A 107,252-nucleotide genomic window follows, 5' to 3' on the forward strand; every position below is an offset into this window, starting at 1 on the left:
CGCCTATTTGGAGGATGAGGGGACGATGACTCAGCTTGAAGGGCGCGTGATGGTCAGAAGAGCATTAAAGCCGCTGCCCGGGCAAGCGAGGCTGGACTGGAGGATTCTATGCGATATAGCCTCTGCGCTGGGAAGAGGACGATATTTTCAGTATGGCTCGGCTGAGGATATTTTTAATGAGCTCCGGCTGGCATCCAAGGGCGGATTGGCCGATTATTACGGAATCACTTACGACGAGCTGGAGAAGAGGAAGGGCATATTCTGGCCCTGCCCGGAGGAGGGGCATCCGGGGACGCCGCGCATGTTTGAGCACAGCTTCGCTCATCCTGATGGCAGAGCCCGATTGGCCGCGATTGAACATCAGAATCCTAAGGAGGTTCCATCCAGGAGATACCCGTTGACTTTGACGACCGGACGTGTGCTGCAGCATTATTTGTCGGGAGTTCAAACCCGCAGCACACCGGAGCTGAATTCCAAATATCCGGAGCCGTTGCTGGAGGTTCATCCGGATACCGCCATAGAAAACGGGCTGGTCAACGGCGGATATGCTCGGGTTTCATCCAAGCGGGGCTCCATCCGGCTGAAAGTGAAATTTTCTTCCAAAATCCGCAGGGATACCGTGTTCGTTCCCTTTCATTGGGGAGAGGAGCAATGCATCAATCGTCTAACCAATCCGGCGCTCGACCCCGCGTGCCGAATGCCGGAGTTTAAAGCCTGTGCCGTACGAGTTGAGCCCATGAGGGCATAAGGCGGCAGGGCATGGGGCTTCAGGCCGGGTTGGCTAGTCTGTGGCAGCCTTCCCTCCATGGTGTTCGCACCAGATAGGGTTCCATTGATAGAAAACGAGGTGACAGCATGAAGGAATGGATCAAGACGGTCGGAACAGGAAAATTGGGCTCACGCCATCTCACCTATGATGAAGCGGTTGCGGCTGCTCATTCTATTGCCCGGGGAGAGTCCACAGACGCCCAGACGGCGGCTTTCTTGATGGCGATGAGAATGAAGGGGGAAGCGGATGAGGAAATGATGGGCTTCATCGATGTGTTCCGGAAATATTCGCTTCCTTTCCGCTCCTTTTCGGATTCGTTGAACTGCGCAGGACCTTATGACGGCAGGCTGTATTTTCCGATTACCATTCCGGTAAGCCTGCTGCTCGCTTCCGTCGGATACCCGCAAGTGCTGCACGGAAGCGATTCTTTGCCGCCGAAACAGGGGTTTTCGTTAAAGGAGCTCTTGGAAGGGTTAGGCATACAGGTGGAGCTTGAGGCCAAAGAATGGGAGAGCATCTTCATGTCTATCCACATCGGGTTTATATGGACGGATCTGATATGCCCGCCGTTTGGCCGCATCAGGAATGTGCGGGAGCAGATCGGCTTAAGGACGTTTTTGAACACCGTGGAAAAAGTCATCAATCCGATTCATTCCAAGAACATTATTATCGGTGTCAATCATAAAACGGCCATGGCACACTTGCTTCAGCTGCTGCCCAAATCCGGATTCGAAACAGCTTGTATCATTCAAGGAATTGAAGGATCGGAGGACATTCCCCTCAATAAGACGAGCTCCATACGCAAGGTGACGCCATGGGGTGACGAGTCCAACAGCGTAGATCCCGCCACATTCGGATTTCGGGGAGAACCGCTGGAAAAATGCGGAAAGGATGAGCATCTGAAGCGGCTCACCAGAGTCATCCGGGGAGACGACTCGGAGGATATCCGTAATGAGAGGGAGCATGTCATATTCAATGCAGGACTTCGCCTGTACTGGTTTGATAAGGTGGGCAGCTATGAGGAAGGCTTTCAGCTGGCCCGTTCGCTTCTGTCACGCAAGGAGGCGTTCAAGGTATTGGAAAAATGGCGGGAGCTTAGCAGTAAGAGCTCCTTCCGGACGAGGCAGGCGAAGTAATGGTGTTCTTAAGCTGTGCAAACTATTCAGACTGAGGCTATCCGTGACCGGATGAATGTTTCATTCAGCGGCAGGACAGTCTTTTTTTTATTGTCCTGATGGTTTGAGGAATTGCGGTTCAGCTTAGTTCATCTGGGGATCTACCAGAGCTGTCCAATGGACTGTAGGGACAGCATCCTCTTGATAGCCCGCTGTACCGACCCAAATATGCCCGGAAGGCCCATGATCGAAATAGTGGGCGAGCAGGGTGTGAAAAATAAACGGAATTTCCCGGTTCAGAACCTGATCGCGCGGAATCCAGTGCAGGATCCCTTCATTCGTTTGGACAATGTTTCTGCGTGTCGTATCAGCGGTATAAATAAACTGCTGGCGGATCTCCTGCTGGTTGAGACGAATTAATATATATTGCAGCTTCATATGGAGCAGCTCGGTTTCTTTCAGACCGGTTTCTTCCTCAATCTCCCGCAGGCATGCCTTGTAGGGATCGTTGATTTCTTCCGGTTCCATGTGACCTCCGACCACGGCCCACATCCCCGGATTTAAGGTGCGGGTCGGGGATCGTTTCATCATTAGCAAATCGTTATTGTTAAAGAGCATCGCCGTAGCCATCATTCTTGTACGAATCACGAAAAAACCACCTCTTCCTACTAGTAATATAAAGCAGAATGAAAGTATAAAAGAATAAAAGACAAGCTCAACTCAAACCTTAACATGAATCGGAGGGTGTTCCTAGCGGACAGATGTGGAAACTTTATGAAAGCTGCCGGATTCCGAAATAGCCTATTGCCGGATACATCCATATTCGATATAATGTCCACTAAGAAGAAACATTCGTCTTTGTAGAGAGGACTGTGGCTGTGCAGGAGAAACATGACGCGGAGACCAGATCTAGCGGTAACGAACGTTACTATTTAGTCAGAGAAGATATTTTGCCCGAAGCCTTGGTCAAAACGGTACAGGCCAAGGAGCTGCTGGCACGAGGCGAAGTAAAGACGATTCATGAAGCGGTGGAGCAGGTTGAGCTGAGCCGCAGCGCTTTTTACAAGTATAAAGACGGCATCTTTGAGCTTAGCAAGCTGGAGCGGGAACGCATCGTCACAATATCGATGGATTTGGAGCATCGATCAGGGATATTATCCAGAGTGCTCGCCATGATAGCCGGATTGGACGGCAATGTTCTTACGATCCATCAGACGATCCCGCTGCAGGGTGTCGCTAATGTCGTCATTTCCGTCGAAACATCGGTGATGGGGGAGACGGTTGCCGTGCTTCTTGAGCGGCTTCGTGAACAGGAAGGCGTAAGCAGGGCTGTACTCGTAGGCCAAGGCTGACGGATGAAACCAATAACCAGAACACGGGAAGAGCGTGTCAGTAATAGCTGCAACATGATCATGAGGAGGAACAGCATATGAAACCGATAAAGGTAGGTTTGTTAGGGCTCGGGACGGTAGGAACAGGCGTCGTACGCATTGTGGAAGGACATCAGCAGGATCTGCTGAGCCAGACAGGCGCCCCGATCGAAATTGCCAAAATTTTGGTCCAGGACAAAAGCAAAGCGCGCAGCATCGCTGTGAACGCAGACGTGCTTACGGAAAATCCTTGGGATGTAATCGATAATCCCGAGATTGATATCGTCATCGAGGTCATGGGCGGCATTGAGCTTGCAAAGAAATATATGCTGCAGGCATTGGACAACGGCAAGCACATCGTAACGGCGAATAAGGATTTGATGGCGCTGCACGGTCCGGAAATTATCGCCAAAGCTTCGGAGAAGGGCTGCGACGTATTCTACGAAGCCAGTGTTGCCGGAGGGATTCCAATCATTCGCACCTTGATCGAAGGCTTCTCATCGGACCGGATCACGAAAATTATGGGGATCGTCAACGGAACGACGAACTACATTCTCACGAAAATGAGCCAAGAGGGCGCAGCCTATGAAGACGTGTTGAAGGAAGCGCAGCAGCTCGGCTATGCGGAAGCGGACCCGACTTCGGACGTCGAGGGCTTCGATGCGGCTCGCAAGATGACCATTCTTGGAACGCTGGGCTTCCATGCCAATGTGGCTCTAGGCGATGTGCAGGTTCGCGGGATCAGTCAGGTCGCCAAAGAGGATATCGCCTACGGCAAGCGTCTTGGCTACGAAGTGAAGCTCCTTGGCATTGCAGAGCGCCAGGATGATTATATCAGCATCAGCGTGCAGCCGACGATGGTCAAGCAATCCCATCCTCTGGCCTCCGTCAACGGAGTGTTCAACGCCGTATATGTCTATGGCGAAGCCGTAGGCGAGACGATGTTCTACGGACCGGGTGCAGGCGAAATGCCTACCGCAACCTCTGTCGTGGCCGATCTGGTTGCTGTAGTTCGCAACCTGAAGCTTGGCATCAACGGACAGCGCGGCTTTATTCCATACAAGGAGAAGAAGCTGAAAACCGACGAGCAAATTGCCTCGAAAAACTTTATCCTGCTTCATGTGGAGGATAAAGCGGGCGTTCTGGCTCAGATTACCCAGGTATTCGCCGAGCACGAAGTAAGTCTGGAATCTGTTCTTCAGCATCCGAATAAGCATAACCCGAAAGCGGAAATCATTATCATTACCCATGACGCGAATCAGGCGGCAATGAAAAAAGTGCTGCAGCAGTTCGAATCCATGGATGTGGTTCATGCGATCAAAAGCGTCTATCGCGTAGAAGGATAAGGATACGCGGATATAGCAGGAGTTTTAGACAGCAGTGATTACTAAGTTCGAAGGGTAAGGGACCGATTTCATGGACACAAGTCATACAAAAGTACGCGTCAAGGTGCCGGCGAGCACAGCCAACCTGGGACCCGGCTTCGATACGCTGGGCATGGCGCTGGATCTCTATGCATGGATAGAAATGGGCATTGCGGAGGAAACGAAAATACATTTGATCGGAGATCAGATGAGCGGCATTCCAACCGACAAGTCCAATCTGATATATGAAGTGGCTCAAATGGTGTTCGACAAAGCGGGAGTGAAGCATCCTGAGCTTGAAATCTCTATGTACAGCGATATTCCGCTGACAAGAGGGCTAGGCAGCAGCGCATCTGCGATCGTAGGCGGTTTGGCAGCCGCCAATGCGCTCATCGGCAGCCCGCTCAGCGACGATACGCTCTTTCAGATGGCGACGGAGCTGGAGCACCACCCCGATAACGTAGGGGCGGCGCTCTTCGGCGGACTCGTCGTCGCCTTCTGGGACGGCGAGCGTGCGGAGCATATCCGCATCGAGCCCGACGACCGGCTGGAAGCGCTGGTGGCGATCCCGCACTTCCAGCTGTCGACGGAGAAGGCGCGGCATGTGCTGCCGCGCGAGCAGAGCTTGGCGAATGCCGTGTTCAACGTCGGGCATTCGTCCGTGCTTGTAGCCGCCTTCTGCACCGGGCGGCTGGATATGATTGCGCGCGCCATGAAGGATGCGCTGCATCAGCCTTACCGGGCCGCCCTGGTGCCGGGGCTGGCCAAGATTTTGGCCGAGGCGACGGACCACGGCGCCCTCGGCGTAGCATTGAGCGGAGCGGGGCCTACCATGCTCGCGCTAGTGGACCGGAACAGCTCCCGCAAGGAGGAGCTGGAGCAATTCCTGCTCGGAACGTTGAAGGAAGAGCAGATCGAGGCAACGCTAATGTGGCTGAAGCCGGACCGCCACGGAGTTCAATTGTTGACACACTTTGATGAACAGTGTACATTATTCGAAAACATCAAAGGAGATGTCCGTCTATGAAGCGTGTAGCGCTCCTGGGTCCCGGTACATTCACCGAAGAATCGGCTCATCATTATATGGGGACGAATGCTTTTCATTATGTGAACTGCAAGCTGATCGACGATGTGTTCAGATCGACCGTTAACGGGCAAACCGATTACAGCGTCATTCCTATTGAAAATACGTTCGAAGGCTCGGTCAGCCTTCATTTGGATTGGCTTGTCCATGAAGTGGATCTGCCCATCCAAGCGGAGTACGTGTACCCGATCTCCATCAATCTGTTGTGCAACGAAGCCTTGGGAGATTCACTTGCGGACCGCTGCTCCGTTATTAAAAAAGTGGTCTCCCATGGGGTGACTTTGTCGCAATGCCGGCAATTTCTGAAAACCTATCTGCCCCACGTGGAGCTGGAGCAGGTGGGGAGCAACGGAGAGGCGGCAAGGCTTGTCAAGGAGCTTGGACATCGCGAGGTAGCCGCACTGGCTCCATCCGGTGCGGGCTCCCTGTACGGATTACATACATGGGCGCAGGGAGTTCAAGACCATCAGAACAACTTTACCCGGTTTGTGCTCGTAGGGCCAGAGCCTGTAAGTCTTCCGGAACAATCGGTTGCGATGACGAAGACGACCATTACCGTAACGCTTCCGGACGATTATCCGGGAGGCCTGCATCAGCTGCTGTCTGCCTTTGCGTGGCGCCGCATCAACTTATCGAAGATCGAATCGAGACCGACGAAGAAGAAGCTCGGCACTTATTATTTCTATATTGATATCGAAGCTTCCATGGATTCCGTTCTGCTGCCGGCGGCCCTTCAAGAAATTGAGGCTATCGGCTGTCAGGTACGGGTTCTCGGATGCTATCCGACCTATACGTATCAGCCGGTACATTCGGAATAGGATGATCCGAAACGAAATGCCACGTAATGAATAACCAGCAAAGCTTCATCATACAATGAGCAGGGAAAACCGTCGTTACCATCCCATGGAACGATAGGCATTTCCCCGCTTTTTTTGTTTGTAAATAGTGTTATGTGGATTTTTTTCCAAGGTTCATGGTCAAATGCCTACCAACCTGCATAAACTGTATTGTCATTTTGTTTTGGCACGCGTAATGTTTAGGCTTTTACCCCTTGTGAAGGCGGCTTGAAGCATCTAAGGCAGTTAACGTGCTATGCGAAAGCGAGAAACGGACCCCTCCGACAGTACATGGAACGCCGCTACATGGGAAGTTTCTCAAAGAAAATGTTAAGGAGGTTTATGCAGTGAAAATCCATATGGTCAAGAAAGGCGAATCGCTCTACCTCATCGCTCAAAAGTATCATGTTGATTTGGATAAGTTAATTGAGATGAACCCGCAGATCACGGATCCCAACGTTATTGATGTCGGAATGAAAGTCAAAATTCCGAACGGCCCGACGCCCGTAGAACCAGCGGACGATTTTCTCTACAAGCATACGGTAGTTCAAGGGGATACGCTGTGGAAGCTATCCAAGGCTTGGAACATCCCGCTGAACCAGCTGATTGAGGCCAATCCGCAATTGAAAAATCCGAATGTGCTAATGACCGGAGACATCGTAAATATTCCTAAAGCAAAGCATCAGCAGGGAGACCACCATTACCCGCACCATCATCATAAGAAAAACACAGCTCCTATTCAGCCTGCACCAACTCCGGTATCGCCAATACAGACGGCTCCTGCTCCAAAACCGCCTGAACATATTGAAGCGCCGAAGCCTAATGTAGAAATGCCGATTATGCCTATCATGCCCATCATGCCGATGGCGCCTAATGTGAACGAGCAGATCTCTCCGGAAGCGGTCATGCCTAATGTGAACCAGCAGCCCTTTATTCCGGAAATGCAAGTATCGCCTAGCGCGGTTCAGCCCAATGTGAATCAGCAGCCCTTTGTTCCGGAAATGCAAGTATCGCCGAGTGCGGTTCAGCCCAATGTGAATCAACAGCCCTATTTTCCGGAAATGCCTGTATCGCCCAGCGAGATTCAGCCTAACGTGAATCAACAGCCCTTTTTCCCAGAAATGCCTGTATCGCCTAGCGCGGTTCAGCCTAATGTGAATCAGCAGCCCTTTTTTCCGGAAATGCCTGTATCGCCCAGCGCCATTCAGCCTAGTGTGAACCAACAGCCTTATATTCCGGAAATGCCGATAATGCCGAGTGCTACACAACCCGCTCCTTCCTTCATGCCGAACGCGCCGCAGCCCTATCCCTCGGTAATGCCATCTTATGAGCAGCCTGGAGTAAACAGCGCCATATCTCCTTTTTCCGATAATGCCAATGTGATGGGTGCGGAAGCAACGCCGAATGCGCCGTTCCACCAGCCTTCGTCCAACTTGTTTGAACAATTCCAGGTTCCGGCAACCGAAGCTATGAGCTATGGGCAGATGAGTCCGAATTACTGGCCTCAGCAAGAAATGCCCATGATGTGGCCGCAGCAGGAGCAGCCGTATCCGCCTATGCAGCAAATGCCTGGGGCCGAGCAAATGCCATATCAGCCTTTTGCGGCACCGATGCCGGAAATGTACGGATTTATCCCGCAAGCTGGCGGCGGCTGCGGTTGCGGAGGGGAACAGGTCTCTCCGGCTTACGAGAAAGGCAAACCGTTCCCTAATGTTTCGCCAATGGAAAGTCCATACATGTTCCAGCCGGAGATGCCTTCTTATCCGAATGCTCCGTTTCCGGGTATGGCCTATCCGACCTCCGTCAGCCCTGAAAGCGAAGCTCCTTACTATCAAGGAGGTTTTTTTCCGCAGACGGCCGGAGCTTTTACAGGTCCTGCATATCCCATGTACGGGTATCCAATGCCTTCGATATCCTCTTACGGCGGCGGTTATGATGACTGCGGGTGCGATGACACGTCGATAGGCAGGGAGCAGCCGGTGCAAGCGGCAGAGGAGGAAGCCGCCATGGTTTCCAGAAATAATCAAAAGTCCGAACCCAAAAGCACAAACAAGAAAAAACGCGGCAATCAGGCTGTGATAAGCCGTATTTCCCACACCCCGCGCAGAAGACGCGCAAGCTCTTCCAAATCCAATAAAAGTCCATGGATTAACGTTTAATTGCATGGCATAAGTACAGCCGGGAGCGAATGCCTCCGGTTTTTTTGTGTTTTCATCTTCCGAAAAGGCTCCGTATAATCCCCTTGAACACTGGGAAAAATGGTAAAACATACTTTATGTTAGAAGGGGATTCGGATGATTCTTCTAAGCTTGCTGAACAGAATTAAGAAAAAGCTTCGTTGGAAACGGCGCTGGCTCACTTTGGCGGCCATTGTATTCGTAGCCGGCATGTCCTCACTTGCTTTTATTATGCTAAAAGGCGGCACAGGCACCGATAAGCTGGAATGGTCTCCAGGGGATCAGCCGGTGTTCGGAACACAAATCCGTCCAACACTGCAAAGGGAGGATGAAGTGCAGGCTATGGTGAAGCAAATCGAGGGGCAGCGTGGAGCTTATGCCAGGAAGCTGTATGTCTGCGGAGAAGAAGTCCAAATGCTGGGAAGAATGACATCTGCGCAAATATTACAGTATCATAAAGAGCACCCTACGCTAACCGTGTCGATAGGAGAGGGCGGGGACGTTTATTTTACCGAGCAAATCGATGATTTGTCACCGCAATGCAAGTCCAATGCCTACTTCGGTCTCGATAGTAAGGGAAATCTTTCCTTATTCGAGGGTGTGCCCGAAAGTAATCAGGTGCTTAGAACCTTTTTCCAGCTAAACATTGAATTCTTGGAAAGCAGCTTGCCGAGAGAGACAGTAAAGCAGCTCTACCGCGGAATTCCGGTAAGCAATTTGGATGAGTATAACAGCGTGCTATCGACCTTTGCCGATTTTGCAGTGGAGGACCAGGCCAAAGCGCTGCACTGAACGAAAAAACAAAAGAGAGACGATTCGTTGGAAGAGTGACGAGTCGTCTTTCTTTTTTATTGAGAAGCTTATAGATTCCCGGGCTTACCGCCAAGGCAATGTCAGGGCGCGGGTTGTTAATGAAAACACTGCAGCCATGGATGGCTTTGCAGGGGGAATTTGTGTCCTTTAGGGCGTGTTCATGCGCGGTAATATCTGCTATAATGGCATGTGAACACATATGTTCGGTTTTGTAGGATGGGAGAGTGCTGCATTTTGCGCATTATGGGGATTGATCCGGGGATTGCGATTGTAGGCTTCGGGTTTATTGATAAGCAAGGGTCCCGGCTGGTGCCGGTTCAATACGGATGTATTCAGACGGAAGCCCATACGGATGGGGCATTGAGATTGAAAATGGTCTATGACGCAACGGTGCAGCTGATAGACAAATATAAGCCGGATGCGGTGGCGATCGAGAAGCTGTTTTTTAACCGGAATGTGACTACGGCGTTCACGGTTGGCCAGGCAAGAGGGGTCATGATGCTGGCGGCGGTGCAGCAAGGAATTCCTATAGGAGAATACACGCCGTTGCAAGTGAAGCAGGCGGTCGTAGGTTATGGGAAGGCGGAGAAAAAGCAGGTGCAGGAAATGGTTCGCATGTTCTTGAATTTGTCCGCCGTTCCAAAGCCGGACGATGTCGCTGATGCTTTGGCAGTGGCGATTTGCCATGCCCATTCCTCGACACTCCATCAAAAAATAAACGAGGTAAACAAAAGATGATCGATTACTTAAGAGGTAACGTTGTACATAGAGAAACTGAATATGTCGTCCTGGATGTACGCGGTGTAGGCTATCGTGTTTTTTGCGCCAATCCTTTCTCGGTACAGCTGAGCAATAGCGAGGAAATCACGATGTACATTCACTATCATGTGCGTGAAGATGCTCATCTGTTGTTCGGCTTTACAAGCCGGGAAGAGCAGGCCTTGTTCCGCACGCTGCTGGATGTGAACGGGATTGGGCCAAAGGTTGCGATCGGCGTCCTTGCAGGGGGACGACCGGAAGTGATTGCGGCAGCTATTCAGCAGGAGAATATCAGCTTCCTGACGAAGCTGCCGGGGATCGGCCGGAAGACGGCGCAGCGAATGATACTGGATTTGAAGGACAAGCTCGGCGGGATGCAATCGATCGGGAACTCGCTCGTATATGCAGGCGGAGCAGAAGTATCGGATGCACCGCAAGGCGGCACAGCCTGGAGCGAGGCCAAGGCGGCTCTGCTTGCTCTCGGGTATACGGAGGCGGAAGCAGACCGGGCCGGTCAAGCGATTAAACCGAAGCTGCAGGGCGGCGAGACGGTAGATGCGTTAATGAAGCTTGCTCTGCAAGCCTTGTACCAGCAAGCGACGAGATAAGCTGCAGCGTGAGGAGCATTCGTTTCAGCTTCAAATGACCGCGAAACTCAAAGCGGATGCTTACGAAGTTAGTTTCGCTATCGCGAAACTTTAAGCGAATGCTTACGAACCTAGTTTCGCCATCGCGAAACTTTAAGGAGGACCACAACCATGGAAGACAGGATCATTTCTGCCAACCTGATGATGGAAGATCAGGGGATGGAATTAAGCCTGCGTCCGAGATATTTGGCCGAGTATATCGGACAAGCTCAAGCGAAGGAAAATTTGAAGATTTATATAGAGGCAGCCAAGATGCGGAAGGAAGCGCTGGATCACGTCCTTTTATATGGCCCTCCCGGTCTCGGGAAGACCACTTTATCCAACATTATCGCAAATGAGCTGGGAGTGAACGTGCGTACCACCTCCGGACCTGCGATTGAGCGTCCCGGCGATCTGGCAGCCATTTTGACCAATTTGCAGGAAGGCGACGTCTTGTTTATCGACGAAATTCATCGCCTTCATCGTACGGTTGAAGAAGTGCTGTACCCAGCAATGGAGGATTTTGCGCTCGACATTATTATCGGCAAAGGGCCGAGTGCGCGTTCGGTCAGACTTGATTTGCCAGCCTTTACACTGGTGGGGGCAACCACCCGTGTCGGGCTCTTATCCGCTCCTCTCCGCGACAGGTTCGGGGTGGTCAGCCGGCTGGAGTACTACACCGTTGAGGAGCTTGCGTACATTGTCAGCCGCACGGCTGACATTTTGCAGGTGCAAATTGTCGGAGAGGCTTCGGAGGAGATCGGGAAACGATCCCGCGGAACGCCGCGTATCGCCAATCGGCTGTTAAAACGGGTACGCGATTATGCCCAAGTGAAGGGCGACGGCATCATTACGCTGGATATTGCGCAGAGAGCGCTGCTTGGGATTCAAATCGATCATTTGGGGCTGGACGAGATCGATCATAAGATGCTGCGGGCGATTATACTCACCTTCCAGGGCGGCCCCGTCGGGCTGGATACCATTGCCGCTACGATCGGAGAAGAAAGCCAAACGATAGAAGATGTATATGAGCCGTATTTGCTGCAAATCGGATTTTTGCAGCGGACGCCCCGCGGACGGATGGCTACTCATTTGGCCTACAGCCATTTGGGGCTGCCTATGCCGGACAACCGCTAGCAATATTACAGGTGCAGGAGAAGAGTGCACTCATCATCGTCAGAGAGGGGAACGCTGAAATTGAGGAAGCTTAAGCCTTCACTTGGTTCGATTGGAAAGCTATATATAAGCATGTGCATTGCTGCCGCAGGATTCAGTGCGTTCCATGGAATTAACGGCTTTGCGCCTAAAGTCTACGCGGATTCGGCTAAGACGGATATGGTGCGGGTCGCCTTATTTATCGATACCGGGAAATATTCTGTGAATACACCTTACGTAACTCTATCGTCTGCCAAAGGGATGGATGTTGCGATGCGAGGTGCTGACGGCTCCAAGCCGGCATTCACTGTTGTAGATAAAACTACGGCAGGGGTAGCCTTGGATGGATACCACGCCTTACTATGGGAAGGCGCCGACAAAGCCCAAGCCAAGACGATCATGGATAAATTGGCCGCAGCCAAACAGGATGCCGTTCTTGTAACGGGCAACAAATCAGGAGCGGCATCCTATCAGATCGAGCTCGGGCCATATGCTTCCCGTGATGCCGCTCAAGCCGCATTAACGAAAGCCTCGGGCCTGTCCGGGGTCAGCGGCTTCATCAAGGGATACACGCCAAGCGTTACCGGTCCGCTGCACTGGAACGCCGGCAGCTACGCCACCGAGGCGGAGGCGGCTGCACAGGCAGCGGTCATCGGTGCCGCCGGTTTTGACGCTGCCGTATCTTACCTGAACACGGCGGCCGGAGCTCCCGCCTATGCCGTATTCGTCTCCGCAGCAACGACTTCGGCTGAGCTGAGTACCGCCAAGCAAAAGATCAATGCCGCAATACCGGGTCTCGTGTTACAGCCCGTCGATTCTGCGGCGGCATACATAATGAAACGTTCACAGATTGATATGGAATCGGAAACGCTGGCTGCTGTTCCTTACTTCATGCTGGGAGGCGGAACGGAGGGGAATTCCTCCTCGAAGCTTCTGGTCACTCCCCAACTGTCGGATACAGTATCGGTACGAGAACGCTTTGAACGCTCTTATAAAGGGAGCCTCGAAATCTCCCGATTCAACTCCAAGCTGGCAGTCATCAATGAACTTCCAATGGACCAGTACCTGGCTTCCGTCATCAGCTCGGAGCTCAATAAAGACTGGCCCATTGAGGCATTGAAGGCTCAAGCGGTAGCGGCGCGTACATATGTACTGAAGCAGGGAGTAAAGTACCAGATTGCTGATGTATCCGATTCTACCGTGGATCAGGCCTATCATGGGGCGGGGGCGGAATTCCCTGCCGCATTGACCGCAGTTCAAGCCACGCAAGGCGAGGTATTAAAGGACAAGAACGGTTTGATTTCACCCTTGTTTTACTCGAATGCAGGCGGAATGACTGCAGAGTCAACTGAAGTATGGGGGAATAAGGTCGCTTATTTGCAGAGCGTTCCGAGTCCGGACGAAGGTGCGGAGAAAGGAAAGGCTCCCTGGTACCGCATCGTGCTTCCGAACGGGCAAACAGGCTACATCCACTCCTCCTATGCCCGCGATACAGGGGAGAAGAACGCTGCAGGTCTCCCGTATTACGTTTCCACAGGAACGGGGGTTAGTGTAAGGCCCGCTCCATTCGTGGACAATGCTTCCAATCCGGCCACCTTTAAAGTGGATATCGGGGACCGATTCATTGTATTCGACCAAGCGATCGAATCCAATGCATTTTCCTGGATACGCGGCCCCTACGATGCGGACAAGCTGAAGGACAAAGTGAACACCGTACTCAGCCAGCCTATTGCCGGCGCATTGGATAAGCTCGAAATATCCCAAAGGGGACAATCGGGCAGGGTTACAGAAATGAAAGCCAATGGCCAGGTTATGAAGCCGGCCAACCCGGATGCGCTGCGCACCTTGTTCAACGGGTTGCCAAGCACCCGGTTTGATATTGAAGAAACAGGAAGGTATACTATATTGGGAGCCGACAATACGGTTCGCAGCCAATCCGCAGCCTCTCCGGCAGTCTATGTCGCGGCGGGCGGGTCGGAGCCTCAAGTGGCTTCAGCCTCCCAGCTGTTTATATTGAATGGAGACAACAAGGCGAAGCTTGTTGACAAAAAAAACCAGTATATTTTTAGAGGGACAGGGTACGGTCACGGACTGGGAATGTCCCAATGGGGTGCGAGAGGCTACGCCGAATTAGGCTATGATTATAAAAAAATATTGCAGACCTACTATGTAGGAGTCTCGATAACCAAGGAATGACGAACTATGCAGGTAGAAGAGTTTGATTATGAATTACCAGAGTCGCTAATTGCGCAAACTCCTTTAAAGGACCGGACCTCGTCCAGATTATTGACATTGAACAAAGCAACCGGAGCGATCCAGCACCAAACATTTGAAGCATTAATCGACTATGTGGAAGCCGGGGATGTTCTCGTGTTGAATGATACGCGGGTTATACCAGCCCGGCTTTTTGGTGTCAAGGCGGATACCGGAGCGAAGGCGGAAGTGCTGCTATTGAAGCAGCTGGAGAACGACCGTTGGGAAGCGCTGGTCAAGCCCGGCAAACGGTTGAAGAAGGGGGCCGTTATTCTCTTCGGAGAGGACGATTCCGAGACATCAGAGGAAGGGAACAGGTCTGCTCTTCTAACGGCTACGATCGAAGAGGAGAGCGAGATGGGCGGACGCGTGCTTCGCTTTGCTTATAAGGGAATTTTCCCGGAATTGCTGGATCGGTTGGGACAGATGCCGCTTCCTCCTTACATAAAGGAGCAGCTTCCTGAGAGGGAGCGTTACCAGACCGTCTACGCAAAGCATGAAGGCAGCGCAGCCGCCCCGACGGCAGGGCTTCATTTCACGAAGGAGTATCTGAATAGGCTGGAACAAAAAGGAGTACAATTAGCGTATATTACGCTTCATGTTGGACTCGGTACCTTTCGGCCGGTGTCTGTTGACGATGTAGAGTCACATCGGATGCATGAGGAGTATTACGAGGTCAGCCCGGAAGCGGCGGCAATGATCAATGAGGCCAAAGCATCCGGTAAGCGAGTCATTGCGGTTGGTACGACCTCGGCAAGAACGCTGGAGACGGCTTCGAGGGTGAACAGTGAACCCGGCAGACTTCAAGCCTGCAGCGGATGGACTGACATTTTCATCTATCCGGGGTTTGAATTCCAGATTGTAGACGCTCTATTGACGAATTTTCACTTGCCCAAATCGACACTGCTCATGCTGATCAGTGCTCTGGCGGACCGGGAAAAGATTATGGAGGCGTATCGTCAAGCCGTCGAACGGGAATACCGCTTTTTCAGCTTTGGCGATGCGATGTTTATATATTAATCAGCAGGAAAAGAAAGAAGTGAATGTCATTGGCAGCAGTATGGTATGAACATATTAAAACATGCAAGCAGTCCGGCGCCAGGCTAGGCCGGGTACATACACCCCACGGGGTAATCGAAACTCCGACATTTATGCCGGTGGGCACCCAAGCAACAGTGAAAACGATGAGCCCTGAAGAATTGAAGCAGATGGATGCCCAGATTATTCTGAGCAACACATACCATTTGTTTCTTCGTCCGGGACATGACCTTGTCAAGAAGGCCGGCGGCCTTCATAAGTTTATGAATTGGGACCGTCCTATTTTGACGGACAGCGGCGGTTTCCAAGTGTTCAGTCTAAGTGAAATGAGAAAGATTACTGAAGAGGGGGTCGCGTTTAGATCCCACCTGAATGGAGACAAGCTGTTCATCTCGCCGGAAAAAGCGATGGAAATACAGAATGCGCTTGGTTCCGATATCATGATGGCCTTTGACGAGTGCCCTCCCTATCCGGCAGAGCACAGCTATGCGAAGCAGTCCCTCGAACGTACGACCCGTTGGGCAGAGCGCTGCTTGAAGTCCCATGCCCGCCCTGAAGATCAGGCTTTGTTTGCAATCGTTCAGGGAGGCATGTACGAGGATTTGCGCAAACAAAGCGCTGCTGAGTTGACTTCCATGGATTTCCCGGGGTATGCTATTGGTGGATTGAGCGTCGGCGAGCCGAAGCATCTGATGTATGAAGTTCTTGATTACACGGTGCCTATGCTGCCGGCTAATAAACCCCGTTATTTAATGGGAGTGGGGTCACCGGATGCTTTGGTCGAGGGATCGATTCGGGGGATCGACATGTTTGATTGCGTCCTTCCGACGCGTATTGCAAGGAACGGTACCACGATGACCAGTGAGGGAAGGCTAGTTGTCCGCAACGCCAAGTATGCTGAAGATTTCGGTCCGCTCGATCCGGAATGCTCTTGCTACACATGCAGGAATTACTCCCGCGCGTATATCCGGCATTTGATCAAGGCGGATGAAACGTTCGGTATACGTCTCACAACGTACCATAATTTGCATTTTCTACTGGAATTGATGCGTCAAGTAAGACAAGCGATTCGAGAGGATCGGCTGCTGGATTTCCGCGATCATTTTTTCGAAAAATACGGAATGAGTGAAAACGGAAAAGGATTTTAAACGTATAGTATAGGGAAAGGGGGGATAAGGTATGTTGTTAGCAGCGGCTGATACAGCGGCGCAAGGCGGGCTTCAAGGGTATTTGTATACATACGGTCCATTAGTGTTAATGTTTGTTGTTTTGTATTTCTTATTGATTCGTCCCCAGCAAAAACGTCAAAAGACACGGAATATGATGCTGGGCAACCTGAAAAAGGGCGATAAGGTAGTAACCATCGGCGGACTTCACGGCACCATTCTGGAGCTGGGAGACGATACGGTGATTCTCCGGGTCAATGATGTAACGAAGCTTACATTCGAACGTTCTGCAATTAATTCGGTACAGAGCAGTTCAAGCGAGGATAAGAAGTAAGCGGCAGCACACGAAAAATGCGAGCCTCCTGAGAAGGGGGACTCGCATTTTTACTTTTTGTGGCTTTACCCGTTACTTTTTCAAATTAACGCCGAGCATTCCGCCTAGCGCTCCGGTACCGAAGGTTAATCCGAGCAAGTACAAGGTTTGTTCCGTTATTCCTGTGTCATAAGCGAGAAACCCTACAATAGCCACAATCAGGCAGTAAAAGACGCCTAACATGCCGCCGTGATACCAGCCTCTTGTTCCGCTCCGTTTGCCGGACACAATGCCCCCGATAAACATTGAGACGCCGTGAATGGACATGGTATAACCGAATAAGGATGTTTCCTGCACATTCGTAGCTAGCATGATCAAAGAGATCATGAGCGTTCCAAATATCATGAAGATCATGGAGTAGACCAAACCGGATAATAAAGGTGAGCGCCTCATCGCCGACTTTTCCCCCAATCCAAACCATTTATCATCATTGTATGGGCACGTACATAAAATTAGTACAGGTTGTTCTGGACGCAGCTTGGCGAAATTAGGTAAAATATCGGTTAAATCCATTACCGGATGCCGCCAAATGGAACCAACCGTACGAACGAATATAGAAAGGCGGGGATAAAGTTGAACACGATACAGTCGGCTTCATTATGGCAAATGGTTGTATCTGCACTTATTTTCATGATCGCTTATGGGCTAATCCAAATCGGTTTGATCCGTCGCGCATATATCGCGTGGGGGGGAGCGGTTCTGGTACTTATTTTGGGGCTTGTTGATTGGAAAAGCGCTTATCAGACTCACATTGCTTGGGAAACGGTCTTACTACTTTTCGGGATGATGCTTCTCTCGGGAATAACAGGCAGAACGGGCATAGTTCAATATCTCGCCGTAAAATTCGTACAAAAAGGATACGGCAATCCGTCAAAGCTGCTTGTGCTCCTCGCAGTTATAACGGCGGCGGGCTCGGCAGTTCTGGATCCTGTTACCGTCCTCATAGTGCTGGTCCCTGTTACGGTTCGTATTGCTGCGGCAATAGGGGTAAGTCCGATTCCTTTGATCATGACGGAAATGCTATGCGGCAACATTGGCGGAAGCGCAACCTTAATAGGTTCTCTCCCGAATATGATGATAGGCTCGTCCAAGCTTACCGGGCTAACATTTAACGGGTTTTTACTTCACGTTGCCCCTTTATCCGTAATTCTCTTTGCCGTCTCGTTATTTGTGCTTCATAGAATGTATATGAAGGAGTGGCGGAAGATTGAAACAGCTTCGGAGGAATGGAGGGAGCTGGATGCTGCAGCATCTATTAAAGATCGTTCTCTAGTCGTCAAAACGACGGCGGTTTGGGGATTGGCCATACTAGGCTTCCTCTTTCATAAGCAAATGCACATATCCGTTGCTATAATAGCCATAGCGGCCGCCCTTGTCCTGATTCTGCTAACCATCCGAAAGAAAGAAGAGTTGGAGGATGTGTTTCATACGGTTGAGTGGGGGACGTTATTTTTTCTGATCGGATTATTCGTACTTGCAGGCGGGCTCGTGAATACCGGGGTCATCGAGGCCATTGCGGTCAAGGGCATGGAGCTTACCTCGGGAAATGAAATGTTCGTCTCCATTCTCGTCCTGTGGGTTGCAGGATTCATCTCGGCGGGTGTTGATCAAGCTCCGCTTGTGGCGGCGATGCTGCCATTGATTAAAAATATCGGTGCTCATATGGACCTGGCTAATGACTGGGAGCTTAATCCGGTCTGGTGGTCGTTAGCGATAGGTGCGAGTATTGGCGGAGGCGCTACGATAATCGGATCGCACGCCAATCTGGTTGCTGCCGGTTTGGCGATGAAGGAGGGGCATGAAATTTCGTTCATGGGCTATATGAAAACCGCATTGCCGCTAACCCTATTGCTTCTGGTCTTATCAACTGGTTATATCATGTGGATGTACTTCTAAATTTAGGATTACAGAAGGCGTTTGCCAACAATTCGTTACTTTCCTTACCGTATGACTCCATTGTCTTAAGGTCAAAATACCCATGGGAACCGTCCTGTCTTTGCTAAAGCCAATGCTTGTAGGAGGATAGTGAAACCATGGAGATGTTGGCCCTTTTTTTTCGCACCGTACTCGTGTATTTTATCGTTCTCCTGACTTTGCGCATTATGGGGAAGCGGGAGATCGGTAAGCTTTCGCTTTTTGATTTGGTTATTTCCATTATGATTGCAGAAATTGCTGTGTTTGTATTGGAGGATATGGGGAAGCCTTTGGCAGAAGGTATCGTGCCTATGGTCACATTGGTTTTGATTCAAATGTTGATTGCCTATGTGTCTTTGAAAAATGAGAAGCTGCGCCGAGTATTTGAAGGGCGGCCGGCGATGGTCATTCAAAACGGCAAGCTGAACCGGGAAGTCATGAAGCGTCACCGCTACAATCTCGACGACTTGCTACTTCAGCTCAGGCAGAATAAGATTGTGGATGTGGCCGACGTGGAGTTTGCCATCCTGGAGCCATCGGGCAAGCTGACTGTGGTCGAAAAGGATTCTGAGCGCAGTCAGCCCGCCGCCAAGCAGGAGTTTAAAATCCGGTATGAAGGCCTGCCGCTGCCGCTCATTATGGACGGTAAGGTGCAGGATGACAGCCTGGAAAAGCTCGGGAAGACGAGGTTTTGGCTAAAGAGTGAGCTCCAGGCGAAGGGGATACAAGATTTCAAGGATGTGTTTTTCTGTACAATTGATCATCGGGGCAAATGGTTCATCGATAAAAAACGCTAGCTTATTTTACAAATTTCCGCCCGAGCCAGATGATTCTTAGCAGGTCATTGCGATCGATAAGCTTAAACAATACCGAGCAGACGAGATAGATCAGAATACCTGCAGCAGAAGCGGCCAAAAACCGAATCAGCTCGTGCTCCAGCCAGTTTGTGTACATAATCACATGACTGGCCCAACCGGAAAGCGCCATTGCTGCGCCGACTTTGGCAAAATCAGTCATATCCATCCGGAAGTTCAAGAGCCTGGCCACACTTCGCCAATGAAGAAGAGTAACGAGCGCGATGTTCAAATTAATGGCCATCAGAGCGCCCAGAATGCCGAACTTGGGATTGCTTGCCAGCACATAAATTAAGGTTAGCTTCGCAATTGAGCCGATGAGTGTATTGACCAGCGCGCTGCCCGGCTTTTCCAAGGCTTGAAGCGTCGCCTGAAGCGGCGCTTGAAAGTAGATGAACAGTGCAACGGGAGCCATCATTTTCAGCATGGAGGCTACCTGGGCTTGGCCGTACAGGAAGCGGCACAGCGGCTCGGCAAGCACGAACATAATCATGGCGAACGGGGCACCTGTCACCAATGCAAGCTTTAGTGACTGATGAAGACGGGAATGGATCGTTTTTATATCGTTTTGCGCCGCTGCTTCCGATAAGGAAGGAACCAAAGATACCGACAAGGAATATGTCAAGGCGCTGGGCAGCATCAGGATGGGCATTACCATGCCTTGAAGAGCGCCATATTGCGCAGTGGCAACCTTCGTAGCTACTCCGGCGATAGCAAGGCTGCGAACCATGATAATGGATTCAAAAAAATAAGAGCACGAGCCGACCAGCTTGCTTCCGGTAATCGGTATGGCGAGCTTGAGGAGCGTTTTCAGATTCGACCATCGTCCAAGCATGGCTGATGTGCCGATATTAGCTGCTGGAGCAGACCTGGACAATCTCCGATTGGCTCGAAACTGATGATATAATACAAGCAGCGCCGCAATCTCGCCTGCAAGAACCCCGGCCATAGCGCCTGCCGCCGCATATTCAATTCCGTAAGGCAGCAAGACATAAGCGAACGCCAATACAGTAAAGATGCGAACGATCGTTTCAACAACCTGTGAGAGTGCTGTTGGTATCATATTTTGTCTGCCCTGGAAATATCCGCGGTAGACGGAACCGATGCCGACGATCAAGATGATCGGGGTCATCGTCAGGAAGGTATAATAAACACGGGAATCGGTTAATAAATGCGTCGATATCCATTTGGCGGCAAAAAAACTGGCAACAGCAAACAGCAAGCTGATTGAAAGAGTAAAAAGAAATGAAATTCGAAATATTCTTTTAATCCGGCCTTCATCGCCTTCCGCTTCCGCCTCTGCAACGAGCTTGGCAATGGCGATGGGAATACCGCCGGTAATTAATGTAAGAATAACGATAAGAAACGGGTAGCCCATTTGATATAAGCCGATACCTTCGGCGCCGATAACTCTTGGCAGCGTAATTCTGGGGATAAAGCCAAGGATGCGATTGATAATGCCTGCGGCAAGCAGAATGAGCGTGCCTTTGATAAATGATTGTTTGGTCACTTGAACGCCTTCTTCCTCCCTTTGGTTTGGATGGGGATCAATTCTCGCATTATGCACCATTAGCTATACTTCATGAATATGCTGGACCTGTCCTACCGCATGACATTTTTTGTACAACTTCTTGGACAAGAAAGGAAGGAAATGGACGGGGAACAGCGAATAAGTGTAACAGCGACGCTGTAGTGCAGGAGGGTGATGGTCGTGGAACATGAGGAACTGAATACACAGCAGCTGGAGGCAACGGCTGGTGATAATGAAGGATCTGCTGATGCGGGGCCTAAGGAAGAGATGCCGGAGCCTGGAGAGCCGCCGATAGAGCCGTTACCGGACGATGAAGGCGACACGCTGGAATGTATGGCGGAACCGGAGCCTGAGGAAGAATGGGAAGCCCTGTCGGATCTGGAGCTGAACGAAGTAATCGAAGACATTTGCAACAGCAAGGCCGAGGAATTCAGGATGATTGGGTATGAGCATGTTACCGGGATGGAAATTTGGGAGTGTGTCAGCGACAAGTATAAAAAGACCGGCACCCCCCCGCTGCATAAAGTGGTCAACGATATTTTATCGTTAAAAGTGACGCAGTTTATGAACTGGATGACAATGAGCATTTATAAAACCAACCCTTTCAAATAGCCGGAAAGGGTTATTTGTTGTGATAAGGTTTCGAGATGCCATTAATTGTCAAATTGACTCGTTTTTCGCAGGTAGGTATAATAGGCATATTGAGTATGGAAGGAGATCGTTATTAGATGAAACGGATCGTGGCTTTTTTGCTAGTGGTAGTCCTTTCGTTTGGCCTGTTTGCATGGCTAACTCCGGGACTAGTAAAAAACATTAAGCTCGGCTTAGACTTAAAGGGTGGTTTTGAAATACTTTATGTAGCTGAACCTATAGAGGCTGGAAAACCGGTCACTATGGAGTCATTGAAGCAAACGGCGAACAGCCTGATGAAAAGGGCCGATAGCCTCGGTATCGCAGAACCAGAAATTACGACCGAGGGTAAAGACCGTATCCGTGTGCGTCTCGCCGATGTGAAGAACGAAGAAGAAGTTCGGAAAGTTATCAAGAAGCCGGCGGAGCTGACATTCCGCGGTCCGGACGGTACGAAGGAAATGCTCGGCAGTGACTTCGTGGAAGGTGCCGCCAAAGTGGGCTTCGACCAATCGAACCGCCCGATGATCAGTATTAAAGTCAAAGAACCGGAAAAGTTCAAGGCGGTTACAGAAAAATTGTTAAATCAGCCGCTGGCCATTTATTTGGATGAAAATCAGTTGTCTGCACCTATCGTCAGCGCAGTCATTACCGACGGCAATGCTACGATTTCGGGGAATTACACGTTTGAGCAAGCAACCGAATTAGCTAACACGATCAACTTGGGCGCTCTTCCATTGAAGCTCACTGAAAAATATACCCAGGTGGTAGGGGCATCTCTAGGTCAGCTGTCCTTGCACCAAACAGTTGAAGCCGGTTTGATCGGCGCGATCCTGATTCTTGTGTTCATGCTCGTGTTCTATCGTTTGCCTGGTATTATTGCAGCCATTACGTTGATCACTTATACGTTCCTGCTGCTGGGGGCCTTCTACTTGATGAAAGCGACCCTGACGCTCCCGGGTATTGCGGCTTTCGTTCTCGGGATCGGGATGGCTGTCGATGCTAATATCATTATGTATGAACGGATCAAGGAAGAGATTCGGAGCGGCAAGAGCTTGCTGTCCTCTCTGAAATCCGGTTCCAAGCATTCGTTCCGTACTATCATGGACGCGAACATCACGAACCTTATCTCCGCCATCGTGCTTTATTATGTAGGTAACGGTGCGATTCGAGGCTTTGCATTGACGACGATCATGAGTATTATTCTCAGTATTTTGACCAACGTCTTCCTGTCCCGTTGGTATATTCACATGGTTATTAAGAGCAAGCTGTTCCAAAAACCTGCTTATTACGGTGTAAAGGAGTCGGACATTCGTGGACTATAAAAATCACTTTGACTTCATGAAAAACCGCAATAAGTTTTTTATGACCTCTATTGCGATCCTGCTGATTGGGTTGATTGTATTAGTCGTGATGAATCTGAACTACGGCGTCGACTTTAAAGCAGGAACCTCGCTGGACATTAATATGGGCCAAGCCGTAACGAAGGAGAAGGTTGACCAAGCCTTTGATAGCACGGGCATTAAACCCGCAGTAACCACCATTAGCGGTACGAACAATGATCATGTTTCCGCTCGTTTCGATACCATTCTTTCCGATGACGAGATAAAAAAGATCAATTCCACTATGGTGTCTACTTTCGGGGACAAGGTTTCCCAAGAGGTCAATACGGTATCACCTGACATTGCCAGAGAATTAGGCTTTAAAGCGATGATCGCTGTCGGTATCGCGAGCTTGGCCATTTGTATCTATGTCAGCATTCGTTTCGAGTGGCGGTTTGCGGTTGCCGCCATTATCGCAATTCTACACGATGCATTTATCGTTATCGCGGTGTTCTCTATTTTCCGTCTTGAGGTTAACCTGCCGTTCCTAGCGGCTATCTTGACGACGATCGGTTATTCCATTAACGATAAAATCGTTATTTTTGACCGTGTACGTGAAAATCAGCGCTTTACAAAAATCAAGACAAGCGAAGATCTGTCCAATATGCTTAATGCAAGTATATGGCAGACAATGGCACGGAATATTAACACCGTTATTACGGTTTTGATCGCCGCGCTATGTTTGTTCATCTTCGGAAGTGAAGCTATCAAGCTATTTGCTCTCGCAAAAATTGTAGGCTTGGCGTCCGGCGCATACTCATCCATCTGTATTGCTACTCCATTGTGGTACTTGTTGAAAAACAAATCACTTGGTTCTAAAACGCGGGCTGCCGCAGTAAAAGAATAATAGCTGGCCGCGCGAAATGAATATTTCCGCGGCCTTTCTATACAATTCACTTGAGGAGTGGCTTCATGTCTAATGAGCGGTTACAAAAAGCGCATTACGGCGAATGGCCTAGCTTTGTCGGTCAAATTACTTTGGCAGTCATGAAGGGTGTTTTCGGCTACATATCCGGAAGTAAAGCACTTCTCGCTGATGCGGTACATACGGCGTCCGAGGCCGCTGGTTCTCTTGCTCTATCCAAAGGGCGCTCCAGACACGGCCTATCGGAGAAGGAATATAGGAAGAGACAAGGCAAAGCGGAAATGGCTGCAGCTGTTATTGTTTCCGTAATGCTGCTGCTGGTTGGATTGGAGCTCGCCATCTCGTCGGTCAAAGCAATATATTATGGTGTCGAGTCACCTCCCGGAACCCTTACATTGATAGCGATCGCGGCATCTATCGTAATCAAGGAAGCAGTGCTTCAATATAAACATCGTTGGGGTAAAGAAGCTTCGTCCACCAACACATTGTTTCACGCAAGGGGACTCAGGTCCGATCTATTATCAACACTGATCGCTTTTGCCGGCGCAGGCGGTGCGATTTGGGGTCATTACCTGGGAAATATTTATTTGTTCTATTTAGATCCAATAGCCAGCTTGTTCATTGCCGGTATGATCTTCAAAATGGGCAGCCGGCTCGTCATGAGCATTACCGAAAGCGTTGCGGAACGGATGCTGCTTGAAGAAGATGCCGCAGAGCTCATCGGCGCTGTACAGGCCGTTAAGGGTGTTATTGCCGTAGATGATCTTCGGGCTACGGAACGTGGTCATTATGTGATCGTAGAAGTGAAAATATGTGTGAATCCTAGAATTTCCGTATTTGAGGGACATGATATTGCCAAAAAAGTGAAGTACACACTTATGAAACGATTTATCCATATTTCCGAGGTTCATATTCAGGTGAACCCTTATGATTCGGAATATCCTTATAAAAATGCCGATCTTGACCAGGAACATTTTACCAGCGTGGTTCATTGATCATTATTGTTTATACAGCTTTCCTTACGGAAAGCTCAGCAACGCTTATGAAGATAGCTTTCCTTACGGAAAGCTCAGCAACGCTTATGAAGATAGCTTTCCTTACGGAAAGCTCAGTAGCGCTTACGAAGAAAGCTTTCCTAAAGGAAAGCTCTAAGGAGGGACAGCATGCTTCAAGCACGAGCAAGATGGAACATAAGCGAGACGGACGAAAGGCAGGCCGAAGCTCTTGCCAAAGAACTGGGGATATCCCCTTTGGTGGCCCGTCTGCTTGTAGGCCGTGGAATGACCGATAAAGAACATGCTGCCGCTTTTTTAAATGGAGGAACGGATCACATCCACGATCCGTTCCTTTTAGATGGTATGGAGAGTGCTGTACTGCGGATTCGTCAAGCATTGGAGCGGGGCGAATACATCCGGGTTTATGGAGACTACGATGCGGACGGAGTTAGCAGTACTACCTTAATGGTTCATTTGCTGCGGCAGCTTCATGCTTCATTTGATTATTATATTCCTCACCGTGTATTGGAAGGCTATGGATTGAATAAAGCGGCAATAGAGTCAGCCCATCAGCAAGGGGTTAAGCTTATTATAACGGTGGATACAGGAATTAGCGCGGTAGAGGAAATTGCCTACGCAGCAGAGCTCGGAGTCGATGTCATTGTCACGGACCATCACGAGCCGCCGGAGCTTTTACCCGAGGCGTATGCCATTATTAATCCCAAGAAACCGGGCTGCCCTTATCCCTTCAAACATCTCGCCGGGGTCGGCGTAGCACTAAAGCTCGCTCAAGCTCTTCTGGGCCGTTGGCCGGAAGAATTGCTGGAATATGCCGCCATTGGGACGGTAGCTGATTTAATGCAGCTGTTAGGGGAGAATCGTGTTATAGTAAAGCAGGGCATTAAACGGATGAGGAGCTCGACCAACTGGGGGATTCGCGCGCTGCTGGATGTAGCGGGGATTCAGATGAAGGATGTTAATTCCACCCACATCGGGTTTGCCCTGGCGCCGCGGATCAACGCGAGCGGAAGGCTCAACAACGCGGACGATGCGGTAAAGCTGCTGATTACAGAGGATCAGCAGGAAGCGGAGACGCTCGCTTACGAGCTGGATGCATTGAATAAAGAGCGGCAGCGGATCGTCGATGAAATGACGAAGCATGCCATGAGCATGGTTGAAGAGCAGAAAGCAGACGGCCTGAAAAAAGTGATTGTATTGGCCCATGAACAATGGAATGTCGGTGTGATTGGAATCGTTGCTTCCAAGCTGATGGATAAATTTTATCGTCCCACCATCATACTTGGTATAGATAAAGAGACGGGGATGGCCAAAGGCTCGGCCCGCTCTATAGCCGGATTTGATTTGTATCAGGCATTGACGCACTGTCACGATCTGATGGAGCACTTTGGCGGGCATCAGGCCGCCGCGGGGATGACCCTTTCTAAGGATCATTTACCCGAGCTGGAACGCAGACTCAACGTCTTGGTGGAGGAATGGTTAGGTCCCGAGGACTTTATTCCGCTTATCCATGCGGACATAGAAGGCTCACTTGATGATGTAGGAGTAGAGACGATACAGCAGCTTGAGCAGCTAGGTCCATTCGGCATGGGAAATCCGATGCCCAAATTCGTATTTACGAACGTTGGCTGCCAGGAGATGCGGACGATCGGAAAAGACCAGCAGCACATCAAGATGACCTTAATGAAAGGTACAGAGGAAGCTTCGGCAGCATTGGATGCCGTAGGCTTTAATAAAGCATCGGTCCTTCCGTGGATCTCCCCTACGGCGTCCATGGATGTACTTGGGGAGCTATCGATCAATGAATGGAACGGCGTGCGCAAACCGCAGTTAATGATTCAGGATGTACGTATCCCATACATACAGCTGTTCGATTGGCGTGGCGTTGCTCGGCTGGAAAGCAAGCTGATGGACTTAACCGATCGATTGGCTGAATTGAATTCTGCTCAAGAAGACAGAAAGCTCCCTTCGGTATTGACATTTGCCACCGAGGATAAACAGCTGAGAATGAAGTACTCCAAGCTTTACCCGATATGGGGAGTCGATATGTCGGGATCGGAGCCTTTTGTGCCGTACAACGAGCTTGCCCGCCAGCAAAAGAAGTCAGGCATCACGGATATGATTCTGTATGATTTGCCGGATTCGCTCCGAACGTTTGAGAGGGCGATATCATCGGCGGAGCATGTAGAGCGCTGGTATGCCGTGTTTTCGGGTTCTTTGCAGCAGCAAGGAACGCTACCAGGCAGGGATATGTTCAAAACCGTGTATGCGGCGGTTCAAAAGCAAGGGGAGCCAATACAAAAGGCGAATTATTTTGTGGAAGCTTTAACCAGGCGTTCAGGGTATTCGAAGGAGGTTATCCTGTTCATACTGGACGTATTTATTGAATTAGGCTTCATCAGACGCTCAGCAGAAGGCTATGTGCCTGTGCCGAATCCGGCCAAAAAAGATTTGACCACATCCAAATTGTATCAGCAGAGGCAGCAAAGCCTGGATGTGGAGCAAGCTCTTCTATACTCTACGGCACAACAGCTTGTGGAGTGGCTGCATCAGCTTCACAATCAAACGAAACCATCATTGGAGGAAATTATATGAATTTCAAAGAGTATATTCGAGTCATCGAGGATTTTCCGCAGCCGGGGATCAGCTTTAAGGACATTACGACGCTGTTGAACAATGGCCCGGTATATAGAGAAGTGATTCAAGAGTTGGCTAGACAATTGAAAGGCAAGCAAATTGATTTGATTGCCGGTCCGGAAGCAAGAGGCTTTGTCATCGGTGCTCCGTTGGCGGTAGAGCTGGGAGTCGGATTCGTTCCTATACGTAAGAGCGGCAAGCTTCCGGGAAAAACTATTGAAGCAGACTACGCGCTGGAATACGGCAAAGACAAGCTCGCGATGCATGATGATGCCATCAAGCCGGGGCAAAAAGTGCTCATTGCGGACGATTTGCTCGCTACGGGCGGCACCATCGCAACCTCCATCAACCTGGTTAAGCAGCTTGGCGGCGAGGTTGTAGGAGCATCGTTCCTGATTGAGCTTGAAGAGTTAAACGGCCGTGACAAGCTGGGTAACATCGATATTATTTCTTTGGTAAAATATTAAGACGGCAAGCTCCTGATACGCTAGGGTATCAGGAGTTTTTTAATATTGCAGTACCTTAACCGGCATCGAAGACAAGGCTCACTTCAAGTGGGCTCATCCTGCAGGACAGTAGATCACTACATGGCGTATCTCCACAGCATCCAGCTAACGAAAGCACAAAGCGCGGATACAGCGCCGAAGCACCAGACGACCTTGGTTTCGCTCCAGCCGTATTTTAAGCTGTAATGAAAGTGGATCGGGGTCATTTTGAACAGCCGCAGCCTGGTTTTCTTATAATGCATGACCTGTAAAATGACCGACAGCTGCTCGGCGAAATAGATGAAGAAGAGAAGGGGAATAAGCACTTCTACCTTTTCCATTACTGACAAAAACGCCAGCGATCCGCCAATAGCAAGCGACCCGGTATCGCCCATGAAAGCCTTGGCAGGGAACATATTATACATCAGGAGACCGAGCAGCGCCGCAATCATAGCGAGACAGAACAGCTGAACTTCCCAGGAGCCGGATATTGCGAAAAAGAACAGGTAGGTAGGAATGGACGTGATAATAAGAAGTCCATCCAGACCGTCGGTGAAATTCACCGCGTTGGCCGTGCCGATAATAAATAACAGCGCAGCCGCTATGTACAGCATAGGATGAATATCCAGCACCGTACCACCCGGGAGTTTTATACTCGAGTCCAGGGGGGCGAGGTGAAAGTAATAATAAAGCATGGCAGCCGTCGCAGCAAATTGCAGAGCCAGCTTGGTCGTTCCGCGAATCCCCTCCGGATTCTGAAGGACAGCCTTGTTCATGTCGTCAATACAGCCGATGACACTGAACAGCAGGAACACAATAGTGAGAAAGTAGGCGATAGGCCCGGGATTCATCAGAAGAAGCACAACGGTGCCAATGATGAGGATAATGCCTGCCATAAGCGGTGTTCCCCGTTTGGCCTGATGGTTGGATGGGAGCTGGGAGCGGATCGGCTGGATTAAACGGAACGTGCGCAGACCCATAATCAAAACAGGGCACAACACGGCCACTAGCACAAAGGTTAGGCTGAACAAGATAACGCTATGGAGAAGCATGGAGAATTCACTTCCTTTTGAAGGGTAAGGGATGGAGATCGGGAGGCAAGTCTTATCTTATTGTTATGGAAGCGGCGTCAATTTAAAAGCGAAAAATGGAGCGGTATTTTTTCCGGTTTACAAGCCTGAAGGCTTGAGCATTGGAAAGTGCTTCAGAACATCGCTCTAATGAAGCATAATCATTAGCCTACTTTTGTAAAAAACAAGCCAACGGGCAGCAAATCTGTGCTAGAATAGAATGAGTTAATTGGAGTATCGTTGAAGGATGAACGTTAATACACAAAAAGTTGACGACAAAAGAGGTCTGGGTATGCTAAACAAATTGAACAAGGCTTTGGAAAAGGTCATGCCGCTTCTTACACCAACAGCTGTGGTAGTAGGCTTGCTGTGCTCGGCTTGGCTGCACTCATTGAGTTTTCTTGTATCGTGGATCTTCGCTGTGATGACCTTTGCGGGGAGCATTGGCTCCAATTTCCGTGATTTGGGCAAAGTCATGAAGCACCCGCTGCCCATTATTGCAACGTTCTTGATTCTGCATATCGCTATGCCGCTGCTGGGGTGGGCCGCAGGGTCCCTGGCGTTTCCAGGGGATGATTTGACTCAGACCGGATTTGTGCTATTGTTTGTCATTCCGACAGGAGTGGTAAGCCTGGTATGGGTAACCATATACGGCGGCAATATTGCATTAACCTTGGCGTTGATCCTGCTGGATACGCTGCTTTCCCCGTTTATCGTTCCGCTCAGCTTATCGCTGATTGTCGGAGCCAAGGTCCATTTGGACGTTTTGGCTATGATGAACGGTCTGCTGTGGATGGTTGTGGTCCCTTCCGTTGTCGGAATGATATTGAATCATCTGACCAAAGGACAGATCAAGAAGGTCTGGGGTCCGCGGCTCGCTCCTTTTACAAAGATCGGGCTGTTTATCGTCGTAGCTATTAACAGCTCGGTCGTGGCTCCTCATTTAAAGGAGATGAACGCCAAGCTGATTGTGATCATTGCAGTAGCTTTCGTCTGTGCCACTATAGGCTATTTGGCCGGATGGCTCGTCTCCCGGGGCATGAAATGGGATCAGGACGTGACCGTAGCCCTGACCTTCAATTCGGGAATGCGCAATCTGAGTGCGGGAGCTGTATTGGCAATTAACTTTTTCCCTCCGCCGGTCGTACTTCCGGTTATCGCGGGGATGCTCTTTCAGCAGCTGTTGGCCGCCATGTACGGGCATAATTTGAATAAACGGTATGGCTTGAAAAATGAGCCGTCCCAGGCAGCGTGAAGGTAAGCAAGCAAAAAAGCCATTTTTTCCTGTCGGAAAAGGAAATAATTGATACGGCATTGATTTTTTTTCCTTAACATGTTCTATAATAGAGGAAACAGAACATACGCCGGTATAGACCGGCTGCACACAAGAGGGAGAAATTCAAGTGAGTGGAAATTCCAAGCATACGGCAACATTATCGCTCGGGGTCATGGCTGCTGGCTTCGTAGGCACATTATTTTTGGACGGGACCAGTTCCTGGGTTCGTTTTGCCCAAAGCGGGTTTGAGGCAGGTCTGGTAGGCGGGCTGGCGGATTGGTTCGCGGTGACTGCGCTTTTTCGTCATCCGTTAGGCATTCCTATTCCGCATACGGCGCTGCTGCCCAAAAATCGGGATAAAGTGGCCAAAGCCTTCATCACTACGATCCAGGACGATCTACTGAGCAAGCAAAGCATTATGGACAAGCTGTCTCAAGTTCCATTGGTCGTTCGTCTGCTTCGGGGAGCAGAGGAGCAACTGGCATCTCCGGGGGCGAGATCCGGCATCGCTGCTATCAGCGAATATTTGATTACACAGCTACCATTGGAAACCATTGCGGCCTATGGAGAAAAAGAAATTCATAAGCTGCTGGAAGCTCTAGATATGAGGGCTTTACTTGATGCATTATTAGAGCAAGTCTATGACAGGCAATATGATGAAAAAGTGTTTGACTTCGTCCTCGATTTGTCCGAACAGCTCGTTATGAAAGAGGAGATTCGCGACAGGATGGGAATGATGGCGGTGCAGGCACTGACGCATCTCAAGACCAACGGGTTCATGCAGTTCGCATTGAATGCATTTGTCGGGTATTTTAATGAAGAAAAGCTGGGAGGCTTGATTCAACAATTTATCCTGACCGGCATTGAAGGCTTGCGCATGAAGGACAACGCCAACCGCAAAGCGGTCATCCATGCCCTGCGCTATTGGCTGGACAATCCGGTTCACCGGGATCAGATGGCTGCAGAAATGGTGAATTTGAAGGATCAGCTTGTCGCCCAATGGAATCTGGGGCAGAAGCTGCTGGAGCTGCTGCAAAAGCTTCAGCATCGAGCGCTGGAGTGGGTTCGTGAGGAGTCGTTCGCCGAGGTTTATGTGATTCCGTTCGCATCGAAGCTTATCCAACGGATCGAATCCGATACGGAGCTTCTTAACCGGCTGGAGCTTGGGCTTCGCGAGCAGATTGCCCGTTGGATTGAAGGAAACCATCACAAGATAGGCGCACTCATTAAAGAAAATATAGATCGGTTTGACGATGAGACGCTGATTCAGCTGATGGAGGACAAGGTAGGAAAAGATCTGCAGTGGATACGGGTCAACGGTGCCATTTGCGGTTTTCTGATCGGTATTGGACTCGCGGCGGTAAAGGCAGTTATCGGGTAAAGCTGAATATAACAGATTGGAAGGGGCTACTAGCTTCGGGACAGTTCATAAGTCGATCCGGAAATATTCACGGGTCGGCTTTTTTGATAATGGTGAATAGGGGGTGTCCTAATGTTTCACATTGTAGTAAAATAATGGTCAGGCACCAAATTTTGCATGGAATGTAAGCGCTGTTATTGCATGTTTAACGTTTGCAATGGTTTCGTAGTCTTTGACAAGCCTTATCAAGCAGCCAACGATGTCATGAAGCATCTTGGAAGCCGATGGAAGGGATGAGTGGATGAAGCATATCCTTATCGTCGACGACGAGCCTGTGATCCGCGCCGGATTAATGAAGCTGATCAAGCAGTACAGCCAATCGATTCAAGTACATGCAGTTCCAAACGGGATCGAGGCGATGGAGCTGATTCGCAAGCAGTACCCGGATTTGGTATTTACGGATATTCGAATGCCCAAGATGGACGGTTTGGAGCTGTGCAGAAACATCTCACAAATGAATTCGCAAGTTCGAATGGTCGTTATTTCCGGCTATGGCGACTTTACGTATGCGCAGAAATGCATGACCTTCGGGGTGAAGGAATATATGTTAAAGCCGGTTACGAAAGCAGAGCTTTACCCTGTGCTTGATCGTTTCCTTCATGAAGAGAAGAGCGCCTCCCTATCGATATCCGCATATGAAGATTGGCTTGAGCAAGCTGAGGCGGCTGTATGGACCGCTGATTTCGATGGATTGGACCGGCTGCTCAGACGATGGAGGGGGGATGACCTGGCAGGAAGGCTGACGACAGAGCAGCTGCAGCAAACAGCAGAGAACGCGTTACATTCTTTAATAAAAAAATTAAACAGGCGAGAGCTGCTTCCGTTCGTCATCCGGTCCCCTTTTACAACGAGGTTAAGCCATGAGGCTGTGCTCGAGCTATTTGAATCCGAGCTGACTCAATTAAGCGACCAGCTGGTCCGGTGGCGGGGCGGCAATCAGAAAAGCGTTTTTGAAGAGGCCAAAGCCTACATAGATGAGCATATAGCCGAAGAAATCAGCTTGGAAGCAGTGGCGGAAAAGGTCGGTCTTGCTCCCACCTATTTCAGCTATTTCTTTAAAAAAATGACGAATGAAACGTTCGTCCAGTACCGGATGAAGAAACGAATCGAATTAGCCAAAAGACTGCTCGAGCTGCCGCATTATAAGATCGCAGACATAGGGATGGAGATAGGTTATCAAAACTATCCCCATTTTACCAAAATATTCAAGAAGATGACGGGAACCTCCCCTTCCGAGTATCGGCAAATGCTAGGAATAAAATAAAGGAACCGGATCAGGGAGAAAGTCATGCTACCGAGCTTCATCAATCATCCAGAAATCGCTTTCATGTATCATCAGCTATTATGGCACACATAGAAATAGTATTTAGGATGAGGAGATGTACTTATGACGCATAGTAAATGGAAACAAACTGCACCCGGCATTTGGTCTGCGAAAGAAGGGGAGCCATTCTCATTATCCGCCATGTCCGTCATGGATAGAACGCCGAAGACCGAGGCATTGACGGCCATGAAGGAAGCCGTTTTCCCCTTGGATGCGGACAAAATCCGTATTGAAGCTACAGCCAGGCAAACGATCATTACACTGCCTCTCGAGCCGGAGGAAAAGCTGTATGGCCTCGGCTTGCAGCTGCTGAAGCTTAATCATCGCGGACGGACCCGGTATCTTAGAGTAAACAGCGATCCGAAACAGGACACCGGAGAAACCCATGCTCCGGTACCTTTCTACGTCTCAAGCAAAGGTTACGGCGTTATGGTGAACACATCGCGGATCGTATCGATCTACTGCGGCTCGGCCGTCAGCCTGGACAGCGGCTTAAGCGGGGAAGCCAAGGACCGCAATGCGGACAAATCCTGGAAGGCCACTCCGGTGTCGGACACCGTGGAGATAGTTATTCAAGAACCGGGAGCCGAGCTCTTTATTTTCGGCGGCCCGACGCCGCTGGACGCGGTGAGACGGTACAATCTGTTCCATGGGGGAGGAGTCCTTCCGCCGAAATGGGGACTCGGGTTCTGGCACCGGGTGCCAAAAGCTTATACGGATGAGCAGGTCGTGGCAGAAGCGATGTCGTTCCGGGAAAGGGAATTCCCCTGCGACGTTATCGGCCTGGAGCCCGGCTGGCACAGCAAAAGCTATCCCGTCACCTATGAATGGAATCAGGAAAGATTCCCCGATCCTGAGGGCTTTGTTAAGCGAATGGCCGAAGAGGGATTTCAAATTAACTTGTGGGAGCATCCCTATGTATCTCCAGATGCATCCATCTATGAACCATTGAAGCCTTTGTCCGGTTCACACACTGTATGGCATGGTCTCGTGCCCGATTACACGCTCGAGTCAGCCAGAGAAATTTATATGAAGCAGCACGAGACGGAGCATGTAGATATCGGCGTATCCGGCTACAAGCTCGACGAATGCGACGGAAGCGAACTGACTCGCAATTCGTGGATTTATCCGGCCCATGCCACATTTCCTTCCGGAGCGGACGGTGAGCAGATGCGACAACTGTACGGCTTGATGATCCAGAAGATGACCGATGACGTGTACCGCAGCAAAAACCGCCGTACCTACGGGCTTGCCAGAGCCTCATCTGCAGCGGCATCCTCGCTGCCGTATGTTCTATACTCGGATTTGTACGATCATCGTCAATTCGTAAGGGGGATGTGTAGCTCCAGCTTTAGCGGTCTGCTGTGGACTCCGGAGGTTCGTAAAGCGCGCAATGCTGAGGACTGGGTACGACGTATGCAGGTCGTATGCTTCTCGCCGCTCGCTATGGTAAATGCCTGGGCGGATGGAACGAAGCCATGGTCATTTCCTGAAGTCGAAGCGATTGTAAAAAAATACATCACATTGCGGATGAGGCTCATGCCGTACTTGTATTCTGCGTTTGCCCGGTACTGCTTCGAAGGGATTCCTCCGATTCGAGCCATGCAGCTGGAAAGCGGTACTGATTCTAGCTTGGCGGGCGGAGAGCATGTGCTGGACTCCACTGACTTTGCGTACGGCGGAGTCATCGATACGGATGTGGATGATCAATTTATGGTGGGGGATTCTCTGCTTGTCGCCCCGTTGTTTGAGGGGGAGAGCGAGCGGGACGTCTATTTGCCTGCCGGCGTATGGTACGACTTTGAAACCGGGGAACGATGGGAAGGCGGCCGTACCATCCGGGTTAGCGCAGGCTTGGACCGAATTCCGGTCTTTGTAAAGAACGGCGCGATCCTTCCAATGATGCCCGTCATGCAGCATGCCCCGGCAGCAGGAGAATCCGTCGATCTGGAGCTGCATCATTATGGCGATGCCCCCGGGAGGTTTCAGCTTTTCGATGATGATGGAGTCAGCTTCGCCTATGAAACAGGGGCATATCGATGGAGAACGCTGGAGGCGCGAGCTCAAGCAGACGGCACGTTAAGTGGAAATGTCTCCGCCGTCGATGAAGAATGGTCATCGGCTTACCGTACATTTACCTGGATTTTCCATCATCGTGGCGAATGAAAGACAAGCAGCAGGACGAGTTCCATATGGAATCAATACATTCTTATCTTAAGTTAGGAGGATTAGGAGATGTCACCATGGATTCAGCAGGGGGATACGGTATTATTTCAAGGCGATAGCATTACCGATGCCAAGCGGGTAAGAGATGACGGAAATGATCTGGGTAAAGGCTATGCTCTAATGGCGGCTGCTCAATATGGCTCGTTATATCCCGAGCAGCAGGTAAGGTTCGTGAACCGGGGAATAAGCGGCAACAGGGTCAAAGACCTTCAGGCCCGTTGGCAGGCGGATTGTCTTGATTTGAAGCCCGATGTCGTTTCTATTTACATAGGAATTAATGATACCTGGAGACGCTATGACCGCAACGACCCCACCTCAACGGAGCAATATGAGTCTGGCTATAGAAGCTTGCTGGAACAGACCGCCAAGCTAGGTGCAAGGCTGGTGCTGGTTGAGCCTTTTGTACTGCCGGTGCCGGAAGACCGCAAGCAGTGGAGAGAGGATCTGGATCCCAAGATCCAGGTTGTCCGTGAGCTGGCACGCGAATACGGAGCACGGCTGGTGCCGCTAGACGGCTTATTCGCACAAGCGTCGACACGGGCCGATTCCGCTTATTGGGCGCCGGATGGCGTACACCCATCACCCGCAGGTCACGCTCTGATTGCCAAGGCATGGCTGCAAGCTGTAGGAGCCATTTAAGCTTAGAAAAACAGCCCCACTGGCTGGTTGCGCCGGAATCTCAGCGCCTCCACCTGGTGGGGCTGTTTGGGTCTATTCAAGTCCTGCTGCACGGTATACTTGACGAAATGCTTCCTGTGATCTCTGCAGGAGCTGCTCACTGGATTGCTTCAAGGGCTCCGGAGTCAAAATTTCCTGGGCGATGACTCCGCGGTATCCGATCCGATGCAGAGCCTGTAGAAACCCGGGAAGATCGATGACTCCTTCACCGGGAAACAGCCTGTCGTTGTCCAGAACCTCCGAGACGGGAAGGTTCGGCGCGTCATTGATGTGGACGAGCACAATGTTCGAAGCATCCAGCTGAAGGATAGCGTCCGCATCAAGCTCGTTCGTGTACCAGTGATAGCTGTCGAACAGCAAGCCGACATTGCGTTCTCCTATTGTCTCGATCCAATCCAAGGTATCCTGCAGACCCCAAATAAAAGGGTTTTTCCAGCGAGTTCTTAGATGGTGGGGACCGACAAATTCCAATCCGAGACGAATGCCGTAGGGGGCTAGCATCTGTGCACAAACTCTTAAACGCCGTGTCGCTGCTGCCATGAAAGGAGCGGAGGCATGATCCGTCGATGGAAGGATGTAAGTGCAGCAGGCGGTGCATCCCAGAGCAGAAGCTGCTTCCGCATACCGGACGAGCGTGGGCAGTCCTGACATAAATTCTTGCTCTGTTGTTCTCCATTGAACGGGCAGCCCGATCGTTGCTATCTGAATTTTGGCCTCTTTGAGAATGGCCCGAACGCCGCCCAATCCTTTCTCTTGTATCCATCTTTCCAATTCCGCTCCGTCGGCGGCTATGGCTTCGAAGCCGTATGCCGCCGCCGCATGAACAAATTCCTCAATCGAGCCTACGTCGCCAATCCCAGCTCGTGTCAAGCCTTTCAACATAGTGCAGCCTCCTCTAAGAATGATTGCTATAGCGTCCAATCCAAAACAACCTCGTGACCGGTTCTGGAGGATTCATAGATGGCATCGAGAATCAGGTTGTTGGTAAACCCAGTCATGACCGAAGTATCAGGCTGCTTACCCTCACGGATGCATTCGATAAAATGCCGGCTTAAGCGAATCCGTCCGCCTTCATCGTTCGAAGGAGGGGTTAGACTGACTTCCACGGCGCGGTCAAACGACTCGGTCAAGAGCTTCCCTTGGTTGCCGCGAATGGAAGCGCCGCCTTCGGAGCCCATCAGGTGAATAAAATGCTGGCTGTCCGTGTCCATATGAACAGCCCAGCTGACATCCAAGGACAGGGTGCTGCCGTCCTCCATCTTGATTAGTGCGGCCGCCAGGTCCTCTACATCGAACCTGCCGTTCCAGTCGGGAGTTCCCCAAGTCCCGATACCGCGCTTTTTCGGCCCGAATTCCGCATAAGTGGATCCGTAGACGGAAACAGGCTTCGGATTGCCCATCAAGAAAAAGGCCAGATCCAGCATATGAACTCCGATATCGATCAGCGGACCGCCTCCCGATTCCTCGCTCCGGGTAAACCATGTTCCCCAGCCCGGTATGCCTTTGCGGCGAAGCCACCCTGCCTTGGCGTGATAGATTCGTCCGAAGGCGCCTTTATCAGCCTGCTGCTTTAGCTGCAGAGGCAGCCATTCCCAGCGCATCTGATGCGGGATCATGAGCACCTTGCCGCTCTCGCGCTGGGCATTGACGATGTCGCGGGCCGAAGGAACATCGATAGCCATGGGCTTCTCCAACAGCACATGCTTGCCTGCTTTAAGAGCCTGAATTGCCAGCGGAGCATGCCATTTGTTGGGGACTCCTATGACAACAGCATCGATATCGGGGGCGGACAGCAGCTCCTCCGCGGTTTCGCAGCAGCGGGGGATGCTGTATTCCGCAGCCCTCTGCTGTGCCAGCGGGTAGTAGGAATCGGTGACCGCAGTAACGATTGCATCCTGCGGGAGCTGTTGAAACGTTTGAATATGGACCCGGCCTATGTTGCCGGCTCCCAGGATGCCAATGCGAATAGGTTGTGATTTCAATGGAGACCCTCCTTATAATTTTCGAAGAAAAACGGTTTCGAAGAAGTGCATCAATTTTTGGACAAACCGCATGTTGTCAGAAAACGATTTCTTTCTTATAGTAAGATGGAACGCAATAAAAAGCGTCCCAATTTTTACGGGAGATATCCCAATATTTCAGCAGGGGTGAATTTGGATATGGCTGTCATTCCGCGGTATGTAACCCATTATCCGAATATGGATTCGTCCTTTCCTTTCCATATAAAGATTCATAGGCTGGAAAACGGCTTCGAATCGCATCGGCATGATTTTATGGAATTTTCATACGTCATTGCGGGGTATGGATCGGAGATTATTAACGGCGTGGAGCATCGGATGATGCCGGGGACCTTCACTCTCGTTATGCCTTACCAGTATCACGAGATCATCTCCGAGCCGGGTCAGCCGCTTATTTTATATAACTGTAATTTCGGGCTGCATCTGTATGCGCAAGGGGAACAGATTCCGGGGATCGACTGGCTCCAAGCGGAAGAGTCGCTGCCGCCTTTTGCCCAAATCGAGGAATCCGAGCATGCTTATTTTGTGTCGGCCTTGGAAGAAATGCGCAGGGAGTACATGGAGGAGAATTTGTGGAAGCATGCGCTTCTCAAAGCCAAGCTTACGGAAGTGTTGGTCCGCTTTGACCGGTTTCGAAGAAGCGCCGAATCGCCGGGAGCGGTGGGCGGTACCCTGTGCGAGAAGGATAAGGTACAGCCTAAGGGGAGCATTTGGCAGGTGCTGCATTATATCCATACCCATTATCAGGATGATCTGACCTTATCGGGCATTGCGGATAGTTTCGGATTTAGTGTGCCGTATTTGAGCGAGCTGTTTAAAAAAGCTGTTGGGCAAAATTTCCTCGCCTTCGTACATGAGGTCCGGATTAGACAGGCGTGCGCCCTGCTGGTCTCTACTGAAATGAACGTATCCGACATTGCGCTCGAAACCGGGTACGGCTCCTACAATACATTTTCGCGGATATTTAGGGAAACGAAAGGAATGACGCCGGCAGCATACCGGAAGCTGAAAGCCATGCAGCCCCAATGACATGAACTGACTTCGGGGCCAAAGATTTCATGCTGAGGCGGAGTTGCAAGCCATTGATGAGATGAAGCGGAAAGAGGGCGGCAAGCCGAGTCCCTCATCTGTATTCTTTGGTGCCCAGTAAGCCATACATAGGGAAGCCCCGAGAGACTGGAAGCGTCGCTCAGGGCTTTTTACTAACGATGGGAAGGGGATAAGGTTGTGATTGACCTAACACGGTTTCTTTCTCATCGACGACCCTCACTTGCAGCTCGACAGCCGATGAGTTCTCCACGAGCTCTTTAGGAATGGCGGCTGTGATGACTTCTTCGGAGAGCCATGTGGTAGGAAGCGCGATACCGTTAGCATAAATAGTAGAAGCGATTCCGAAGCGTCCCCCCTTGACGGTAACGGTCGCAGATTTTTTCAGCTCGTTGACAATGCCGTCACCCAGTGTTATTTTGTCTGGTGTCACCGAAGTAATAACGGGGTCGCCGTACCCAACAATGTAGGTGGAAGCGGATGTGCCGGGCTGCTCCTCTCCGAGATCGCCAAACAGGATTTGATCCTGCCTGGCCTTGTATTCGGCCAAATCCTCTTCGTTGATATTCATTTCCTTATAATAGGCCTTCGGCGGAATAATAGGGATTTGCTTCGATAACCGGGATAAATACTCGGTATATCCGCTTCCTTGCAGCTTGGCCAGCTGCAGCACATAAGGACCTAGGAACGAAGGGCTGAAATGCAGCGTATCTTTGGCATCCGGTTTATAATTGTTCCAGACGACCACGGGGACGCTGTACATTTTCTCCAGAAAGTTCGGGTCGTTCTTGCCTTCGATGTAACCGCTCTCTCGGTAAACGAAATAGTCGTCTTCAAGGAAGGGCAGATGATCGCCGAAAAAGACGATAATCGTAGGCTCCTTTACTTTGCTGTAATGATCCACGAGCTCATGAAGCATGTTATCGGCACCGCTGGCCCCTTGTGCATACGTTTCCAAAATGCTTAATGCTTCACCGGACATTGTTCCTCTGGTGTCCTTGATTTCAATCGTATTGCGTTTGAACTTGTTGGACCAGTAATGATAATGATTTTCCATTGTATTGGCAAAGATAAAGTCCGGTCCTTCACTTCGCTCGCTTTCCTCAATAATTCGTTTGGCTACGGCATGGTCGCCGATATAAGGCCCGACATATTCGTTAGGGTTGAAATATTCAAAGCTGATGAAGCGGGAGAATCCGAGATGCCTGTACACGTTGCGGCTGTCAAAATACCAATTGTAAAAAGGGCTGATAGCGGTAGCCGTATAGCCTTTTCTGGCCATAATCGTTGCCAGGGAATCGACGTCCCTTTTAATAAACTCCTCATAAGCGATGGAGCCTTCAGGCAAAAAACGCATCGAGTTGCCTGTCAGCACCTCCAGCTCTACATTGGCCGTGCCGCCTCCGAATTGCGGGGACAGCATCCAGCCGCTCGTATATTTCTCTTTCAGAGCGTGATAGGTCGGGATAGGGTCCTTGCTGAAGGATAAGCCCTCGATCAAGGTCGGATCCCAGAAGGCTTCGCTTAGAACGACGATCACGTTGGGACTTCGTTCCAGCTCCTCCTTACTCCAGTCCTCTGTCGATATATCCAGCTGAAGCGGTTTTCTGGGTGCGGGAGCCTCTTCCGTGGAGGAAGTGCGGAGTAGAGCGAATAACCCTGCTGCAAGCAGGAATGCGGCAAGGCGCATCCAGGCAGGGAAGCGGCGAAATGGTTGTAATGACATGGACACGGCTCCTATTCAACTTAACTGCCCCTATTATAGCATGGGGTTCAGGAGGGTAAAACCATTTTTAGAAAGCGGTACCAAAACATTTTGTCATTCCGTGGGCAGATTTCTTGATTTTATTTGAAAAATCCGTTGACGTTCCGCACTCGATCTACTAAAGTTACATCCATACGCTTTTTTTCCAATTTGTGATAGGCTAGATCGCATCTCAACAACACCGACATGCGTGTTCGACAGGTGAACCAATCCACTTTTACGCGGGTGCGAATTTGAAATACAGATGGCCGGTTTTAGGAACGATTCCGACTGACTGTTAAGGTAGTCGCAATTCTAGGAGGCATAGGGATGAAACAAAAAATAACCAAACAAAAAATACCTATTAAGGAGTATGCTCTTTTATTATCGAGCTATTTGCGCGAGCAGCGCGGGAGTATCGTATGGCTGTCCGTGCTGCTGATCGGCAGTATTATCATGCAGCTGGTGAACCCGCAAATTATCCGTTATTTTATCGATACGGCCAAAACGCAGGAAAGCACTGCCCCGCTTTTATATGCTGCAGGGCTCTTTATCGGGGTTTCGCTGCTGCAGCAGGTCATTACCGTCATAGCAACGTATATCGGCGAAAATATTGGCTGGATTGCGACCAACAAGCTTCGCGGAGATGTTGCCGAGCACTGCATGAAGCTGGATATGTCGTTTCATAAGTCGCATACTTCGGGAGCCATCATTGAGAGGGTGGACGGAGATATCAACAATCTGGCCAACTTCTTTTCCAATTTTGTCGTGACGCTGCTGAGCAATCTGCTGCTTGTCGTCGGCATGCTCGTGCTGTTGTTCCGGGAGGGCTGGGTTATCGGCACAGGAATGACGCTGTTTGTCATCCTGGCTATTTACGCCATTCAATACATACGAAAGTTCGCTGTACCGCATTGGGGAGCCTTGCGTCAAATGAGCTCCCGCTTTTACGGCTTTCTTGGGGAGCATTTAGAGGGGACGGAAGATACGAGAGCGAACGGAGCTACGGGGTATGTCATGTATCGGTTTCATACACTCATTCGTGAGTGGCTTCCGATTCGGATTCGGGCTTTCCTGGGCTGGGCCAGTATGTGGATAACGACGCTGGTTATCTTCACGATCGGCAATGCGATTGCCTTCGCTCTTAGCGCTTATTTTTGGAAGCAGGGAGCCATCACGCTCGGAACGGTATACTTGATCTTCTATTATACGGAATTGATGAGCAAGCCGATTGAGAAGATCAGAACCCAAATGGAGGATTTGCAAAAAGCCGACGCAAGCATTATTCGCATACGCGAGCTGTTGGCTACCGTACCCGCCATTCGGGACGGAATCGGTCTGCCTCTGCCGTCAGGTCCGTTGTCCGTGAAGTTTGACCGCGTAGTATTCGGTTATGAAGACCATACGACAACGCTGCATCAAATCGACTTTCAGCTGGGGCGCGGCAAAGTGCTCGGGGTGCTCGGCCGCACAGGAAGCGGCAAAACGACGCTGGCAAGACTGCTGCTGCGCTTTTATGACGTTCGTGAAGGGGGAATCTCTCTCGAGCAAGTGGACATCCGGGACGCCACCCTGCGCGATCTTCGGAGCAAGGTCGGCATGGTTACGCAGAACATTGAAATATTTCAAGGGACGGTTCGCGATAATCTTACCTTCTTTCGTGAGGACATAGAAGATCGGCGTATTATCGAGGTGCTGGAGGAACTGGGCTTGAAGGAATGGTTTGCTTCGCTGCCATCCGGCCTTGACAGCCAGCTGGAATCAGGAGGAGGCGGATTGTCTGCGGGAGAGGCGCAGCTTCTCTCCTTTGCCCGGGTATTTCTGACCGATCCGGGGCTTATTATTCTAGACGAAGCCTCGTCCCGGCTGGATCCGGCAACAGAGCAAAAAATCGAGCAGGCGATCAGCCGGCTGCTGGTCCACCGGACTTGCATTATCATCGCTCATCGGTTGGCGACGATCCAAAGGGCAGATCAAATCCTCATTCTTGAGCAAGGAAGGGTAATAGAGTTCGGGGACAGAGTACGTCTTGCGGCTGACCATCGTTCCCGATACAATCAAATGCTGCAGGTCGGAATGGAGGAGATGCTGGCATGACCACATTTACTTTCCTATGGCGGTTGATGAAATACCGCCCGTTCTTATACACGATTAACGCTGTAGCCTGGTCTTTGATCTATTTGGCTCCTATCGTTCCGGGCTGGATTACGAAGCAGTTCTTCGATACGTTATCAGGAGGAGCAGTATACGGCTTCAGCATTGGAACGCTGATTGTCCTGCTGATAGCTTCTGCAGTCGGTAAAGGGGTTCTGATCCTCTTCGGCTTTATTACGGACGTACAGTTCAGGTTCCGCATCGGCGCCCTGCTGCGCCGAAATATGTTGAAGCGTATTCTGATGGAGCCCGGGGCCAAAGCGATTCCCTGCTCCCCGGGGGAAGCCATCAGCAGCTTCCGGGATGATGTGGATCAAATAGAGGAGACCATTAGCTGGTCGGTCGATGCTTTCGGAATGACCTGCTTTGCGGTCGTTTCCTTCTATATCTTGTATGGAATTAATCCGGGGATGACCTTATGGGAGTTTCTCCCTCTGGTTATCGTGGTTACCATCGCTCAGCTTTCGACTACCCTGCTGCAAAAGTACAGGGCCGCGAGCCGCGAAGCGACAAGCCAGGTTACAGGCGCCATCAGCGAAATGTTCAGCACTGTCCAATCCATTCAAGTTGCAGGTGCGGAGGAGAGGGTGATTCAGCGGTTCCGCCAGCTGAACGATCACCGGCGGCAAGCTATGCTGAAGGATAAGCTGCTGAACCAGGTGCTGGACTCCGTATTCTCCAATACGGTCAATATCGGAACGGGCTTCATTTTGCTGTTGGCCGCTCAGTCGATGCGTGAGGGGAGCTTTACGGTCGGGGATTTTGCCTTGTTCGTCTATTACTTGACGTTCGTCACCCAGTTTATTCAAAATTTCGGGAAGTTCCTGACCTATTTCAAACAAAGTACGGTAGCGAAGCAGCGGTTGGAGCACCTGCTTCAAAGCTCCGATATTAGCGCAGCAGCAGAACATCATCCGCTCTATCTGCGATCCGAGCTGAAGGAGCCTGCCGGGGAGCAGCAGGCCTTGTCTGGTGAAGACGGGCTTGCGGAGCTGGAGGTTCGGGGACTGACCTACCGGTACCCGGAAACCGGCAGAGGCATCGAGGATATCTCGTTCCGAATCCCCCGGGGTTCGTTCACCGTTATTACCGGCAGAATCGGTTCGGGTAAGACCACCTTGGTCCGAACGCTGCTTGGGCTGCTGCCTAAGGAGGAGGGGACGGTGAGGTGGAATCAGAAGCCAGTCGATCATTTGGGGGAATTTTTCGTGCCGCCGCACAGCGCGTATACGCCTCAGGTTCCGCGGTTATACAGCGACACGCTGAGAAATAATATTTTGCTTGGAACAAAGCGGAACGAACGGCAGCTGCAGGAGGCGATCCATTCTGCCGTTCTCGACCCTGATATCGAGCACCTTCAGCATGGGCTGGAGACGGTCATAGGGCCTCGTGGAGTTAAGCTGTCAGGCGGGCAGGCTCAGCGGACGGCGGCGGCCAGGATGTTCGTTCGCGACGCGGAGCTGCTTGTGTTCGACGATTTGTCGAGCGCCCTGGACGTCGAGACGGAGCGGAAGCTCTGGGAGCGTATTTACGAGCAGCGACAAGGGCAAGCTACTTGCCTTGTCATCTCCCATCGCAAGACGGCATTGTCGCATGCCGATCATATCATAGTTCTCAAGGAGGGCCGCATCGAGGCGGAAGGATCGCTTGAGGAGCTGCTTCAGACGAGCGAGGAGCTTCGTCACTTGTGGAACCGGGAGGAAGGCAAGGAAAGCGCCGGCTGATGACGATTGCTGTTGTACAATGCTTTTTATGATGAATGAAGACCGCCTTGTGGCTGCACCGATTTATCGGCAGCAAGGGCGGTCTTTTTTTGACACAATAATAAAATAGCATTCCGAGGCGGAGCAGAAATGTGCCTTGAATGTTTCAAATGAGCGGAAAAGCGATAGCGGCCGCTTGTTGAAACCCACGGAAGGCTGAGCTATCCTTCGGAAGTTCCGACATTATTCCATGTATTCAAAACCTGAAGACATGGCTTTGAGCTTGGGAGCCCCAGATAATAGAGGGAAGCAGTCAAGCCCGGCGAGCAGATATGGGGCCGGGGATAACTTGATGTGCTGATCTATTAATACCAAAGAGGGATGAGAAGGATGAACTTGCCAATTAGAACGATGATAGTCGGAACCGGAGGCTGGGGCAAAACCTGGTGTACACAAACGCTCCCCAAGGCCATTCAGGAAGGTCTGGTTGAGGTTGTGGCTGCAGTCGATGTGAATCCGGATAGCTTAAAAACGGCCGGACAGCAGCTTGGGTTAAACGAAAGCCAGTGCTTTACGGATGTGAAGCCGGCCTTGGAAGAGACGCAGCCGCAAATCTGCATCATGGCTTCCCCGCCGCATACCCACGAACAGATAGCGATATTGGCCATGGAAGCGGGTTGTGACGTATTGAGCGAGAAACCGATATCGGATACGTTAGATTCTTGCATGCGAATGGTGGAAGCCGCCCGCAGGCTGAATCGAAAAATGGGAATAACCATGACCCATCGATTCCGCCAGCCGATCTGGACGTTTCGCGAGCTGGTTCGTTCCGGAGACTATGGTGCACTGGACTACATCGTCATGAATTTTAACTGGCACAGGAGGGACGGCCTGAAAGAGAGACAAGCCAAGATGCAGGATACGATGCTCATCGAGGGTGCGATTCACCAATTGGACTTGCTGGAAAACTTGGCTGGAGCTCATTGTGAAAGCGTTTATATGGATTCTTGGACACCCCGATGGGGGAACTATACGGGAAGCGCTCAGGCCTTGCTGACGATGCGATTTGAAAACTCCGTGCGCGCCTCCTATGAAACGGCCTGGTGCAATGCTTCACCACAGAACAGCTGGGAAAAGGAGTACATTCGCGCTGAATTCGAAAAGGCTACCATCGTGCTGAACCGAGGGCGAATCGAAATATTCAGGGAAGAAGACAATCGTCTGAAGGCTAGCCCTATCGGAACGGCGGCAGAGCTGAAGATGAACCCCAAGTGGGGGAATGATTATTTGCTGGATGCCTTCCTTCACTGGGTTCGAGGCGGACAAAAAATGGAGACCGATATCGAATCGAATCTCCAATCTATGATATTGTTGTTCGCTTCTATTGAAAGCAGTAAACAGGGGGTTCCCGTACAGATCAAAAGGTTTGCCCGGGATCAAGGAATTGTATGCTGATATCTAGGAGATGTCTTTCATCAGCCATCTCATCTTGGATTCGGTTTCCGATTCCGGAAGCGGGGTATACACGCAGCAGCGCAAATCAGCATGGGCGTATACTTGAAAAGAAGTGATCTCAAATCTCATTTTGCCGGCTTCCGGATGGTTCAGCTCTCGTACGGTAACAGGTGCAGTTGTGGGTAAATCGCCATGCTGCCAAAGCTGGCTGAATTGTGGACTGATACGTCCGCATAGCTCGGCAAAGTCGGCATACCACGGATCACCTGAATATTGCCCATAATAATTGCGGAAGATGGTCAGGAAGTCTTTGGCGAAATCCTCCCAATTTACGACAAGCTCGCGCATCTCCTGTCTCATGAATGAAAGCCAGACAATGTTTCTTTCTTCGCTGCCGATCGGACCTATACTGCTAGTCACTGCGCTGGCCGCTTTGTTCCAGCCGATAATGTTGCACCGCCGGTCAGCAATGAAGGCGGGGCAAGGGCACAAGTAGTCTAGAATGCGCTGTAACGTGGGGCTCATCATAGGCTGGTCTCCGGTAAAATCGGGATATGGAAACGGATTATCCGGTAATCTATGTAAGGGTTGTTCTACTAGTTGATAATCTTCTATTAATGTCACTTTCGTCACTCCGTAATAAGACGTACAAGTGATTATAAAATATACGAAAGTAAAAAACAATATGTTGAATTCGACGAATTTTTTTGTAAATTTTAACTCCCGGTTACGGCATTCGATAGGATGCGTAAAATAACGACATTTTTGCCCAACAGACCGTAACTTTCCCGCACTGAATTTTGGTAACCTGAACAGGAAGCAATCTTAGGCATAACGATAGGACAGGGGGAATTTGTATGTGGAGCAAGGGTTATTTTGAACAGATCCAAGAGAAATGTAAGCGTTATCCAGAGGTTCAGCGCATTTATGAGCAGTTTCGCCGCCAGCCGGAGGAGATGCTGGCTCAACCCTTCGACATTCCGCTGCTTGGTGGCGGCTGGAGCCATGACTATAACTGTCCTGCCGACGGAGACCGATTGATTCTGATCGACCGGCATCACCATCGCTGCCCGACCTGCGGAAGCGTATGGAGCGGTTCGCCCTGGGACGAGGTAGCTACGGCGAACGAGCATTGGAATTACAGCAAGACATGCCGCAATGCGGCTGTATTGTTCGGAATAGATGGAGATATTCGCTGGGCCGATTGGGCTAAGCGGGTGCTGCTGTTTTATGCTGATCATTATCAGCAATATCCGCTGCATGACCGGCATGGTGGGGCCAGCCATACATCCGGCAAGGTGATGTGCCAGACCTTATCTGAGGCGAGCTGGCTTTGTCTGCTTGCGCAGGGCTTTCACATACTGAAGCTGCAGGATGTGTTCACCTTGGACGAAATCAACCATATCACCCGCGGCCTGCTGCTTCCTGCCCTGGATGTCATTGCGAATAACCCGGCAGGCATATCGAACTGGCAGACCTATCATAATGCGTCCAAGGCTTTGGTCGCTGCAGCCTTAAATCGTCGCGAGATGATGCAGCAGGTTCTCGATGATCCGTCCAACGGATTTTATTTTCAAATGGCTAACAGCCTGGGAGAAGACGGCTTCTGGTATGAAGGCGCTTGGGGATATCATTTCTATACCTTAGAGGCCCAGACCTTGATCGTCCTTGCGGCGGAAAGCTTTGATTATCATCTCTATCAGGATCCGCGCTTTCAGTCCATGTATCGCGCTCCGTTGGAATGTATGTTTCCTGACGGGACGCTGCCCCCGATTCATGACTCGGCAGAGGTGAATATAAGGAAGTATGCGCATCTATTCGAGTTCGCGGCGCGTTATATCGGCATAGGCCATGAGGTTGTTCGAAGAAGCGAGGACAGAGATTCACTCTACAGCCTTCTCTTTGGTTTTGAGGAGGAAACGCCATCCCAGCCTGTCAGTGGCCATAGTAGCACTACGATACATCACGACGGATTCGTGCATCTTAAGAAAGCGGGGATGCTATTTCTTAAACAGCAGGGGGACTCCCTGAAAAAAGGACGCCTCGCAATGATTGATTATGGAGAACATGGCGGCTGGCATGGTCATCAGGACAAGCTGAATTTGCTTTACTTTGCAGGCGGACATCCGTGGTTGACCGATGCTGGCATGCTGCCGTACGGCAACCCGATCCACTTCGATTATTTCAAACAGACGGCAGCCCACAATACCGTTGTCGTCGGCGGCCGGTCCCAGGCAGAGGCGGAAGGCTGCATACGGGCGATGAGAACCCATGACGATGGAGTCATGGAGGCTGTCATGGAAGTTAGCGGCGCCTATCCCGATACCGTGTTGAAACGTAAAATCATGATGAAGGATGATATTCTGCTGGATGTTTTCCGGGTTCAGTGCAAGGAAGAGAATGATATCGATTGGATTATTCATACCCAAGGGTTGCCTGTCATAGACCAGGATGCCCTAATGGACCTGCGCTGGAAAGAGACTGCCGGAGATGTCCTTGGTTCGGAGGACGGATATCAATATTTTAGCAATCCTAGAACTGGATGTTGGGATGAAAGCCAATGGACGATGAAGTGGAAGTGGAATAATGAGTCTCCGGATGCACGATTGTCCCTGATAGCGCTGGGTGCGCAGCTAGGGGAGGAGCTGTATTTGGCGGAATCCATCGCGATGCCGTCCGTCGGCAGGAGAAGCACTTTGATACGGAGAAGGAAGCTCGTGAAGGATACCGTATTCGTAGCTGTATTTCATGCCTCTAGAGACGGCGGAGAGCCATCGGCATTTGCTGAATATGATGAGGGTTCGGATCAAGTTGTTGTCCATATGCCCGGCAGGCTCCCGGTGACACTTTCAACCCGAATCGATTGAGAGAATAACAAATGGTAAGGCTGAGCCGGCAGGTCGCTTTAGGGCGAATTGCCGGCTTATTTAAGTGAACCGGAAATACCGCCACGAATGACAAAAAAACTGAAATTGCTTCCAAATGAAGCATAAATCAGTAAAGAAACGCGGGACTGCTTATGATAACATGGATGCGTTGTGAAGCGTGAATGCGTCGGGGCCGGACCGGGAGAACAAGGTTCAGCCATTGACGTAGTGCAATTAGCGCAAGGGATCTTAAATCTATTATACAAGGGAGCATGCGGGCTATGAAATGGATAGTAGATCAGCAAGGCGGCGGTGATTTCCGTACTGTACAGGCGGCTGTGGATGCTTCCCCGGATGGAAGCGACCAAACAATCACCATTTACATAAAAAACGGAATTTATGAGGAAAAGCTTATCGTCCCGAAGGAAAAACGCAATTTGCATTTGATCGGGGAATCACGCGAAGGGGTTATTTTGACTTATTCCGATAATGCCAAAACGTTAGGTGAAGATGGAGAGCCGCTCGGAACGTTCCGAAGCTCCAGCACATATTTTCATGGAGACGATTTCACGGCGGAGCAGTTAACGATCCGCAATGCGTCGGGCCAAGGAACAGGGCAGGCGGTTGCGGTGTTTGTAACCGGTGATCGGGCTGTGTTTCGCCATGTCACGATGCTCGGTTTTCAGGATACGCTATACACCGGGGAAAGCAGGCAGTATTATGACGAATGCCGTATTGAAGGGGACGTTGACTTTATTTTCGGTCCGGCCTGTGCGGTGTTCCAACGATGCGAGATCCATAGCAAGCGAAAAGGCGGCTATTTGACAGCGGCGTCTACTCCGGAGCAGCAGCTGTACGGGTATGTATTTTTGGATTGCAAGGTAACCGCGGATGAAGGGATGACGGATGTATACCTAGGCAGGCCTTGGAGACCCTTTGCCCATGTGGCCTGGATCCGAACGGAGATGGATGCGTCGGTCAAACCGGAAGGCTGGCACAACTGGAACGACCCTGAGCGGGAAGCAACAAGCCGGTATTATGAATATGCGAGCCGCGGGGACGGGGCGAATCCGGAGGCGAGAGTGCCCTGGTCAAGACAGCTGACTCCTGAAGAGGCGGCAGTTTATACGGTAGGTAATATTTTGGGCGGAGCAGACGGTTGGAACCCGGAACGCCGTTAAGTATCCGCTATGCTGCTAGTCATAAGAATTCATATCAATTCATTACTAGAATAAAAAAACGAATGTTTCTAATCCATGCATGTCACAACGAGTTGTGGTTGCATGGATTTTTTGATGTGTTGCAGAGGGCGGGAATGCGTAAGACAAAGACCTATGATATCGGCTGAGTTGGAGCGGAATGCTAGTGCAATCGTCCATCTTGTTGTACAATATATGGCGCTGGGATCAGTTGCAAAATATCTACAAGCTATAGATACAAACCGGGATAGCGCTGCCTGCCAAAGTAAGGAACTGGAAGCTTGGAAGCAGCAAGCGTTATTGTGGTTTCACTAATTATAGAAACGAATGAGGGATTAGGATGTTGGTTGCCCAAAGATGGCAAAAAATCGTACAGCTCGTCAACGAAAGAGGAAGTATCCGTGTATCGGAGCTCAGTGCAATTTGTGAAGTGACGGAAGAAACGATCCGCCGGGATTTGGATAAGCTCGAAAGCGAGGGCAAGCTGCTGCGCAGTCATGGCGGGGCGATCAGCATTCCTTCCTCACAATCGGAGACTCCATATATGGAGCGGGAGACGACGAATGCGGAGGAAAAGCGTCGAATCGCCCAAGAGGCGGTTCGTCATGTTAACGAGCATGACCGGATTATTCTGGACGCCAGCTCAACGGCCTGGTATATGGCGCAGCTGCTGCCGGACGTCACTTTAACCGTATTGACGAATTCAATCAAAGTCGCAATGGAATTAAGCGCGAAGGAACGAATCAAGGTCATATCTACCGGCGGCCTGCTTTCTTCCAGATCGCTCTCTTATGTCGGTCCGCTCGCAGAACGTTCGTTAAGCACGTACTATGTGGATAAAGCGTTCATTTCCTGCAAAGGTCTCCATCCTCAACGGGGACTTAGTGAGTTTAACGAGCTTCAGGCACTGATTAAGCAGAAAATGATCGGTATCGCCGATAGAACCTTCGTATTGGCTGATTACAGCAAATTCGGGCAGCAGTCTCTGGCTCAAGTCGCTGCTTGGGATGACATCCACTATGTCATTACGGACGGGAAAACAGACCCGACGATGCTTGAACAACTGAAGGAACGGTCTATCCACGTAATACAGATATAGGCTGGCTTATTACGATGCGGAATTGAAAAGCTTGAGCAATCAAGCTTTTTTCTTTTTGTAAGAGACAGGATTTATTCCATTACAGTCATTCTTTCCCAAGTGAAATTAGAAGGTGTATGATACCATTTAGAAATAAGTGAGGGGTTGAGAAAAAGGAGGTCTTCCTGTGTTAAACGTTGAAGAAGTGACAATAGCCAGGCTTCAGAAGGCAATGGAGCGGGGGGAATGCTCGTCTTTTGAGCTCGTACAGCAGTACATGGAACGGATAGCCGCCTATGACCAGCAAGGCCCGTGTATCAACGCCGTATTAGAGCTGAATCCGGATGCGCTGCATGCGGCGGAAGCAGCTGATGCCGAGAGGCGTGCAGGCCAAGTCCGCGGGCCGCTGCATGGGGTTCCGGTGCTAGTGAAAGATAATATCCAGACAGGGGATAAAATGCATACTAGCGCCGGTTCTATAGCGCTCGCGGATCATTATGCCGACGAAGATGCGTTTATCGTCTCCCGGCTCAGGGAAGCGGGGGCCATCATTCTGGGCAAAGCGAATATGACAGAGTGGGCCAACTTCATGACCGAAGGGATGATCGCCGGTTATAGCTCCAGAGGAGGGCAAGTTCTAAATCCTTATGGGAGGGACTTTTTTGCCGGGGGCTCAAGTACCGGCTCTGCCGCAGCCGTGGCCGCCAATTTGACGACCGTAGCTGTAGGTACGGAAACATCAGGATCCATCATCAGTCCGGCAGTGCAGAACTCCGTCGTCGGCATCAAGCCTACGTTGGGGCTGGTTAGCCGCAGCGGGATTATTCCGCTATCACACAGCCAGGATACGGCAGGTCCGCTTGCCCGTACCGTTGAGGATGCGGCCATTCTTCTCGGCGTGCTGTGCGGAATGGATCCGCAGGATCCGGTAACCCGTTGTTCACTGGGAGTCAGAGTCACTGACTATACCTTATTCCTCGATAAAAACGGTCTGAAAGGAGCCCGTATCGGTGTACCGCGTCATGGGTTTCATGAGGATATGACGGAAGAGGAAAGGCAGCTTTTTACCCAAATCCTTCTTCAATTAGAGGAAGCAGGCGCGCAATTGATTGACCCGGCCAATATTCACTCGGCGGAGGAGCTTTCCCAGTTTCGATCCAGCGTGTTCCTGCATGATTTCAAAGCGGACATTAACGCTTACTTGAGCAAGCTCCCCCCGCATCTTCCCGTGCATTCACTGAAAGAGCTTATAGCCTTTAATGAAGCCCATGCGGAGCAAGCCTTGAAATATGGTCAAAAAATTCTCATTGCTTCGGAGAAAACTTCCGGTTCTCTGAAGGAGCCCCAATATATTAGAGATCGGCTGAACGATATCCGGTTATCTCGAACGGAAGGCATAGACCGAACTATGCGGGAGCATCATCTTGACGCTCTTTTATTTCCCGAGACGTTAGGGGATACGATTGCCGCCAAAGCCGGATATCCTTCCCTTGCCGTACCGGCAGGATATTTGAAGGACGGGAGACCCTACGGCATTATGTTCGTCGGAACAGCTTTTACCGAACCTGTTCTTATCAAGCTGGCTTATGCGTTCGAGCAGCTGAGCAATTCCAGGAAGCCGCCCAGGCTCGATGCAGAATAAGACTCCTATGGTTGTGCAGTAGTGTCCAGTGTTAATAAGGGGGGAATCAACCCATGGAGATCATGCTGCGGACGGAAACACCGGACGATTATGGGTCCATTGCCGAGCTGCATGCCCATAGCTTCACCCGTGGATTCGGTATCGGGGAAAGCACCTTGACTAGCCTGCTCCGAAATCGCAGAACATATGACCCGGAGCTATCGATCGTAGCAGAGAGCAGGGGACGTGTGGTGGGGCATGTATTATTCACTCCTCAATCTATTATGGTGAAAGATATTGTGCTTCAGGCCGTGATCCTGGCTCCATTGGCGGTGCATCCCGACTTTCGGCAGCAAGGCATTGGTTCCAAGCTTGTTGATTCGATACTTTATAGGTAAACAGGTGCCGCGGGCATCTGTTTTTTTCTATGTATATTCCCACTGCACATACACCACTATGTAAAATATGGTACAATGTGGTAAAATCATCTCTCTCAGGAGGGTGCTATGAGAGCTACTCAAGAAGTGCTAGATATATGGAAGCAATTCGATGCGTTTCCTATGGAAACATTATCGAAAGCTTGGATTGCTTCGGTTTCAAACGGCGGCAGGCAGAGAACCGTAGAAGTCATGGAGGAGCACCGCCAGCAGTATGGATTATCGGGTAATTGCTTCGATCTTGCTGCATGGCTTATTCATAAATGTAAGGCCAAGGGACTGGAGGCCTATGGAGTGGGCCATGGCCTGTGTACGCCGAAGGCTCATGTAGCAGTGGTGGCCGTAAATCATCAAGGATATCGATATTTTTGTGATCTAGGAGACCAATGGATCGAACCTGTGTTGATTGACCCGGATAATGAGGATTTTTGCCAAGCAGAGCTCGCGGGCTTTGTTACCGGGGGAAAAGTAAAGGTAGAAGCAACGAGCCCCGGGGTCAGATTCTCCTATATTCGGCCCAATGGAAAAGTAAGCTATCAATCGTTTGATTTAACCCCGATAGGGAGCGATGAATGGATGGCGGCAGCGTGTTATTCCCAGTCTTTGTTAAGACATCCGTTAGTCGAGATGCGACTGCCAGCATCCCGCGAAGTCATTCACTGGGAATTTGATAGCTGGAGCAGCTTCATAAGCAGCAGCGAGGGCTTAATCAAGGAGCCCCAGCTGGATACCAACGAGGAGTGGGCTGCAAGAATTCATGAGCGGACCGGTATGAGTCCGGAGATCGTACTCAAAGCGTTGAATCTATATTCGTCCCTGCGAAAATAACGTCCATTCGCCCGGATGGAATGGGTGGAGCGAGCTTATAACGAAGCTGTTGCGATTGATAAAAAAAGGATTGAACAGCCCTGCATGTTCTCCTATCATTGGTATGAAGCGCAAACTAGTGATTTCATGTTAAAATAGGTAGGGTAGTTAACGAGTTAATGAACAGTAAGCGGAGGAAAAGGCATGAAAAAAGAGCTAATGGTTTTATGGCTGGAAGAAAAAATTCAACAGATCAAGGATACGCCGGTCAGCGTTGTAGATACGAAGGAAAAGCAGCACTATTTGTTAGGCAGCCTGAAAACCCTGGAATTGATCAAGGAACAGCTGGAGCAGGGGAAATTCGACGAGATAACTCAAGAATAACGGTGGATGCCTGAACATGCATTTAGCTATTTCGGGCGATTAGACAGGGGAAAGGGGCGGAGGTGTATGATTCAGATTAGCCAATGCGATGTCCAGGACTATCGAAGGATAACCGATTTATACATAGAGCTGATGAAAGAAATTATCGGTTCTTCGGGCGGAGACCTTACGGCCTTTGATCCGAGTGATGCGCCGGAATGCTGCAAAAGGCTTCTTTCCTCCGGCACCTATATCGTTATTAAGGCGGAACATCAGGATAAGGGGGAGCTTGTCGGATTTTTGTCTATGTCCCCAAGCAGCTCCCTGTACGCCAACGGTTCCTTCGGCATCATTCAGGAGCTGTATATTTGCAGTGAATATCGATCTCAAGGAGTGGGCAGGCAGTTGATGGCTGCAGCCGTTGCTTATGCCAATGCTATGGAATGGACAAGATTGGAAGTAAGCACGCCTCCTTTGCCTGCATTCGTGAGAAGTCTTGCCTTTTATCAAAGGGAGGGCTTCGCGGTAACGGGCGGAGAAAAGCTGAAGCTGCTATTATCTACATAAGAACAGATGAATGAAGCCGGTACGAACAGCAGTCTCGTACCGGTTTTCTTGATATTTTATAGATTTTGTAATGGTACTCCCTGCAAAGTCTCTGGATATCCGCTTTGTGGGGGATTTTGTATTCCGGCGAGTTAGAACCAGAAAGGGACAAGCTCTAATAAGTTCACAGGGGTCCATTGGCGGCAAGGCATCGTCCATTTTACAAACAGGGATCTGTTCGGCTAGTATAGAGGAATGGGGATTACTTCCAAATCGGGTGGGCATAACAAACCTATTGTTCTATGTTTCCGGAAAGAGAGGAAAATGTATGAAAGCCATTTACCCTGGGTCGTTCGACCCGTTTACGCTGGGGCACTTGAATATTTTGGAGCGGGCTACAAGGCTGTTCGATCAAATCGATGTGGTCATAGCCATCAACAAATCCAAGACGGCGATGTTTTCACCGGAGGAACGATACCAGATTGCTAGGTTATCCACGCTTCATCTCGATCAGGCGGTTCGTGTCGTCCATTATGCCGGCATTATTGCCGATTACATTAAAGAGAACCACATGGATGTCATCATCAGAGGGATTAGAGGTTCTACAGATCTGGACTATGAAATCAAGCTGGAGCAGTACAATCAAAAAGCGTGCTTTGCCGAAACGGTCTATTTGACGCCGACGACCCAGCATTTGAATACGAGCAGCACTTTGGTCAAAATGTTTTTACAGACTCAAAGAATCGAGCTAGCTCACGAGTATTTGACCGAGAACGCGATGAGATATATTCAAGACGTCCTGGGGCGCCGCAGCTAGCAGAACTGGTGAAATCCAATCCATAGGGAGGCCTGTCATGAATCTGGCCAACAAAATTACGTTAGTCCGGATTTGCATGATTCCATTAGTAGTACTGTTTCTATATCCCTACCCGAATAAGGCTATGGAGCCTTATGGGGAAATCGTTGCAGCAGGAATATTCCTGCTTGCAGCGGCGACTGATCGGTTGGACGGATACGTAGCAAGAACCTGCAATCAGGTTACTCGACTGGGCATGCTGCTTGACCCGCTGGCGGATAAGCTGCTGATTAGCGCAGCCTTGATTGTTTTGGTCGAGAGCCATAAGCTTCCTTCCTGGATAGCCGCTATTGTGATCGCTCGCGAGATGCTGATAACAGCGATACGGATCGTCGCTGCTCGCAAAAAGATAGCGCTAGCAGCGGATCATTGGGGCAAAATCAAGCTCGCTGCGCAGGTTGCAGCCGTTACGGCTGTCATCCTGAATCAAGAGCTGGCCTCCTGGTTCGGCGGAATAGAAATCGATCAGATCCTGATGTATGCGGCGGCAGTGCTGACAGTTTACTCTGGGTATCATTATTGGAAAAACAACATGAATCGGTTGGAACTCCATGGGTAGCTTCAGCCTAGGTTTCTAAGGGAGAGGATGAGCAATGCGCATTATCGTAACTGGCGGAGCTATCATTAAGGACCGGGATGGCAGAATCCTGATGCAAAAAAGATCGGACTACGGCCATTGGGGGCTTCCCGGAGGCGGGATGGAGGCCGGGGAATCCGTCGAAGAGACGATGAGAAGAGAAGTTTATGAAGAAACGGGACTTATCGTTGATGATTGCGAGCTCTACGCAGTCTATAGCGGTCCGAGAATGCAGTACCGGTATCCGGACGGCAACGAAGTCGTCTTCGTCATGTTTATATTTGAAGCGGGAGCAGACTGGGAGAAGAAGCTTGCAGCCGACGGAACCACGCTCCTGTTTCGAGATTGTCATCACGAATCTTTAGTGCTGGAATTTAAGCATTTGTCGGAAGTGGAGCTAGAGGAGGTAAGCACTGTACAGCGGCCGTTATTTGAGGACTTGAAGAACGGGGAACGTAAGCTGCTTCGGACGTAAGGCCAACTGGTAAAAAGGGGGAGCTGGAATGGAGATGGGAGCGAAGCTCGGCCAAGGTAGGGAAGCAGAGGTATACAGGTACGGGGAAGGTCAGGTCGTGAAGCTGTTTTTTGCTCATACGCCGCTCAATGTTATTGAACATGAATTTAAAATGGCGTCCACGATTCAGGATTCTGAATTGCCGATGGCAAAGGCATATACAACCGTACAAGTGAACGGCAGAGGCGGGATAGTATATGAGCAGCTTGAAGGACCGACATTGCTGCACGTGCTCTTGGAGGACCACTCCAAAGCCGCATGGATAGGGGAGATAAGTGCCCGGCTGCACGCGAGGGTTCACCGATGCCGCAAGGAACATCTTCCTTCACAGAAAGAAGCTTATGAGAAGAAAATAAGGGCCGTGAAGCTGGATTCCGGCTTGAAAGATAAGGCGCTTCGGCTGCTGGAGCAGCTGCCCGACTCTCAGGAGGTATGCCACGGGGACTTTCATCCGGATAATGTGCTGCTTACGGCGCAAGGAGCCTACGTTATTGATTGGATTAATGCCAAAAGTGGACATCGGGCCGCAGATTTCGTCTTAAGCGCCCTCATGCTGAAAATAGCCGAGCTTCCCGATCATATTCCGAATGCCGGGCAGTTCCATCTGGCAAGAGCATCGCTGTACAAATCCTATACCCAATCCTACCTAAAAGAGCTGCCCCTCTCTAAGGAGGAGGTTATTCCGTGGATCCCGCTTGCGGCGATCTTCCGGCTGGAGCAAGGAATTGGGTCGGAGCACTACCGTTTGCTCAAAATCATTCGGAGGTCCTTAAGCCGCCTATGAAGCAAAAGATTGCGAACCGTCCGCACTGGAGCAGAATTGTGCAAAAAAGATATTATCAGCGGAATGTGAACGACGATGTGTTCGAGGGATATGTAAGCTTTCTGTGCTTGGATAAAGTACGGGAGCCTCTTTTTGTCCAGTATGCTGAGGAAAGAATCTGTATCGCTGCTGATGGCTATACCTGGCTGATGCTGTTTCCGGCGAACCGTCATCATAGCATCACCGTGATGCTGGATACCAAAGATCAAGTGCTTCAATGGTATTTCGATATCATCAAGCACATGGAGCTGAACGACGAAGGAGTACCTGTCATTCATGATCTTTATTTGGATTTGGTTTTGATGCCTGGAGGAAGCTATCATATCCTGGATGAAGAAGAGCTGCAAGCGGCTCTTGATAACGGCACCATTGGGACGGAAGACTATAAAATGGCGGTGCAAGAACTGGAGTCCGTCCGGCAAAGCATCGAAAACGGGAACAACCCCTACGTTCTTCATGTACAGAAATATGTGGAGCTGCTGCGAGAGTGCCGTTCCATATAAAGCTTTTATCCTTTTGTTTAAAAAAAGCCGTGTTTCTTTCCCGCTAATGGAGAGGAAAATAGGGCTTTTTGCTATTTACGAAGCGCTAGCTTTCGTATAACCGTTGGCCGGTCAGCGATAAATCGTAGCCTTGGATCGCTCGAAGCTCATTTTGGAAGGATTCCGATTGCAATATACGAATGACCGTGTCTATCCATATCTGATTTTCCGGCTTACGAAGCATGACAAGATCGTAGCGTTCCTCTATCAAAGGGATAAAATCGACTTGACCGACGATAGCCGCAGCCTTCTCAATACCGACGCCCACATCGGCTTCGCCGGAGGCGACTTTACCCGCAACCGCCATATGGTTCGTCTCTTCTCTCTCGTACCCATCGAGCTGCTCGGGGCGAATCCCGTGAAGACGCAGCTGCTCATCCAGCAGCACGCGGGCTCCCGAGCCTATTTCCCGGTTGACCAAACGCAAGCCCGGCCGGCTCAAATCGGGCCAGCTCTTGATCTTTAGCGGATTCCCCTTCTGCACATAAAGACCGGCCTTTCGGGACAGCATGTTGACCACCGTGTAGGAAAATCCTACGAGCAGCTTCCGGATATAGGGGAGGTTGTATTCTCCCGTGTCTCCGTCCAGCAGGTGGGTGCTCACGATGTCGGATTCACCGCGGTACATAGCGATCAAGCTGTCAAGGCTGCCGACATAGGAACGAAGGGGGCGGATACCGGGAAGCTGCTTCTCCATATGCTTCGCCAGCAAATCGAGGCTGATATCCTGGCCTGTGATCACAACGGAACGAGCTTCCAAGCCGGAACGCACAGGAGCTGACGCAGCGGGCTGATTGATGGCGACAGTATGCTCAATGGCCTGGACTTGCTTGGCTCTTTGCTTGTAACGGTTCAAATCCTCGGCGTCTACCCGCATTTGCTTGCCTACCCTATAGGAGGGGAGCTCCCCTTTTTTAATAAGATCATAGACCGTGAGCTTGGATATTTTTAATAGCTTGGCGATTTCTTCTGTCGTGTAGGACATCTCGCTGGTCATGACAATCCTCCCGGACGATATAAATTAGGATTTACTATTGTATGGTGGTGTCGCTATAATAGATCTAATTATATTTAATTATAACTAATTATATCTAATTATAACAAAGGAGAATGAAATGTTTACATACTGTAAAAAAAGCTTGGCCATGTCCCTGCTTGTAGGGCTGGCCGTCCTATTCTCCGGATGCGGCACACAGCCGCAAGCGGGTGCAGGCTCCAGCGACTCAAACCCATCACTAGCAGCCTCAAGCCCGGCCCCGGCCGCCAAGGTAGAGCTGACCATTTCAGCCGCCGCCAGCTTAACGGATGCATTGAAGGAGATTCAAGCATCTTACGAAGCCAAGCACAGCAATGTGAAGCTGAACTTTAACTTCGGAGCCTCCGGCTCGCTGCAGCAGCAGATAGAACAAGGAGCGCCGGCGGACTTGTTTCTCTCGGCCGCGACCAAAAACATGCAGGCGCTTGTAGATAAGCAGCTGGTCGATAAAGATAAACAAAAGAACCTGCTGACGAACGAGCTTGTCGTAGTCGTTCCGGCTGATACCAATGCTTCGATCGGTAAGGAAGAGGATTTGACCCTTTCGACCGTGAAGAGCATTGCTATCGGCATCCCGGAAAGCGTTCCGGCAGGAAACTATGCCAAGGAAGCGCTGACCCATGCGAAGCTGTGGGAGAGCCTCCAGCCCAAAACCGTACAAGGCAAGGATGTCCGTCAGGTGCTTCAGTATGTAGAGACCGGGAATTCCGATGCAGGCTTCGTTTATAAAACGGATGCCCTGACATCGAAGAAAGTCCGGGTGGCCTTCTCCGTTAATCCGTCCTGGTATACGCCTGTGGAATACCCCATCGGGATCGTGAAGGCGACAAAGCACGGCAAGGAAGCGGCGGAAGTATACGATTATTTGCAGTCGAAGGAAGCGCTGGATGTGTTCGTCAAATACGGCTTCTCCGCGCCTAAAGGATCCTGATGAACGGAATATCGTTCTGGTCACCAGTCCAATTATCGCTGCAAGTAGCGCTATTGTCCAGTGTGGCGGTAACTATCGTTGGGGTAGGTTTGGCATATTGGATGTCAAGGAGATCGTTCAAGGGAAAAATTCTCGTGGAGACGGCCTTCATGCTTCCGCTTGTGCTGCCCCCGACGGTGGTCGGCTTCCTGCTGCTTGTGCTGCTTGGAAGAAAAAGCGGGCTGGGGCGCCTGATCGAGTGGATCTTTACGGCGCCGATCATATTTACATGGTGGGCTGCCGTTATTGCCTCGGTCGTCGTTGCTTTTCCTCTGGTATATCAGACGATGAAGGTCGGTTTTGCATCGATAGATCAAAGCTTGGAGGATGCCGGCCGATCCATGGGGGCGAATGAGTGGCAGCTGTTCCGGTATGTTACGCTACCTCTGGCTGCTCATTCTCTCATCACTGCTTTTATACTTGGCTTCGCGCGCGCATTGGGTGAGTTTGGAGCAACGCTGATGATAGCAGGCAATATTCCCGGAAAAACCCAAACGATTCCGACCGCCATCTATGTAGCCGTGGATTCCGGGAATATGCATCTGGCCTGGGCCTGGACCGGGATGATGATCCTTATTTCCTTCGTTATGCTGCTGCTTACTGGAAGGAAGAGAAGCTAGCCGTCCTTTTATAGTTGCAGGAATGCTGAACGGATCGGGTCAGGTCTTGGTATCCTGTTGGGACAGCCGTTCCAATACGATCTGAACGGCAATGGCATCATCCAGATAGCCGATCGGGAACACGTAATCAGGGATTATATCCGTAGATAAGATAAAGTAAAGCAGAGCGCTCCCCAGGATCGCTCTTTTTTCTGTTGACAGGTCGTCCTTGCCAAAGAGCTCGTACATTTGCCTAAGCTCGTCGATAAAAGGACCGGCGCTGTTCACGCTGTCGACCTTCGCCTGAAAATCCTCGATAATGATGCGCCGTCCTTCCTCCGTCAACGCATATTGCTCATACTTGGTAAGCTCCTTGCGTACCTGCTCGGTGGTGAACTTGGAATCAAACAAATTGTAGCTTAACAGCACCTCTTTAATACTATCGACGGAGGCATGAAGTTCCGAATTATCCGCAGCGGATGGGGAGACCGTTTCGAGTCCTGCGGCTTGAAAAAGCCGTTCGGAAGGGATGCCCAGATGTACGGCAAACAGATGGAGGTGGTCCATCTTCGCTTTTTGCTTGCCGTTAATGATGCGTGAAATAATGGCGGTATCAATTCCGGTAAGAGCACTCAATTTCCGCATGGACATGGATCTTTCTTTCAGCAGCGCTTTTAATATTTCACCGACATACGGGCCCTGTTGATTTGCGTTCATTAGGTTTCTCCTTTCCGGCAAAGCCATTTCGACTCCAGTGTTGATTTTTCTCAACAAATGTTGCGAAGGACAGGCACTTTTCCTCAACAATCTCAATACGATGAAGTAAACAGAGAAGAGGAGTGGAATCGTATGGCATGGTTATTTATTCTCGGATTTGCTTTATCATCAAGTCTGGATAATTTGGGAGTCGGGATCTCCTATGGAATTCGCGGGATTCGAATCGGTCTTGTCTCTAACCTCATCATGGCTGCCATTTGCTTTATATTGAGCGAAGCGGGGATTGTGGGCGGCCAGTGGATATCCAGGATTTTGCCCGGCATCTTCCCTACACTTGTCGGAGCCTTTGTATTGATCATTATCGGCATTCGCATCGTACTGCTGGCGTTACCGCGCAAGAAGCAACTATCGGAATCGCCGGCCGAGCCCTTATCAAATGGCGATTCTTTAAAGGAGCTGCTAAAAAATCCGGAGAAAGCGGATCTTGATCGATCGGGTGAGATCGGGTATCTGGAAGCGGTTGTACTCGGTTTGGCGTTATCGGCCAACGCGGTTACGAACGGTTTGGGGGCGGGGCTCCTCGGTTTGTCGCCACTCGCTATAGCTGTAACGGCAGCCATCGGCAGCTTTATTACCGTATGGGCCGGGACTGCCATCGGGCGGAAAGCTTCAACGGTTCGTATCGGTTCTTTCCATTTGGGTCAAATGGGTACGCTGATAAGCGGTGTTGTTCTGCTCGTGATTGCTTGCAATGCTTTGTTCGGATAAGGCCAGGAATGCCGTGGTACCATACTTGTCTATTTATTTTACGGTTCACAAGAGGCTAATATGACAGAAGTTGGATGTCTATTGGATACAGGTCTTTTTTACTATACTTTATGGATTTCGAGTCTCGTGGCCAAGTAGAGGAGGCAGTTTTGAATCCATAGCCCCACTTTGTGGGGTTTTTTCATGAGTATAGGCCTATTGGATGGAAAGGAAAGAATTTACTGCAACAATATGTCATTTTGTGGTAGCATATAGGGGGTTGGAATTTCTAGCCAACAGCAAAGGAGGCACCCCTTGATTACACGGATTACGGAGCTTCCCACTGACAAACGGATCGCCGGGGTTCACTGCATACCGGTGCTGGCTAACGGCGACATGGTCATGGTATGGGATCAAGAGGAACAGACTTTAACGACTATCGGCGGAAGACTCGAGGGTAATGAAACAAAAGAAGAGGGTTTACATAGAGAGGCTATGGAGGAAGCGGGGATCGTGTTAGCCGGTGAGCGGTATCCCTTCGCCTGCTGGTATTGGGAAGATACGTATACGTATACCGTATTTTTTCTAACCAGAGTCGGTAGCTTTCACCGAATGCCGGAAGGCTTTGAAAAAACAGGCTATGTCATTATGAGCTTTCGTACCGCGGCTCAAATGATTAACGCAATAGAAGGGCCTGGCTTACGGACGGACCTAATTGCAATGGCAGAACAGCACTTGGAGCCGTTTCTTGCCTGCGAACAGGAACAGGGAGGAATCATATGATCATTCGTGAAACGGATCGGGAATTTGTGATGATCACGCAGCATGACCATGCTTGCTTGTCCGGGCACCTTGCTGCTCAATTATGTGACGATTTGTTTCTAGAGGCCGGCTGTATTCCGGATGTATTGCTGGCTATTCAAGAGCATGACCGGGGATGGATCCGTCTGGATCATACGCCTATCTGGAACGACCGGGACCAGGTGCCGTTCTCCTTTAACGACTACCCGATGCTGCCCAAGCTTGTTCTGTATACGTTAGGAATTGATGAAGTGGAACAAAGAAACGAGTACGCCGCTTTGCTTTGCAGCCTGCATTATGCTTCATTCCAGCATCTACGCAGCTCTACTCATCCGGATTGCATTGCTTTTTGCAGCAGAGAGGCCGACAGGCAGGAGCGCTTGCTTAGGAAGCTTAAGCTTCCACAGGAGGTCGTAGGCAGGCATTTCCAGCTTCTGCAGCTGTGCGACGACTTATCGTTATATATTTGCTTGAATCGTCCGGGCTCGCCGAAGGAGCAGGAGCATCCCTGGTACCGTGACGGCTTCAAGCGTTCCGAGCCCCTGCTTCCAGAAGGCTGCCCCCGGCTGCTTGCAGAGTGGGTGAATGAGAAGGAAATCAAGATGACGCCGTTCCTATTCAAGAAAAAGTTTCAGACGAGTATTCCTGTCAAGCATGTCTCCAAGGACATGATCCGGTCAAAGGGCTTAAACACAGCGTATACTCAGGCGATTGCACATGAACAGGAGGTATCGATTGTAAGCTAAACGGAATGGGGTTGAAGGATGAACCCTGAATCTTTCCTTAACGCCGTGCATTCATTTTGTCATCAGCGAGGAGATGATTAGATGACCTACCATATTCGCGTAAGACCCAGTGCATTAATCATACAGTCCAACTGTATTTTAATGGTCGAATATAAAGACAGTGACGGCGTTCATTACAATTTGCCGGGAGGAGGGGCCGAGCCGGGAGAGACTTTGGTGGAGGGTGCAGCGAGAGAAGTGCAGGAAGAAACCTGCGCTGCTGTAGAGGTTGGCCCGATAGCCTTCGTATATGAAATGGCTCCGCATAAGCAATCCGGCGATTATCCGAACGCACCGCACACCTTGTCTGTCATTTTTGAATGCTTTTTAAAGGAGGATGAGATCCCGAGATTACCGGACCGGCCGGACCTGCATCAAACTGCTGTGAAGTGGGTTCCTATACCAAGTCTAGATTCTATTGTGTTGTATCCCAATATCAAAAGTCATATCCGGGAATATGTGAGCAGGCGCAAAACTATCGAGCTTATCGAAGACCATAGCCTGGAATGCTATTAAACCCATTGGGATGCTCCCAGAAAACGATGTCAGGAGGTACTAATGAAGCCGAGCCCCATCCAATTATTGAAGCAATTTGCAGAGTTCATTCCCTATGTAGAAGCGCTAGCCCGTTACGGAAATGAGTTGTGGGACAGGCCGCTGCAAGAAGGCAAATGGACGGTCCAACAAATTATCGCCCATATCCTGCTATGGGATCAATATTTTTACGAGCAGGCTATTCGGCATCTGGGTACAGGAGCTTCCTTGCCTCTTAAGCATCTGGATTTCGACGAGTTCAATAAGCAGGCTGTAGTCTTCAGCCACCAACATGGCAAAGAGGACATAGTCAGACTTGCAATGGAATATCGGCAGCGAATTGTGGATCGTATAGGCCAGTTGACGGAAGAAGACTATCATGTTCCATACGTCGATCGGGATGGCAATGGGTTCACTGTATATGAGTACCTTATTGGTTTCGTTCCTCATGACAACCATCACATGCAACAGATTGAACAATGCTTGGAGGCTGCAAGGAGGAGCACGGTATGACCTTCCACAAACCTATAGCGTCAAAAGAAGGCTTGAAGCTGGTTGAGCGAATCAGGAGGTTCTGCCAGGCTTTCCCCGAGGTGACGGAGAAGATCGATCAATTCGGTCATACCTCGTTTCGCGTCAGCGATAAACCGTTTGTCATGCTGGGTGAAGGGGAAGCCGTCTCCATGTCGATCAAGGCGGATAGAGATACCCAGGAGTTTCTCCTTCAGCAAGAGGATACGAACTACGCGAAAACCCGATATATCGGGCATCACGGGTGGGTCACGATTATTGACCTTGCCAGAGCGGATTGGAAAGAGATCGAAGAGCTGATAGCCGAAGCCTATGTCCGGACTGCTCCCAAAAAATACGCAAAATGGCTCCAGCAGACAGAGAACAGATAGAATCCTTCTAATAGCAAGAAGAAGGGTTCTATTTTGGGGTCGTAATGGAATTTGATGAACTAGGCCAAACGAAGAATCGGGAGAATGTATGTTGATCTATTTTAAAGATTATTTGCTAAATTTATTTTTTATCTTTTCTCCATTCGTGCTTTACCCCTATATCTACAAAACCAAAAAAAGGCCTTTGCTGTACCGCTTCTTGATCTACACCCTATTTGCCTGCGCACTGATCGTGACCATGTCTTTCCCTACTCATCTGGATGGGCTGCTATTTGATTTTCGTTCGATACCTTTAACCTTGGGGTCGTTTTATGGCGGGAACGCGGTGTCGGCCTTCTTATATATCACACTGATGGGATATCGCCTGATTATGGGTTACCCCAACAACTTTGTCTATGCGATCTCGCTGGCGCCAAGCTTTCTGATTCTTTTGTACTACATCAAAAAGTACCCTACTTATAAGCTCCATCAGAAGGTGTGGAGTGCTGTATGGCTGTGCAGTTTCATTAAGCTGACGACCTTTACGCTATATCTTGCTTTGACTGATCATTTAGAGCTGCTGTGGATTGAGCCGATAACGAAGCTGGAAACGTATCTGCTGCAGGGGCTTATTGCCGGCTTGTGCGTGTACTTAATCGAGTTTTTGAACAACTATTTTTATATGCAGGAAGAAGTCGTTAATAGTGAAAAGGTGAAAATTGTAAGCGATATGGCGGCTTCCGTAGCTCACGAAATACGGAACCCGTTAACCACCGTGAGGGGATTTATTCAACTGCTGGGCTCGGCAAGCCTGGACCAAGAGAAGAAGCAGTACTATCAAAAGCTGTGTCTGGAGGAATTGGACCGGGCCCAAGTCATCATTACCGATTATTTGTCCTTGGCTAAGCCTGACCCGGAAGTAATTGAAAAGATCAATGTCAATGAGGAAGTGCGTTATTTATCGAACGTACTTCTTACTTATGCCAACTACTACAACATTCAGATTGACGGAAACGTGGACCAGGACGAAGCTCTCTACATATTGGGGGACAAGTATAAATTCAGACAGGCGTTTATCAATATCGGGAAAAATGCAATCGAAGCCATGGCGAATGGAGGACTCTTGGCATTTACGGTAAAAAGCCAGGAGAATCACGTCTCCATAATCGTCAGTGATTCCGGAGTAGGGATGACGGAGGAGCAGGTGCGCCGGCTGGGAACACCGTACTTTTCGACGAAGGAGAAGGGAACGGGGCTCGGGACGATGGTTTCCTTCGGGATTATTAGAAAGATGAACGGAAAAATCGAATTGAGAAGCGAGCTGGGGAAGGGGACGGTATATACGGTCGTCTTTCCCCGGGTTTAGACCTCATTAAAGACAGAAACCCTGTGTCCACAGGGTTTCTGTCCAATCCGAACCGGTTAGGCGGTTTCTATAAGCTCGGTTAAATAAATGCTTGTTTTAATAACCGTTCCATTTTTATCGAGTTTTACGTAAATCCACTCGGTCTGCTTGTCCACGACCGTCCCTCTGCCTTCTCTTGTTAACACCTTGGTTTTGTTCAACAAAACTTGAAACGGATAATGTGCTGATTGACTTCTTAGGACTTTCTTCGGCATCATTATATCTTCCTTTTTTAATAATGTATACATCATTTGTATACACATAATTCTAGCATGTCCTTTAGAAAGATTCTGTTTCAAATATCACAGATTGCGAAATTCATGATAATAAAGTGGAGGGGATTTCAAGAGATCGGTATGGGTAGGGTATAAAACAATTTCTTGATACGTTGTGACAAGGTTTCTACATCTTTCGCTATTTTCCACCCGTTTACAATTGTTGGGACATGCTTCACAATGAAATGGAGTACAAACCAATACGGGAGGGATTCCGTTGTCCAAAAAAATTCTTATCATCACCGGCGATGCCGTAGAAGCGCTTGAAGTGTATTATCCGTATTATCGCGTGGTGGAGGCTGGCTATGAAGCCGTCATCGCCTCTCCGACGAAGAAGACGCTGCGTACCGTTGTGCATGATTTTGAAGGCTGGGATACGTATACGGAGAAGCCGGGCTATCAGCTTGATTCCCACATCTCCTTCTCGGAAGTGGACCCATCCCAGTTTGACGGCTTAATTATTCCTGGCGGAAGAGCGCCCGAATATATTCGTCTGGACGAGCATGTACCTCGCATTCTGACTCATTTCCTGGAGACGAATAAGCCTGTCGGAGCGATATGCCATGCGGCATTGGTGTTCGGGGCGTTAAAGGACAAATCTGTATTCGAAGGACGCACAATGACGGCCTATACAGCATGCCGCTTCGATGTGGAGCAGCTGGGAGCGACCTATGCTTCCGAGACGCTGCATGTGGACAGGAATCTGGTCTCTGGTCACGCATGGCCTGATTTGCCGGGATTTATGCGGGAGTTTTTGAAGCTGCTGTCTTAAACGATGATAAACCATGCGCCGGTAAACCGGGATATGCCTCGAATACCGGCGTTTTCCATGTTCATCGTTTTCCCTCCTTATAGCAATCCTGCCGCCAAACTTATAACAGCTGTGCTTATCAGCCACTCCATCATGGAAACCTGCGCCCGCCAACGATAGCGGGTCCGGCTGGTTCTTTCCATTTCTCCCTGACGTTCTTTCATCTGCCATTCAAGCTCGAATACATTCATCATGTTTTCTTCACTCCTTTTGTTAATGATTATAGCTGGATAAAGATGAATAAAAAGTGTAGAATGTCGATTGTATTCTTCATCTTTTATTTCAGGAGGATGTTCTATGCTGGAGTACTACTACCTGACTCTTCGAAAGCATCTCCCGAGTGCGCAGGATAAGGAAGAAATCGAGATCACGCTGCCCCAATTGACAGAATGGCTGCATTGCTCGAGCCGGAATGTGAATTTAATATTGAAAAAAATGGAAGAGCATAACTGGATACAGTGGCTTCCGGGGAGAGGGAGAGGGCATCGGTCGAGAATCGTATTCCGGATGACCTGTGAGTCGCTAGTTCTGCAGATGGCACAGGATCATGTAAGAAAAGGCGATTTGCAGAAGGCTTTCGCTTGTATTGACGAGCACGGCTACTTGCCGACACTGAGAGATCAGTTCGTATTCTGGCTGGACAGCCACTTCGGTTATCGTCCGGAGGGGAATGATGAGGATAGGACGGATACGCTTCGCATTCCTTATAATAAACCGATTCAATGTCTGGATCCGCCGTTTATCACCTTCGTTGTAGAATCGCATATGGCCAAACAAATTTTTGATAACCTGGTTCGTTATAACCGGCAGACGAAAACCATTGAGCCGCATCTGGCGCATTATTGGACCCGCAATGAGACGGGAACGGATTGGATGTTCTACCTGCGCAAAGGCGTGCTGTTCCACCATGGAAGGGAAATGACGGCGCATGACGTGAAATTCACATTGGACCGAATCCGCTGTGAAGAGATTGACAGTCCTTATCGTTGGATGTTTGAGTGCGTTGACAAGATTGAAGTGTGTGCCCGATATGCCGTCAGAATCCGTTTGTCGCGGCCAAATGCGCTGTTCCTGCACTGCCTAAGCTTTGATAGGGCTTCCGTCGTTCCGGAAGATTTGGTCCTCTCCCTGGGGGATGCATTTCAACGCACACCTGTCGGTACGGGTCCGTTCCAGGTGGTGCAGCATGATAACAATATGCTGGTGTGTGAAGCCTTCGCGCGTTATTTTGATAAAAGAGCCCATCTCGACCGGATTGAAATATGGTACACGCCGGAAGTGGAGTGCAAGGCGAACTGGATAGAACGGACAATGTATCGCATCCGCACCCAGTCCGGAGAGGAATCGCAAGAGCAGAAGACCAATGTGGAGATAAGATCCGATGGCTGCAGTAAAATGCTGACCTTTAATCTGAAGCTGAAGGGACCCCAGCAGCAACTCAGCTTCCGCCAAGCCGTTATGCATGGAATAGACCGCAGCAGGAGTGAGCTGTTACCCTCACCTGAAGACGCTTATTTGGCGGACTGGTTTGTTCCTCGGGAGCATGTATCTCGGCAGGATACGCTGTACAACCCGGAGCTTGCAAAGCGGCTTCTCCAGGAAAGCGGTTATCAAGGGGAAATGATCCGTCTGGCCGTCTCAAAGGCGAACCTTGGTGAGGCGGAGGCAATTCAAAGGATGCTGGGAACAATGGGCATCCGCGTGGAGCTGAACATCTTCGGCGATAATTACCGACAGCGAATAGAGGCCGTAGAGAAAAGTCATTTATGCTTCTATGTCATTATTCTCGATGACGATTTAGTCCTCTCCATACTGGAGCTGTTTCTTGCCGAAAACAGCTTTGTCCGAAGACATCTTAGCGATGAGCTGTTCGGAGAGCTGAAGCAGATCATCCATCAGCTATACAGCCATGAATCGGAGTGCGGGTCCGAGGGGCATATGGAGTGGATTAACCAGCTGGAGCAATTGGTGAAAAAAAACGCCGCCGTTTATTTCATGTACCATTGGCGGCAAAGAACTTATTATCATCCCTCTTTAAGAGGCGTAGCTTTGAATGCACTTGGCTGGGTATCGTTTCGCGATGTATGGTTTGAACCGGTAGCCGGGAAATAATGGGCAGGGACGAGCTTGCTGCGCTGCTGGTAATGAGCGCAAAGGGCAAGGGATCTTGATGGACTTATGGGAGTCCATGGGGGTCCTTTTTTTGTTCCTGTTCAAAACGTTGATTCAACTCATCCTCATCGGAAAGAATTGCTCAAAGTTTGCTATTGGTGGATAAAAACGAAGTAGAATGAACTAATGGTCAATAAATTGCCTTTTAAATCGGGCAAAAAATCGAATTATAACGCACTATTGTTTTTGAATAGTGTGTATGATATCGTAATCTCATTGGAATTATTCCACTTCATTCCACATTCGGCTTTACATATTAGGACAGGGGGAACTGCCAATGGCAAGAGTGATGTCTTTTGGGCAAGGGGATGCAAGTATGAAGCATTTATTAGGCGGTAAAGGAGCTAATCTGGCCGAGATGACGCGGGTCGGATTGCCAGTGCCTCCAGGCTTTACAATCACGACCGATGTTTGCCGGGCTTATTATGCAGCCGGCCTCAGACTTCCGGAAGGTCTGTTTGAGGAAGTGCTTTCGGCTATGAAGGAGCTGGAGGATGCCAAGGGAGAGCGCTTCGGTGATCCATCGCGGCCGCTGCTAGTATCCGTCCGTTCGGGCTCCGTCACCTCCATGCCGGGGATGATGGACACCATTTTGAATCTCGGCTTGAACGACGATACGGTGGAAGGACTTGCCCGCTCTACCGGTGATGCGCGATTCGCCTATGATTGCTATCGACGGCTGATTCAGATGTTCGGTAATGTGGTATTCGACATGGAAGGCTATCATTTCGATTTTCTTCTGGAGCGCATGAAGCAGCAGCAAGGCTTCGAACAAGATCACCAAGTGACGGCTGATGGCTGGAAAGCGCTGATCGATGAATATAAATCCGTTATGGTGAAGCATGCGGGACGCTCCTTTCCCCAGCAAGTGAAGGAGCAGCTCCAGTTGGCTGTAGAAGCGGTATTTCGTTCGTGGAACAATCAGCGCGCGCAAATCTACCGCCGTCTTCACCAAATTCCCGATGAGCAGGGAACAGCGGTCAATGTGCAATCCATGGTATTTGGCAATAGGGGAACGGACTGCGGTACAGGGGTTGTATTTACACGCAATCCTTCTACAGGCGGGCATGAGCTGTATGGGGAGTTCCTGATGAATGCCCAGGGAGAGGACGTTGTGGCTGGAGTCCGGACACCGATGCCGATCAGCAAGCTGGAGGAGGAGCTGCCGCAGGCTTACGAACAGCTTGTATCGGCGGCAAGGAAGCTGGAGCAGCATTACCGTGACATGCAGGACATTGAATTTACGGTAGAAAAAGGCAAGCTGTTTTTCCTGCAAACCCGGAACGGCAAACGAACCGCCCAGGCGGCCGTAAAGCTCGCGGTCGGGTTTGTGAAGGAAGGCACCATTTCCAAAGAAGAAGCCCTGCAACGGATCGAACCGTTCCATCTGGATCAATTGCTGCACCGCGCTATTGATTCCTCATCGCCCATGGAGGTGCTGGCTTCAGGCCTTCCGGCATCCCCCGGAGCGGCTGCAGGGCAAGCCGTCTTCGACGCCGATACGGCGGAAGCCTGGTCGCGCGCCGGGAAGAGAGTGATCCTCGTGCGTTCGGAGACGACGCCCGAGGATATCCACGGCGTGCTCGCTGCCGAGGGCGTGCTTACGAGCCGCGGCGGGATGACCAGTCACGCGGCGGTCGTAGCCCGCGGGATGGGCAAGCCGTGCGTATGCGGCTGCGAGCCCATCCGGCTGCGCGATCGCGCCTTCGATGTTGCCGCCGCCGACAAGGTGACGGCGACGATAGCCGAAGGCGAGTGGATCTCGATTGACGGCGCCACAGGGCGCGTCATTCGCGGGGTGGTGCAGCTGCGCGAGCCGGAGCTGACCGCGAAGCTTGAAGAGCTGCTGGTGTGGGCGGATGAGATCCGTCGCCTGCGGGTCTACACGAACGCGGACACGCCGGAGGATGCCGGCAAGGCTCGCGGCTTCGGTGCGGAGGGCATCGGCCTATGCCGCACGGAGCATATGTTCATGTCGCCGGAGCGGATACCTGTGGTCCGCGGCATGATCCTGGCTGAGCAGCCGGAGGAACGGGCTGCCGCCCTTCGTGAGCTGCTGCCTATGCAGCAAAGCGATTTCGAAGGCATTTTCCGCGCGATGGACGGATTGCCGGTCACGATTCGCCTGCTGGATCCGCCGCTGCACGAATTTTTACCTAATTTGGAGGAGCTCGCCATCCGGCATTCTCTATTATCACAGCAGCCAACCGGTGATGGTGAGGAGCTGAAGCGGGTGGAACGAATGCTGAGGAAGGTCAGGAGCCTGCATGAAATGAACCCGATGCTGGGAACCCGCGGCTGCCGGCTGGGGCTCCTTTATCCCGAAATCTACGAGATGCAGGCCGAAGCGATTTTTCGTGCAGCCATCCAGTGTCTGGACGATAACGTCGATGTTCAGCCTGACATTATGATTCCGCTGGTAGGGCATGACAGTGAGCTGAAAATCATGCGCGAGCTGGTGGATCGCAAGGCGGCCGAGGTACTGGGCACCAGATGGAGCGCGATAAAGTATAGAGTAGGCACGATGATCGAGGTGCCGCGGGCGGCCATTACTGCCGGGTCGATTGCCAGGCATGCAGACTTCTTCTCCTTCGGTACGAACGATCTGACCCAGATGACGCTTGGATACAGCAGGGACGATGCGGAAGGCAAGTTCCTTACGCATTATGTGGAAAGCAAGCTTTTGCCTAACAACCCGTTCCAGGTACTCGATCAGGAAGGCGTCGGAACGCTGATCCGCTGGGCTGTTACCCAGGGCAAATCCGTTAAATCACAGATGAAAACCGGCATTTGCGGCGAGCATGGGGGCGACAAGGAATCGATCTTCTTCTGCCATGCGGAGGGGCTTGATTACGTCAGCTGTTCTCCATATCGGGTACCGCTTGCCCGTATTGCGGCCGCGCAGGCGGCTATTGCCTTGGGGAACCCTTCGGATAGAACCTCCTCACAGCTTGATCAAACCGCATCATAACCTTTTTAAGAGATCGTCATTATAATAAAGGGGTAAATGGGTAATAATGGATAATCCACTTAGTAACGATGACGGCGGGATGAGGTGCAGCCAGTTGGAAAAAACATTTTTAATGGTCAAACCCGATGGGGTACAGCGCGGCTTGATCGGTGCAATTGTTCAACGCTTTGAGGACAAAGGGTTCCAGCTAATTGGAGCCAAGCTGATGCATATAAGCAAGGAGCAGGCTCAGGTTCATTATGAGGAGCATGCCAGTAAGCCTTTTTATGGAGAGCTGGTAGACTTCATTACATCAGGCCCTGTGTTCGCTATGGTGTGGCAGGGAGAGCAGATCGTTGCTCTGTCCAGAGCCATGATGGGTAAGACTAGACCGATGGAGGCGGCCCCTGGAACCATCCGTGGAGATTATGCGGTCCGCACGGAAAGCAATGTTATTCATGGCTCCGATTCGCCGGAAAGCGCGGAGCGGGAAATCGCCGTGTTCTTTAAGCCTGAAGAGCTGCTGAGCTATGAGCACGCAATTCAGCATTGGATCTAATCTCACAAGGACATGGATGCAGTGTCTTGGTTCCAAGCTCACTTTCCGATGTGGTCATCGGGAGTGGGCTTTTTTTTATATTACCGTGATGTCCGATAATCGTTTGATGTTTCAATCAAAATTGGTTACATTGATAAGGGAGGGCTGCCATAAAATCAGTAAGAGCTGTACGTTTTCCGCATGGTTTGCCCCATTGTCCGATGAACCGATAAGGAGAGAGAATAAGCAATGAGAGACCCTAGATTAAAAGTGCTGGCAAGCAACTTAATTCGATATTCCGTGAACCTTCAGCCGGGTGAAAATATTTTGATTGAGATGATAGGAATCAAGGATCAGGAATTGACCAAATGCTTGATTGAGGAAGTCCATGCTGTCGGCGGGCATCCGTTTATAGAGCTTCGCGACCCGGCGGTTACTCGCAGCCTGATGCTTCACGGCACAAAGGCGCAGTTTGAAACGCTGAAGGAGCTGGAGCTGAACCGAATGAAGCAGATGCAGGCTTACATTGGCGTCCGCAGCGGAGACAATATTACGGAAACCTCCGACGTGCCGGATGCGCAAATGAAGCTGTACGTGACGGAATACCAGCGCCCGGTAACGGATCAGCGCGTGAATCATACCAAATGGACAGTCATGCGCTACCCTAATCCGTCTATGGCTCAGCTGGCGAACACGAGCACCGAGGCGTTCGAGGATTTTTATTTTGAGGTATGTAATTTGGATTACAGCAAAATGGGGAAAGCGATGGAGTCTCTGGTGAGTCTGATGAACCGGACGGACAAAGTAAGACTGGTTGCTCAAGGGACGGACCTGACCTTCTCTATCAAGGACATACCGGCTATTCCCTGCGCAGGCAAAAACAATATTCCGGACGGCGAGGTGTTCACTGCGCCTGTGAAAGATTCTGTGAACGGCACGTTGTCTTACAACACCCCGACGATTTATCAGGGAACCTCCTTCGAAAATGTGGTGCTTCGCTTCGAGAACGGTAAAATCGTGGAAGCGACAAGCAACAATACGAAGAAGCTGAACGAAATTTTGGATACCGATGAAGGGGCAAGGTACATAGGCGAATTCGCCATTGGAGTCAATCCGTACATTAAGCATCCGATGAAGGATATTTTGTTCGATGAAAAAATCGACGGAAGCATTCACTTCACGCCGGGGAACGCTTACGAGGAGGCGGATAACGGCAACCGCTCCTCCGTTCATTGGGACATGGTGCTGATCCAGCGGCCGGAATTCGGCGGCGGGGACATTTATTTCGACGACGTGCTGATCCGCAAGGACGGCAAATTCGTTATTCCGGAGCTGGAAGCTTTAAATCCGGAGCATCTTATTTAATCTACTCCATAAGAGGACGCAGCCCCACGCAGCTGCGTCCTTTGATTTTTGAGAAACTTGTTTTTAAGAAATAGGCTAAAAGGGAAGTGGGGTATGACTCGGAGGAGTTTACGTCCGCCTTTGAAACCCGTGAAAATACAAAAAAATAGAATCGAAATTTCATGGGTTTCAACAGCGGCTGGAGGGGCATACCCCACTGTAACCTCTTGGCAATATTTCAAGCTCACTTGTTTCTCAAAAATCATATCCCAAGGGCTGGTCCTCTTACTTCCCCGCCCACTTGCGGTACTGCAAAGGCGACATGCCGCAGGCCGATTTGAAGATCCGCCCGAAATGCGTGCTGCTGTCAAAGCCGACCTGCTCGGTAATGTCCGTAACGGACAGCCTGGTCGATTTGAGCAGCTTCTGGGCTTCCTGAACGCGCAGGCTGTTAACGTATTCGATGACGCCGAATCCGGTTACTTCTTTATAGATGCGGCACAAATAATAAGGGCTGATGTGAAAATGGCCGGACAACGCCTTCAATGACATCGGCTCCCGGAAATGCTCATTGATATATTTCACGATATCAGATACCTTACGATGAAGCGTGGTCGGATGCTCCGAGGTTCTGGCTTTGCTGTCCGAATGCTGGATATGCCGGTAGATCAACAGCAGCAGCTCGCTTAACAAGAGCCGGACGTAGCCTTCCGTGCCGTAATCGGTTTGTCTTCGCTCCCTCAGCAATTTTTCCATGATGGATTCGATCATAATGAGCTCTCTTGCATCGGGGTGTAGAACCGGCCCCTCTCCGAACACGTCGAACAAATCCTCCAGAACCGAACGGTACATCGGCTCCATAAAATAGGATTTGAAATTGATCAAGATCCGCTCATGATGGGGGGAATTGGCTACCATCGTTTTATGGAGCACATTGGGCTGAATAAGGACCAGATCCCCCTTTTTCACATGATAAGACCGGTCTTTGATGAAATAATACCGTTCGCCCGCCCGCATATAATAGATTTCGTATGAATCATGGGAATGGTTCTGATGCATGTTGAACGTATCCGTACGAATGGAATGATCCAGATGAAAGCCGTCCTTCTCGGCTACGAAGGAAAACGGCTTGGGCGCCGGCTTCGGCGTGTTCGGAAGTAAGGGATGTTTCATAGAAAAGGCCTCCCTGCCGCGATGTTTTGGAGATTGTGCAATATAAGTTGAAAAATATTTAATGTAAGCAATTTTTGTGCTGTTTTCGAATATTTATTGCGCTATACTCACAATAACACAGACAAGGGAGGAAATATAGATGTCAAGTCGTAAACGTTATGCACTCGTGGGAACCGGAGGTAGAGCAGGATTTTTCTACACATCCATTGCCCGCGATTTTAAAGAAACATCAGAGCTCGTTGCTTTCTGCGACATCAACCAGACCCGGATGAATGTTGCCAACCAAAAATTGGAGCCGTTCGGCGTAGGTCCGATTCCTACTTATAAATCGCAAGATTTCGACCGCATGATCGAAGAGACCAAACCGGATATTGTCATCGTTACCACGGTTGACCGGACGCACCATACTTATATTATCCGCGCCATGGAGCTCGGCTGTGATGTGATTACTGAAAAGCCGATGACAGTGGATGAAGTGAAATGCCAGGAGATCCTGGATGCGGTGAAAAGAACCGGCCGTAACCTGCGTGTAACATTTAATTATCGTTATTCTCCGCACAACACAAAAATCCGTGAGCTCATTATGGACGGCACGATCGGTGATGTTCACTCCGTACACTTTGAATGGCTGCTTAATACGAAGCATGGCGCCGATTATTTCCGTCGTTGGCACCGTGATAAACGCAACAGCGGCGGCTTGCTCGTTCACAAATCGACGCATCACTTCGATCTGGTTAACTTCTGGCTGGGCACACAGCCTAAGACTGTCTTTGCGTTGGGCGACCTCATGTTCTACGGACGTGAAAATGCCGAGAAACGCGGCGTAACCGAGTTTTATTCCCGTGCACACGGCAGCAAATACGCCAAGAACGATCCGTTCGCGCTGCACCTGGAGCAAAATGAGAATTTGAAAGCCATGTACCTGGATGCCGAGAAGGAAGACGGCTACTACCGCGATCAAAGCGTGTTTGGAGACGGAATCAACATTGAGGATACTATGGGCGTTATGGTGAAATACCGCAACAACGCGATTCTGACTTATTCCTTGTATGCTTATGCTCCATGGGAAGGCTTCCGCGTGTGCTTCAACGGCAGCAAAGGCCGTATCGAAATGAACGTGGTTGAAGCATCGTATGTCAATTCCGGCGGCGAGCAGGCGTTGGAAGGTGCGGTTAAAGGGAAGAAAATTACGGTATTCCCGATGTTTGACGCTCCTTACGAAGTGAAAGTGGAAGAAACGAAAGGCGGACATGGCGGCGGAGACCCTGTGCTGTTGAACGACTTGTTCGGTGAAAAAGCACCAGACCGTTTCAACCGTGCGGCTTCGCACGTAGATGGCGCGATGTCCATCCTGACCGGTATTGCCGGCAATCATTCCATCAAAACCGGACTTCCGGTTCAAGTAGCTAACTTGGTTCAGTTCTAATTGTTTCCTTTTTCAAAAGAGTGCGGGGATCTGCTTGAATAAGCGGCCCTGCGCTTTTTTTGTGAAAATAAATCGTATATACTTTGTATATCTATGAAATTTATTCTAGTAAGGAGAATGCGAGAATGGGTCAAGGCTTTTTAGCAATTTTCATGATCATTGCCGGCATTGTTCATTTTGTAAGTGTTGGTGATGCGGGTATTGTAACAGCTGTGCCTGAAGAGACCAAGGCCGTTGAGCAAAACGCTGTACCTAACGAAACTAAAGCAGATGAACAGGAAAATCACAAGACATACGATAAAGCTCCGGAAATGTCCATCGATGTGAACAAAACCTATGAGGCTGTCATCCATACGAGCAAAGGCGATTTTACGATGGAGCTGTTTCCGAAAACGGCGCCTTTGACGGTCAATAACTTCGTATTTTTGGCGAGAGACGGCTTTTATGAGGATGTTGAGTTTCACCGTGTTATTGAATCGTTCATGATTCAAACAGGTGACCCTACGGGCACTGGAACGGGCGGTCCAGGCTACAAGTTTGCCGACGAGCTGAACACTCCGTACAAGTACGAGCCAGGCATCGTTGCTATGGCCAACGCAGGCCCTAACACGAACGGCAGCCAGTTCTTTATTTGTACGGGAGAAGACAGCAAAAGCTTGAATCGGTACCCGAACTATACGATTTTCGGAAAAATTACGGATGGGATGGAGACCGTGCGGACCATAGCTGGAACTCCTGTGGAGGCATCGGGCTATGGCGAAAGAAGCCATCCTATTAAGTCCGTCAAGATTCAAAAGGTGGACATTATCGAGCGGGATGCCGAGTAAAATAACAGGTAGAGCTGGTGAAGGATATGGAACAGTACTCAACGTTAATTGGCGTCATTTTGGAGAAGCTGGAGCAGACGTATAAGGACTTGAAATTTAATTATAACGGGATGGACAGTGTCTTGAACCAGCATTCCGAGGAAGAGCGTTCAAATACACCGGAGCTTCTTACTCTTGCTGAGCTTCGCGATGTATACGGTGAATTGATACAGCGCTTGGAGGAACGAATGCCCGGTATTAAAGATTAAGAAAGGAAACACGACCTAACAGCTCGTCAGGCTGTTGAGGAACCTAGGGTTGCGTGAACTATGTTACATATGGAGGTGGGGTATGCCTCGGAGGAGTTTACGTCCGCCTTTGAAACCCGTGAAAATACCGCTAAATATAATGACATTTCACGGGTTTCAATAGCGGCTGGAGGGGCATATCCCATCGGAGTATATTGGTAATAGTTCAAGCTTTATAGGTTTTTCAGCAGACTCACGACCTCAACAGGTCGTTTTTCTTTGCCACACTAGGAAAAGAGGACATCATCATGAATCGGATAGTGGAAACACTCCTTGTCACATTTATCGGGGGACTGCTGTTTACACTGCTTCACGTCCCGCTAAGCTGGATGCTTGGCCCGCTGACAGCTGTTCTTCTGTGGACGGCATTCACCCGCCGCAGGATGACGTGGCCTGCCGGACTCCGAAATGCGGGCCTGGCGGTGCTAGGGTACGGCATGGGACTTACCTTCACGTTAGAGAGTGCCAAACAAATTTCGTCGCAGCTGCCTACGATGCTGATGGCAACCGCATTAACCATTGCTTTTAGCCTGGCCGCTGCCTATATTACGTCGAGGCATACCGGGATCAGTATGGCAAGCAGCGCGATCGGCAGTATCCCGGGAGGCTTGTCGCAAATGGTTGTGTTAAGCGAAGAGATTGATGGGGCAGAGACGACGGTCGTAGCGTTTATGCAGACGATACGGCTGTTGACGGTGATTTTTACCGTTCCATTTCTCGCAGTACACGGACTGGCTGACGGAATTCAATCAGACGCTGCGTCAGGATTGAGCAGGCAAGGGGGCGGGAACAGCGGTATTATCGACTCGCTCCTGCATTGGATGCAAGATGCCGCTGCAAGACCGATGTGGTTTGTTCTCGTTGTCGCCGTCGTGGCTGCTTCGGCTTGGCTTGCTCTTAAGCTGAAATTTCCGACCCCTTTTTTTCTGGGGCCAATTATAGCAGCAGGGATCCTAACCGTAACAGGGTATGATCTGCCTCATTTGCCGTCCTTATTCACGCTGTTGGCGCAATGGAGCCTTGGCATTTATATGGGCCTCGGGATCAAATTAAGCAGCCTGTCCAATTGGAGGAAGCTGCTTCCATACTCAATAGCAGGCAGCATAGCGGTTGTAGCATTTTCGCTAGGCCTATCGTATGCGCTAAGCCTTGTTCACCCGATATCCGTGATAACCGGGTTTCTCAGTACTTCGCCAGGCGGGATGACCGAGATGGGGGTCACGGCCTCCCTGATCGGGGCTGATGTATCCATGGTCGTTGCTTATCAAATGTTCCGCATTTTGTTTATATTATTCATCGTGCCTTATGCCCTTCGTTGGGGCTTCCGCCGTTTCAACGGCTCCAAATCAGCAGAAGGCCGCGGTTAGCGCTGCTGCTTGCGGTATTCGTGCGGAGTAAGCTTCGTCAGCTTTTTAAACATGCGGCCAAAGTGAGCGATGTTCTCGAATCCGACGCTGTCGGCAATATCTATGATTTTGCGGTTCGATTCCCTAAGCAGCTTTTGCGCCTCCCGTATTCGTGTCATATTGACATATTCGATGAAGGTGAAGCCTGTAATCTCTTTGAAGGCCCGGCTCATATAATAGGGGCTCATATAGAACAGCTCCGAGATACCGGATAGGGTCATGGGCTCCTGATAATGGGCGTTAATGTGCTGGACGATTTCGGATATTTTTTTGTGCAGCGGGCTCGCATGCTCGAAGGGTACGGCTTCGTGACGCTCCGCATAACGGCTGGAGAACAGCAGCAGTTCTACCAGCAGAAGCTTGATGTAGGTTTCATAGCCGGTCTGCTTCTCCTTAAGCTCCTTGGTGAGCTTGTTCATAATTGTCTGTACAAAGATTTGATCCTGCAGATTGAGACTCAGCACATGAGCCGACTGCTGATAGACGCCCAATAACGACGGATGGTAGAAAGGATGGTCCGTACCGATAAAATCGTCGCTGAAATTGATAACAATTCTTTCATGCCCGGGCTGTCCGACATCCGACGTTTTATGGACATCATGCTTGTTGATAAACACGAGGTCACCCGGAGAAATCAAATAAGAGCGGTCTTTAATAAAGTAGGTCCGCTGCCCGGATAACAAGTAATAGATTTCGTAGGTACCGTGAAAATGGTTGGTCCGCTCGAAAGGTTCCGTACGCTTGATATGCTGAATATAGAAATCGCCTTCTTCCGCACCATAGGTGAAGGATACCGTTTCGCTCATAGGGTTCACATCACTTCCATGCTAGGTTTATCCCGCTAACGGGAATTTGATTTAATATAGATTTAATGGGCTCCAAGCAAAGATGCTGAAGCAGCTTCGAAGCCAAGACCCCAATTTGCGGGGACAGTCTCACCCACATTGCAGGGGATTTTTTTCATTGTAGCAGAGAATGATACTTTTTCATAGCAAGATGCGCATAGGTTTATCTAAATTAGACAAAATAGGCGAAGAAAGTGGTATGATTTTGCGCTATGATCGAATTATCTTATTATTCAAGGAGGCTTTATTCATGAGCAAGTTTCAGGCGATCGCCCAAGCAGTAAAAGAGGGTAACGTGAACCAAATCGACGCTAATGGCATCAAAGTGTATCCGCATTCATTGTCTGAGTCCGGAAACGTGAAGCTGGTTATGGTGAAGGATGGTCAGACCAAATTGATTTTGGCTGTCGGCGAGGGTCCATTGTTCGACGAGCTTCAAGGAACTGTAGAAGGCGGTATTAAAGCCTGCCCGTTAACACATGAAAACCGTCTGGTTATTAATAAATATTTTGATTATACCGTGCCTCGCGCATTCGGTACGCAAGTGGCGACGATCGGTCTTGGCGACCGTCTTGGCATCGCTTCTCCTGGTCATATCAAAACCGTACGCGGCAGAAATGTTCGCCCTATCTTGGCGCAGCAAAGTATCCGTGAGCTGAACCTGACGGGCCGCGATTATAAGCAAGTTGTTGATGCTGCTTGCTTCGCTGCATTCCAGGAAGGCTACAAAGACGGCTTCGGCGCCGACGGCGACCACTTGAAGGTAGAGGCCGACATTGAATTGGCGCTTGGCCTTGGCTTCACTATGCTGACTCTGGACTGCTCCGAGTACATCGATAACTCTATCGAAGGTTCCTCCGCGGCAGATCAAGCAGCTAAATACAATGCTTTGTCCGAAGAAATCCGCAAGCATTACGAGTCCCGCTACCTGAACCAAACCTTCGAAGTAGCTGGAACTTCCATCACGTTTGACAAAGAAACATTGATCAAAAACGTGCTCATCTACGGACCTGCTATCGACTTCATGGAGCATATTTTCAACAAATATATCAAAACAGCTGCCCGCGAAATCGACTTCGAAATCTCGATCGACGAAACGGCAACTCCTACGGCTCCCGAGTCTCACTTCCTGGTAGCCAAAGAATTGTATGCCCGCGGCTTGACGATCTACAGCATGGCGCCTCGTTTCATCGGTGAGTTCCAAAAAGGGATCGACTACATCGGCGACATCGCGCAATTCGAGAAAGAATTGATCATCCATGCAGGTATTGCTGACGATTTTGGGTACAAGCTCAGTATCCACTCCGGCAGTGACAAGTTCAGCGTATTCCCGATTATCGGAAAATACACCAAAGGTCGTTTCCATGTGAAAACAGCGGGAACCAACTGGCTGGAGGCTGTTAGAACGGTAGCGAAAGTTAACCCAGGCTTGTACCGCAGAATGCATCAATATGCCTTGGAGCACTTTGAAGAAGCGACAGCTTATTACCATGTAACGACCGATCTGAGCAAAATCGTTCCATTGGACCAAGTGGCTGACGCGGATCTGGCCGATACGTACATGAACGAGAACAATGCCCGTCAAGTGATCCATATCACTTATGGTATTCTGCTTCAAGCGAAGGATGCGGAAGGCAAATCGTTGTTTAAAGACGAGTTCTACAGCACGTTGAGCGACCAAGAGGAAGCATTCGAGCAATCGCTGATTTCTCATATCGGCAAGCATTTGGATCTGTTGGGCAAGTAATATATCATCCGGGCCGAAAGGTGCTTACAGCACGTTTCGGCTTGGTCATAATTAACAATCATGGGAGAAGGGATGATTCCTGTATGAAGCAATTTCTCGACGAGAACTTTTTGTTGTCTAACGAAACGGCAGTACGTTTATATCATGATTTCGCTAAGGATATGCCGATTATCGACTACCACTGCCATTTGAGCCCGCAAGAAATTTACGAGAACAAAACATTCAAAAACATTACGGAAGCTTGGCTGTACGGAGACCATTACAAATGGAGAGCAATGAGATCCAATGGAGTGGAAGAGAAATTCGTTACCGGCGGCGAAGGCGCTTCCGATTATGACCGTTTCCTTGCATGGGCCAAAACCGTTCCGCAAACGATCGGCAACCCGCTTTATCACTGGTCCCACTTGGAGCTGCAGCGCTATTTTGGCATTTATGATCTGCTTAACGAGAAGAATGCCCCTGCCATTTGGGAAAAAGTAAACGCTCAACTGACCGGCGAAGGCTTCGGCGCTAGAGATTTCATCAAGAAATCGAACGTCAAAGTCGTATGTACGACAGACGATCCTACGGATTCCTTGGAATACCACATTAAAATCAAAGACATCAAAGATTTCGACGTCTTGGTGCTTCCTTCATTCCGTCCGGATAAAGGACTTGAAATCAACCGCGCAACCTTCCTGCCATGGGTAGAGAAGCTGGGGCAAGTTGCCGGTCAAGCAATCGACAACTACGATCAATTGCTGGCGGCGCTGGAATCAAGAATTCGTTTCTTCCATTCAGTCGGCGGCCGCGTGTCTGACCATGCGTTGGATTATGTTGCTTACGCTGAAACAACGAAAGAGCAGGCGGCTGCGATTTTTGCCAAAGCTTTGAAGGGCGAAGCGGTAAGCCTTGAGGAAGAAAAGCAGTACAAAACGTATACTCTTGTCTTTATGGGCAAGCTGTACGCGGAATTGGGCTGGGCTATGCAGTTCCATATTAACGCTGCACGCAACAACAACAGCCGTATGTTCGGCAATCTCGGTCCGGATACCGGTTACGACTCCATCAACGACAGCTCTCTTGCATATCCTCTTGCCAAGCTGCTTGACGCATTGGATACCGAAGATGCATTGCCTAAGACGATTCTGTACTCCTTGAACCCTAAAGACCATTACGTGCTGGGCACGATTATGGGCAGCTTCCAGGGTGGAGGCGTTCCAGGCAAAATTCAGTTGGGCTCCGCTTGGTGGTTCCTTGATACTAAGGACGGCATGATCGAGCAAATGAAAGCTCTATCGAACCTGGGCTTGTTCAGCCGCTTTGTTGGTATGCTGACGGATTCCAGAAGCTTCCTGTCCTACACAAGACATGAGTACTTCAGAAGAATCGTATGTAATTTGATCGGCGAATGGGTCGAGAACGGAGAGGCTCCTAACGACCTTGAGCTGCTCGGCACCATCGTTCAAAATATTTGTTATAACAACGCCAAAGAGTATTTCAATTTCTCCTAAGCGGCAGGCGAATCTCGACAAGTCCGGTATATCCACGCGATATGCCGGGCTTTTTTTGCATTGCGGAGCTTATTCATTGGATAAAAGGAAGGATATGGTTAGACGGCATGGAATACGTATGATGGAGAGGCACAGGAAGCGACTAAACGATGGAGGACCTCGATACATGGACAGCCGCAATGCAACGACGCATCCGGATGAATTAGAAGAACAACGATTATCCTATAGAAAGCTGCTGGCCTTCTTCATTCCGCTGGGTGCCTCGGCCAGTCTGGTCATGATCTCCCATATCATTATTAACGGAACCTTGGCCAGAGCCGATCATCCGGAGCTTATGATTGCCAGCTACAGCATAGCCATGAGCCTGATGGACGTCATTGAAAGGCCTGCGGTTTTGCTGAGACAGACTTGTTCCGCTTTGGTGCGTGACCGGGTATCGTTTCGAGCAATGTCGCATATCGCGATGTATCTATTGCTGTGCAGCTTCGTGATCGGTTTGGCCATCAGTTATACTCCGCTTGGAGATTGGGTCTTTCTGCATGGTTTCGGGGCAAGCAGCGAACAGCTTCCCGAAATTATGAGCGTATTCAAGCTGCTCATTTTCGTCATTCTATTTTCCGGTATCCGGTGCTTGTACCATGGCATCATTATATACAACCTGCGGACCAAATGGCTCACGATCGGGATGGCTATCCGGTTGGCAGGCATGTTCCTTGCGGCGGCTTATTTTATAGCCTTCGATAGGGTGACGAGCGGAGCCGTAGGTGCGCTTATTTTTCTCATCGGGATGGCGATAGAATGTATCATCAGCGTTATCGAAGGCCGGTCTCTGCTGAAGCATTCGATTCCGGAAAAGCTCGAGGGACATCCGATCACAAGCAAGCGGCCTATATTCCGGTTTTATCGGCCCTTAATGTATTCCTCCTTCCTGGCGGTGATCATTGATCCGTCTATCAATGCGTTTCTTGGCCAGACGTGGAATATGGAGCTCGCTATTGCTTCCTTTGCCATCGCGTTGAATCTGGCGCATTTGATGCAGAGCTTCTTTTCGTATATGCATCAGATCGTTCTGAACTTTTACCATGTGAGCGCCAGGCAGGTATTCCGCTTCGCCCTGCTGATGAGTCTGCTGCCCGCTGGGCTGTTATCCATGCTTGCGTATACGTCAATCGGCCCCTGGTTCATGGAGCATGGACTGGGGCTGCAGGCGGGAAGCCCGTTAATGAACGAAAGCTTGAGAGCTCTCCGTTTTTTTATGATTATGAATCTGGTATTTCCGTGGCTGGACTACTGTCATGGCATCGTGATGCTTAGGGGGCAGACCCGAATCATGGTATGGTCGCAGGCGTTTAACGTTATCGTGACGCTGGTCACCCTATACGTTCTAGTTAAGCTTGTTCCGGGCTGGAGCGGATCTATCGGGGCTTTGGCGCAATCGCTTGGACTAACCGGAGAAATTTTGATTGTGCTATGTATTTTACGAATGACGAACCGTACCCGGCTCGGACCTGCTTTCGCCCGTTCATTGTAGACGGGGGAGGAAAGCTATATAATAAGCTGTGACTCGTTAAAGCAAACTGGGGAGGTAATCGGGATGAAAGTGGAAGTTTGGTCGGACATCATGTGTCCGTTCTGTTATATCGGTAAAAGACGGTTTGAAGCCGGGCTGGAGCAGTTTGCCCATAAAGAGGAAGTGGAGATCGTCTATCGCAGCTTCGAGCTTGATCCGAGCTCGCCAAGGCATTCCAGCCAGAATGTCCATGAGATGCTGGCTTCCAAATATGGAATGAGCGTGGAACAGGCCAAGGGAATGAATGCGGATGTAGGAAAACAAGCCAAGGCAGTGGGTCTCAACTTTGCATTCGACACCATGATCTTGACGAATACGTTTGACGCCCATCGTTTAATCCAATTCGCCGCGGAGCAAGGCAAAGGTAAAGAAGCGGCAGAGCTGCTATTTAAAGCATACTTCACCGATTCGCTTCATGTAGGCGAGCATGAGACATTAATTGAAATTGCGGGTCAGGCCGGACTTTCCCGGGAAGAAGCGGCAGCCATGCTGGCTGGCAACCAATATTCCGACGAAGTGCGGGCGGATGAAGAGGAGGCTCGCCGATTGGGAGTGAACGGGGTGCCGTTCTACGTCATTAACCGCAAATATGGCGTATCGGGCGCTCAGCCGAGCGAGACGTTCCTCCAAGTACTGCAGCAGGTATGGGAAGAAGAGCAGCCGCTTCAAATGATTCAAGGTGAATCTGGCCAGGCTTGCAGCGATGGGGTGTGCAGCCCCGGCGATCCGGATCCGGATCAGGATCGTAAATAAGTGTCCATAAACGGCAAAACCGTCCTTGATAAGGACGGTTTTTGTCGTAAAGAGCCTGTTTGAGCTTAGGCGAGCTGCTGCTTTCTGGCTTTTCTGCCGTATTTGGCGTGGAAAAATTTGGTGAACAGCTCTTTCACCATCTCGATTTCCTCAGCGCTCAGCTTCATCACTTCCACATATTTGCGGGTCTTTTCATCCTTGATGAACTGATTCCAGGTTAACGTCTGCTCTTTTTCCAACGCATTATCCAACGATAGCGTGATCCATTTTTTAATGCCCCCGGTACATAGCTTAAATTGATTAGGGACAAAATAATCGGTAGAAGCAACCACCTCAGGCTTCAATTGAAGCAGCTGGGCCGTATTTAACGCATCATCCAATGCCGAGTGATGCTGCCCGATTGGTTCGAGATGATGGTCTGCCAGCGCTTGCTGCAGGCCGCCTTCGAAATAGGCGGTCACATCCAGCAGGTTGACGAGCCATTCATCACTCAGCTGATTCACCTTGCAATCCAGGAACAGGTGGAAAAAGTCGCCTCCGCCCCAAGCCAGCATCGTATACTCCTCGCCGCAGAATTTCCGGAAGGCTTGTACCACTTCGGCAAAGCGTTTGCTCCGGTGCAGCGTTTCTTTGGAAATCCCGCAAAATTGCAGGGCAAATCTATTAATATAGAAATTAGGATTAATATAGCTTTGAAATGTATCGATGACCTCCAGCCGCTCATTCAGCTTGACGGCTCCAATCTCGATGATTTCCATGGGATAAATATCGTAATGCTTTCTTCCGTTAAATTCGAGGTCTATCACGATATAATTCATTCTTTCACCCCCTGGTACAAGCATACCACGTTTAGGGCCTATTTTTGTAATGTTTTTCGTTACCAGAGTTGACGAAAAAAGTCGATAAACAGCCGAATTTGTAAACCTTTCGCACTTTAACGCTTTTCTTGTTCATAATAAGCCGACTTTTTGGTATAATGAAGTGAATTTTCGTACGCGAAGGGGATTAGTATGGACTATATTAGCACGCGAGGAAAAGTAGAGAAATGTGGATTCATCGACGCCTTCCTGATGGGGCTTGCCAACGACGGCGGTCTGGTCATTCCCAGTGAAATTCCGGTGATCTCGGAGCAGAAGCTGAAGGAATGGGAAAGCCTGTCCTACCAGGATCTGATGCTTGAAATATTCTCTTATTTTACAAATGACGAAATTCCTTATGAGGATCTGAGAAAGCTGATCTATGACAGCTACTCTACCTTCAGGGATGAGAACGTAACGCCTCTGAAACCAATCAATGATTCGCTGTATGTGCTGGAGCTGTTCCATGGGCCGACCTTTGCATTCAAAGACGTCGCGCTTCAGTTCATGGGCAATCTGTATTCTTATGTAGCGACCAAAAGAAATGAAATCATTAATATTCTCGGTGCAACCTCAGGGGATACCGGAGCGGCAGCCATTCAGGGCGTACGGGGCAAAGAAGGAATCCGGATTTGCATCCTCCACCCTCATCAAAAGGTAAGCAAGGTTCAAGAGCTTCAGATGACGACGGTGCAGGATGAAAATGTGCTGAACTTATCGGTCAAAGGCAACTTCGATGATTGTCAGCAGTTCATTAAAGAGCTGTTCGCCGATGTGGATTTTAAGCATAAATATCATTTGCGTGCCATCAATTCCATCAACTTTGTGCGGATATTGGCGCAAACCGTGTACTACTTCTATGCTTATTTCCAAATTTCCAAAACCAAACCGGTAGGCAAGGTCAACTTCAGCGTGCCTACAGGCAACTTCGGGAATATTTTCTCGGGTTACTTGGCGAAGCAAATGGGTCTTCCGGTTGGCAAGCTAATCTTGGCTACCAATGAGAATAATATCCTGGAGCGTTTCGTTAAAGAAGGCGTGTATATGCCTGGAGAATTCCACAGCACCTACAGCCCTTCCATGGATATTCAAATTGCCAGCAATTTCGAACGGTATTTGTACTACTTGACTGGGAAAAATTCGGAAAAGGTAGCTTCTCTTATGAACCAGTTCCGTTCCGAAGGCAAAATTGAGATAGCCGGCGAGGAGCTTCAAAAGGTTCAAGCTGATTTTGAATCCAAAGGGGTTCAAGGCAAAGATTGTCTTCAGGTTATCGAAAAGTATTACAAGCAATACAGCTACTTGTTCGATCCGCATACGGCCTGCGGTGTCTCCGCATACGAAGCTTGCAGCGGCGATGACGAAGTGTGTGTCGTATTCGCTACCGCTCATCCGGCCAAGTTCAACGAGTCCATCGAGCTGGTTCATATCGAACAGACGTTCCCACTGGAAATCCAAGGGCTGTTCGATAAAACACAGTACCAGACCGTTGTTGATAACGAAAAGCAGCAGCTGGTGAAGCAATTGGAAACCTTCTTCGCATAAATGGAATGTAAAAAAGACATCGCTTTGGAGTTTGAGGGCGATGTCTTTTTTCATTCCATAAAATTATCGTTTAGCGGAGGAACCAATCTGGATATTGCGGCCGGCCCCAATCCCGAACATCAAGTACAGTGCGGTTGCGATGATAAGCACGAGCAGCGGAGCGGACCAAGCGCCGGTCAAGTCATGCAGCCAACCGATCAAGATCGGCCCTACTGCGGCCAGCAGATAACCCAAAGATTGGGCCATCCCCGAGAGCACGGCAGCTTGAGCAGGAGTTGCCGACCTGAGCGCGAAGAAGGCAAGCGCCAAGCTGATGCTGCCTCCCTGCCCGATTCCGATCAGAACGATCCAGAGAGGAGCAATGGATGGAGAGCTTGTGAGCAGCAGCCCGACATAGCCCAGCAAAGCGGAGCAGGCGCTGAAGGCTACCAATCCGCGTTGACTGGCCCTTCTGCCGGCTAACGTCGGCATGATGAAGGAGAACGGCAAGCTCACAGCTTGCATCAGGGATAACATCCAGCCAGCCGTGGTCGGGCTCATCCCTCTGTCATGCAGGATGGCAGGCAGCCAAGCGATCGTTACATAAAATGCCAGAGACTGCAGCCCCATGAACAGAGTTACCTGCCAAGCGAGGCGAGAACGCCACAAGCTGATGGAAGCAGTCTGTGCGGCTGCCGCGGTGCTCTTGGACTGCGCGGAACGAAGCTGCGGCAGCCAAACGATAAGTCCCGCTATGGAGAGTACCGCCCAGCAGCCGAGCGACCCTCGCCAACCAAGACCGAGCCCGCTGGAAATAGGAACGCTGATACCCGAAGCCAAGGCGGCCCAAGTGCTCATGGACATGGAGTAGAGACCGGTCAGCAGTCCGACTTTGCCTGGAAAATCACGTTTAATGAGGCTGGGAAGCAGAACATTGCCTACTGCGATACCCGCGCCCATGACGGCTGTGCCGATAAATAGTGGGGCGACGCCTGGAACGGAGCGCAGCAGGATCCCTAAGGTCAGTGCGATAAGGCTTGCGAATAAAGTTTTCTCCGTTCCGATCCTCCTGGCTATTCCGGGTGCCAATGGCGACAGCAGGGCAAATGCGAGCAGCGGGAATGCCGTCAGTAAGCTGGCCAGCACATTCGATAAGCCGGTCTCCGCTCGAATGGTCGAAGTGAGAGGGCCTACGACCGTGATGGATGCGCGTAAATTCGAAGCTATCAGCACGACGCCGAGCATAAGCAGCAGGCTGCCGCTGCGAGCCGCTCCAGTTGCCTGGGCTTGTAAGGAAGAGGACGATGCATTATTGCTCATGATTAAGACTCCTTCTAAAGAAAATATAAGTCTGCAGCGAAAGAAAAATGGTTTCCTAGGTCTGCATCACGATTGCTTCTAACAGTAAACTATAATATACTTATATTACTGAAAAGTAAACTATAATTTATTTTTGTGAGGTGGACTGGATTGGATTTACCGAAAGATACGGAGCAGGACATGATGGAGATGGTGCGGAGAATTGGACATCAGCTTAGGCACATGCGCAAGGAGCGGAAGCTGAGCCTCGATGATCTTGCGGATCTCACCGGCGTCAGCAAACTGACACTGGGGAAGATAGAGCGGGGGGAGACGAATCCGAGCTTGGCTGTCATTTGGCGTATTGCCGACGGATTATCCATTCCCATGTCCTCTTTATTCGAGAATGAGACATTCGTTCAACTGTCACGCTCGGGGGAAGGCATTCATTTTACAGACGGCCCTTTTCGGGTGGAGCCGATTTTTACTCGTTCCTCGAATGGAATAGCCGACAGCTACCGTGTATTTTTGCAGCCTGACAGCTCCTATTCCTCCGAGTACCATCCGGCCGGTCTCATTGAGACAGCGACCGTCATGTCGGGCTCGGTCCGGATCAATGTATGCGATACGTCTTATGAGATGGGGCTGTACGACTCCATTCGCTTTCGCGGCGATTACAGCCATTCCTACATCAATACCTCAGATTCCGCGGCCGTCATCCATATTTCACTTGAAAGGCAGGGGTAGCAGTCACCTAATTAGTTTTGAAAACCGGCTATGTACCAGCTTAGAACCTCACTCCAGTCCCATTGCTCGTAATAGTTGGAGCCTAGATCAATGGAGCTGATCCATGTAATTGCCCCAGACCCGTCCGGCTGTCCCAGCATGACGGATGCCAGGTTACGGTCAGAACGGACCCATCCGAGCTTGTTCGCTGCAGGAATATAGGCAGGCGAATAGTCTCCGAACCCGGCAGGAGGCGCGGTAATAGGACGCTGCACGGCGCTCTGAAGCATTAAACGAACCAGGACGGGGACCGGCCGTGTCGCGGGATCGGTCGACCATTTGCTCTCCGTAGCACGGGATACCACTATCGTATCCTCCTTCAGCCATGTAAAATTGCCGTCGGCAAAGCCTTCAGGCGTTAGTGTCGGAGAGTGCAAGGCAGGCAGCTCCTTGATTTTCAAATGCTTGTTCTCCAATGCCATTCTTCCTCCGCCTTGAATATAGGCCAGCCGTGTTTTGTCGGGAGCCCACTGAAACCAGCCTGTATTCGCCAGCATTTCATCGAGGGGAAGAAATGTTTTGCCATTGGAAGAAAGCAGGCAGAGCATGTCGCTGTCCGCCGACCACGAAGCCGTAGGATGAACGACGAAAGCAATCCATTTCCGATCGTAGGACCACTTGAAGAGGGTTGTGCCGATAGAGAGCACCGTGACGTTCCCTTGGGTCAGTTGAGAAGGGATGGTGAAAAAGGGCTTGATCTTCTTTTCGTCGAGCTTGGCGTCAACCGGTATTTTGTACAGAATAGGCCGGGTCCAGCCGTCCGGCAGACGAGCCGCGGTAGAAGAAGCCAGGAAGCCTGTTCCATCCGGCAGCCAAGAGTAATTATTGACCCCAAGTGCAACATTGTCGAAGCGATTGCCGGTTACCTTCTCGGCGTCGGTAATATTCAAAATCAGTTCATCCTGAAAGGCCAGAATATTAGAAGTTGGCGACCACTGGAGGTTGCTTCCGCGGCCTCCATAAGCTTGCTCATGACGACCGGTGTTGATGTGATAGAGCCATATTTCGTTGTTTTGTTCTCCGGATGCCTTCATATAGGCGATCCATTGCCCGTCATAAGACCATCTCGGATGGGAGGCCCCGCCGTCTCTTGTCAGCTGCTTCTCGGTATCCCCTTCCTTTACCCATAGATTGCCGCCTCGAATAAACGCCGCTTTTACGGGAGTTTCCGGTGACGCATCCGCTGCAGGCAGAAGACCGGACATTCCGAACCACACGATGGCAATCAGACCCAACCATCTCAATAGATGTCCCCTCCTTATAGAATCAATGAACTTGAATCTTCCTTAATTTGCTCCTCGGGGTACCGCTTCATTCCATAAGTTATTGTCCATTGACACATTAGGTGGCGGAGGTTATATTTATATTAGTACTAGGTACTAATACTTGATAATAAAAAAGGATGATGGGCTGTGGAAATCCAAAAAGCCAGAATAACCGCAATTGGCACCTACGTGCCTGAAAAACGATTGACGAATCACGATTTGGAGGGCATGGTGGAGACCAGCGATGAATGGATCGTTCAGCGCACAGGCATCCGTGAGCGAAGAATCAGTGAACCCAAACAATATACAAGCGATTTGTGCGAGGCTGCCGTAAAAGATATGATGTACCGGTACGGAAAGTCCGTATCCGACGTCGATTTTATTATCGTGGCTACCAGCACTCCCGATTTTCCTTTTCCGAGCACCGCTTCGATTTTACAGGACCGTCTTGGCATTTCGGCTTCCACTGGGGCTATCGATGTTAGTGCTGCCTGCGCCGGATTCGTCTACGGTCTACATATGGCGAACGGACTGATCGCATCGGGATTGCATCGCAAAATATTGGTCATAGGAGCGGAGACGCTGACTAAAATTACGGATTACACAGACCGGACGACATGCGTATTGTTCGGGGACGGTGCAGGTGCCGTGCTCGTGGAACGGGAGGATGGAGACCTTCCGTCCAGCTTCCTGTCTGCCCATTTGTCTACGGACGGCAGCGGCGGCACACATATTTATCAAACCCGGATTGCTAACCAGTGGAACGGGATTGAATTAATCGATAAGCAGCTGCTAGTTCAGAACGGCAGGGAAGTATTCAAATGGGTTGTAAGGACGGTGCCGGATGGAATGAAGGAAGTACTCCGGAAGGCGCATATGGATTTGGAACAGGTCGATTGGTTCATCCCTCACAGCGCGAACCTGAGAATGATAGAGCCTCTCTGCGAACGGAGCGGTATTCCTATGGAGAAAGCGTTGTACAGTCTGGTGCATTTCGGCAATACATCGGCAGCTACTATCCCGCTTGCGCTGGATTTGGGACTCAGAGAAGGCAAGGTGCATAATGGGGACAGCGCCCTTTTATACGGGTTTGGGGCCGGACTTGTCCAAGCAGGAATGCTGATCCGTCTTCATTTGGACCGTCAGGAAGCTGATCCCGCACCTCTGTAAAAGGCGCCGGCATTCCATTTGGTTGCTTGCCGAATTCTTGGTATGATGGTATGTATATGGATAAGTACCTAAGACAGAGGAGTGAGTAGCTGTGGAAACCAATACAAATCAGGAAAGCGGGCTGGAACTGGCTACATTTGCGGGAGGATGCTTCTGGTGCATGGTCACCCCTTTCGACCAGCTGCCGGGCATCGTGAAGGTTGTGTCAGGGTATACGGGGGGACATAAACCGAACCCGACCTACCAGGAGGTATGCTCCGAGACGACAGGGCATGCCGAAGCGGTTCAAATTACGTTTGACCCGCAAATATTTCCATATGAAAAGCTGCTGGATACGTTCTGGCGCCAGATCGATCCGACCGATACCGGCGGCCAGTTCCATGATAGAGGGCCGTCTTACCGCACAGCCATTTTCTATCATACCGAGGAGCAGCGGCAGAAGGCGGAAGCATCGAAGGCTGCGCTCGAACAGAGCGGCCGGTTTGATCGTCCGGTTGTGACGGAGATTGTGCCTGCCACTGAATTTTACGAGGCGGAGGAATATCATCAGGATTACTATGTGAAAAATCCGCTTCGATACAAAATGTACAGAAAAGGCTCGGGGCGGGATGCTTTTATCGAACAGCATTGGAACACGGCCCGGGATAAAGAGCAGCGCAAAGGCCAATTGACCCCGCTGCAATACGAGGTCACACAAAACAACGCCACCGAGCCCCCGTTTCAAAACGAGTTCTGGGACCATCACGAAGAAGGAATTTATGTAGATATCGTATCGGGAGAGCCTCTGTTCAGCTCCAGGGATAAGTTCGATTCCGGCTGCGGCTGGCCGAGCTTTACCAAACCGCTGATATCGGCTAACGTTAAGGAAAAGCAGGACTACAGCCATTTTATGATTCGTACCGAAGTTCGGAGCCGGGAGGCCGACTCCCATTTGGGCCACGTATTTACGGATGGGCCGAAGGAAGCGGGGGGACTGCGCTACTGCATCAATTCCGCCGCGCTTCGGTTTATACCGAAGGATCAGCTGGAGAAGGAAGGCTACGGCGCTTACGCCAAATGGTTTGATGAATCAGGGGAATAAACTGGAAGGTACACGCGGAGGCGTCTTTGTTCTCCTAAGGCAAAATCTCTTTGCGGCAAGCCGTTCAAGCATAGCTCCATGTTAGGAAGTGTGTTGTTCCTGCTGTATCAGGCTGTTGAGATCATCTCGGCAGCCTTTTTTGCAGGGAGTCGTGCATGATTATACATAAAAGTGGAATTTTCATTGAGTTGGTAATATGGAAAATTTTGTCCGAATTGTGAACGGATCGATTTCGGATATGGAAAAAGTTTGAAAAAGTACTGCAATTCACCATCGATGCATTATATGATGGAGCAGAATTGTAAACCGTACTTATTCGGAGGAATCATGTCAAAATCGATATTGTTGCTATTGACCGGCGATATCAGGTCTATTGACCCGATGCTGCAGGAGCAAGTATATAAAGAGTTTTACAGGCTCGTCTACCCGTTAATCCTCTATATTGTGAAGGATCATCCGACTACGGAAGATATTATTCAGGATACCTTTTTGACCATTATTCGAAAAAGCCCCCATGATATCGAAGAAGTCCGGCTTCACGCCTGGATTCGGGCTGTTGCCCGCAACGCAACCATAAGTTATTTAAGAAAAAATAAAAAAAGGCGTGACGAACTTCTTTCTGATGACGTCTATATTGAAAATGCCGTTCCTCTGCCGCATCATCCGGCTTTCTCTACCGAATCCGAAGTGGAGGCCAAGCTGCTCGAGGAGGCTATCATTCATTATATTCATCAGCTGAAGCCGATTTATCGTCAGGTGATCCAAATGCGTTGGACCGAATGTTTATCCTACAAGGAAATGGCGGATCGGTTAGGCGTCACGGAGGAGAAGATCCGTCAAACGCTGCACCGCTCCAGGGAAGCTATCAAGAAAAAACTGCAGCGTGATTGGAAGGTGAACGAGCCTTGAACAGATCCGATTTTGAGGCTGAATTTGATCGTATGTTTGAAGAAGCTGTCCGCAGGAGTGAGCTTGACGAGATTGCTGTGCCTGACGCCGATTCCTCGTGGCAGCGAATTCGCTCCAAGCTTCGCAAGGAACGGCAGAGGGTCCGATTTCTTCGCGCAGCCAAATGGAGCGGGCTTGCCGCTGCATCTTTAGGTTTGGGCACCTTTTTATTTCAATCCCTGCAGCCTACGGAAGCGTTTCGTCCGATGTTTGAGATGGTCTATAAAGTAAAAGGCGGCTCGGTGAGCCTGAATGTGGCTAGTACGGACCAATCAACAGCCGGAGCCAAGACAGCTCCGCCGCCGCCAGATGACGAGCTTCCTGTTCAACCAGTGAAGGATAATCGGGATTTGCCGGAAGAAAACGCCTTTCGGCGGGAAAAGGTGACGATGGAGGAAGCGGCCGCCAGGACGCAGTTCGCGCTGCCTGAGCCGAAATATATTCCCGATGGCTATACATTACAAGAGGTCACGATCCATATAACCATCGGCCAGCCCAAGGCCAGCGCTGCCAAGCTGGTCTATGTTAAGGAGAACGTGCCTGAGCAGCTCTCGATCCTGGTCCGCAAACGCTCCTATAGTGATCATGCGGATTTGCCGGACGGCAAACGGGAATTAACAAAACCCGCTGCAGCTGTCAATGAGCTGGAGCTTAATGTTGGGGAAATCAATGTCATTGTTAAGGGCGCGCTCGAGGTAGGCGTGCTGAACCGGATTATCGATGGCATGAATTTGAGCGAATAAGCTTTGGGGAGGTCTTATGAATACGGGATGGCTGCTGTTATTTAAGGAGGATATCACTGCTCTCAAGTCTTCCGTCCAGTACGCTTTGTTCGAGGAGTATGTCCGACTGGCTGCTGCATCGGGTCTGCTCTTGGGGCTGAACGAGACGAACGCGAGGCTTGTCGTCAAGACGGTCTTTCTGCAGGCGGCGTCAAGACGTTTTGCAGACAAGAATGAAATTCAGATCAAAGAGCATTTAATGCGAATGATTGAAGGAGCGGTCTTGAAGCATCAAACGGCTGCTGGCTGTAAGTCTGATGCCGGAGTTCAAGCGGAACAGCTGATGGAGGCATGGAACGATATAGCCCCTGTTCTCCAAAGGAAGGTGCTGCGCCGCAGACGTTTCAGGCTGATGCTGTCCGTATGCTCGTTTGCGGTCATTTTGATCATTGGCGGCTTTGCGTTTGGTACGACGACTCCGGCGCAAAAATCAGCCAAAGTCGCTGCACCGCCGAATAAAGAATCGGATGGATCGGAGCTAACGCAGCCCGTTAGCGGCATTCAACATCCTTTGAAGGTGACAGCTGAGGAGGCGCGGCAGTATGCGGATTTTCAGCTGGGGATTCCGCAGATTTTGCCGGATGGCTACCATTTTGAAGAGGCTTTGGTATTTTTGAGCGGACAGGAAACCAAATCCAGGAACATTGTTTTGGTATATACCAATGAAGAGAACTATTTGCTGAGGGTTTTGTACAATAAGCTGGCTCCCCGCAGTGCGCTGACTACAGGCGTTACGCTGCCCGAGAGCATGGAGGAGATCTTTTTAAGAGGCAGCAAGGCGCTTCTCGTCAAAACGAAGGACAATCATTCCCGGCTCGATTGGCTGGAAGGAGATACCTATACCAGTATCTCGGGAAGAGATATTGACGACAAGCAGCTGGTAAGCATGGCGGAGAGTCTTCAATAACCAGCTGTGGGGCCTGCATGTGGAGGAGAACCGTTCGGAGCAGCGTTCCGGACTGTTTTTGCTTATTCAGGATAATCGAGTCTAGGATGCAGGGAAAGCTTATGTATCCTGGCTTTTTTGGCTTTTAGCGAAAAAAATGGTAAAGTAGGGTAGATGCAAGAAATGAGAAACGGTTCGAAAAAGGAGATTCGCAGGAATGATAGTATTGTTCATCTTGTTTATTTTAATTATGGGGTCCTTTTTTAGCGGTGCGGTCGTGTTGTTTTTCCAGAAAAAAACAAAGCTCGGCTTCCTTATGCTGGTTTTGGGAGCCATCTCCACATTCATGTTCTATTATTCTATCTACCAGGGCTGGGTTACCGTTCCTTCGCAGAGCTAGCGGCTCCTATCCTCTGGAGAGACATTGAGAGATCGCCGGAATTCCGGTGATCTTTTTTTGACCTCAGGGAGCATGTACCTTTGAACAAGAGGTATTTCAAGCGAATCCTTCCATATCCAGTTCCCCGCCCTTGCTCAAGCGTTAAGGCTTTTGACAAGGAGATGCAGAACAGTTATTGCTCCTTCCTCATTCGATGGACAGACACACAATTATCGGCAGGCGGTTCATGTACCCAAGCTATCGCGGCCATTACCGCATAGTGTACAGTACAGAACCAAGTGGGAGAGTATCAGGCGGCATTCCACTCCCGTACAAAATGAGGATACTGCAAAGGAAAGGGATTCGTATGAAAAAGACCATGGTGTCCAGAACGACGAGGCCATCTATGCATGCCTCCAAACCTTCGGCAAGGACGTCGGCCCGCGGACCGAAGAGAACGGCGAGCCCTCGCAAAGCACCATCATCGAGGACCAGACCAGCAAGAAACAGCATGTCTAGAGATACGTTTACCGACAGTGACATTATGTCTTCAAGATCAGCAGGCATCAACGGCTTTTTTGATGGAGGCGGCGGAGCTGCCGGCGCCCTGCCTGCAGCCCAGGAAACGGCTGCCGCAGAAGCCGGAAATACAAGAGGCATAGGATCTTTTTTGAGCGGCTTTGGAGGCATTGACGGCATCATATCGATGATGACCAAGGCGCAGCAAATGTTCAAGCTGTTTCAACAAATGGGCCCGATTTTTAAATTGATCAGCTCATTCAGCGGCGCTAAGGCTTCAACAGCAAGCGTCAGGTCGAGAAGAGGCCGAAAAACGGCATACCCGATAAAAGGGAAACGATAAGTGAAGCAGCCCGGTCCATGACCGGGTTTTTTGTTTTAACCTGCTGCGGAGGAAGCAAACAGATAGCGCCAGGCATCCTTACCTTGAAGTAACTAAATGAAGTCATCGTCAGTCCTTATATTTCTTCGAAATATTTTATATGATGATAAGAGGCAGCCACAGTTTCATACAACACCTGCAGGAGACGGATTCAGATAACGGGAGGTAGTAAGGATGCTAATCAAACGGATCGGACATTTGGCGCTTACGGTGGAGGATATGGTGAAATCGCTTCATTTTTATTGCGATGTGCTTGGCTTTGCCAAAGCCTTTGAGCTGCATGATGCAGAGGACAAGCCTTGGATCGTTTACTTGCGGGTGTGTGAGGGGCAGTTTCTTGAGCTGTTTTACGGCGGCTTGAACAAGCCGGAGCCCGTTCATCGGCCTATTGGATTTAATCATCTTTGTTTGGAAGTAGAGAATATTGATGAGATTGCCGGTCATTTAAAAAAGCACGGGATCCCTTTGGACGTTGAGCCCAAGCAAGGGAAGGATACGAACTACCAATGCTGGGCAAGAGACCCGGACGGAAACCGGATCGAATTTATGCAGCTGATGCCTGGCTCGCCGCAAATGAGAGGGCATCAGAGTGAGATTGAGCAATGATCAAATAACCAGGAGGTAGGAAGAATGGAATACCGGACATTAGGAAAAACAGGAATTCAAGTATCAAGCCTTTGCTTCGGTACGATGTCATTCGGGGGTCCGGCGGATGAAGAAGAGTCCAGGGCCATGTTTCGCCGCTGCAGAGAAGCAGGCATTAATTTCTTCGATACGGCCAACGTGTATAACCGGGGGCTATCGGAAGAAATATTGGGAAGATGCATCGCGGATTGCCGTGATGAGATTGTGCTGACGTCCAAAGTGAACTTCGCGATGGGACAGGATGTGAACGCCAAAGGACTGTCTCGCCGTCATATTATGCTTGCGGTGGAGCAAAGCTTGAAGCGGCTTGGTACGGACCGGCTCGATATATATTTTGTTCATCACTTTGATCCCAAGACCCCGATGGAGGAGACGCTGCGGGCGCTGGACGACCTTCAAAGGCAGGGGAAAATCCTGTATCCCGCCGTCAGCAACTGGGCGGCCTGGCAGATAGCGAAGGCACAGGGGATTTCAGCGAGAGAGGGGCTTGCCCGGTTCGAATGCATCCAGCCGATGTATAATCTGGCCAAGCGCCAGGCAGAGGTTGAAATCCTGCCATTGGCCGCTTCGGAGCAAATCGGCGTCATTTCATACAGCCCTCTTGGCGGGGGATTGCTGACAGGAAAATACGGGAAGGACAGGAAGCCCGCCCAAGGGCGCTTGGTCGATCAGAAAAATTATACCGAGCGTTACCGTGATGAAGTTTATTATGCTATTGCCGATAAGTTTACGGATTATGCGCTGGAGCATGACGTGCATCCGGCGTCGTTGGCTGTATCATGGGTTATGAGCCATCCCGCCGTTACGGCTCCGATCATCGGAGCACGGAATGTGGAGCAGCTGGAGCCGTCCCTGGCAGCACTGAATATCCCGATGACACAGGAATGGCGGGAGGAGATATCAGCGTTATCCGTGGCTCCTCCTCCGGCTACAGACCGAAGCGAAGAAAGATGAGGTGAACCGCTTAAAGAAGCGGCAGCATGAGCTTACCTAATTCAATTGGCATTAGAAATATCGGCATTGTTGCTCACGTCGACGCCGGGAAGACAACAACGACCGAACATATGCTGTTCGAGAGCGGACGGATTCGTTCCCTTGGCAGGGTAGACGCAGGGACAGCCCAGACCGACTGGCTGGATGTGGAGCGGGAACGGGGCATATCCGTTCGTGCAGCGACCACCGTATTTCAATGGAACGGATGCACGGTGAATTTGATCGATACGCCGGGACACGTCGATTTTTCATCGGAGGTGGAGCGGTCGCTGCGGGTACTGGACGGTGCCATTCTTATCGTTTCGGCGGTCGAGGGCGTTCAAGCCCATACGGAAACGCTGTGGAATGCGCTTCGCACGCTGCGAATCCCGACGATAATCCTGATCAACAAAATGGATCGAATCGGCGCCGACGCACAACGCGTCTTGAAGGAAATGAACCAATATTTATCGCCGGATCTTATTCCCGTCCAGCTGTACGATGGAGTCGAGGAATCCTTCCATGGCGTACGGGGACTGAGGGAAGGTCTAGAAACCGAAGAGCCTCATCGAATGAAGGCGATGCAGCAGCTTTATGAAGGCGTGCTGGAGCGATTGGCCGAACACGACGAGTCGCTGCTGCATTCCTATATTAGCGGAGAAGCGGTGCCGGAATCGGTATTATTCGAGCGATTAACCGGTCTTACCCGCCAAGCGGTTGTTTATCCGGTTCTGTTCGGTGCGGCCAGCAAAGGGGTAGGCATACGGGAACTGATGAATGCCATTGTCGACTACTTGCCCCCGCCTGCGGGGAAACCGGAGAATCCGCTCTCGGGAGTCGTATTCCGTCTGGAACGGGATAAGGCGATGGGAAAAATTGCGATGGTTCGTTTGTACGGGGGACGTATACAAAATCGGGACGTTGTTCGCAATACGACCCAAGAGATGGACGAGAAGGTAACCCAAATCCGCAAAGTTCATGCAGGGCATCATGAGGATGTAGGGATTCTCGAAGCCGGGGATATTGCGGGCGTATGCGGGCTAAGCCGTGTCCGAATCGGGGATGTCATTGGGGATCCCGGCGCTGTTCCTCCGGCCCACAGGCTCACTACGCCGCTGCTGACGGTGCAGGTAAGTCCTGTTCAATCATCAGACTATCCTCAGCTTGTAGCTGCTTTGCAGGAGCTTTCCGACGAGGACCCGCTGCTGGACCTGCAATGGCATCAGGAGGAACGGGAGCTGCATATCAAAATTATGGGCCCGATCCAGCTGGAGGTGCTGACTCATGCCTTGCAGACCCGATTCGGTTTGCAGGCGGCTTTCGGACAGCCGACTGTCATATACAAGGAAACGCCGTCGCGCTCCGGCTTCGGCTTCGTCGCTTATACCATGCCTAAGCCTTGCTGGGCTATATTGAAGTTTCACATCGAGCCTGGACCGAGAGGAAGCGGGCTCGCGTACCGGTCGATGGTGAAGCCGGAGAGGCTGCTGCCCGGCTATCAGAACGAGGTGGCCCGGAGAGTTCCCGAAGCGCTGCAGCAGGGACTGCGGGGGTGGGAGGTAACCGATCTGAAAGTGACGCTGGTCGATGGAGAACATCACGTCTGGCATACGCATCCGCTTGATTTCGTACTAGCAGCCCCGATGGGGATCATGGATGGTTTGGCCAACACGGGGACAACCCTGATGGAGCCGTATCTGCATTTTCGAATTACCGCACCGGAGGAAGCGAACGGTAAAATTATGCACGAGCTCGTACTGATGCGTGCCGTATTCGACTATCCGGTCATTCATGGCGAGCGGTTTACGGTAGAAGGCACGATTCCGGCAGCTACATCGCTTGATTTTCCTGTCAAGCTAAGTACGTTAACAGGCGGCAGGGGAACCTTCACGACACGCTTTGACGGCTATAGAGAATGTCCGGCGGGTATGGAGATTACTAGACCGCGCCGGGGAGTCAATCCGCTCGATACGGCGAAATATATTCTTAGTATGCGAAATGCATTAGGCGCTCAACGATCCTAGACATAAAGGTTGGTAATCTAGGAAATCACAGGAATGAAGAGGAGGCTTAAAGATATGTTGACTCGTCAAGTCGGCCGATTGGGACATCAGAGCTCCGTCGTGATGTTTGGGGCAGCAAGCTTGGGCAATGTGACGCAGGGTGAAGCGGATGAATCGATCTCGTTCGCTTTGCAGCACGGTATCAACCATTTTGATACCGCTGCAAGCTACGGTGATGCGGAGCTTAGAATGGGGCCATGGATGCCCAAAATCCGCAGCGATATTTTTCTGGCGACCAAAACCGGGGAACGAACGAAGGAACAAGCGAAAGCACAAATTTATCGTTCCCTGGAACGGCTCCAAACCGATCATCTCGATTTGCTGCAGCTGCATGCGGTTGGAACGATCGAGGAGCTGAATAAGTGCACAGCGAAGGGTGGTGCGCTGGAAGCGCTGCTTGAGGCCAAGGAGGAAGGTGTCGTGAGGGCTATCGGCATTACAGGCCATGGGCATTTGGCTCCGTCAACCCATCTGGAGGCGCTTAACCGATTTCCATTCGATACGGTGCTGCTGCCGTTAAATTATTATCTGTATTCCCTTCCGGAGTACCGCACGGCGTTTGATGCACTGCTGGAGGAGGCCGGAAGGCAGAACACAGCGGTGAGGGTGATCAAGGCTATTGCGAAGGGGCCTTGGGGCGAACAGCAGGAGCGCAATTATGCAACGTGGTACGAGCCGTTCGACCGCCAGGAAATTATCGATGCCTGTGTCCGTTTTGTATTGTCGTTCCAAGGGATTGCCGGCTTCGCCAGCGCCGGAGACATCCACTTATTCCCTAAAATTGTCGATGCGGTCGAGCGTTACGGTTCCATGAGCGATGAAGAGACGGTCCGCATTCTGAGCGCAATCAGCGGATACCAATCGCCCTTTGGGGCACCCACATCCATAGCATAAGCTGAAGCCGGTTTGGGATCTAATCGGATTAACAGTTATTTCCTAATAGAGTGTTCTATTTAAGCAAACAGTCAATGCAGCCCCAGGCTTCCGTTATCAGCGGGAGTTATGGGGCTTTTTTAGAACCCTTATAGTGCTTCATAAATTTCGTGTCCCCCCGCAAAAACCGGAGTCTACAAAACAGAATCGCCCGACTTTGAGGAGGGACCCATCTTTCTGTTTGCTTTCTGGTAAATCTAACATATCAGCAAAACACAAGGGATTTGTCAGTATGCGAGGATTACCATAAGAATTGAAAATAAGGTACAATAACATAGTACGCATCATTGCGGGTACTTCGATGGTTCCCTATGAAGCTCCCTACTATAATGGGTATCATCGAATAATAATAGACATTATCAAGTATTGCTAGATTGACAGCATGGCATCGGAGGGAATCAAGCTGGACACTTACGCTTGTCTTTATATTATCCGGGGGGAGCCCCACCGGGCAGGAACCTGCATCAACTTAAGCGCGGATGAATGGGTTGTCGGCCGTGCGTCCAATGATGAGGTTCCGGACCTCTCTTTTTCTACTGCCTTTATTTCACGTAAGCATTTGATGATTCGTAAGGAAGGGGAGAAAGCGGTTCTGTACGATATGGGCAGCAGGCACGGCACAGAAGTCAACGGAGTGCGTATTGAGCCCCATACCCCGCATCCCCTGCAATCCTTCGATATTATCAAGCTTGCCAAAGGGATGGTTGTCATTCACTTCTCCTACTTGTTCGCCGATCAAACGTTAGAGTTCGAGCCCATTAGCTATACTCAGCAATTTAACTTTCAGGAGCTGGGCTTTTCGATCAACTGGGAGAAGCGGGAATGTACGGTGGAAGGACAGCGCATCGTCATGTCGGAGAAAGAATACGGCCTAATCAAGCTGCTCTATGACCGGGCCAATCAGCTCGTCCCGTTCGACGAAATCAAGAAGACGGTATGGCCGGAGAGGACGTCCGGCGCCGACGGCGTTCCGGATGTCAGCATGGATGAATTGAATGCTTTGATCTACCGGATTCGCAAAAAATACGGAAAAGACACTTTTACCATCAGTGCCGTCCGCGGAAGCGGCTATGTTCTGGAGAAGGATTGATCCGCAATCCTCTGCCTGCTATCCGCGAGCATCGTATAAGGAAAGAAGGAACGACTGTGAGATATATTCAAGTGCAAACGTCGGGACCGCTTCATGGCTCGGTAACGATTCAAGGCTCCAAGAACAGCTCTCAGGCTTTACTCGCCGCAACCTGCTTGGCGGATGCCGCAGTCGTGCTTGAGGGGATACCCAATAACAATGACTTTAAGACCATTCGCCAAATCGGCAAGGATATCGGCCTCAAGATTGAGCGTCAGTCCAACGGAGAGATGCATATCGATCCCCGTTTTATTCACAGCGCCTTTATCGATCCCGGCAAATCCTCCGCATATCGGGCATCGTATTATTTTGTAGGGTCGCTCCTGGCCAAGTTCGGCAAGGTGACGGTAGGCTTCCCTGGCGGCGATGATTTTGTCTCCAGGCCGATCGATCAGCATCTCAAGGGACTGAGAGCCATGGGGGCGCATATTACGACTTATGATGATCATTATGTCGTGGAAGCGAAGAAGCTTCATGGGGCCGACATTTATTTCGATATGATCACCTCCGGGGCTACGATTAATTGCATGCTGGCGGCGGTTCGCGCCGAAGGCCGCACCCGTCTGTTCAACGCGGCAATGGATCCGGAGGTCGTCGATACCGCCAATTTCCTGAACCAGCTGGGAGCGAGAATTGTCGGAGCGGGCACCGATCAGATCCGTATCGAAGGTGTGCCTTATTTGGGCGGAGGAAAATATTCGGTTATCCCGGATCGTCTCATTGCAGGCTCGTTTCTGATGGCGGCGGGGATGCGGGGCGGAAGCATAACCGTGAACAATGTAATCCCCGAGCATATGGGGGCTTGTCTTTCCAAGCTGAAGGAAATCGGAATGGAGCTTGAGATCAGGGACCAAAGCGTAACGGCCCATTCCTACGGGCGGCTGCGCGCCACGCGCGTGAGGACCGGCATGTATCCAGCGTTTGCAACCGATCTTCAGCAGCCATTGACCGCTTTGCTGACGCAGGCGCCAGGAAAAAGCATCATTACGGAAAGAGTATTCACTCAACGATTTAATCATATTATGCAGCTGAAACGAATGGGCGCGGACGTGTCGATCCGTAAGGAAAGCGCCTATATTCGAGGCGGTGTCCTGTTGAAGGGGGATTGGGTGCACGCCACGGATGTACGTGCCGGAACCTGCCTCATCTTAGCGGGATTGGCTGCGGAAGGAAGCACGAACATCACCGGCATCGAGCACATTGAACGAGGCTATGAGGACGCCATCGGGTTATTTAGCTCGCTCGGCGCGCGTATTTCGCTGAAGGAGATGTCGGACCCCAGAGATTCCCAGGCCGAGTGGGGACGAGTCTAGACAAGAAAGCATGCGAATCCGGAGGGAGGACGGTTGTGAATGGAGTCTGTTATTACACTAGCGGAGGAGATTGCGGTTCAAGCCGCGAAAGCGGCGGGAGCGGTCGCAAGAAATTTTTTTCAGCAGGGCTTTACGGTCGAGGAGAAGGACGATAACGGGGATTTGCTGACGGAAGCCGACTTATTGGCGGAACAAATTATTTTGCACAGCATTAGAACCGTATTCCCGGATCATCAAATACATAGCGAAGAAGCGGGTTTGTCCGGGAACGAAGGAGATTGGCTCTGGATGGTTGATCCGCTGGACGGTACGAATAATTTTGCCATAGGGCTGCCTTTGTTCGGCGTGTCTATTACATTGATCCATCGATCCGTACCGGTGCTTGGAGTTATATATGACACGATGCAGGATAAGGTCTATGTTGCCAAGCAGGGATCGGGAGCGACCTGCAATGCAGAAGAGCTTCGAATGCCATGGAAGCCGGAGCCCAAACGGCTGACCGTAGGCTGGATTCAAGGCCATCAGGTGCAGCGGGATGAGCCTGCCCTCCGTTTAAGGGGACATATAGAGTCCCATACGAAGCGGATGCTGCGGCTCTGGGCGCCTACCCTGCAGTGGACGCTGCTGGCACGCGGCCAAATCGACGGCGTTGTCCTGTATCAATCGGAGGGCGACGATTTGTATTCCGGGCTGCTGCTGGTTCGCGAAGCAGGCGGGCTTGTCATGGACTTTGACGGTCAACCGTTCCATGGCATGAAGCCGGAGCCTTGTATCATAGCCTGCCCTCCGGATAGTAAAGAGGCGATGCTGCAGCTGGTTAGAGAAGGAATGGCCTCGGCTGCGGGGAGCATACGTTAATTTTGCCGTATGCCGGCTGAATGATCCGCTCTTCTTCATAAATATGTCATAATTTCTCGTTACAATGGTCCCGTCACCTGGATTTCATCCAATTAGAAGCAGGCGGAGGGAATAACAATGTTCATGAGAAAAATAGCGGCGATCAGTATTGCAGGGAGCTTACTGCTGGGCTGCGGATTAGCGAGTGCGGCTGAATCAGCGGAGACACAGGCTGTACAGCCTTCAGCAGACAGTGTCCAAAAGAGCGCCCATACGAAGAAGAAGCTTTCGGCAGAAGAGAAGAAGCAGCTGATTGCGGCCAAGGCGGAGAAGCTTGGTATCAGCACGGAGGGCAAGACGGACAAGGAAGTACAGGAGCTGATCAAGCAAAAAGCTGCCGAGCTGGCAAAGCAGAAGCAGGAGGAGCGGTTAAAGAAGCTCCAGGAGGAAGCGGCCAAGCTTGGAATTGAGCCGGGGCAAAAATCGGCCAAGGAGCTGTCGGCGGAAATCCACGAGAAGCAAAAGCAAAACAGGGAGCAAAAGCGGCAAGCACTGCTAGAGAAGCTGCAGCAGGAAGCGGGAAAGCTTGGAATCGACCCTGCCGGTAAGACGGCAAAGGAGCTTGGACAAGCCATCAAAGCGAAGCACAAGGAATTGGCGGCGCAAAAGCATGCCGACAAGAAGAAAAAAGCGTCGGTGCAATAATCGGCGGGTATACATAAAGGAACGGCAGAGCCTAGAAGGGCTCTGCCGTTTTTGTATGTACGCCCAGCATGGGCGTCATCTCTACGGTGAAAGTCCGGAATGGGGGCTGGCAAGCGCCTACCATTAGCCAA

The 107,252-nt window shown here is 50.4% G+C and carries 101 protein-coding genes (1 of these 101 cut by a window edge); 84 read left to right on the forward strand and 17 right to left on the reverse strand.

Annotated features, from left to right (window positions below; translation table 11 throughout):
• Together nasC and B1728_RS10030 are read left to right on the forward strand one after the other, a co-directional pair.
• Positions 1–748 carry the end of an assimilatory nitrate reductase catalytic subunit NasC gene (gene nasC, locus B1728_RS10025; protein ID WP_079910041.1) on the forward strand. The gene continues 1,388 nt to the left of window position 1, outside the view, so the window shows 748 of its 2,136 coding nt (coding positions 1,389–2,136); the start codon falls outside the window, past its left edge; the stop codon is at positions 746–748.
• 107 nt (positions 749–855) lie between these two features.
• Positions 856–1,905, forward strand: a complete 1,050-nt coding sequence (locus B1728_RS10030; protein WP_079910042.1) for an anthranilate phosphoribosyltransferase — start codon at positions 856–858, stop codon at positions 1,903–1,905.
• Between the two features lie 123 nt (positions 1,906–2,028).
• On the opposite strand, the gene B1728_RS10035 is transcribed toward B1728_RS10030, so the two are convergent.
• Positions 2,029–2,532, reverse strand: coding sequence for an NUDIX domain-containing protein (locus B1728_RS10035; RefSeq protein ID WP_079910043.1), 504 nt, complete (start codon positions 2,530–2,532; stop codon positions 2,029–2,031).
• Between the two features lie 230 nt (positions 2,533–2,762).
• Here B1728_RS10035 and B1728_RS10040 point away from each other — a divergent pair, with 230 nt between their 5' ends.
• From B1728_RS10040 to yajC, 13 genes are all read left to right on the forward strand, one after another.
• Entirely contained in the window at positions 2,763–3,236 is a 474-nt protein-coding gene (locus tag B1728_RS10040; protein ID WP_079910044.1) for an ACT domain-containing protein, read from the forward strand.
• A 77-nt stretch (positions 3,237–3,313) separates the two neighbouring features.
• Positions 3,314–4,600, forward strand: a complete 1,287-nt coding sequence (locus B1728_RS10045) for a homoserine dehydrogenase (protein ID WP_079910045.1) — start codon at positions 3,314–3,316, stop codon at positions 4,598–4,600.
• Positions 4,601–4,670: 70 nt separating this feature from the next.
• Positions 4,671–5,645, forward strand: coding sequence for a homoserine kinase (gene thrB / locus B1728_RS10050; RefSeq protein WP_079910046.1), 975 nt, complete (start codon positions 4,671–4,673; stop codon positions 5,643–5,645).
• The gene (pheA, locus tag B1728_RS10055; protein ID WP_079910047.1) at positions 5,642–6,520 is read left to right on the forward strand and encodes a prephenate dehydratase; all 879 of its coding nucleotides are present in this window, start codon (positions 5,642–5,644) and stop codon (positions 6,518–6,520) included. Before thrB ends, pheA begins: the two co-directional genes overlap by 4 nt.
• A 365-nt stretch (positions 6,521–6,885) precedes the next feature.
• Positions 6,886–8,697 carry a LysM peptidoglycan-binding domain-containing protein gene (locus B1728_RS10060; RefSeq protein ID WP_079910048.1) on the forward strand — a complete coding sequence of 604 codons (1,812 nt, stop codon included), beginning with the start codon at positions 6,886–6,888 and terminating at the stop codon, positions 8,695–8,697.
• Between the two features lie 135 nt (positions 8,698–8,832).
• A complete protein-coding gene (locus B1728_RS10065; protein WP_079910049.1) occupies positions 8,833–9,507 on the forward strand; it encodes a BofC C-terminal domain-containing protein in 675 nt (224 codons plus the stop codon).
• A gap of 255 nt (positions 9,508–9,762) precedes the next feature.
• Positions 9,763–10,266: a crossover junction endodeoxyribonuclease RuvC gene (gene ruvC / locus B1728_RS10070; protein WP_079910050.1), complete on the forward strand. Its 504-nt coding sequence runs from the start codon at positions 9,763–9,765 to the stop codon at positions 10,264–10,266.
• The gene (gene ruvA / locus B1728_RS10075; RefSeq protein ID WP_079910051.1) at positions 10,263–10,895 is read left to right on the forward strand and encodes a Holliday junction branch migration protein RuvA; all 633 of its coding nucleotides are present in this window, start codon (positions 10,263–10,265) and stop codon (positions 10,893–10,895) included. The genes ruvC and ruvA overlap by 4 nt, the downstream gene beginning before the upstream one ends.
• Positions 10,896–11,045: 150 nt before the next feature.
• The gene (ruvB, locus tag B1728_RS10080; RefSeq protein WP_079910052.1) at positions 11,046–12,050 is read left to right on the forward strand and encodes a Holliday junction branch migration DNA helicase RuvB; all 1,005 of its coding nucleotides are present in this window, start codon (positions 11,046–11,048) and stop codon (positions 12,048–12,050) included.
• Between the two features lie 60 nt (positions 12,051–12,110).
• Positions 12,111–14,264 (forward strand): SpoIID/LytB domain-containing protein, encoded by a 2,154-nt coding sequence (locus tag B1728_RS10085; RefSeq protein ID WP_256865315.1) that lies wholly within the window; start codon positions 12,111–12,113, stop codon positions 14,262–14,264.
• A 6-nt stretch (positions 14,265–14,270) separates the two neighbouring features.
• On the forward strand, positions 14,271–15,341 hold the full coding sequence (queA, locus tag B1728_RS10090; RefSeq protein WP_079910053.1) for a tRNA preQ1(34) S-adenosylmethionine ribosyltransferase-isomerase QueA: 1,071 nt from the start codon (positions 14,271–14,273) through the stop codon (positions 15,339–15,341).
• Positions 15,342–15,364: 23 nt separating this feature from the next.
• Positions 15,365–16,507, forward strand: coding sequence for a tRNA guanosine(34) transglycosylase Tgt (gene tgt / locus B1728_RS10095; RefSeq protein WP_079910054.1), 1,143 nt, complete (start codon positions 15,365–15,367; stop codon positions 16,505–16,507).
• Positions 16,508–16,538: 31 nt separating this feature from the next.
• Positions 16,539–16,859, forward strand: a complete 321-nt coding sequence (yajC, locus tag B1728_RS10100; RefSeq protein ID WP_079910055.1) for a preprotein translocase subunit YajC — start codon at positions 16,539–16,541, stop codon at positions 16,857–16,859.
• A 72-nt stretch (positions 16,860–16,931) separates the two neighbouring features.
• On the opposite strand, the gene B1728_RS10105 is transcribed toward yajC, so the two are convergent.
• Entirely contained in the window at positions 16,932–17,291 is a 360-nt protein-coding gene (locus B1728_RS10105) for a TIGR04086 family membrane protein (protein ID WP_079910056.1), read from the reverse strand.
• A 180-nt stretch (positions 17,292–17,471) separates the two neighbouring features.
• Here B1728_RS10105 and B1728_RS10110 point away from each other — a divergent pair, with 180 nt between their 5' ends.
• Positions 17,472–18,794 (forward strand): ArsB/NhaD family transporter, encoded by a 1,323-nt coding sequence (locus tag B1728_RS10110; protein ID WP_179135964.1) that lies wholly within the window; start codon positions 17,472–17,474, stop codon positions 18,792–18,794.
• Between the two features lie 137 nt (positions 18,795–18,931).
• Positions 18,932–19,609 (forward strand): DUF421 domain-containing protein, encoded by a 678-nt coding sequence (locus B1728_RS10115; protein ID WP_079910058.1) that lies wholly within the window; start codon positions 18,932–18,934, stop codon positions 19,607–19,609.
• A gap of 1 nt (position 19,610) precedes the next feature.
• Here B1728_RS10115 and spoVB read toward each other — a convergent pair whose 3' ends face one another.
• On the reverse strand, positions 19,611–21,176 hold the full coding sequence (gene spoVB, locus B1728_RS10120; protein WP_079910177.1) for a stage V sporulation protein B: 1,566 nt from the start codon (positions 21,174–21,176) through the stop codon (positions 19,611–19,613).
• Between the two features lie 201 nt (positions 21,177–21,377).
• Here spoVB and B1728_RS37200 point away from each other — a divergent pair, with 201 nt between their 5' ends.
• The 6 genes from B1728_RS37200 (at position 21,378) to B1728_RS10155 (ending at position 28,191) form a co-directional block, all read left to right on the forward strand.
• Entirely contained in the window at positions 21,378–21,809 is a 432-nt protein-coding gene (locus B1728_RS37200) for a post-transcriptional regulator (protein ID WP_306293518.1), read from the forward strand.
• A 116-nt stretch (positions 21,810–21,925) separates the two neighbouring features.
• Positions 21,926–23,152 carry a protein translocase subunit SecD gene (gene secD / locus B1728_RS10130; protein ID WP_079910059.1) on the forward strand — a complete coding sequence of 409 codons (1,227 nt, stop codon included), beginning with the start codon at positions 21,926–21,928 and terminating at the stop codon, positions 23,150–23,152.
• Positions 23,142–24,056: a protein translocase subunit SecF gene (gene secF, locus B1728_RS10135; protein WP_079910060.1), complete on the forward strand. Its 915-nt coding sequence runs from the start codon at positions 23,142–23,144 to the stop codon at positions 24,054–24,056. Before secD ends, secF begins: the two co-directional genes overlap by 11 nt.
• A 65-nt stretch (positions 24,057–24,121) precedes the next feature.
• Positions 24,122–25,069 (forward strand): cation diffusion facilitator family transporter, encoded by a 948-nt coding sequence (locus B1728_RS10140; protein ID WP_079910061.1) that lies wholly within the window; start codon positions 24,122–24,124, stop codon positions 25,067–25,069.
• Between the two features lie 168 nt (positions 25,070–25,237).
• Complete coding sequence (recJ, locus tag B1728_RS10150; protein ID WP_079910063.1) at positions 25,238–27,682, forward strand: single-stranded-DNA-specific exonuclease RecJ; 2,445 nt, start codon at positions 25,238–25,240, stop codon at positions 27,680–27,682.
• On the forward strand, positions 27,679–28,191 hold the full coding sequence (locus tag B1728_RS10155; RefSeq protein ID WP_079910064.1) for an adenine phosphoribosyltransferase: 513 nt from the start codon (positions 27,679–27,681) through the stop codon (positions 28,189–28,191). Before recJ ends, B1728_RS10155 begins: the two co-directional genes overlap by 4 nt.
• A 116-nt stretch (positions 28,192–28,307) precedes the next feature.
• Here B1728_RS10155 and B1728_RS10160 read toward each other — a convergent pair whose 3' ends face one another.
• Positions 28,308–29,261 carry a phospho-N-acetylmuramoyl-pentapeptide-transferase gene (locus tag B1728_RS10160; RefSeq protein ID WP_079910065.1) on the reverse strand — a complete coding sequence of 318 codons (954 nt, stop codon included), beginning with the start codon at positions 29,259–29,261 and terminating at the stop codon, positions 28,308–28,310.
• A gap of 310 nt (positions 29,262–29,571) precedes the next feature.
• Here B1728_RS10160 and B1728_RS10165 point away from each other — a divergent pair, with 310 nt between their 5' ends.
• The 5 genes from B1728_RS10165 to B1728_RS10185 all read left to right on the forward strand — a co-directional run bounded on the left by B1728_RS10165 (position 29,572) and on the right by B1728_RS10185 (position 36,164).
• The gene (locus tag B1728_RS10165; protein ID WP_079910066.1) at positions 29,572–30,534 is read left to right on the forward strand and encodes a bile acid:sodium symporter family protein; all 963 of its coding nucleotides are present in this window, start codon (positions 29,572–29,574) and stop codon (positions 30,532–30,534) included.
• A gap of 148 nt (positions 30,535–30,682) precedes the next feature.
• The gene (locus tag B1728_RS10170) at positions 30,683–31,936 is read left to right on the forward strand and encodes a DUF445 domain-containing protein (protein WP_079910067.1); all 1,254 of its coding nucleotides are present in this window, start codon (positions 30,683–30,685) and stop codon (positions 31,934–31,936) included.
• Positions 31,937–32,216: 280 nt separating this feature from the next.
• Positions 32,217–33,239 carry a response regulator transcription factor gene (locus B1728_RS10175; RefSeq protein WP_079910068.1) on the forward strand — a complete coding sequence of 341 codons (1,023 nt, stop codon included), beginning with the start codon at positions 32,217–32,219 and terminating at the stop codon, positions 33,237–33,239.
• 123 nt (positions 33,240–33,362) lie between these two features.
• Positions 33,363–35,465, forward strand: coding sequence for a glycoside hydrolase family 31 protein (locus B1728_RS10180; RefSeq protein WP_079910069.1), 2,103 nt, complete (start codon positions 33,363–33,365; stop codon positions 35,463–35,465).
• Positions 35,466–35,534: 69 nt separating this feature from the next.
• Positions 35,535–36,164 carry an SGNH/GDSL hydrolase family protein gene (locus tag B1728_RS10185; protein WP_079910070.1) on the forward strand — a complete coding sequence of 210 codons (630 nt, stop codon included), beginning with the start codon at positions 35,535–35,537 and terminating at the stop codon, positions 36,162–36,164.
• 72 nt (positions 36,165–36,236) lie between these two features.
• On the opposite strand, the gene B1728_RS10190 is transcribed toward B1728_RS10185, so the two are convergent.
• Positions 36,237–37,085, reverse strand: a complete 849-nt coding sequence (locus tag B1728_RS10190; RefSeq protein WP_079910071.1) for a sugar phosphate isomerase/epimerase family protein — start codon at positions 37,083–37,085, stop codon at positions 36,237–36,239.
• Positions 37,086–37,111: 26 nt separating this feature from the next.
• Complete coding sequence (locus B1728_RS10195; protein WP_079910072.1) at positions 37,112–38,185, reverse strand: Gfo/Idh/MocA family protein; 1,074 nt, start codon at positions 38,183–38,185, stop codon at positions 37,112–37,114.
• 177 nt (positions 38,186–38,362) lie between these two features.
• Between B1728_RS10195 and B1728_RS10200 the strand changes: the two genes are divergently transcribed.
• Positions 38,363–39,250, forward strand: coding sequence for an AraC family transcriptional regulator (locus B1728_RS10200; protein WP_179135965.1), 888 nt, complete (start codon positions 38,363–38,365; stop codon positions 39,248–39,250).
• A 160-nt stretch (positions 39,251–39,410) separates the two neighbouring features.
• On the opposite strand, the gene B1728_RS10205 is transcribed toward B1728_RS10200, so the two are convergent.
• Positions 39,411–40,994: an LTA synthase family protein gene (locus B1728_RS10205; protein WP_079910074.1), complete on the reverse strand. Its 1,584-nt coding sequence runs from the start codon at positions 40,992–40,994 to the stop codon at positions 39,411–39,413.
• Between the two features lie 348 nt (positions 40,995–41,342).
• Between B1728_RS10205 and B1728_RS10210 the strand changes: the two genes are divergently transcribed.
• The 3 genes from B1728_RS10210 to B1728_RS10220 all read left to right on the forward strand — a co-directional run bounded on the left by B1728_RS10210 (position 41,343) and on the right by B1728_RS10220 (position 46,324).
• Positions 41,343–43,109, forward strand: a complete 1,767-nt coding sequence (locus B1728_RS10210; protein WP_079910075.1) for an ABC transporter ATP-binding protein — start codon at positions 41,343–41,345, stop codon at positions 43,107–43,109.
• Entirely contained in the window at positions 43,106–44,890 is a 1,785-nt protein-coding gene (locus B1728_RS10215; protein ID WP_079910076.1) for an ABC transporter ATP-binding protein, read from the forward strand. Before B1728_RS10210 ends, B1728_RS10215 begins: the two co-directional genes overlap by 4 nt.
• 369 nt (positions 44,891–45,259) lie before the next feature.
• Positions 45,260–46,324, forward strand: coding sequence for a Gfo/Idh/MocA family protein (locus B1728_RS10220; RefSeq protein WP_179135966.1), 1,065 nt, complete (start codon positions 45,260–45,262; stop codon positions 46,322–46,324).
• A gap of 3 nt (positions 46,325–46,327) precedes the next feature.
• Here B1728_RS10220 and B1728_RS10225 read toward each other — a convergent pair whose 3' ends face one another.
• Positions 46,328–46,852, reverse strand: a complete 525-nt coding sequence (locus B1728_RS10225) for an MmyB family transcriptional regulator (protein ID WP_079910078.1) — start codon at positions 46,850–46,852, stop codon at positions 46,328–46,330.
• A gap of 329 nt (positions 46,853–47,181) precedes the next feature.
• On the opposite strand from B1728_RS10225, the gene B1728_RS10230 reads away from it, so the two are divergent.
• The 13 genes from B1728_RS10230 to B1728_RS10290 all read left to right on the forward strand — a co-directional run bounded on the left by B1728_RS10230 (position 47,182) and on the right by B1728_RS10290 (position 58,515).
• Entirely contained in the window at positions 47,182–49,191 is a 2,010-nt protein-coding gene (locus tag B1728_RS10230) for a heparinase II/III domain-containing protein (RefSeq protein ID WP_079910079.1), read from the forward strand.
• 281 nt (positions 49,192–49,472) lie between these two features.
• Positions 49,473–50,372: a pectinesterase family protein gene (locus B1728_RS10235; RefSeq protein ID WP_079910080.1), complete on the forward strand. Its 900-nt coding sequence runs from the start codon at positions 49,473–49,475 to the stop codon at positions 50,370–50,372.
• Between the two features lie 358 nt (positions 50,373–50,730).
• Positions 50,731–51,489: a DeoR/GlpR family DNA-binding transcription regulator gene (locus tag B1728_RS10240; protein ID WP_079910081.1), complete on the forward strand. Its 759-nt coding sequence runs from the start codon at positions 50,731–50,733 to the stop codon at positions 51,487–51,489.
• 166 nt (positions 51,490–51,655) lie between these two features.
• Positions 51,656–53,110 carry an amidase gene (locus tag B1728_RS10245; RefSeq protein WP_079910082.1) on the forward strand — a complete coding sequence of 485 codons (1,455 nt, stop codon included), beginning with the start codon at positions 51,656–51,658 and terminating at the stop codon, positions 53,108–53,110.
• Between the two features lie 53 nt (positions 53,111–53,163).
• Complete coding sequence (locus tag B1728_RS10250) at positions 53,164–53,487, forward strand: GNAT family N-acetyltransferase (RefSeq protein ID WP_079910083.1); 324 nt, start codon at positions 53,164–53,166, stop codon at positions 53,485–53,487.
• 108 nt (positions 53,488–53,595) lie between these two features.
• Complete coding sequence (locus tag B1728_RS10255) at positions 53,596–54,354, forward strand: hypothetical protein (protein ID WP_079910084.1); 759 nt, start codon at positions 53,596–53,598, stop codon at positions 54,352–54,354.
• Between the two features lie 183 nt (positions 54,355–54,537).
• Positions 54,538–54,717, forward strand: coding sequence for a hypothetical protein (locus B1728_RS10260; protein WP_079910085.1), 180 nt, complete (start codon positions 54,538–54,540; stop codon positions 54,715–54,717).
• A 66-nt stretch (positions 54,718–54,783) separates the two neighbouring features.
• Entirely contained in the window at positions 54,784–55,263 is a 480-nt protein-coding gene (locus tag B1728_RS10265) for a GNAT family N-acetyltransferase (protein WP_079910086.1), read from the forward strand.
• A 307-nt stretch (positions 55,264–55,570) separates the two neighbouring features.
• Entirely contained in the window at positions 55,571–56,059 is a 489-nt protein-coding gene (gene coaD, locus B1728_RS10270; RefSeq protein ID WP_179135967.1) for a pantetheine-phosphate adenylyltransferase, read from the forward strand.
• A 37-nt stretch (positions 56,060–56,096) separates the two neighbouring features.
• On the forward strand, positions 56,097–56,657 hold the full coding sequence (gene pgsA, locus B1728_RS10275) for a CDP-diacylglycerol--glycerol-3-phosphate 3-phosphatidyltransferase (RefSeq protein WP_079910088.1): 561 nt from the start codon (positions 56,097–56,099) through the stop codon (positions 56,655–56,657).
• 34 nt (positions 56,658–56,691) lie between these two features.
• Positions 56,692–57,150 carry an NUDIX domain-containing protein gene (locus B1728_RS10280; protein ID WP_079910089.1) on the forward strand — a complete coding sequence of 153 codons (459 nt, stop codon included), beginning with the start codon at positions 56,692–56,694 and terminating at the stop codon, positions 57,148–57,150.
• Positions 57,151–57,178: 28 nt separating this feature from the next.
• Positions 57,179–57,973 (forward strand): phosphotransferase family protein, encoded by a 795-nt coding sequence (locus B1728_RS10285; protein WP_079910090.1) that lies wholly within the window; start codon positions 57,179–57,181, stop codon positions 57,971–57,973.
• Positions 57,970–58,515, forward strand: a complete 546-nt coding sequence (locus B1728_RS10290) for a ribonuclease FAU-1 family protein (RefSeq protein ID WP_079910091.1) — start codon at positions 57,970–57,972, stop codon at positions 58,513–58,515. The genes B1728_RS10285 and B1728_RS10290 overlap by 4 nt, the downstream gene beginning before the upstream one ends.
• A gap of 85 nt (positions 58,516–58,600) precedes the next feature.
• Here B1728_RS10290 and B1728_RS10295 read toward each other — a convergent pair whose 3' ends face one another.
• Complete coding sequence (locus tag B1728_RS10295; protein ID WP_079910092.1) at positions 58,601–59,551, reverse strand: helix-turn-helix transcriptional regulator; 951 nt, start codon at positions 59,549–59,551, stop codon at positions 58,601–58,603.
• 118 nt (positions 59,552–59,669) lie between these two features.
• Here B1728_RS10295 and modA point away from each other — a divergent pair, with 118 nt between their 5' ends.
• Positions 59,670–60,521 (forward strand): molybdate ABC transporter substrate-binding protein, encoded by an 852-nt coding sequence (gene modA, locus B1728_RS10300; protein WP_079910093.1) that lies wholly within the window; start codon positions 59,670–59,672, stop codon positions 60,519–60,521.
• A complete protein-coding gene (gene modB / locus B1728_RS10305) occupies positions 60,521–61,180 on the forward strand; it encodes a molybdate ABC transporter permease subunit (RefSeq protein WP_079910094.1) in 660 nt (219 codons plus the stop codon). Before modA ends, modB begins: the two co-directional genes overlap by 1 nt.
• 39 nt (positions 61,181–61,219) lie before the next feature.
• Here modB and B1728_RS10310 read toward each other — a convergent pair whose 3' ends face one another.
• A complete protein-coding gene (locus tag B1728_RS10310; RefSeq protein ID WP_079910095.1) occupies positions 61,220–61,876 on the reverse strand; it encodes a DUF1232 domain-containing protein in 657 nt (218 codons plus the stop codon).
• 132 nt (positions 61,877–62,008) lie between these two features.
• On the opposite strand from B1728_RS10310, the gene ytaF reads away from it, so the two are divergent.
• From ytaF to B1728_RS10345, 7 genes are all read left to right on the forward strand, one after another.
• Positions 62,009–62,644 carry a sporulation membrane protein YtaF gene (ytaF, locus tag B1728_RS10315; protein WP_483310973.1) on the forward strand — a complete coding sequence of 212 codons (636 nt, stop codon included), beginning with the start codon at positions 62,009–62,011 and terminating at the stop codon, positions 62,642–62,644.
• 294 nt (positions 62,645–62,938) lie between these two features.
• Positions 62,939–63,406 carry an NUDIX hydrolase gene (locus B1728_RS10320; RefSeq protein ID WP_079910097.1) on the forward strand — a complete coding sequence of 156 codons (468 nt, stop codon included), beginning with the start codon at positions 62,939–62,941 and terminating at the stop codon, positions 63,404–63,406.
• The gene (locus B1728_RS10325; protein ID WP_079910098.1) at positions 63,403–64,170 is read left to right on the forward strand and encodes a DUF3891 family protein; all 768 of its coding nucleotides are present in this window, start codon (positions 63,403–63,405) and stop codon (positions 64,168–64,170) included. The genes B1728_RS10320 and B1728_RS10325 overlap by 4 nt, the downstream gene beginning before the upstream one ends.
• A gap of 81 nt (positions 64,171–64,251) precedes the next feature.
• Positions 64,252–64,725 carry an NUDIX domain-containing protein gene (locus B1728_RS10330; protein ID WP_079910099.1) on the forward strand — a complete coding sequence of 158 codons (474 nt, stop codon included), beginning with the start codon at positions 64,252–64,254 and terminating at the stop codon, positions 64,723–64,725.
• A gap of 42 nt (positions 64,726–64,767) precedes the next feature.
• Entirely contained in the window at positions 64,768–65,256 is a 489-nt protein-coding gene (locus B1728_RS10335; RefSeq protein WP_079910100.1) for a DinB family protein, read from the forward strand.
• Complete coding sequence (locus tag B1728_RS10340; protein ID WP_079910101.1) at positions 65,253–65,645, forward strand: MmcQ/YjbR family DNA-binding protein; 393 nt, start codon at positions 65,253–65,255, stop codon at positions 65,643–65,645. The genes B1728_RS10335 and B1728_RS10340 overlap by 4 nt, the downstream gene beginning before the upstream one ends.
• An 88-nt stretch (positions 65,646–65,733) precedes the next feature.
• Entirely contained in the window at positions 65,734–66,990 is a 1,257-nt protein-coding gene (locus B1728_RS10345; protein ID WP_079910102.1) for an ATP-binding protein, read from the forward strand.
• Between the two features lie 56 nt (positions 66,991–67,046).
• Here the strand turns inward: B1728_RS10345 and B1728_RS10350 are convergent, their stop codons facing one another.
• Positions 67,047–67,247 (reverse strand): hypothetical protein, encoded by a 201-nt coding sequence (locus B1728_RS10350; RefSeq protein ID WP_144027821.1) that lies wholly within the window; start codon positions 67,245–67,247, stop codon positions 67,047–67,049.
• Between the two features lie 274 nt (positions 67,248–67,521).
• Between B1728_RS10350 and B1728_RS10355 the strand changes: the two genes are divergently transcribed.
• Entirely contained in the window at positions 67,522–68,076 is a 555-nt protein-coding gene (locus B1728_RS10355; protein ID WP_079910104.1) for a DJ-1/PfpI family protein, read from the forward strand.
• 77 nt (positions 68,077–68,153) lie between these two features.
• Here B1728_RS10355 and B1728_RS36255 read toward each other — a convergent pair whose 3' ends face one another.
• Positions 68,154–68,309: a hypothetical protein gene (locus tag B1728_RS36255; protein WP_179135968.1), complete on the reverse strand. Its 156-nt coding sequence runs from the start codon at positions 68,307–68,309 to the stop codon at positions 68,154–68,156.
• A gap of 103 nt (positions 68,310–68,412) precedes the next feature.
• On the opposite strand from B1728_RS36255, the gene B1728_RS10360 reads away from it, so the two are divergent.
• The 4 genes from B1728_RS10360 to B1728_RS10375 all read left to right on the forward strand — a co-directional run bounded on the left by B1728_RS10360 (position 68,413) and on the right by B1728_RS10375 (position 75,140).
• A complete protein-coding gene (locus B1728_RS10360) occupies positions 68,413–70,227 on the forward strand; it encodes an ABC transporter substrate-binding protein (RefSeq protein WP_079910105.1) in 1,815 nt (604 codons plus the stop codon).
• 337 nt (positions 70,228–70,564) lie between these two features.
• Complete coding sequence (ppdK, locus tag B1728_RS10365) at positions 70,565–73,258, forward strand: pyruvate, phosphate dikinase (RefSeq protein ID WP_079910106.1); 2,694 nt, start codon at positions 70,565–70,567, stop codon at positions 73,256–73,258.
• A gap of 94 nt (positions 73,259–73,352) precedes the next feature.
• The gene (gene ndk / locus B1728_RS10370) at positions 73,353–73,796 is read left to right on the forward strand and encodes a nucleoside-diphosphate kinase (protein ID WP_079910107.1); all 444 of its coding nucleotides are present in this window, start codon (positions 73,353–73,355) and stop codon (positions 73,794–73,796) included.
• 228 nt (positions 73,797–74,024) lie between these two features.
• Positions 74,025–75,140 (forward strand): aminopeptidase, encoded by a 1,116-nt coding sequence (locus B1728_RS10375; RefSeq protein WP_079910108.1) that lies wholly within the window; start codon positions 74,025–74,027, stop codon positions 75,138–75,140.
• 264 nt (positions 75,141–75,404) lie between these two features.
• Here B1728_RS10375 and B1728_RS10385 read toward each other — a convergent pair whose 3' ends face one another.
• The gene (locus B1728_RS10385; protein WP_079910110.1) at positions 75,405–76,292 is read right to left on the reverse strand and encodes an AraC family transcriptional regulator; all 888 of its coding nucleotides are present in this window, start codon (positions 76,290–76,292) and stop codon (positions 75,405–75,407) included.
• Between the two features lie 139 nt (positions 76,293–76,431).
• Between B1728_RS10385 and B1728_RS10390 the strand changes: the two genes are divergently transcribed.
• From B1728_RS10390 to B1728_RS10405, 4 genes are all read left to right on the forward strand, one after another.
• Positions 76,432–77,718, forward strand: coding sequence for a Gfo/Idh/MocA family oxidoreductase (locus tag B1728_RS10390; protein WP_079910111.1), 1,287 nt, complete (start codon positions 76,432–76,434; stop codon positions 77,716–77,718).
• A 125-nt stretch (positions 77,719–77,843) separates the two neighbouring features.
• A complete protein-coding gene (locus B1728_RS10395; protein WP_079910112.1) occupies positions 77,844–78,545 on the forward strand; it encodes a peptidylprolyl isomerase in 702 nt (233 codons plus the stop codon).
• 26 nt (positions 78,546–78,571) lie between these two features.
• Positions 78,572–78,793: a hypothetical protein gene (locus B1728_RS10400; protein WP_079910179.1), complete on the forward strand. Its 222-nt coding sequence runs from the start codon at positions 78,572–78,574 to the stop codon at positions 78,791–78,793.
• A gap of 287 nt (positions 78,794–79,080) precedes the next feature.
• The gene (locus B1728_RS10405; protein ID WP_079910113.1) at positions 79,081–80,199 is read left to right on the forward strand and encodes an AbrB family transcriptional regulator; all 1,119 of its coding nucleotides are present in this window, start codon (positions 79,081–79,083) and stop codon (positions 80,197–80,199) included.
• Here B1728_RS10405 and B1728_RS10410 read toward each other — a convergent pair.
• Positions 80,196–81,044, reverse strand: coding sequence for a helix-turn-helix domain-containing protein (locus B1728_RS10410; RefSeq protein WP_079910114.1), 849 nt, complete (start codon positions 81,042–81,044; stop codon positions 80,196–80,198). The genes B1728_RS10405 and B1728_RS10410 overlap by 4 nt on opposite strands.
• Positions 81,045–81,333: 289 nt before the next feature.
• On the opposite strand from B1728_RS10410, the gene B1728_RS10415 reads away from it, so the two are divergent.
• The 4 genes from B1728_RS10415 to B1728_RS10430 all read left to right on the forward strand — a co-directional run bounded on the left by B1728_RS10415 (position 81,334) and on the right by B1728_RS10430 (position 86,646).
• The gene (locus B1728_RS10415; RefSeq protein WP_079910115.1) at positions 81,334–82,830 is read left to right on the forward strand and encodes a tagaturonate epimerase family protein; all 1,497 of its coding nucleotides are present in this window, start codon (positions 81,334–81,336) and stop codon (positions 82,828–82,830) included.
• 83 nt (positions 82,831–82,913) lie between these two features.
• Positions 82,914–84,323: a glucuronate isomerase gene (uxaC, locus tag B1728_RS10420; RefSeq protein WP_079910116.1), complete on the forward strand. Its 1,410-nt coding sequence runs from the start codon at positions 82,914–82,916 to the stop codon at positions 84,321–84,323.
• A gap of 166 nt (positions 84,324–84,489) precedes the next feature.
• The gene (locus tag B1728_RS10425; RefSeq protein ID WP_079910117.1) at positions 84,490–85,854 is read left to right on the forward strand and encodes a multi antimicrobial extrusion protein MatE; all 1,365 of its coding nucleotides are present in this window, start codon (positions 84,490–84,492) and stop codon (positions 85,852–85,854) included.
• A 63-nt stretch (positions 85,855–85,917) separates the two neighbouring features.
• The gene (locus B1728_RS10430; protein WP_079910118.1) at positions 85,918–86,646 is read left to right on the forward strand and encodes a DsbA family oxidoreductase; all 729 of its coding nucleotides are present in this window, start codon (positions 85,918–85,920) and stop codon (positions 86,644–86,646) included.
• Positions 86,647–86,711: 65 nt separating this feature from the next.
• On the opposite strand, the gene B1728_RS10435 is transcribed toward B1728_RS10430, so the two are convergent.
• On the reverse strand, positions 86,712–87,464 hold the full coding sequence (locus B1728_RS10435; protein ID WP_179135969.1) for a 3'-5' exonuclease: 753 nt from the start codon (positions 87,462–87,464) through the stop codon (positions 86,712–86,714).
• 192 nt (positions 87,465–87,656) lie between these two features.
• Between B1728_RS10435 and thrC the strand changes: the two genes are divergently transcribed.
• Positions 87,657–89,048 (forward strand): threonine synthase, encoded by a 1,392-nt coding sequence (gene thrC / locus B1728_RS10440; RefSeq protein WP_079910120.1) that lies wholly within the window; start codon positions 87,657–87,659, stop codon positions 89,046–89,048.
• 63 nt (positions 89,049–89,111) lie between these two features.
• On the opposite strand, the gene B1728_RS10445 is transcribed toward thrC, so the two are convergent.
• Positions 89,112–90,347: a CynX/NimT family MFS transporter gene (locus tag B1728_RS10445; RefSeq protein ID WP_079910121.1), complete on the reverse strand. Its 1,236-nt coding sequence runs from the start codon at positions 90,345–90,347 to the stop codon at positions 89,112–89,114.
• 150 nt (positions 90,348–90,497) lie between these two features.
• Between B1728_RS10445 and B1728_RS10450 the strand changes: the two genes are divergently transcribed.
• Positions 90,498–91,073, forward strand: a complete 576-nt coding sequence (locus B1728_RS10450) for a helix-turn-helix domain-containing protein (RefSeq protein WP_079910122.1) — start codon at positions 90,498–90,500, stop codon at positions 91,071–91,073.
• A gap of 11 nt (positions 91,074–91,084) precedes the next feature.
• Here the strand turns inward: B1728_RS10450 and B1728_RS10455 are convergent, their stop codons facing one another.
• Positions 91,085–92,356, reverse strand: a complete 1,272-nt coding sequence (locus tag B1728_RS10455; RefSeq protein ID WP_079910123.1) for a hypothetical protein — start codon at positions 92,354–92,356, stop codon at positions 91,085–91,087.
• 168 nt (positions 92,357–92,524) lie between these two features.
• Between B1728_RS10455 and B1728_RS10460 the strand changes: the two genes are divergently transcribed.
• The 15 genes from B1728_RS10460 to B1728_RS10535 all read left to right on the forward strand — a co-directional run bounded on the left by B1728_RS10460 (position 92,525) and on the right by B1728_RS10535 (position 107,121).
• Positions 92,525–93,547 carry a ketoacyl-ACP synthase III gene (locus B1728_RS10460; protein WP_079910124.1) on the forward strand — a complete coding sequence of 341 codons (1,023 nt, stop codon included), beginning with the start codon at positions 92,525–92,527 and terminating at the stop codon, positions 93,545–93,547.
• A gap of 91 nt (positions 93,548–93,638) precedes the next feature.
• Positions 93,639–94,628 (forward strand): peptide-methionine (S)-S-oxide reductase MsrA, encoded by a 990-nt coding sequence (gene msrA, locus B1728_RS10465; RefSeq protein WP_256865316.1) that lies wholly within the window; start codon positions 93,639–93,641, stop codon positions 94,626–94,628.
• A gap of 327 nt (positions 94,629–94,955) precedes the next feature.
• Positions 94,956–95,537: an RNA polymerase sigma factor gene (locus B1728_RS10470; RefSeq protein ID WP_144027823.1), complete on the forward strand. Its 582-nt coding sequence runs from the start codon at positions 94,956–94,958 to the stop codon at positions 95,535–95,537.
• On the forward strand, positions 95,534–96,319 hold the full coding sequence (locus B1728_RS10475; protein WP_079910126.1) for a hypothetical protein: 786 nt from the start codon (positions 95,534–95,536) through the stop codon (positions 96,317–96,319). The genes B1728_RS10470 and B1728_RS10475 overlap by 4 nt, the downstream gene beginning before the upstream one ends.
• 16 nt (positions 96,320–96,335) lie before the next feature.
• Positions 96,336–97,265, forward strand: coding sequence for a DUF4367 domain-containing protein (locus tag B1728_RS10480; RefSeq protein ID WP_079910127.1), 930 nt, complete (start codon positions 96,336–96,338; stop codon positions 97,263–97,265).
• A 196-nt stretch (positions 97,266–97,461) separates the two neighbouring features.
• Positions 97,462–97,644 (forward strand): hypothetical protein, encoded by a 183-nt coding sequence (locus B1728_RS10485; protein ID WP_079910128.1) that lies wholly within the window; start codon positions 97,462–97,464, stop codon positions 97,642–97,644.
• A gap of 346 nt (positions 97,645–97,990) precedes the next feature.
• Positions 97,991–98,485, forward strand: a complete 495-nt coding sequence (locus B1728_RS35760; protein WP_144027824.1) for a hypothetical protein — start codon at positions 97,991–97,993, stop codon at positions 98,483–98,485.
• A 213-nt stretch (positions 98,486–98,698) separates the two neighbouring features.
• Complete coding sequence (locus tag B1728_RS10500) at positions 98,699–99,130, forward strand: VOC family protein (RefSeq protein WP_079910131.1); 432 nt, start codon at positions 98,699–98,701, stop codon at positions 99,128–99,130.
• A gap of 24 nt (positions 99,131–99,154) precedes the next feature.
• A complete protein-coding gene (locus B1728_RS10505; protein ID WP_079910132.1) occupies positions 99,155–100,123 on the forward strand; it encodes an aldo/keto reductase in 969 nt (322 codons plus the stop codon).
• 26 nt (positions 100,124–100,149) lie between these two features.
• Complete coding sequence (locus B1728_RS10510; protein ID WP_079910133.1) at positions 100,150–102,165, forward strand: GTP-binding protein; 2,016 nt, start codon at positions 100,150–100,152, stop codon at positions 102,163–102,165.
• A gap of 54 nt (positions 102,166–102,219) precedes the next feature.
• Positions 102,220–103,098 (forward strand): aldo/keto reductase, encoded by an 879-nt coding sequence (locus B1728_RS10515; RefSeq protein ID WP_079910134.1) that lies wholly within the window; start codon positions 102,220–102,222, stop codon positions 103,096–103,098.
• A gap of 421 nt (positions 103,099–103,519) precedes the next feature.
• Entirely contained in the window at positions 103,520–104,227 is a 708-nt protein-coding gene (locus B1728_RS10520) for an FHA domain-containing protein (protein WP_225948177.1), read from the forward strand.
• 56 nt (positions 104,228–104,283) lie between these two features.
• Positions 104,284–105,579: a UDP-N-acetylglucosamine 1-carboxyvinyltransferase gene (murA, locus tag B1728_RS10525; RefSeq protein WP_079910182.1), complete on the forward strand. Its 1,296-nt coding sequence runs from the start codon at positions 104,284–104,286 to the stop codon at positions 105,577–105,579.
• 39 nt (positions 105,580–105,618) lie between these two features.
• A complete protein-coding gene (locus B1728_RS10530) occupies positions 105,619–106,437 on the forward strand; it encodes an inositol monophosphatase family protein (RefSeq protein ID WP_079910135.1) in 819 nt (272 codons plus the stop codon).
• Positions 106,438–106,554: 117 nt separating this feature from the next.
• Positions 106,555–107,121 (forward strand): hypothetical protein, encoded by a 567-nt coding sequence (locus tag B1728_RS10535; RefSeq protein ID WP_079910136.1) that lies wholly within the window; start codon positions 106,555–106,557, stop codon positions 107,119–107,121.
• Positions 107,122–107,252 lie beyond the last annotated feature (131 nt).

Source organism: Paenibacillus sp. 32352 (assembly GCF_002042965.1).
In the GTDB taxonomy this organism is placed as follows: Bacteria; Bacillota; Bacilli; order Paenibacillales; family NBRC-103111; genus Paenibacillus_S; species Paenibacillus_S vulneris.

Excerpts from the sequence above, each read along its gene's own strand:
- B1728_RS10190 (WP_079910071.1), bottom strand. The coding sequence starts at position 37,085 with ATGTTGAAAGGCTTGACACGAGCTGGGATTGGCGACGTAGGCTCGATT.
- B1728_RS10115 (WP_079910058.1), top strand. The coding sequence starts at position 18,932 with ATGGAGATGTTGGCCCTTTTTTTTCGCACCGTACTCGTGTATTTTATC.
- B1728_RS10225 (WP_079910078.1), bottom strand. The coding sequence starts at position 46,852 with ATGATGAGCCCCACGTTACAGCGCATTCTAGACTACTTGTGCCCTTGC.
- B1728_RS36255 (WP_179135968.1), bottom strand. The coding sequence starts at position 68,309 with ATGATGAATGTATTCGAGCTTGAATGGCAGATGAAAGAACGTCAGGGA.
- B1728_RS10435 (WP_179135969.1), bottom strand. The coding sequence starts at position 87,464 with ATGAATTATATCGTGATAGACCTCGAATTTAACGGAAGAAAGCATTAC.
- B1728_RS10325 (WP_079910098.1), top strand. The coding sequence starts at position 63,403 with ATGATCATTCGTGAAACGGATCGGGAATTTGTGATGATCACGCAGCAT.
- B1728_RS10155 (WP_079910064.1), top strand. The coding sequence starts at position 27,679 with ATGAATTTCAAAGAGTATATTCGAGTCATCGAGGATTTTCCGCAGCCG.
- B1728_RS10340 (WP_079910101.1), top strand. The coding sequence starts at position 65,253 with ATGACCTTCCACAAACCTATAGCGTCAAAAGAAGGCTTGAAGCTGGTT.
- B1728_RS10235 (WP_079910080.1), top strand. The coding sequence starts at position 49,473 with ATGAAATGGATAGTAGATCAGCAAGGCGGCGGTGATTTCCGTACTGTA.
- recJ (WP_079910063.1), top strand. The coding sequence starts at position 25,238 with ATGCTTCAAGCACGAGCAAGATGGAACATAAGCGAGACGGACGAAAGG.
- modB (WP_079910094.1), top strand. The coding sequence starts at position 60,521 with ATGAACGGAATATCGTTCTGGTCACCAGTCCAATTATCGCTGCAAGTA.
- B1728_RS10480 (WP_079910127.1), top strand. The coding sequence starts at position 96,336 with ATGAATACGGGATGGCTGCTGTTATTTAAGGAGGATATCACTGCTCTC.
- ppdK (WP_079910106.1), top strand. The coding sequence starts at position 70,565 with ATGGCAAGAGTGATGTCTTTTGGGCAAGGGGATGCAAGTATGAAGCAT.
- B1728_RS10530 (WP_079910135.1), top strand. The coding sequence starts at position 105,619 with ATGGAGTCTGTTATTACACTAGCGGAGGAGATTGCGGTTCAAGCCGCG.
- B1728_RS10045 (WP_079910045.1), top strand. The coding sequence starts at position 3,314 with ATGAAACCGATAAAGGTAGGTTTGTTAGGGCTCGGGACGGTAGGAACA.
- B1728_RS10200 (WP_179135965.1), top strand. The coding sequence starts at position 38,363 with ATGGCTGTCATTCCGCGGTATGTAACCCATTATCCGAATATGGATTCG.
- B1728_RS10395 (WP_079910112.1), top strand. The coding sequence starts at position 77,844 with ATGGGTCAAGGCTTTTTAGCAATTTTCATGATCATTGCCGGCATTGTT.
- B1728_RS10250 (WP_079910083.1), top strand. The coding sequence starts at position 53,164 with ATGGAGATCATGCTGCGGACGGAAACACCGGACGATTATGGGTCCATT.
- B1728_RS10335 (WP_079910100.1), top strand. The coding sequence starts at position 64,768 with ATGAAGCCGAGCCCCATCCAATTATTGAAGCAATTTGCAGAGTTCATT.
- B1728_RS35760 (WP_144027824.1), top strand. The coding sequence starts at position 97,991 with ATGAAAAAGACCATGGTGTCCAGAACGACGAGGCCATCTATGCATGCC.
- thrB (WP_079910046.1), top strand. The coding sequence starts at position 4,671 with ATGGACACAAGTCATACAAAAGTACGCGTCAAGGTGCCGGCGAGCACA.
- pgsA (WP_079910088.1), top strand. The coding sequence starts at position 56,097 with ATGAATCTGGCCAACAAAATTACGTTAGTCCGGATTTGCATGATTCCA.
- B1728_RS10360 (WP_079910105.1), top strand. The coding sequence starts at position 68,413 with ATGCTGGAGTACTACTACCTGACTCTTCGAAAGCATCTCCCGAGTGCG.
- B1728_RS10255 (WP_079910084.1), top strand. The coding sequence starts at position 53,596 with ATGAGAGCTACTCAAGAAGTGCTAGATATATGGAAGCAATTCGATGCG.
- B1728_RS10345 (WP_079910102.1), top strand. The coding sequence starts at position 65,734 with ATGTTGATCTATTTTAAAGATTATTTGCTAAATTTATTTTTTATCTTT.
- pheA (WP_079910047.1), top strand. The coding sequence starts at position 5,642 with ATGAAGCGTGTAGCGCTCCTGGGTCCCGGTACATTCACCGAAGAATCG.
- B1728_RS10210 (WP_079910075.1), top strand. The coding sequence starts at position 41,343 with ATGAAACAAAAAATAACCAAACAAAAAATACCTATTAAGGAGTATGCT.
- ruvB (WP_079910052.1), top strand. The coding sequence starts at position 11,046 with ATGGAAGACAGGATCATTTCTGCCAACCTGATGATGGAAGATCAGGGG.
- B1728_RS10425 (WP_079910117.1), top strand. The coding sequence starts at position 84,490 with ATGGACAGCCGCAATGCAACGACGCATCCGGATGAATTAGAAGAACAA.
- B1728_RS10405 (WP_079910113.1), top strand. The coding sequence starts at position 79,081 with ATGAATCGGATAGTGGAAACACTCCTTGTCACATTTATCGGGGGACTG.
- B1728_RS10375 (WP_079910108.1), top strand. The coding sequence starts at position 74,025 with ATGAGAGACCCTAGATTAAAAGTGCTGGCAAGCAACTTAATTCGATAT.
- B1728_RS10105 (WP_079910056.1), bottom strand. The coding sequence starts at position 17,291 with ATGAGGCGCTCACCTTTATTATCCGGTTTGGTCTACTCCATGATCTTC.
- B1728_RS10445 (WP_079910121.1), bottom strand. The coding sequence starts at position 90,347 with ATGAGCAATAATGCATCGTCCTCTTCCTTACAAGCCCAGGCAACTGGA.
- B1728_RS10515 (WP_079910134.1), top strand. The coding sequence starts at position 102,220 with ATGTTGACTCGTCAAGTCGGCCGATTGGGACATCAGAGCTCCGTCGTG.
- B1728_RS10260 (WP_079910085.1), top strand. The coding sequence starts at position 54,538 with ATGAAAAAAGAGCTAATGGTTTTATGGCTGGAAGAAAAAATTCAACAG.
- B1728_RS10160 (WP_079910065.1), bottom strand. The coding sequence starts at position 29,261 with ATGCTTCTCCATAGCGTTATCTTGTTCAGCCTAACCTTTGTGCTAGTG.
- B1728_RS10350 (WP_144027821.1), bottom strand. The coding sequence starts at position 67,247 with ATGATGCCGAAGAAAGTCCTAAGAAGTCAATCAGCACATTATCCGTTT.
- B1728_RS10410 (WP_079910114.1), bottom strand. The coding sequence starts at position 81,044 with ATGAGCGAAACGGTATCCTTCACCTATGGTGCGGAAGAAGGCGATTTC.
- B1728_RS10485 (WP_079910128.1), top strand. The coding sequence starts at position 97,462 with ATGATAGTATTGTTCATCTTGTTTATTTTAATTATGGGGTCCTTTTTT.
- B1728_RS10520 (WP_225948177.1), top strand. The coding sequence starts at position 103,520 with ATGGCATCGGAGGGAATCAAGCTGGACACTTACGCTTGTCTTTATATT.
- B1728_RS10185 (WP_079910070.1), top strand. The coding sequence starts at position 35,535 with ATGTCACCATGGATTCAGCAGGGGGATACGGTATTATTTCAAGGCGAT.
- modA (WP_079910093.1), top strand. The coding sequence starts at position 59,670 with ATGTTTACATACTGTAAAAAAAGCTTGGCCATGTCCCTGCTTGTAGGG.
- B1728_RS10470 (WP_144027823.1), top strand. The coding sequence starts at position 94,956 with ATGTCAAAATCGATATTGTTGCTATTGACCGGCGATATCAGGTCTATT.
- uxaC (WP_079910116.1), top strand. The coding sequence starts at position 82,914 with ATGAAGCAATTTCTCGACGAGAACTTTTTGTTGTCTAACGAAACGGCA.
- queA (WP_079910053.1), top strand. The coding sequence starts at position 14,271 with ATGCAGGTAGAAGAGTTTGATTATGAATTACCAGAGTCGCTAATTGCG.
- B1728_RS10430 (WP_079910118.1), top strand. The coding sequence starts at position 85,918 with ATGAAAGTGGAAGTTTGGTCGGACATCATGTGTCCGTTCTGTTATATC.
- B1728_RS10415 (WP_079910115.1), top strand. The coding sequence starts at position 81,334 with ATGAGCAAGTTTCAGGCGATCGCCCAAGCAGTAAAAGAGGGTAACGTG.
- B1728_RS10140 (WP_079910061.1), top strand. The coding sequence starts at position 24,122 with ATGTCTAATGAGCGGTTACAAAAAGCGCATTACGGCGAATGGCCTAGC.
- B1728_RS10280 (WP_079910089.1), top strand. The coding sequence starts at position 56,692 with ATGCGCATTATCGTAACTGGCGGAGCTATCATTAAGGACCGGGATGGC.
- B1728_RS10265 (WP_079910086.1), top strand. The coding sequence starts at position 54,784 with ATGATTCAGATTAGCCAATGCGATGTCCAGGACTATCGAAGGATAACC.
- ruvA (WP_079910051.1), top strand. The coding sequence starts at position 10,263 with ATGATCGATTACTTAAGAGGTAACGTTGTACATAGAGAAACTGAATAT.
- B1728_RS10220 (WP_179135966.1), top strand. The coding sequence starts at position 45,260 with ATGAACTTGCCAATTAGAACGATGATAGTCGGAACCGGAGGCTGGGGC.
- B1728_RS10400 (WP_079910179.1), top strand. The coding sequence starts at position 78,572 with ATGGAACAGTACTCAACGTTAATTGGCGTCATTTTGGAGAAGCTGGAG.
- ytaF (WP_483310973.1), top strand. The coding sequence starts at position 62,009 with ATGGCATGGTTATTTATTCTCGGATTTGCTTTATCATCAAGTCTGGAT.
- B1728_RS10205 (WP_079910074.1), bottom strand. The coding sequence starts at position 40,994 with ATGTCATTACAACCATTTCGCCGCTTCCCTGCCTGGATGCGCCTTGCC.
- B1728_RS10385 (WP_079910110.1), bottom strand. The coding sequence starts at position 76,292 with ATGAAACATCCCTTACTTCCGAACACGCCGAAGCCGGCGCCCAAGCCG.
- B1728_RS10535 (WP_079910136.1), top strand. The coding sequence starts at position 106,555 with ATGTTCATGAGAAAAATAGCGGCGATCAGTATTGCAGGGAGCTTACTG.
- B1728_RS10285 (WP_079910090.1), top strand. The coding sequence starts at position 57,179 with ATGGAGATGGGAGCGAAGCTCGGCCAAGGTAGGGAAGCAGAGGTATAC.
- yajC (WP_079910055.1), top strand. The coding sequence starts at position 16,539 with ATGTTGTTAGCAGCGGCTGATACAGCGGCGCAAGGCGGGCTTCAAGGG.
- B1728_RS10175 (WP_079910068.1), top strand. The coding sequence starts at position 32,217 with ATGAAGCATATCCTTATCGTCGACGACGAGCCTGTGATCCGCGCCGGA.
- B1728_RS10500 (WP_079910131.1), top strand. The coding sequence starts at position 98,699 with ATGCTAATCAAACGGATCGGACATTTGGCGCTTACGGTGGAGGATATG.
- B1728_RS10180 (WP_079910069.1), top strand. The coding sequence starts at position 33,363 with ATGACGCATAGTAAATGGAAACAAACTGCACCCGGCATTTGGTCTGCG.
- B1728_RS10030 (WP_079910042.1), top strand. The coding sequence starts at position 856 with ATGAAGGAATGGATCAAGACGGTCGGAACAGGAAAATTGGGCTCACGC.
- secD (WP_079910059.1), top strand. The coding sequence starts at position 21,926 with ATGAAACGGATCGTGGCTTTTTTGCTAGTGGTAGTCCTTTCGTTTGGC.
- B1728_RS10505 (WP_079910132.1), top strand. The coding sequence starts at position 99,155 with ATGGAATACCGGACATTAGGAAAAACAGGAATTCAAGTATCAAGCCTT.
- B1728_RS10330 (WP_079910099.1), top strand. The coding sequence starts at position 64,252 with ATGACCTACCATATTCGCGTAAGACCCAGTGCATTAATCATACAGTCC.
- B1728_RS10240 (WP_079910081.1), top strand. The coding sequence starts at position 50,731 with ATGTTGGTTGCCCAAAGATGGCAAAAAATCGTACAGCTCGTCAACGAA.
- B1728_RS10215 (WP_079910076.1), top strand. The coding sequence starts at position 43,106 with ATGACCACATTTACTTTCCTATGGCGGTTGATGAAATACCGCCCGTTC.
- B1728_RS10295 (WP_079910092.1), bottom strand. The coding sequence starts at position 59,551 with ATGACCAGCGAGATGTCCTACACGACAGAAGAAATCGCCAAGCTATTA.
- B1728_RS10065 (WP_079910049.1), top strand. The coding sequence starts at position 8,833 with ATGATTCTTCTAAGCTTGCTGAACAGAATTAAGAAAAAGCTTCGTTGG.
- tgt (WP_079910054.1), top strand. The coding sequence starts at position 15,365 with ATGTCATTGGCAGCAGTATGGTATGAACATATTAAAACATGCAAGCAG.
- B1728_RS10165 (WP_079910066.1), top strand. The coding sequence starts at position 29,572 with ATGCTAAACAAATTGAACAAGGCTTTGGAAAAGGTCATGCCGCTTCTT.
- coaD (WP_179135967.1), top strand. The coding sequence starts at position 55,571 with ATGAAAGCCATTTACCCTGGGTCGTTCGACCCGTTTACGCTGGGGCAC.
- thrC (WP_079910120.1), top strand. The coding sequence starts at position 87,657 with ATGGACTATATTAGCACGCGAGGAAAAGTAGAGAAATGTGGATTCATC.
- B1728_RS10510 (WP_079910133.1), top strand. The coding sequence starts at position 100,150 with ATGAGCTTACCTAATTCAATTGGCATTAGAAATATCGGCATTGTTGCT.
- B1728_RS10230 (WP_079910079.1), top strand. The coding sequence starts at position 47,182 with ATGTGGAGCAAGGGTTATTTTGAACAGATCCAAGAGAAATGTAAGCGT.
- B1728_RS10310 (WP_079910095.1), bottom strand. The coding sequence starts at position 61,876 with ATGAACGCAAATCAACAGGGCCCGTATGTCGGTGAAATATTAAAAGCG.
- B1728_RS10290 (WP_079910091.1), top strand. The coding sequence starts at position 57,970 with ATGAAGCAAAAGATTGCGAACCGTCCGCACTGGAGCAGAATTGTGCAA.
- B1728_RS10390 (WP_079910111.1), top strand. The coding sequence starts at position 76,432 with ATGTCAAGTCGTAAACGTTATGCACTCGTGGGAACCGGAGGTAGAGCA.